Here is a 113,591-nt window from a genome sequence, read left to right on the forward strand (position 1 = left end):
TCGCGCCTCGGGGCCGTAGATGCTCAGTGCCGCGGTGACGGTGCCCTGGGTCGCGATGGGCACGGCCACCCCGCATCCGCCCATGATCCACTCGCCGCGACTGAAGGCGTAACCCCGGTCGCGGGCGGCGGCGACCCGGTCGACGATCTCCGTCGCGTCCGTCGCGCCGGTCGCGGAGACGTGCTCGCCCACCAGGTGCTCCAGATGGTCCTCGGGCAGCATCGACAGCAGTACGCGACCCGTCGCGCCGGAGAAGAGGGAGTAGGGCCTGCCGACCCCCGTGATCAGCCGGAGCGGCTGGGAGCTCTCCACCTCGTACACCGTCACCCGGCGCCCGTCCACGACGGCCGAGACGCATGCGGTCTCTCCCGTCGCCGCGGCGATGCGGGCCGTCGCCTCGGACGCGGCGCTCACCAGGTCGCTGTTGGCGGCGTGTCGCCAGGCGAGGGTGAGCGCGGCCGGCCCGATCACGTACTTGCGCGAGTTCTCGTCGACGACGGCGAGCCCGACGCGCTCCAGCGAGGCGAGGATCCGCTGGGTGGAGCTCTTGCTGATCTCCAGGTCCCGGCTCAGCTCACGCAGCCCGCGCGGCCGGTCGGCCTCGGCGATCGTCTTGAGCACCAGCAGGGCGTGGTCCACGATCTGCACCGTGCTCGCGGGCGGCGTCCGCTTTCCGGTCGTGCCCGCCGTCGGCTCATCGGACGACGAGGGAGTCTCCGTAGGCTCCGGCCCCTGTTCGTTCACCATCGGGCCGGTCCTCTCCCTGGGGAAGCAGGGCCCGGTGCGGGGTGCGCCCGCAGGACGGCCCCGGACCCTGTCCGCGCGTTGCATGAATGATCGCTCGCGATTATCACACAGTGGCCACACCCCGTCATCCACGGCGACACCCGCCGGCCGTCGCCGAGGTGAGCCGGTGGGAGGGCCGGTCGGCCGGGCCCACCGCTGTGCGGCCCCTCTCCCGCGGAAACCGGCGCCGGGCCCGCGGCGGTTCCCCCGGACAGCCCACATCCGCTCGTGCCCACGGATGCGCGGGGTGAGGCTGGCACTGGCCGAGTCCTTCCGGACCGGGTCTCCTGTCCGCTGCCCCGAAGGAGTTCGAGATGGTTCGGAACACCGACGCCAAGCCCGCCGAGCGTGCCGTCGCGCGGGCGAACGAGGCAGTCCGGCAGAACTACCCCTTCGGCGACGGCCAGGATCTCGACGATGCGCGGCGCGGCTTCATGGGCACGGCCGAGGAGCACGTGATCCGTGATGCCGAGGGGCGTGCGGTGTGGGACCTCGGCGCCTACGGATTCCTCGACCAGGAGTGCCCGGACACGGCCAACCCGAGCCTGTGGCGGCAGAGCCGGCTCTGCTCCGACCACGGCCTCTTCGAGGTGACCGAGGGCATCTACCAGGTGCGCGGCTTCGACCTGTCGAACATGACGATCGTCGAGGGCGAGCACGGAATTCTGGTCATCGACCCGCTGCTGTGCGCGGAGACGGCCGCCGCCGGCCTTGCGCTGTACCGGGGCCACCGCGGCGACCGGCCGGTCACCGGCGTCCTCTACACCCACAGCCACGCCGACCACTTCGGCGGAGTGAGGGGAGTCATCGGCGACGAGGACGTGGCGAACGGCGTCCCGGTGCTCGCCCCGCACGGTTTCCTGGAGCACGCCGTCAGCGAGAACGTCTACGCGGGCACGGCCATGAACCGCCGTGCCGCCTACATGTACGGCGCCGCCCTGCCCAAGAGCGCACGCGGGCAGATCGGGGCCGGTCTCGGCCAGACCCTCTCCACCGGCGCGGTCGGCCTGATCCCCCCGACCGCGGACATCACCCGCTCCGGGCAGACGGAGACGGTCGACGGCATCCGGATGGTCTTCCAACTCACCCCCGGCACCGAGGCTCCGGCGGAGCTGAACATCCACTTCCCCGACCACGCGGCCCTGTGCATGGCGGAGAACGCCACCCACAACCTGCACAATCTGCTGACCCTGCGGGGCGCGGAGGTCCGCGACCCCAGGGTCTGGGCCCGGTATCTGACCGAGGCGGTCGACCTCTTCGTCGACTCCTCCGACGTCGCCTTCGCCTCGCACCACTGGCCGGTCTGGGGCCGCGACCGCGTCCTGGCGTTCCTGACCGAACAGCGCGACGTGTACGCCTACCTGCACGACCAGACCCTGCGCATGCTCAATCAGGGGCTGACGGGACCGGAGATCGCGGAGGAGATCGTGATGCCCCCGGCCCTGGAACGGGCCTGGCACACCCACGGCTACTACGGATCCGTGAGCCACAACACCAAGGCGATCTACCAGCGTTACCTGGGCTGGTTCGACGGCAATCCGGCCCATCTGTGGGAGCACCCGCCCGCCGAGGCCGCCCGGCGCTACGTGGACCTCATGGGCGGCGCGGACGAGGTGCTGAAGCGTGCCCGCCGCTCCTACGCCGACGGCGACTTCCGCTGGGTGGTGCAGGTCGTCAACCACGTGATCTTCGCCGACCCGGGCGACACCGCGGCACGGGAGCTGCAGGCCGACGCGCTGGAACAGCTCGGATACGGCAGCGAGAACGGCACGTGGCGCAACTTCTACCTGATGGGCGCGCTGGAGTTGCGCCATGGCTCCGTCGGCACGCCCACCTCGACCGTCGCGCCCGACCTGCTGGCGGTCCTGACCCTCGAACAGCTCTGCGACTCCCTCGCCATCCGGGTGGACGGGCCGGGCAGCTGGGACGCGGACATCGCCGTGCGCTGGAAACTGCCCCGGAGCGAGCCCCTCACCCTGCGGCTGCGCAACGGCGTGCTCACCCATGTGACCGGCACCGGTCCGGCGGCCGCCGAACCCGACGTCACGGTGGGTCTCGACGAAGCCGCCCTGCGGGCGGTACTGCTCGGTGCCGTACGGCCGGACGAACTGCCGGGACGGCCGGACGTGGAGATCACCGGGGACATCGGGGCCCTGAGCGTCCTCCTCGGCCATCTCGGCACGCCCGACCCCGACTTCGCCGTCGTCACTCCGTAGCACCCCGACCCGGCGGCCCGCCGACCCGCCGACCCGGCGACCCGGCCCGCGGAACCCGCGGGCCGGGGGTCACGGCCCTTGGTGGGCGGCCATGACGTGGTCGCGGGCGCCTTCGACATGCGCGACGATCACGCGGCGCAGTGCCGGCGCGTCACGGTCGCGCAACGCGTCGACCATGCGCTGGTGCTCGTCGTCGATCCGTTCCAGGTCGTGGCCCGAGCGCACCCAGCGCCGGCTGTACGGCTCGACGAGGTGCAGCAACTGGTCGACGAAGCGCAGCGTGAGCCGCCGTTCGGACAGGGCGTAGACGCGCCGGTGGAACTCGTAGTTGAGGGAGGCCCGGCCCGCGGCGTCCGCGCCTCGGCGGCACATCTCGTCGGCGATCTCCTGGAGTTCGTCGATGTCCCGGTCGCGGCAGCCGCGCACGATCTCCTCGGCCAGCGGCGGTTCCATCTGCAGGCGCAGTTCGAAGAGTTCGGCGATCTCGCCGTGGCTGAGCTCCGCCACGAGCATGCCGCGCTGCGGCTGAACCTCGATCAGGCCTTCGGCCGCCAGCGTGTGCAGGGCCTCACGCAGCGGAATGCGGCTCACCTTCAGCTCGGCCGCGAGCTTCTCCTGCACCAGACGGGTGCCTGGGAGCAGTTCGCCGTCGCGGATGGACGTACGTAGCCGTTCCGCGATGACGGCGGCGCCGTTCCTCGTACTGCTGGGGGTCCGGACTGGTCGGGTCACCGTCTCACTCTATCTCTTGTGCACCGTCGCAGCGGCTGTATACATTCGCCTTTCCCGCAGCGAATGTATACAGCCGCTGCGATGTCGTGTTCGCGTTGCCAGAGAGCCATCAAAGCCATCAGAGCCATCAGAGCCACCAGAAAGGCCGTCGGATGTCACGTGCCATAGATGTCGCCGTCATCGGGGGAGGACTGCTCGGACTCGCCACGGCCCGGGCGCTGCTGCGTGCCCGGCCCGGCCTGTCCGTCACGGTCCTGGAGAAGGAGGCGCACTGGGGCGCCCACCAGTCCGGGCACAACAGCAACGTCATCCACAGCGGCCTGTACTACGCGCCCGGCTCCCTCAAGGCCCGGCTGGCCCGGGCCGGGGGCGAGGAGATGATCCGGTACTGCGAGCGGCACGAGGTGCCCGTCAAGCGCACCGGAAAGCTCGTGGTGGCCACGTCCACGGCCCAACTCCCCGGCCTGGAGGCCCTCGCGGAGCGCGGCCGGGCGAACGGCGTCACCGTACAGCGGCTGAGCCGCGCCGAGTTCGCCGAGCGGGAACCGCATGTCGCCGGGGTGGCCGCGCTGTCGGTGGCCGACACCGCCATGACCGACTTCGGCCAGGTCTGCCGCGCGCTGGCGGCCGAGCTGACCGGACTCGGCGCCGACCTGCGCACCCGGTCACCCGCCCTCTCCTTCGCCGAGGCCGAGGGCCGTACCGTGATCCGCACGCCCGGCGAGGAACTCCGGGCCCGGGTCCTGGTCAACTGCGCGGGTCTGCACAGCGACAAGGTGGCGGCCGCCGTCGGTGACCGCCCGACGGTGCGGATCATGCCCTTCCGCGGCGAGTACGCCGAGATCAGGCCCGGCCGACGGGGGCTGGTCAACAATCCGGTGTACCCCGTGCCCGACCCCGAGCTGCCCTTTCTCGGCGTGCACATCACACCCATGCTCGACGGTTCGGTCCATGTGGGGCCCAACGCCGTACCCGCGCTGTCCCGTCAGGGCTACCGCTGGCGCGACATCGACCCCCGCATGGTGGGCGAGCTGCTGCGGGACCCCGCACTGCGCGGTCTCGCGCGACACTTCTGGCGCCACGGGGTCACCGAGATCAGCCGGTCGCTGATCTGGCCGCTGTTCGTCCGCGACGTCCGCCGCCTGCTCCCGGAGATCGAGAGCAGGGACATGCGGCGCCACGGTAGCGGCGTACGGGCGCAAGCGGTCACGGCGGACGGGCGACTGGTCGACGACTTCGTCATCAGCCGTACCCCCCGCGCCGTCCATGTGCTCAACGCGCCGTCGCCCGCGGCCACATCGAGTCTCCCCATCGGCGGCCGGATCGCGGCCGACGTCTTCGATCAACTCGGCCACGGGGACTCCGCGCGGACCGTACGGGAAGAGTCCGCCGCGGTCTGAACGCTCCCGCCCCGCCCCGCTCCCCGCCCCGCTCCCCGCCCCGCTCTCTTCCTCCGCATTCCCTTCCCTTCGTTTCCCTCCCCCCTCTCCCCCTATCCCCCTCTTCTTCAACGGTGATCGAGGACAGCCCATGGCGAACGCCCCGCACGCAGCCACGCAGGATCCCGGACCATCCCCCGCCACAGCCCGCCGCCGCGTGGCCACCGCCACCATCGTGGGCTCCGCGCTGGAGTGGTACGACTTCTATCTCTACGCCTCCATGGCCGCCCTGGTCTTCGGCAAGATCTTCTTCCCGCAGACCGACGGCACGACCGGCACGATGGCCGCCTTCGCCACCTTCGCGGCCGGGTTCCTGGCCCGTCCGCTGGGCGGCATCCTGTTCGGACACCTCGCGGACCGCATCGGCCGGCGGAACGTACTGATCATCACCTTCGTCCTGATGGGCGTCTCCACCGGGCTGATCGGGCTGCTGCCCACGTACGGGACCGCCGGACTCGCGGCCCCCGTCGCCCTGGTGATCCTGCGCATCTTCCAGGGCCTCGGCGCCGGAGCCGAGTACAGCAGTGCGGCGGTCGTCGCCTACGAGCATGCCGACGAGAACCGGCGCGGCCGCCAGGGCGCCTGGCCGGCCCTGGGGCTCAACCTCGGGCTGCTGATGTCGTCGTTGACCGTCACGGTGCTGACGACTCTGGACGAGGAGGCGCTGCTGTCCTGGGGCTGGCGTGTCCCGTTCGTCGCGAGCTTCGCCCTGGCCGGGGTGGGCCTGTGGGTCCGGCGCCGCGTGCCGGAGTCGCGCGACTTCCACGACAGCCAGAAGAAGCAGGAGCGGGAAGTCGCCCCGCAGATGCCGTTCGTCACCCTGCTGCGCAAGGAGCGGCGCGGCCTTCTCGTGGTCCTCGCCGTCTCGTTGGGATACAACGCCCTCAGCTACATCTTCAAGACCTTCTCGCTGGCCTACCTCTCGGACTTCCAAGACGTCTCGGCGAGCGTCGGCGCCTTCGGGATCACCCTGGCCAGCGCCACCGCCATCGTCACCGTGCCGATCTTCGGCTGGGCCAGCGACCGCTTCGGCAGCCGCCGGGTGCTGGCGGTCGGCGGCATCGCCTCGGCGCTCTTCGCCTTCCCGTTCTTCGTCCTGCTCGACACAGGGAACTCGATCCTGATCTGGCTGTGCCTGATCATCGCGACGGGCCTGCTCGCGCCGGCCATGTTCGCTCCGCAGGGTTCGCTGCTCTCCCGCCAGTTCCCGCCGGACGTCCGGGTCAGCGGAGTCGGCACGGGGCGGGAGATCGGCGCCGCGCTCTCGGGCGGACTGGCGCCGCTGGCGGCCCTGGCCATCGTCGGGGCCAGCGCGACCAACGCCACCTGGGGCGTCTCCCTAGTCCTCGTCGCCGGAGCCGTGGTGGTCGTCATCGGCGCGGCCTTCGACCGGGGCGCCGCACCGGCCTCGCCGCCCGTACGGCGGGACTCCGGAACCGACCTGCCTCCCGGCCCGGCACCGCACCGGGAAGACGTCCGCGCGGGTCGGGCCCACTGAGGGCCGAGCCACCGGAGACCGGCGAGCAGCCGAACGGGTCGGCCCGGACCGAGCACGGTCCGGGCCGACCCGTTCACCTGTGGAACCACCTGGAGCCCGACGCGGGGCGGCCGCTCAGGACCCCAGGACGCGGGCCTTCTCGGTGGCGAACTCCTCGTCGGTGAGCAGCCCCTGGGCCTTGAGGTCGGCGAGCTGGGTCAGTTGGGACACCCGGTCCGTGCCCGCCGGTGCCGGGGGAGGGGGCACGGCTGCCGGCGTCTGCGCGACCCCCTGGCGCCGCAGGTCGCGACGCTCCACCCGGTTGGAGACCGCGGTGGCGGTGCCCGAGATGACCGCGGTACGGGCGATGGTGCCCAGCAGGCCGGGCCGTCCGAATCGTTGAGGCATGACTGGCCGTCTCCTTTCTCTGTCAGTTGCCGTCGAGTGATGCGATCGCCTCGACGACGGCGTCCCGCGGAACGCGTTATCACCAGCTCGCCCCCGGACCCCCGCACCGCTGCCGCCAGCCGCGCCGCCCACGTGTTCTCCCAGGCCACGACGAGTGCGGAGGACCCGTTACCCAGCGAGTCGGACACGGTCCGCAGGTCCTCGTCGCTGAGCAGGTCGAACCGGTCGTCCGTGACCTGACGCAGCGTCTCGGTCACCCCCGGATCGGTGAGCTCCACCACCGTGACCGAGCTGTCCGACGCCTTTGAGACGAAGGCCAGATCGAGGATCCGCACCGCCTGCTTCTGTTGCAGCTCCCGCAGCGCGGGGACGACCTGGCCGTCGAACCGGTTGCCCTCGAAGGCGATGACGGCGACGTCCACCGGCCCGGGTCCCGTCACATCAGCGGATGGTCGTCGTCTCCGTATCGGGTGGCGCCGCCTTCTCCTTCTCCTGTTCTTCCCGCTCCTCCGTCTCCGGCCGCCGTGCTGTGTCGCGCAGGAGCACGACCGCGGCCCCGAGGGCGGCCACTCCGGCCAGCGCCAGCAGCAACAGCCGGTCGGAGACCGCCCCGCCGATCGTGGACAGGCGTTCCTCCCACGCGAACTCGGTCTCGGTGCTCAGCAGTGAGGGCAGCGCCGACGTGCCGTCGAACGCGAGGAAGACCACTCCGAGGACCACGAACAGGGCACCGCCCACGGTCGTCGTGCTGTGCAGCGACAGCGGACCCACCCTGAACACCCGGCCCCGCAGCCAACGCCTGCGCCCGAGGTCGAACCGGTCCCACAACAGAGCCAGGGCGAAGACGGGCACCGCCATTCCCAGTGCGTAGACCGCCAGCAGTACACCGCCGTGCACGGGGTCGCCGTCCACGGCGGCGACCGTCAGGATGCCGCCGAGGATCGGTCCGGCGCAGAAGCCCGCCAGCCCGTACACAGCCCCCAGGGCGAACACGGACAGGGACGAGCCCGAGCGCCGCTTGCCCGCCGCCCGCGCCAGCCGCCGGGAGCCGAACCCGAAGCCGGCGATCTGCGCGACACCGAGCACGATCAGCGTCCACCCTCCCACCGCGATCAGGACGTCGCGGTGCCCGTAGAAGAGCCGGCCGGCGAACGAACCGGCGACCCCGAGGGGGACCAGCGTCGTGCACAGTCCGGCGTAGAACACGCCGGTCCTCACCACGAGCCGTGTACGGCTGGTGAACGAGTACGCGAAGAACGCCGGCAGCAGAAGTGCGCTGCACGGGCTGAGCAGGGCCAGCAGCCCCCCGAGGAACGCCATGGCCAGGCCGACGTCGCTCACCGCGCCGCCGCCTCGATGGCGTCCTCGAAGGTGGACGTCGGCTGGGCTCCCAGAATGGGCTTGCCGTTCACGAGAAACGCGGGAGTGCTGCTGACACCCAGGCCGAATCCCTCGTCCTGGTCCTTTTCGACGGCTTCACGCGCCTGGTCGGACGCCATGTCCGAGCGGAACTTCGCGAGGTCCGGCACTCCGGCCTCGCGCGCCATGGCGGCCAGCCTGTCAGCGCTGAACTCACCGGAATTGCGCTCCCGGGGCTCGGCGTAGACCACGTCGTGGAACTCCCAGAACTTCTTCTGACGGCCCGCGGCCCATCCGGCCAGCGCGGCCTGCTGGGACTCCTCGCCGAAGACGGGAAAGTTGCGCCACTCGATGCGCAGGGTGCCCTCGTCGACGTAACGGCGCAGCAGCTCCGGCTTGGTCTCGCGGGCGAACCGGCCGCAGAAGGGGCACTGGAAGTCCGAGTACTCGATCATCACCACCGGCGCGTCGGCCCGGCCGACCGCGAGCGCGTCGGAGGCGTCCCGGCGGGCGAGCGCGAGCAGACTCTCGTCGGCGGGAGCGGGGGTCGCGGAGCCGGACTCCGCCGAGGTGGCGCCCCGCGCTCCGGGATCGCGGTCGCCGTCGGAGCCGTCGAGCGTGAGCGCGAAGGCGGCGGTGGCCGCGGCAGCCAGGAGGAGAGCTCCGGCCGCGTAGGTCTTTCGGCGGTCACGGAGGACACGGCGGGCCGGCGAGGAAGCCGAGGAGGAGGAAGAGGAGGAAGAGGACGAAGAAGGGGAGGAGGGTGATGCAGTCATGGAATGCCTCTGATGATGAGAGGTGCGAGGGAGGAGGAGGGGCGGCCGAGGACGTCAGGCCGCAGCCGTGACCGGGCACTCGCTCTGGGTGGAGAGGCGCCGCAGCGCCGCTTCCGCGAGCAGCGCGACGGACGCGACGGCGAACAGCGGCTGCAGGGGGGCCCAGTAGCTCAGCGCGCCGGACGACCCGAGGAGGACGAGCACGAGCTTGTTGCAGACGGGGCAGCCCACAGCGAAGAAGGACAGCACCCCGCCGAGGGCCCCCATACGGCCGTCCCGGACGGTCCCGGGAGGCTGCGTGGGCGGGGGTGCGGCCGGGGGCGCGGCCGACGGGCGGACGTACGTGCTCAGCACGAGGCCGGCCAGGACGGCGGTGAGGGCGAGGGCGGGATAGTTCCACCACTGCACGGGGACCGAGCGGCCGAACAGGGGGGTGGGCACCACATCGGTGGGCACGCCGACGGCGACGGCCGTGGCCAGGGCGCCGAGCCCCGCCACCAGCCACTGCCCGGCCTGCCACGCGCGCAGCGCCTCGCCCGCCCGGCTCCAGGAGCGCCGGGAAGAGGACATGCGGAAATCTCCGTTTCCGGATGGAAGAGATGAAGGACGCGACCGCGAGGGCCGGCCTACATCCGCAGAACGGAGAAGGTGGTGGGGGGATGGGGTGGCGCGGGGCCGCCGCGGCAGAACGCGGCGCCCGAACCGGCCGTCGGCACGGGTCCTTCCGTCCACTGCGGCGAACCGGCCGCGGGGACGGACCCCGCGGCGGTGTCGGAGCGCGGCGCGACGTCCTCGGCGACCATCAGTTTCTTGCCGCACGGAGTGAATCCCTCGTCGACCGAGGGCTGCGCGGCGGTAGCCGCGGTCGCCTGAGCTACGGAGATCGAGCCGGAAGGGGGCGCGTCCTGCGGCGAGGACCCGCCGACCAGACAGAGCAGGCCGACCACGGCCACCAGGAGCACGAGCAGACCGCGCAGCGCGACGGTGGCCGCCGCGGGGGTCGTCGCTCGCCTCATGTACGCCTGCTCTTCCTCGAAGGTCACCCCACGATAGAACACGCGAGCAGGGCTCCGGTCCTCGGCCTCCGGGCGAGGGAGGAGCCCTGCCTCAGGCGAGCAGCTTCGCCTTCGCCCGCTCGTACTCCTCGGGGTTGAGCGCACCCTTGTCCTTGAGTTCGGCGAGTTTCGCCAGATCCTGCACATGGCCGCTGCCCCCGGATCCGCCCTGGCTCGTCGCGGCTTCGCGCACGTAGGTGCGGAACGCCGCCTCCGAGTCCTTGGCCAGCTTCTCGTCGCGTTCGCGCATGCTGCGACCGCGGACGATCAGGTAGATCAGCACGCCCAGGTACGGCAGCAGGATGACGAGGACCAGCCAGCCCGCCTTGGCCCAGCCGCTCAGCGAGTGGTCCCGGAAGAGGTCGGTGACGACCTTGAACAGCAAGAAGAACCACATGACCCAGAGGAACAGGTACAGCATGGTCAGAAAGACGTCCAGGAGCGGGTAGTCGTCCATGGGCCTACTCCCTATCGCACGGATGGTCCCCTATTCATACAGTGGGTCTGATTGCTCCGCATCCGTGAGTGCGGGGAGAGGTGCGCGGGCGGAGAAGCGGTGCGTCAGGGGCGGTTCTCGCCCGGGGCGATGCGCAGCACATGCGCGGGCGGGTGGGTGATGCCCAGCTCCGGTCGCCAGACGGCGAGGATCTGGGCCGACGGGTCGAACAACGGGGTCGGCAGTTCCTCCGGCTCGGTCCACCGCCAGGCGCTGATCAGGTGCGGTTCGGTCACCTCGGGGACGCCGGCGGCGAGCCGCACGACGGCCGCCATGCTGATGCGGTTGATCCCGCCGATCACGTCGTGGACCATCGCGACGACGTCCACGGCCGCCTCGTCGACCACCAGTCCCGTCTCCTCGCGCAGCTCCCGGGCGGCCGCGGCGGCGATCGACTCGCGCGTCGCGTCGACCTTCCCGCCCGGCAGCTCCCACGTACCGCCGTGGTGCCGGCCCAGCAGTACGCGTCCCCGGCCGTCCTCGACGATCACGCCGACCCCGAGGGCCGCCTGTGCCGTGGGCGGGCGGGTGTTGCGGGCGGGCTCGGTGGCAGGGTCGGCTGACATGGTGCTGGTTCTCCGCTCTTCGGCGCCGGGCCCGGGTCCGGGTCCGGGTCCCGACCACCGTAGCGAAGCGGTCCGGGGCGGCCGGGGCGGCGGTGGCGGGTGCGCTCATGTCACCAGGCGCAGCGACCTCTCCGCGATGCCGAGCCGTACGCTCTGCCCCCAGGTCAGCTCCAGGGCGTCGGACTCCATCCCGTCCCCGAAGACCACGACCCGGTCCGACTCCACGGTCAGCCGCAGCCCCTGTCCGCGCCCCAGCTCGCCCGCCACCCTGGACGTCCCGGTCGCCGGCGAGGGCCAGGCCTCGCGCACGAACCACAGGAGGCGCGCGTCGCACGGAGCGGGCAGAGCCAGGGTGCCGCCGCGCTCCAGCCACAGCGAGCGGAGCCACCCGGTGGCTCCCGTGCCGGTGCCGACCAGCACCCCGGAGGAGGCCTGGGCTTCGCCGGGGGCGCTCCCGCCGTCGGGGCCCAGGCGGTAGCGGGCCGTCTGGTGGCCGGGTGGCCCGAGATAGATCTCGTTCAGGGCGAGGAGGCGCTGCGTGTCGTCGGCGACGGCCTCGACCATGGTCAGCTCCTCGGCGCTCCCTCCGCCTGCGGTCGCGGCGCGCAGCAGGGCGGCCGCGTCGGCGTGGCGGTGGCGGACCAGGACGCCGGGGTTGCGCCCCGGGTCGGTGTCGATGCCCACGACCGGCTGCCCGGACAGGTACTTCGCGGTGTTGGCGACCAGCCCGTCCTGGCCGACCACGACCACCACGTCCTCCGGGGCGAACAGGAAGCGGTCCAGGTCCGCCCGCTCCACCCGGGAGCTGCGCCAGGTGAGCGGCACCGCCGCCGCCACCTCCCGCAGCGCCCGCCGGGTGTCCTCGTGGCGGCGGGCCACCTCGTCGATCGAGCGCCCCCGGCTGGACAGGAAGAACGCGGCCTGCCCGTGCGTCCCGTGCCGGGCGAGCAGCTCCTCGTACTCCGTCCGCCGGTGGACGATCACCGCCCGGGGCGCCAGGCTCACGCGCCCGCCCCGCCTTCCGGACGGCCGAGCCTGGCGAGCAGCCCGGTGAGTACGTCGGGGGAGAGGGTGATGCTCTCGACGCGCGGCAGGTTCTCCGCGAGCCGGGTCGCCGCCAGGGCGTGCAGCGTGGCCGGATCGGCGTCGCCGTGCACCCGCAGCCAGGCGGCCTGGGCCTCGGCCCGCGCCGCGCCCGTCTCGCGCGCCGCCTCGGCCTCCGCGCGGGCCAGGCGCACCTTGCGGGCAGCCTCCGCCTCGGTCCGTACGCCGTCGGCCGCGGCCTTCTCCTCGGCCTCGCGGCGGGCGTTGGTGCCGCGCTGGTCGACCAGCTGCTCCTCGCGCCGGGCCAGTTCGATCTGGCTGGCCAGCTCGTTCTCGGCGATGGTGCGCTCCCGCTCGACGGCCACGGCCCGCCGTTCGTAGGTGGCCCGGTCCGCCTCCTGCTGGATCTGCTCGCGGGCCGGGGTGCGCAGGGCGCGCTCGACCTCGGCCTCGGGGCGGATCGCGACGACGCGCACGGCCACCACGTCGATGCCGGTGGCCGGGAGGCGGGGCTCGGCGGTGAGACCGGTGGCGACCCGTTCGCGTACGGAGGCGACGCCGTCGACCAGGGCCGCCGCGAGCGGGGTGCGGGCCAGAACGTCCAGCGTGTGCTGCTGCGCGGTCTCGGTGAGGAGGGTGGCGATCTGTTCCAGCGGTGCGCCGCGCCAGCTCCCGGTGTCCGGATCCACGGAGAAGTCGAGCCGGTTCGCCGCCTCGGCCGGATCGCTGATCCGGTAGGTGACGGTGGCCTGCACGGTGACGTCCTGGAAGTCGGCCGTACGGGCGTGGAACGCCATGGCCAGCTCCCGGTCGTCGACCGGCACTTCGGAGAGCGCCGCCGACAGTGACCGGTACCAGAAGCTGAGCCCCTGGCCGTCGTGGGTGAGCCGGCCGCGGTGGTGGTGGCGGATGTGGGCGGTGGGCGCGGAGCGCAGGTGGCGCCAGCCGAAGCGCCGGGTGATGTCGGCCATGATGGAACCCCTTTAATTTCGTCAGTGCGACGATAAGGGAGGGGCGTGAATAGAGTCAAGATGACGAAAAGGGGGGACTGGTCCGGCGGGCCGCATATCTGTTCGGGATCTCGCCGCCCCCGTGCACGGCGAGATCGGCGCCATTGACGTATGCGGAGAGGTCGCAGGCCAGCCAGAGGCAGGCCCGCGCCACGTCGTCCGGGCCCGCCAGCCGCCCCATCGGGACGATGTCCGCCATCGCGGCCCCGTCGTCGTCGCCGTAGGGCGCGGTGGCGCTCCCGGTGCGGATGGGGCCCGCGGTGATGTGGTTGACCCGGACCCGCGGCGCCCATTCGAGGGCCAGTGCCCGGGACAGCCCCAGCAGGCCCGCCTTGGCGGCGGAGTAGGCGGCGGTGCCGGGCTGCGGGGCATGGGCGGAGACGCTGCCGATGTTGACCACGCACCCGCCGTCCGGCTGCTCCCGCATCACGAGGTTCGCCGCCTGGGCCGTGTAGAAGGGGGCGAGGAGGTTGAGCGCCACCACTTTCTCGACGAAGCGCGGCGATACGGTCGCCGCGTCGGCGTCCGGGGAGCCGCCGGCGTTGTTCACGAGCACGTCCAGGCGGCCGAACCGCTCGGCGGTCGCGGTGACGAGATCCGCGGCCGCCGAGGGGTCCCGCAGGTCCGCGGCCCGGAACGAGGCCTCGCGCCCGCCCGCCGACGGCAGGGCGGCCGGCGTGCCGCGACCGCAGACCATGACGTCCGCGCCGCTCGCGAGGAAGGCCTTCGCCAGCGCGGCCCCCAGGCCCCTGGTGCCGCCGGTGACCAGCACCGCACGCCCCGTGAAGTCCATCGCGTGGGGCTGGTCCATGATCCGCCTCCATGCCTGGCTCCGGGACCCGCCCTCCGGGGTGCGGCCGTCCGGAGTCCCGCCTTCCGGGGGGTCGCCGAGCGCCCCCCCGTTCGGGGGCCCGCCGAACGCCGTTCCCGGCGACCACTCCTACCGGAATCTACCAAGCGCTTGTTAGGTTATCCAGAGGGTGGAAGGACCGGGAAATCGGGACGGCCCGCGAAGAGGTGCGGACACCCGGGCGGCCGGTGGCCTCCGTAGAGGTCACCGGCCGCCCGGGCGGTACGCCGCCCCCGTCCCCACGGTGCGGCGCGGGTGGACCGCCTCCCATCCGCTGGGGCGGGCGGCCCACGTCTGTCAGGACTCCGGCGCTCCCGCCGCGAGTCCGAGGCCCGGGAGGATCGCCATCTCCACGAACCGGGTCAGATACGCCGCGTCCGCGTAACGCCCCTCCAGCAGCGGCCGGGCGCGCATCACGCCGAGCAGCTGGGCCGCGACGAACTCGGCCCCCGGAAGGTCCGCCGCGATCTCGCCGCGCTCCCGGCCCCGCCTGACCATCGCGTCGATCGCGGCGATCTCCGGCAGGATCAGCGCCTCGCGCAGCGCGCACAGCAGCTCGGGGCTCTGCAGCGCCGCATGGCTGAGGGCGTGCATCAGCGGAGTGTCGCTTCCCGAGGCCTCGCCGATCGTCCGCGCGGCCTCCAGCAGGTCCCCGGCCAGCGTCCCGGTGTCGATGTTCGGAAGCCGCATCCGCCGGGTGCCGTGCAGTGCGGCCACGACCAGCTCCGGCTTGGAGCCCCACTGCCGGTACAGCGTCGACTTCCCGCACCGTGTGCGCGAGGCGACGCCCTCCATCGTCAGCGACTCGTAACCGCTCTCCCGCAACAACTCCAGCACCGCCCCGTAGAGCTCCTGCGCCCGCTCCGGCGTGATCTTCGAGCGGCGGGACGTGAGGGCTGACTCCTGTGCGGAATCGGGCGACGGCATGGGCTGTACCTCCTGCGGCGGTGCGGTGAGGTTCTCGATACGCCAGTGTACCGATACGCGCGTGTACCGATACGCGCGTGTACCGATACGCGCGTGTACCGATACGCGCGTGTACCGATACGTCGACGTATCGGTACACTGGCGTATCGATACGGCGTGGAACTCACCGGGCCGTCCTGACACCGCTTCGCATCCAAGGGGGCACCGGGTGACCTACGCCCGCACCGAGCCCACGGACCAGGAGCCGGACATACGTGCCCGACCGCCCCTCGTCCGCGAGTTCCTCCTCGTGGCCGGACTCTTCCTGGCCTACAAGTTCGGCCGCCGGGCCGCCAACGGTCATGTCGAGGAGGCGTTCCGCAACGCGGGGAACGTATGGGACCTCGAACGTGCCCTGCACCTCCCCGGCGAGGGGGCGGTCCAGGGGCTGCTGCTGCACAGCCAGTCCCTGATCCACGCGGCGAACACCTACTACGCCGCCGTGCACTTCCCGGCCACGGCCCTCTTCCTGGTCTGGCTCTACTGGCGCCGCCCCCGCCACTACGTGCGGTCGCGCCGCGTTCTCGCCGCGCTCACCGCCGCCGCCCTGGTCCTGCACCTGCTGTTCCCGCTCGCCCCGCCCCGGATGCTGCCGGTCGCCGGGCTCGTCGACACCGGCCAGGTCTACGGGCCGACGGTGTACGGACAGACGCCCGCGACCGACACGATGGCGAACCAGTTCGCCGCGATGCCCTCGCTGCACGTCGGCTGGGCGCTGATGGTCGCCGTCGGCCTGATCGGCGCCACCCGTTCCCGGTGGCGCCCGCTGTGGCTGCTGCACCCGGCGCTGACGCTGCTCGTCGTCGTGGGCACGGCCAACCACTACTGGCTCGACGCGATCGTCGTCGGGGCGATGCTCGCCGTCGCCCTCGCCGTCTTCCGGCTGCCGCTGTCCGCCCGGACCGCCCCAGCGCGGCTGCCCCGGCCGGCCCCCTGGGGCAGGGCTGAAGGGTCTCCCCTGCCGGTGTACGCGGGCGGCGCGGGGGCCGGCGCCTTCGCGTCGGCCGTCCCGGCGAGGTCTGCCGGGCCCACCACCGCGCCCAAGGCCGTCGCGGCGGCAGCTCCGCCGCCGTCCTCCGGACCCGCCGGGCCCGCGACCGGCGCGGATGCCGGAGCGCAGGCGCCCGCCCGGGTCGGAGCGGTGCGATGAACGCCACGCTGCTCGCCGTAGCGCTCTCCCTGGTCTCGGCCGGCGCCTACGCGGCCGCCGCCGTGGCGCAGTCCCGGCTCGCCGGCCGCACCGACCCGTCCACCGGCGTCCTGCGGCTGCTGGGCCGGGGCGCCTGGTGGTCGGCGGTCGGCCTCAACGCCTTGGGCGCGCTGCTGCACGTCGCCGCGCTCAACTTCGGCCCGCTCACCCTGGTCCAGCCGCTGGGCGCGCTCACCCTCGTCGTCGCCGTCCCGCTCGGGGCGCGCGCCGCCGGGCGTCGGGTCGGCCGTATCGAGTGGCGGGGTACGGCCCTGACCCTGCTCGGCCTCGGCGCGCTGCTCCTGACCGCGGGCGGCTCCGCGCCGCACGAGACCCTCAGCCTTCCCGAGGCGCTGGGCGTCGGCGCGGCGACCATGGCGGTGGTCGCCGGACTCGGCCGGCCCGGGGCCCGCCCGGGGCTGCGGCACGCGGCGGCCTCCGGGATCACCTCCGGGGTCGCCTCCGCGCTCACCCAGACCCTCACGGTCGCGGTCACCGACCACTCCGGCGGTCCGCTGTTCAGTTGGCGGCTGCTGACGGTGGCGCTGCTCGTCTCCGCCTTCGCGATGGGCGGCCTGCTGCTCTCCCAGACCGCGTACCGGGGCGGGCTCGGCGCCCCGCTCGCCGTGGTCACCCTCGCCAACCCGGTCGCCGCCGCCGCGATCGGCCTGGCCCTGCTCGGCGAGCGCCTCCAGGGCGGGCCGGTCAGCCTGGTGTTCGCGCTCCTCGGCACCGCGGCGGCCGTGCGCGGGGTGGTCCTCCTCAGTCGGACCCAGGCGCGGAACACGGACCCGGCCGCCCCGCCCGAGGCCGCCGTCCCGGGGAGCCGGGTGCCCTCCAGGGTCGTCATCGGCAGCCCCCGGCGCGCGGACACCCCACCGTCGGCGGGTGTGCCGGAGCCCGTCCCCGCGCGCGCGGGCGGCTGACCGGCGGCGGAGCGAAAGAGGCCGGCGGGCCGCTGGATCCCGCCGGTCCGATCGCTCAGCCGTCCAGGTCGGCGATGGCGCGGGTCAGCCAGCTGATCCAGAACGTCTCCAGGTCGATGCCGCCCCGTAGCACCAGATACCGCAGCCGATCCTCGTAGGCCGTCGGCGTGGGGGTGAAGTTCCGCTCCTCGATCTCCCGGTACTCCGCCAACTGGCTCTCGTGCAGGGCGAGATGGCGGCGCAACTCCGCGTCCATTCCCTCCGCGCCGACCACCGCCGCCGCTCGCATCCGCAGCAGGAGAGGGTCGCGGACCGGCCGGGGGTCCTCGGAGAGGGCCACCCAGGCCGCCAGTTCCTCGCGGCCCGCGGGCAGGACCTCGTACTCCTTCTTCTGCCCCCGGGCCGGCATCGCCGCGGGCAGCGCCCTGATCCGCCCGGCCTGCTCCAGTTTTCCCAGCTCGCGGTAGATCTGCTGGTGCGTCGAGGACCAGAAGTAGCCGATCGAACGGTCGAACCTGCGGGTCAGTTCCAGACCCGAGGACGGCTTCTCCAGCAGTGCGGTGAGAATCGCGTGCGGCAGTGACATGGGGTGCATCCTAAGGACGTACGGAGACCGGGGCGCGGCCCTTCGCCGGCGCTCGGGCCCCCGGTGCTCACAGCGCGGCGGCGAGCTCCGTGCCCTGGCGGATGGCCCGCTTCGCGTCCAGCTCGGCCGCCACGTCCGCGCCGCCGATCAGATGGACCGGGGCGGCCCCCGCGCGCAGCTTCTCGTACAGCTCGCGGCGCGGCTCCTGGCCCGCGCAGAGCACGACCGTGTCGACCGGCAGTACCCGCCGCTCACCGTCGACGGTGAGGTGGAGGCCCTCGTCGTCGATGAGGTCGTAGGAGGCGCCGGCGATCATCTCGACGCCCCGGTGGCGCAGTTCGGTGCGGTGGATCCAGCCGGTCGTCTTGCCGAGCCCCGCGCCGACCTTGGTCGTCCGGCGCTGGACCAGGTGGACCGTGCGTGGCGACTCGGGACGCTCGGGAGCGCGCAGCCCGCCGCGCTCCGCGTAGGCGGTGTCGACGCCCCACTGCCGGAAGAACGCGTCCGCGTCCAGGCTCGCCGCGTCGCCGCCGTCGGTCAGGAACTCCGCGACGTCGAAGCCGATGCCGCCCGCGCCGACGATCGCGACGCGTTCGCCGACCGGCGCACCGTCGCGCAGCACGTCCAGATAGCTGACGACGTTCGGGTGGTCCGTGCCGGGGATCGCCGGGGTACGCGGCTCGACGCCGGTGGCGAGCACGATCTCGTCGTAGCCGTCCAGGGTCCCGGTGTCGGCCCGGGTGGACAGGCGAACCTCGACGTCCAGCTCGGCCAGCCGCGTACGGAAGTAGCGCAGCGTCTCGTCGAACTCCTCCTTGCCCGGTACCCGGCGCGCCACGTTCAGCTGCCCGCCGATCTCGTCCGCCGTGTCGAACAGGGTCACCGCGTGCCCCCGCTCGGCCGCCGTGACGGAGCACGCGAGGCCCGCCGGACCGGCGCCGACCACGGCGACGCGTTTACGGGTCCGGGTCGGGCTCAGGACCAGCTCGGTCTCGTGGCAGGCGCGCGGATTGACCAGACAGGAGGTGATCTTGAGGCTGAAGATGTGGTCGAGGCAGGCCTGGTTGCAGCCGATGCAGGTGTTGATGGCGTCCGCCCGGCCCGCCGCCGCCTTCGCGACGAACTCCGGGTCGGCCAGGAAGGGGCGGGCCATGGAGACCATGTCGGCCCGGCCGGAGGCGAGGATCTCCTCGGCGACCTCGGGGGTGTTGATGCGGTTGCTCGTCACCAGCGGTACGGAGACCGCGCCGCGCACCTTCTCGGTCACCCAGCTGAACGCGCCGCGCGGCACGGAGGTGGCGATGGTCGGGATCCGCGCCTCGTGCCAGCCGATGCCGGTGTTGATGATCGTGGCGCCCGCCGCCTCGATCTCCTTCGCGAGCGTCACGACCTCCTCGAGCGTCGAGCCGCCCGGTACCAGGTCCAGCATGGAGAGCCGGTAGATCAGGATGAAGTCGTCGCCGACCCGCTCGCGGACCCGGCGCACGATCTCGATGGGCAGGCGCATGCGGTTCTCGTAACCGCCGCCCCAGCGGTCGGTGCGGTGATTGGTCGCGGAGACGATGAACTCGTTGATCAGATAGCCCTCGGAGCCCATGATCTCGACGCCGTCGTAACCCGCGAGGCGGGCGAGGCCGGCCGCGCGCACGAACTCCTCGATGGTCTCCTCGACCTGGTCATCGGTGAGCGCGTTCGGGGTGAATCCGCTGATGGGGGCCTTGAGGGCGCTCGGCGCCACCAGGTCGGGGTGGTGCGCGTACCGCCCGAAGTGCAGGATCTGCATCGCGATCCGGCCGCCCGCCGCGTGCACCGCCGAGGTGATCTCCCGGTGCTGCTCCGCCTCCGCCTCCGTCGTCATCTTGGCCCCGCCGGGGAAGGAGCAGCCCCGTTCGCTGGGGGCGATGCCGCCGGTGACCATGAGGCCGACGCCGCCCCGGGCGCGCTCCGCGTAGAACGCGGCCATCCGCTCGAAACCGCGCTCGGCCTCCTCCAGACCGATGTGCATCGATCCCATGAGCACCCGGTTGGGCAGGGTGGTGAACCCGAGGTCGAGAGGGCTCAGCAGGTTCGGGTACAGGGTCACGAGGTCTCCTCCGCACAGGGTCGTCGGGTCAGTTGTAGACCACCGTCCAGCCCTTATGCAACAAGTTGCACAATGATCTGCGTCGCACCCCGCCCCTGGGGCGGCGGGCCCGTGCCACGGACGGCGTACCCGGCCGCGCCCGCCCGCCACCCGCCGACGAGAGTGGGATCCGTACCCCACCCCCCCACCCCGGGAGTCCTCATGGTCTGCGTCAACCGGCGTGATCTCGGTCTGCTCGCCCTGCGCGTCGGCACCGGCGCGGTGCTCGCCGCCCACGGCAGCCAGAAGCTGGCGGGCTGGTTCGGCGGCGGTGGCATCCAGGGCACCACGGCCGCGATGGAGGCGATGGGGTTCCATCCGCCCAAGCACAGCGCCGTGGCCGCCGGGCTCGGCGAGGCGGGCGGCGGCGTCCTGCTCGCTCTGGGCCTCGCCACCCCGGCGGCGGGCGCGGCTGCCGCCGGGGCGATGGCCGGCGCGGTGGCCGTGCACGCTCCCGCGGGCTTCTTCGCCCAGGGCGGCGGCTACGAGTACCCGGCGTTCCTCGGCTTCACCGCGGCGGCCATCGGGCTGACCGGTCCCGGGCGCTACTCCGTGGACCATGCCACCTGCCATGTCTTCGACCGCGCCTGGATGGTCGCGCTGGCCTTCGCGGGCAGTGCGGTCGCCGCCGCCGCGGTGGTCGGCAAGCGCACGAAGGCGCGGTCCGACCGGCCTCAGGAGGAGTCCTGATGGACGAGGACCCCTCCCGGGCCGCCGACCCGTCCGGTCCGGGCGCCCCGACGCCACCTGGTGGCTTCGCGCAGGGCCCCCGGAGCGCGCCCGGTCAGGGGGACGCGCCGTGGCGGCGCGCCGACGGCCCGGCCGGCCCCGCACCGGCCCCCGATCCGGACAGCCTCTGGGTGACCGGCGGGGCGCTCTTCGCCGGGATCCTGATGCTCTGCCAGGGCGCCGTGGCGGCCCTGGAGGGCATCGCGGCCCTCGCCGACGGGGACGTCTACGGCGATGTCGGCGCGTACCTCTACCGGATCGGCCTCGCCGGCTGGGGCTGGATCCACCTGGTGCTCGGCGTCTGCGTGGCCGTCACCGGGGCCGCGCTGCTCAAGGGGGCGGGCTGGGCGCGGGTGGCCGGCATCCTCGTCGCCGCCCTCAACCTCTTCGCGCACTTCCTCTTCCTGCCGTACGCGCCCCTCTGGTCGGTGATCGTCATCGGCCTGGACATCTTCGTCATCTGGGCCCTGGCCGCCTACCGGGACCCGGACCCGGACCCGGCCTCCGCGACCGTGCCGCGCTGACCGTCCGCCCCCTCCCGGCTCAGGGCCCCCGGCCACCACGCCTTCGGGCCGATGTCCCGTACCAGCGCCGGGACGAGGAGCGACCGGACGACCAGCGTGTCCAGCAGGACGCCGAACGCCACGATGAACGCGATCTGGAGCAGGAACGCCAGCGGGATCACGCCCAGCGCGGCGAAGGTGGCCGCCAGGACGACGCCCGCCGACGTGATGACCCCGCCGGTCGTGGTGAGCCCGCGCAGGATGCCCTCCCTGGTGCCGTGCCGGAGTGACTCCTCCCGGACCCGGGACATCAGGAAGATGTTGTAGTCGACGCCCAGGGCGACCAGGAACACGAACCCGTACAGCGGCACCGACGAGTCCGTGCCGCTGAAGCCGAACACATGGGTGAAGACCAGTGCGGAGATGCCGAGGGTGGCGAGGAAGTTCAGCGCCACGGTCGCCACCAGCAGCACCGGCATCAGCAGCGACCGCAGCAGGAAGACCAGGATCACCAGGATGATCACCAGCACCACCGGCACGATCAGCGTGCGGTCGTCCTCCGCCGTCCGCTGGGTGTCGTACTGCTGCGCGGTGTAGCCGCCGACCAGGGCGTCCGAACCGGGCACGGCGTGGACCGCGGTGCGCAGCGCGGCCACCGTCTCCTTGGCTGCGTCGCTGTCGGCCGCGTCCTTGAGGGTCGCGTCGACGCGGACCCTGCCGTCGACGACGAGGGGTTCGCCGCCCGGCCGCCCGCCCGCGCTCACCGGTGCGACCGAGGCCACTCCTTCGGTGCGTTCGGCGGCCTCGGTGACCTCGGGCAGGCGGTCCGCCGCGGCGATGATCACCGCCGGATTGCCCGAACCGCCGGGGAAGTGCTCGCTCAGCGTCTCCTGGGCGGCCACGGACGGGGCGTCGTTGACGAAGATTTCGTCGAGCGGAACCCCCTTGGAGGTGAGCGTGGGGGCGAACGCGGCACAGGCGATCAGGGCCGCCAGCGTGATCGCCCACACCTTGCGGGGCGCCCGGTCGACGAGGGCCGCGACCTTGTGCCAGATGCCGTGGCCGCCGGGCACCTTGTCGTCGGCGGGCCTGGGCTTCGCCGGCCAGTAGGCCTTCCGGCCGAGCAGCACCAGGGCGGCCGGCAGGAAGGTGAGGGCGCTCAGGACCGAGCAGACGATGCCGATCGCGCCCACCGGTCCGAGGGCCCGGTTGTTGGTGAGGTCGCTGAGCAGCAGGGCGAGCAGCCCCGCGGCCACCGTGGCGGCGCTGGCCGTGATCGGGCCGAAGGACTCGCGCAGCGCGACGCGCATCGCGGCGAACCGGTCGCCGTGGACAGCGAGTTCCTCCCGGAACCGGGCGGTGAGCAGCAGTGCGTAGTCCGTCGCAGCGCCGATCACCAGGATCGACAGGATGCCCTGCACCTGACCGTCCACGCGCACGATGTCGTGGTCGGCGAGGACGTAGACGATCGCGCAGGACAGGGCCAGAGCGAACACGGCGCCGAGGATGATGACGAAGGGCAGCAGCACACTGCGGTAGACCAGCAGCAGGATGACGAGCACCGTGATCAGGGCGACCCCGAGCAGCAGTCCGTCGATGCCCGCGAAGGCGTCGGACAGGTCCGCCTGGCTGGCGGCCGGCCCCGCCAGTCGGACCGTCGTGCCGGGCACCGACGAGCCGGCCTCCTCGATCCTCTCCAGCACCGTGGGCAGTTCGTCCCCGAGGCCGGGGCTCAACTGCACGATGCCCTGGAGCGCGAGGCCGTCCTTCGAGGGCAGCGCGGGGGAGGGTGCTCCGACGACGCCGTCGCTCCCGGCGAGCGGGGCGAGCGCGTCGGTGGCGGCCTCCCGCTGCTCCTCGCCCAGCGGTGCGTCCTGATCCGCCGAGGTCCAGACGACGATGACCGGCAGGGTCTCGTTCTGCTGGAACGCCTTCTGCGCGTCGATGACTTGGGTGGACTCCGCGTTCTGGGGCAGGAAGGCGGCCTGGTCGTTGGTGGCGACCTCGCCGAGCTTCCCGGCGTACGGGCCGAGCCCGCCGCCGACGCCGAGCCACGCGATCAGCAGCACGACGGGGACGAGCCAGCGGATCGACCGTGCGGAGCGTGCAGGGGTGGACATGTCTCTCCCGGGGGTGGAGATATCTCAGTAGTGAACAATCTCAATCGTTGAAATACATTACGGGACTGCTCGTGCGGAAAGCCGCAGGGGGTGGGTTCGACGGCCGCCCCGGCCTGCCATGTGCCCCACGTCGTCCAGTGGATGCCCCGGCCCGGGCGGGAAAGCTCAGCGACGCGCCGGGGGAACCTCGCCCAGTTCCTCGTTCATGGCGGTGAGGAAGCGCAGAACGGTCGCCAGCTCCGTCTCGCTGAAGCGCGCCCTCGCTCGTGCCGTGGCCTCGGCGAGCGGCATGAAGTAGTCGCGGGCCGCCGTCCGGGCGCTCGCCTCGTAGTACACGTGCACGACCCGGCGGTCGGTGCTCTCCCGGGCCCGGCGGACGTGACCGGCCCGCTCCAGCCGGTCCAGGCAGGCGGTCACCGCGCCGGAGGTGAGACCCAGATGCTCACGCAGCGCCCCCGGGGTGAGGGGCGACGGGGCGTCGAGGATGGCCGCGAGCGCACTCACGTCCGTCGGATGCAGTTGCTGGTTCGCCGCGAAACCATGAGTCATCCGGTTGATCTCGCCGTTCATCCGGCGGAGCTCCACCGCGAACGCCTGGAGGTCCGCGAGCGGCGCCCCGGGTTCCGGGGAGCCGCTGCGGGTCGGTCGGTCGTCGGCGCTGGTCACGCCCTCAGCGTATAGAACAGGCGCGCGGAGGTGGCGCAACCGTCTCTAGGACGGCGGCATGAGCACGGTGTCGACCAGGTTGACCGTGGCGTTGGCCGTCGGCACGTTGCCGCAGACGATCTTCGAGGAGTCGTTCACCGTGAACTCGGCGCCCGAGCCCTTCGTCGTGAGGTCGCTGCCCTCCAGCGTCTTGAAGGTGCCGTCCTCCATCTGCTGGGTCGTGACCCTCTCGCCCACCACGTGGTACGTCAACACCTTGGTGAGCTCGGCCTTGTCGTTGAGGAGCGCCTCCAGATCGGCCTGTGGGATCTTCTCGAAGGCGGCGTTGGTCGGCGCGAACACCGTGATGTCCTTCGCGTTGTTGAGCGTGTCGACCAGGCCTGCCTTCTTCACCGCGCTGACGAGGGTGGAGAGTTCGGGGTTGTTGGACGCGGCGGTGGCGACCGGGTCCTTCGCCATGCCCTCCAGGCTGCCCGCGCCCTCCTTCGGAACGGAGGAGCAGGCGGGGCCGTACGGTTCGGCGGGCGCCTCGGCCTGGGCCTGCGGGGCGAAGAACGCCAGAGAGGCGGGGAAGGCCAGTGCCGAGGCCGCGGCCGCGGTGCGCTGCAGGCGGGTGATCGTCATGATGTCTCCTCCGGCGAGCGGGGGTGGGTCTTCTGCTTCTCTCCCACGCTGACGCACATCCGCCCCTACCGCCCGCCGCGTCGTTTCTGCGTCGAAAATCACCTTCCAGCGCGGTCATGACATTGATCCGCCGGTCCGGGGCAACGGGGATTCATGAATACCCGTTCAGTAGCAGCGCAGGGACGCGGCCAGGCCAAGAGAGCCGCGAACAGCACCGCGATGGAGGCCGGCGCCCGCGCGGGCTTCGTGGCCCGTGGGGTGATCTACGTTCTGGTGGGCGCCCTCGCCCTGCAGATCGCGCTCTCCGGAGGCGGTGGAAAACAGGCCGACCGGGGCGGCGCGATCGGCGAGATAGCAGAGAAGCCCTTCGGGAAGATCCTGCTGTGGGTGCTGGGCATCGCCCTGGTGGGAATGGCCCTCTGGCGGCTTTCGGAGGCCCTGTTCGGCGGCGCCGGTTCCGACGGCCGGAAGCCCACCAAGCGGGCCATGGCGGCCGGCCGTGCCGTCTTCTACGGATTCGTCGCCTACTCCGTCCTGTCCTTCGCCGCCGGTGACTCGGGCAGCGGGGGCGGATCGTCGGACCAGCAGTCGAAGGACATCACCGCCAAGGCGCTCGGCTGGCCCGGAGGCCAGTGGATCGTCGGGATCGCTGGTGTGGGCGTGGCCTGCGCCGGTCTCTGGATCGCCGTCCGCGCGCTCCTGCGGAAGTACCACAAGCACCTGAAGATGTCCGAGATGTCCAAGCGGGTCCGCCGGGCGGTCGACTTCACCGGAGTCTTCGGCGGCACGGCGCGCGGCGTCGTGTTCGCCACGGCGGGCGGATTCGCGGTGGCCGCCGCGATCAAGCACCAGCCGGACGAGTCCAAGGGCATGGACGACACCCTGCGCTCCTTCACCGAGACCCCCGTCGGCCCGTGGCTCCTGGTGGTCATCGCCCTCGGACTGGTCGCCTTCGGCGTCTTCTCCTGGGTCAACGCCCGCTACCGCAAGGTCTGAGCGCCTCCCCGTCCGAGCTGCCCGCCCGCCGCCGCACTCCTGCGGGCGGCGGCGGCCTCGCGGTCCGCCTGCTCCGGGTGGCGGCGGAGCCAGTACGGATTGTCGTGCGGCAGGCCGCCCGTCACCCGTCCGTACATGCCGAACGTGAGGATCAGCAGCCCCATCACGAAGCTGAAGATGACGTTCGACATCCCGAAGTCCAGGATGTTCGCGGCCCGGTCCAGGATGAAGAGATGGCCGAAACCGCTCAGCAGGAAGAGCGCGCCGATCGTCATGTTCAGGGTGGACGCGACGTTTCCGCCCACCGCGGCCCCGGCGATCAACAGCCCGCCGACGACCACCGAGATCAGGCTCAGCAGGCCGTTGGTCGACAGTCCGGCGATGTGATCGCCGCTGGTGTCGAAGAACCCCAGTTGACTCGTGAAGCCGAGGATGCCGAAGGTCAGCAGGATGGCCCCGCAGAGGCCCGCGCCGATCCGGTACACCTTCGCCAGCCGGTGATCGACGGGGAGTTCGTCGCTCGGTTTCATGGCCGTCTCCTGTCCATCCCGCTGAGAGTCGAAGCGGGGCGTTGTGGCGGGGGGCATCGCACAGAACCCCGGTGCCTCCAGCGAACCGCGCGGTGACAGATGGGGCAACATGTACCGTTTTTGCGTCGTATCGTGGAATTTATGGACCCTGCTATGGACCTCGTGGCGGACTCGGCGATGGGCCCGGCGGACCACCGCGCCGGTGGTCGGCTCCCGCGGGCGCCGGCCGACGGAGGGCTGACCACGGGGGCGGTGGCTCGCCTTCTCGGGGTCGCGCCGACGACGCTGCGCTCGTGGGACCGCCGCTACGGCATCGGTCCGGCCGCACGGGAGGACGGTCGGCACCGTCGCTGGACCGGGACCGACATCGCCGCTCTGCGCCACATGTGCCGCCTGACGAGCGCGGGCCTGCCGCCGGCCGAGGCCGCTCGTGCCGTCCTGGCCAGGGGCCCCCACGCCACGGCCGCGCCACGACGCGGGCACCCACGCAGGGCCCCCGGGGCACTTCCGCTCCGCAGCGCCCGCCGGGACTGCCGAGGCCTGGCCCGGGCGGCGCTCCGGCTGGACGCGCCGGCCATGGAGGAGCTGCTCACGGAGGTCCTCGACCGCTACGGGCTGCCGGCCGCCTGGGACGAGGTGATGGTGCCGGCGCTGCGCGCGGTGGGCCGTAAGTGGGAGACGGCGGGGGAGCGGTACATCGAGGTCGAGCACCTGCTGTCCTGGCACGTCTCCGGAGCGTTGCGCGGTGTCCGTGCCGCTGGGCCCCCCGCCCCCGGTGCGGGCCTCGCCCTGCTGGCCTGCGTACCCGGTGAGACCCACACGCTGGCCCTGGAGGCACTCGCCGCCACGCTCAACCGGCGCGGACGGCCGGTCCGTATGTTCGGCGCCGCGCTACCCGTCGAGGCGCTGGAGGAGGCGGTCCGGCGCACCGGACCCGACGCGGTGGTGCTCTGGGCTCAGTCGCACGGCACGGCCAGCCGCTCGCTCGCGGCCCGGGTGACGGCGATCGAGTGGGGCGTACGGGGCGCGCGCAGGCGGCCCGTCGTCTTCACCGCCGGGCCCGGCTGGGCCGGGCGGCAGCCGCCGGGAACCCGGCACCCGTCCGGGCTCGCCGACGCGGTGGACGCACTTGCCGCACTTGGTGCGCGGTGACGGAGGCCGCCGTCACCGCGGTCGCCGCCGTCACCGCAGCCAGTCCGCCAGGCCCGTCAGGAGGCGCTCCGCGTCGTCCGCGTCGTTGTACGCGCAGAGCCCGACGCGCAGGCCGCCGCTGTCGCCGAGCCCCAGGTGGCGGGAGGCCTCCAGGGCGTAGAAGGAACCGGCGGGCGCGTGCACCCCGGAACGGGCGAGGGAACGGTAGGCGTCCGCCGCGTCCCGGCCGTCGAAGGTGAGCAGCAGGGTGGGGGTGCGTTCGGCGGCACGGGAGTGGACCGTCACGCCGCCCAGTTCGCGCACCGCCTTCTCGATGCTCTCGCGCAGTGCCGTCTCGTGGGCGTCGATCGCCGCGTACGCCGACAGCAGCCGCGCCCGCCGCCCGCCCGCCGCGTTCTCGACGGCGCCCAGGCCCGCGAGGAAGTCCACCGCCGCGCGGGTCCCCGCCATCGACTCGTAGGGAAGGGTGCCGAGTTCGAAGCGTTCCGGCACGGCGTCGGTGGACGGCGCCAGCTTGTCCGGGCGGAGAGTGCCGAGCAGTTCGGGACGGGCGGCGAGCACCCCGTGATGGGGCCCGAAGAACTTGTACGGGGAGCAGACGAAGAAGTCCGCCCCGAGCCGCTCCACATCCACCGTGTGGTGGGCCGTCAGATGGACCCCGTCCACGTACAGCAACGCGCCGGCCCGGTGGACCAGTTCGGCGATGGCCGGGATGTCGGGCCGGGTGCCGATGAGGTTGGAGGCGCCGGTCACCGCGACCAGTCGGGTCCGCCCGGTGATCTGCGCGCCGACCGCCTCGGGGGTGAGCTCGCCGGTCGACGGATCGAAGTCGGCCCAGCGCACCACCGCCCCCACCCGTTCGGCCGCGTGCACCCATGGGCGGATGTTGGCATCGTGGTCCAGCCGACTGACCACCACCTCGTCCCCCGGGCCCCAGCCCCTGGACAGGGTGCGCGAGAAGTCGTACGTGAGCTGGGTGGCGCTGCGGCCGAACACGATCCCGCCCGGGTCCGCGCCCAGCAGGTCCGCCATCGCCTGCCGGAACCCGCGGACGATCTCCTCCGCGTTCACCTCCCCGGGGAGCGCGGCGCCCCGGATCGACAGGGGCCTACTCATCGCCTCGCCGATCGCGGCGATGACGGAGGCCGGGGTCTGGGTGCCGCCAGGCCCGTCGAAGTGCGCCGTACCGGACCGCAGGGCGGGGAACTGTGCGCGCACCGCGCCGACGTCGTACGACAAGGGGGGCTCCTCGATTCGTTCGCTGATGTGCTGCCGGATCTCGCTGTGATCATCGCAGGGCGGTGTCCTCCGGTGGAAGGAGCGGGGGCCCTCCGGCGGATCTCCGCTCCGAGGTATTGCTTCGGGGGCGCTTTCGGGGAGCTGCTTTTCGCGCGGGCGCACTGCTCCCTCTGCGAAATGCGCCGGAGCTTGGGGCAGCATCTCCCGGCGCATCGGAATACGCCGTCCTCAAGCGCCGCGATGATCCTACGAAAGAATGGTTCGCACAAATGAACTCGCCTCGATCGCGCGAACCTTCTCGTATTCCCGTCGCGAACAAATGCGCCGGATGATTTCTCCGCGCCGGGCGCGATTAAAGCGGGGGGAACGGGAAATAGATGATCTGGGCTGATGGGGTCGGGGGCATCGGTTCATGCCACGGCCGGATTTCATGGAGGTCGGGTGTCCGAAAGTCGCCAGTGCGGGGGCCGTGGCCGCCGTCCGGGGTTTCCTGTCACGACCTAGGAGTGCTCTGGCCTGCTCTGATGCGATGCGAAGGTCTCTCTCCCCATCACTGTCACTTGTGGAGGGTCACGGATGGACGAGCGCGAGCAATCCGCCGATGGCGGAATCTATTCGGCCGGATATTCGGACGACCGGAAGGGGTGGGCCAGTAATTACCCTGCTCGGCTTCTTCGTGTAACTGCGTACCCGGCTCTCCTCCTCGCGGTCGTATCCGTGGGGGTGGCCGCATCGCTGCTGGAGTGGGATCCGGCCTGGGTCAGTTCACTTTTCCTGGTCGGGGTCATCGCCTATCTCGCTCTCCTGGAACGACTGATTCCTTATGACCGGAACTGGCACCCCAGAAAGGCCGAATGGTGTTGGTACGGCATCTACTTCTTGCTGACCATGGCCGGAAGTGGGCTGGCGCAACTCCTGGTCGCGCTGGCCGTCGGCCTGATCTCGCCGGCGGAATCAGCCCGCCATCTCGGGGTCGAGATCCCGGGCGCGCTCCTCGCCGGGTCTCTCGTCAGCTATGCGGTGCACCGGCTGGGCCACCGGAACGCCCTGCTCTGGCGGCTGCACGGAGTGCATCACGTGCCGGAGAAGGTCAATGTCGCGAACAACGGCGTCAACCACGTGCTGGACATCGTCCTGGCGCAGGCCCTCGTCCAGCTGACTCTGGCGTTCACGGGCTTCTCCCGCCCCGCCGTGCTGGTGGTCGGACTCTTCGTGGCCGCCCAGGGGTACTTCGTCCACGCCAACATCGATGTCCGCATCGGACGGCTCAACCATCTGCTGGCCAGTCCCGAGCAGCACCGTCTGCACCACAGCACCGATCTGTCCGAAGCAGGCCACTACGGCTCCGACCTGTCGTGCTGGGACCACCTCTTCGGCAGCTTCACCTGGTACCCCGGCCGCGAGCCCGCCGCCGTGGGCCTGCACGACCCGACGACCTTCCCCGGCACCGGCGAGATCCTCACCGCCCTCGCACATCCCTGGCGCCGCCGACCGGCACGGGCCTCCCGGCCGGAGTGACCGCCACCACCTCCCGACGCTCCACCACGACTCGCTCCACCACGACTTGAGGAGTTCGACATGGCCGACGCGAACAACCGGGCGTTACGGAACAGGGTGGCGATCATCGGGATGGGCTGCCGCCTGCCCGGCGGCGCCTCGGACCACCGCACGTACTGGCGCAACCTGGTGGAGGGCAAGGACTGCATCACGCCCACACCATCCGACCGGTACGACGTCAGCACGCTCGGCAGCCGGTTCCGCGACAAACCCGGACGCCTCGTCGGCGGTCGCGGCGGATACATCGACGGCTTCGACGAGTTCGACCCCGCGTTCTTCGGCATCAGCCCCCGCGAGGCCGACCACATGGACCCGCAGCAGCGAAAGCTGCTCGAAGTGGCGTGGGAGGCCCTGGAGGACGGTGGCCAGCGCCCCGCCGACCTCGCCGGCGGCAACGTCGCCGTCTACGTCGGCGCCTTCACCCTGGACTACAAGATCCTGCAATTCGCCGACCTGGGCTTCACCTCGCTGGCCGCCCACACCGCGACCGGGACCATGATGACGATGGTGTCGAACCGCATCTCGTACTGCTTCGACTTCCGCGGCCCCAGCCTCTCCATCGACACCGCGTGCAGTTCCTCCCTGGTCGCCGTCCACCTGGCCTGCCAGGCACTGAACAACGGGGAGAGCGACCTCGCGCTGGCCGGCGGCACCCTGCTGCACATGGCCCCGCAGTACACCGTCGCGGAGACGAAGGGCGGGTTCCTGTCGCCCGAGGGCCGCTCCCGTACGTTCGACGCCGCAGCCGACGGCTACGTACGGGCCGAAGGCGTCGGACTGGTGGCGCTGAAGCGGCTGGACGACGCCGTACGGGACGGGGACCGGATCCACGCGGTGATCGCCGGCAGCGGCGTCAACCAGGACGGGCACACCAACGGCATCACCGTGCCCAACGCCGACGCCCAGGTCGACCTCATCCGGCGGGTCTGCGCCGAGGCCGGCATCACCCCCGGCGACCTCCAGTACATGGAGGCGCACGGTACCTCCACCCCGGTCGGCGACCCGATCGAGGCGAACGCCCTGGCCCGCGCGCTGGCCGTCGGGCGCGCCCCGGGCGCCCGCGCCTACGTCGGCTCGGTCAAGACGAACATCGGCCACACCGAATCCGCCGCCGGGATCGCCGGGCTGATCAAGACCGTCCTGAGCATCAAGCACCGCACGATCCCGCCCCACATCAACCTGGAGAACCTCAACCCCGCCATCGACCCGGCGACCCTGCCCTACGAGATCCCCACCCGGCCCACCGCCTGGCCCGAACACGAAGGGCCCGCCCGCGCCGGGGTCAACTCCTTCGGGTTCGGCGGCACCAACGCCCATGTCGTCCTGGAGGAGGCCCCCGGGCCCCTGCCGGACATCCGCCCCGCCGCGCCCGCCGGGCGGCGCTGGAGCATCCTGCCCCTCAGCGCCCGCAATCCCGACGCCCTGACGGAGATGGCGGCCGGGATACGGGGCGAGCTGGCGGGCGACAACGGCCCGGCCGTGGCCCTCGACGATCTCGGCCACACCCTGGCCCACCGCCGCCAGCACCTCCCCGAGCGGCTGTCCGTCGCCTACACCTCGCGTGCCTCCCTCGACGAGGCCCTCGCCGCCCACGCGCGCGGCGAGGCCCACCCCCGGGTCGTCCACGGCCGCACCCGGGACGCCGCCGACCGGCGGCTGGTGTGGGTCTTCACCGGCATGGGCCCGCAGTGGTGGGGCATGGGCCGCCAACTGCTCGAGGAGGAGCCGGTCTTCCGCGACGCCGTCGCCGCGTGCGACCGGGCGCTGCGCGAGTTCGCCGACTGGTCCCTGATCGAGGAGATGGCCGCCGACGAGTCCGTCTCCCGGATGGCGGAGACCTGGCTCGCCCAGCCCGCGAACTTCGCCGTGCAGGTGGGCCTGGCGGCCCTGTGGCGGTCCCACGGAGTGCGCCCGGACGCCGTGGTCGGCCACAGCACCGGGGAGATCGCCGCCTTCCACGCGGCGGGCGTCTACTCCCTGCGGGACGCGGCCAGGATCGTCGTGCACCGCAGCCGCCTCCAGCAGACCCTGGCCGGCACCGGCGCCATGCTCGCCGTCAGCCTCTCGGAGGACGAGGCGGAGCGCCGGGTACGCCCCTACAGCGACCGGGTCTCGGTCGCCGCCGTCAACAGCCCCACCGCGATCACCCTGGCCGGGGACGAGGCCGCGCTGACCCTGCTGGCCGAGGAGTTGCGGGCCGAGCAGCAGTTCGCGAAGTTCCTCACCGTGGAAGTGCCCTACCACAGCGTCGTCATGGAGCGGATCAGGGACGAACTGCTGGCATCACTCGCTCCGTTGGAGCCGCGAGCGGCGCAGGTTCCGCTGTATCTGACGGGAGTCGAGGGAACTGCCCGGGGCGAGGAACTGGACGCCGCGTACTGGTGGAAGAACGTCCGCGAGCGGGTGCGCTTCCGCTCCGCGGTCGACCGCATCGCCGACGACGGTCACCAGGTGTTCCTGGAGATCGGCCCGCACCCGGTCCTCGGCCACGCGATCCGCGAATGCCTCGACACGGGAGGGGCGAGTGGACTCACCCTGCCCTCGATCCGCCGACGGGAGAACGAGAGCGAGCGCTTCGCCGCCTCCCTCGGCTCGCTCCACAACCTGGGCGTCCCCATCGACTGGAGCGTCCTCCAGCCGGCCGGCCGGCCGGTGACCCTGCCCCGCCACCCCTTCCGGCGCGACCGCCACTGGACCGAACCCCGGCCGGTCGCCCAGGTCCGCCTCGGCCACCGCGACCACCCACTCCTGGGCCGCCGCACCGACCGTACGGAGCCCACCTGGCAGGCCCGTCTCGACACCGAGGACCTGCCGTACCTCGCCGACCACCGCATCCAGGACACCGTGGTCTTCCCCGCCGCCGCATATCTGGAAATGGCCGCCCAGGCCGTCCTGCGGCTCACCGGCGGCACCACCGCCGTCCTCGCCGACATCGATCTGCGCAAGGCCCTCTTCCTGCCCGACGGCGAGGACCGGACCGTGGAGGTGTCGCTCTCCCTGGAGAACGCCGCCTTCACCATCGCCTCCCCGACCGGGGACGACGGGGAACGGGCCGTGCACGCGAGCGGGATCGTCCGCACCGGGCAACGCCGCCGCACCGCTCCGCCGCTCGACGCCCCCGCGCTCCGCGCCAGGTCCCTCCGGCGCCTCGAAGGCCCCGACTGCTACAGCGCGCTGGCCGCCCTCGGCTACCACTACGGCCCCGCCTTCCAGGCCATCGAGGAGGTCTGGATCGGCTCCGGCGAGGTCCTCGCCCGCATCCGCCCGCCCCGGGCGATCGGCGACGACGCCGACGGCCACCACCTCCACCCCGTCCTCCTCGACGCCTGCTTCCAGACGCTCCTGACTCCGCTGATCCCGCTGACCCCCGAAGATCCCGCACCGGTCACCGGGATCAGGCTGCCGCTCTCCCTGGACGAGGTCGCCCTCGAACCCATCGGCGACCAGCCGTTCTGGGCCCACGCCACCCTGCTCCCCGGCGACGCCGACACCACCCTCGGCAACATCGCCCTGTACGCGGACGACGGGGCGCCGCTCGGCCGTGTCCTCGGTTTCCGTGCCGCCGACGTGGAGAAGGCGGCCACCGCCGTCGCCCGGACCACGATCGACTCCTGGCTCGCCGAACCCGTCTGGACCGACTGCCCGCCGCTGCCCACCGAGGACGCCCGCGCCCTGTCGCAGGACGCGAACGACGGTGACGTACGCGGCGGGCCGACGGGGAGCACCGCCGAGCGCCGGCAGGCACCGGCGCCCGCGAGAGCGGCCGGCTACCACGACTGGCTGGTCCTCGCCGACACCGGCGGCGTCGCGGACGCCTTCGCCGCCCTGGCCGCCGCCCGGGGCGAACGCTGCCGCCTGGTGCGCCGGGGCGCCGCCTACACCGCGTCCGGCGACGGCGCCACGTTCGCCGTGGACCCCGCGTCCGACGCCGATCTGCGCCGGCTCCTCGCCGACCTGGACCGTGACGGGGGTCCCTTCCGGGGGGCCGTCCTGCACCTGTGGAACCTCGACGCACCCGCCCTCGCCGCGTGCGACCGCAGCTCCGTCCACGACCACACCGGCGCGGGAGCGTACTCACTGATCGCCCTCGCCCGGCTCCTGTCCGCCCGGGGCTCCGGAGGCCGCCTGCACATCGTCACCCGCGGCGCCCAGCCGGCCCTGCCCGGCGAGGGACCCGAACCCCTCGGGGCACCCGCCTGGGGCATCGGCCGCGTGCTGCGGCACCAGGAACTGATCGAACACCCCGGCAAACTCATCGACCTCGACCCCGGGCGGCAGCCGGGCCCCGACGGCGACCGGGCCGATGCCGAAGCGCTCCTCGGCGAAGTCCTCAGCGATGACGAGGAGGAGATCGCCCTGCGCGACGGCGGCCGCCGCACCAGCCGCCTCCGCCCCGCCGAGGGCCTGACCCGCCCGCTGCCGCTGCGCCTGCGGGCGGACGGAAGCTATCTGGTCACCGGCGCGTTCGGCGCGCTCGGGCGACTGCTGTGCCGCACCCTCGTACGCCGCGGGGCCCGCCGGATCATCCTGGTCGGGCGCACCCCCGTCCCGGCCCGCGAGAAATGGGCCGGCACCGACCCCGCCACCCCCGAGGGCCGTGCCGTGGCCCTGCTCCGCGAGCTGGAGGCGCTCGGCGCGCAGCCCGTCCTCGCGACCCTCGACATCACCGACGAGGACGCCCTGGCCGGCTGGCTCGACGCCCACCGGCACAGCGGGGCGCCCCCCGTACGCGGGGTGTTCCACCTCGCGGGACAGGTCCGCGACACCCTCGTCGCCGATCTGGACCGGGCCGGCTTCGACGCCGTCCACGACCCCAAGACCGTCGGCGCCCACCTCCTGCACCGGCACCTGCGCGACGAGCCCCTCGAGCACTTCGTGCTCTTCGCCTCCATCGCCTCCCTGCTGACCACGGCCGGCCAGACCAACTACGCCGCGGGCAACGCCTTCCTGGACGCACTCGCCCACCACCGCCGCGCCCAGGGGCTGCCCGCGCTCAGCCTGGACTGGGGCCCCTGGGCCACCGGAATGATCGAGGAACTCGGACTCGTCGACCACTATCTGCACAGCCGCGGCATGAGCTCGCTGTCCCCGGAAGCCGGTATGGCCGTCCTGGAACGCGTCATCGGCCAGGACCACGCCCAACTGGTCGTCGCCACCGTCGTCGACTGGCCCGTCTTCCTCGCCTGGTACCCGTCCCCGCCGCCACTGGTCGCCGACCTCGCCGCGGCCGCCGCCCCGCCGGCCGACGCCGCCTCGGGCAACGGATTCCTCGACACCTTCCGCGCCGCCGACGAAGAGACCCGCCGCACCCTCGTCGCCGAGCGGTTCGCCGCGCTCGCGGCCGCCGTGCTGCGCACCGGCACGGACCGCATCGACCCCGCCACCGGACTCGGCGAACTCGGCCTCGACTCGCTCCTCGCCATGGAGCTGCGGGCCCGGATCCACGCCGAGCTGGGCGTCGCCCTCCCCGTGGTCGCCCTGCTCAGCGGCACCCCGGCCGGGGAACTCGCCGCCCAGCTCCACGACGGCCTCGCCGCCCTCGCCTCGGCCGACGCCTCCGACGGGGCCCCGGGAGCGGTGGAACTCCACAGCGACGCGGGGCAGTACCCCCTGACGCAGAACCAGAAGGCGCTCTGGTTCCTCAAGCACCTCAATCCCGACGGTTACGCGTACAACATCGGCGGGGCCGTCGAGGTGACCGTCACGCTCGAACCGGACCTGATGTTCGAGGCCGTCCGCCGGCTCATCGCCCGGCACCCCGCGCTCCGCACCAACTTTCTCCTGGTGGACGGGCAGGCCGTGCAGCGGGTGTCCGAGGACGCCGCGACGGACCTCGCCCTCTTCGACGTCCAGGGGGAGGACTGGGAGTCCATCCACGCGACGATCGTCCAGGAGTACCGCAAGCCCTACGACCTCGCCCACGACCCGCTGGTCCGCTTCCGGCTCTTCAAGCGGGGCCCGGACCGCTGGATCATCATGAAGGCCGTCCACCACATCGTCTCCGACGCCATCTCCACCTTCACCTTCATCGAGGAACTCCTCGCCGTCTACGAGGCGTTGCGCCGCAACCAGGAACCACAGCTCCCACCGGTCGAGGCCCGCTACCTCGACTTCCTCAACCAGCAGAACGCCTTCCTGGCCGGGCCCGGGGCGGCGGGCATGCTCGACTACTGGCGCGCCCACCTGCCGGCCGAGGTCCCGCTCCTGGACCTGCCCGTCGACAAGCCGCGTCCGGCGGTCCAGACCCACAACGGGGCCTCCGAGTTCTTCGTCCTGGACGACGCCCTCAGCGCCCGCGTCCACGCCCTGGCCCGCGCCCACGGGGTCACGCCGTTCATGGTGCTGCTGAGCGCGTACTACCTCCTGCTGCACCGCTACTCCGGGCAGGACCACATCGTCGTCGGCAGCCCGGTCACCGGCCGCACCCGGCAGGACTTCGCCTCCGTCTACGGCTACTTCGTCAACCCGCTGCCCCTGCACGCCGACCTCTCCGAGGACCCGACCGTCGCCGAACTGCTGCAACAGGTCCGCCGGACCGTGCTCGGCGGCCTGGACAACCAGGAGTACCCCTTCGTCCTCCTCGTCGAGGAGCTGGGCCTCCAGCACGACCCCAGCCGCTCCGCCGTCTTCCAGGCGATGTTCATCCTCCTCACCCACAAGGTGGCCACCGAGCAGTACGGCTACCGCCTGGAGTACATCGAACTACCCGAGGAGGAGGGGCAGTTCGACATAACGCTGTCCGCCTACGAGGACGAGGCCGAGGGCCGCTTCCACTGCGTGTTCAAGTACAACACCGACCTCTTCCTCCCCGAGACCATGCGCCGCATGGCCGCCCACTACACCCGGCTCCTCGACCGCATGACCCGGGTGCCGGGCGAACAGCCCGCCTCCCGGATGGAGATGCTCGGCGATCAGGAGCGGGAACGGATCGTCGCGGAGTGGAGCCGCCCGGCCCTGCCGTCCGCCGTTCCCGGGGAGGAGCCGTTCACCCCGGTCCACACGCTGATCGGCCGCATCGCCGCCGAGCACCCCGCGGCCGTCGCCGTCACCATGCCCACCGCGCACGGCGGGGCGCACCGGCTGACCTACGCGGAGCTGGACCGGCAGGCGGCCGACACCGCCGCCCGGTTGCGGGCGCTCGGCATCGGCGAGGGCTCGGTGGTCGTGCTGTGCCTGGACAAGTCGCCCGAGCTGATCGCCGCCCTGCTCGGCGTGCTCAAGGCCGGCGCCGCCTACCTCCCGCTCCGGCCCGACCAGCCCGCCGACCGGCTCGCCCACCTCGTGACGACCACCGGCGCGGCGCTCGTCGTCGTCGCGGACGACGCCACGCCGGAGCAGACCGGGGCCCTGACCGTCCCGACGCTCACCCTCGCCGAGCTCGGGCGCACCGCACCGCACCCGGAAGGACCGGCGGCCGAGGCCGGCCCCGACGTGCCCGCGTACGTCATCACCACCTCCGGATCCACCGGCCGCCCCAAGGCCGTCCGGGTCAGCCACCGGAACCTCGCCTCCGCCCACGCCGCCTGGCGCCAGGAGTACCGGCTGGAGACCGACGTACGGACACACCTCCAGATGGCCGAACCGTCCTTCGACGTGTTCACCGGCGACCTGGTGCGCGCCCTGTGCTCGGGCGGCACCCTCGTCCTGGCCGACCGCGACCTCCTCTTCGACACGACCCGGCTGTATCGGACGATGCGTCAGGAGCGGGTCGACTGCGCGGAGTTCGTGCCCGCCGTCGTCCGTGGCCTGATGGACCACTGCGCACGGGAAGGGCTGCGGCTGGACTTCCTGCGGCTGCTGGTGGTCGGCTCGGACGCCTGGAGCGTGGGGGAGTACCGCCGACTGGCCGAGCTCTGCGGGCCCGGCACCCGCCTCGTCAACTCCTACGGCCTCACCGAGGCCACCATCGACAGCGCGTACTTCGAGGGGCCCGTCGACGATCTGGAGCCCGGCGCGATGGTCCCGATCGGCCGGCCCCTGCCCAACAGCACCCTCCATGTCCTCGACATCCACGGCGAACCCGTCCCGCCCGGCGTGCCCGGCGAACTCTGGATCGGCGGCGACGGCGTCGCCCTCGGCTACGCCGGAGACCCCGAACAGACCGAGGAGCGCTTCGTCACCCGGGCGCTCGGCCGGACCGCCGACGCCCGGCCCGAACGCCTCTACCGCACCGGCGACATCGCCCGCTGGGACGCGCACGGCCGGGTCCACCTGCTCGGCCGCACCGACGGCCAGGTCAAACTGCGCGGCCACCGCATCGAGATCGGCGAGATCGAGGCACAGCTCGCCCAGTGGCCCCCCCTCGCCCGGGCCGTCGTCACCGTACGCACCGACACCGGCGGAGACGCGGCGCTCTGCGCCTACTGCGTACCGGCGCCCGGCGCGGTCCTCGACGTCCGGGCCCTGCGCCGCCACCTGGCGCGCTCACTCCCCTCGTACATGATCCCGTCCCACTTCACCGAGCTGCCCGCCCTGCCGCTGACGGCCAACGGCAAGGTCGACACGGCCGCCCTGCCCGCCCCCCGGGCCGAGGAGGGGGACCGGCCGCACGAGGAACCCGTGACGCTGTACGAGGTCAGCGTCGCCCGCCACTGGAAGACCCTGCTCGGGCGCGAACAGATCGGTCTGGAGGACGACTTCTTCGAACTCGGCGGCAGCTCGATCAAGCTCATCGAGCTCCTCCACCACCTGCGCACCGAGTTCGGCGTCGGCGTCCCCGTCAGCAGGCTCTACCAGGTCACCACCCTGCACGGCATGGCCGCCACCGTGGAGGACGTCCTGCTCGGCACCACCGCCGACGAACTGCCCAGCCTCACCTTCAACGCCGGACAGGCCCCCGCCCTCTTCTGCTTCCCGCCCGCCGGCGGCCACGGGCTCGTCTACCGGGGCCTGGCCGCACAACTCCCCGACTACACCGTCACCGGCTTCAACTACCTCCCCGGCGACGACAAGGTCATCCGGTACGCCGACCTGATCGAGGCGGACCGGCCCGACGGCCCCTACCTGCTCCTCGGCTACTCCCTCGGCGGCAACCTCGCCTTCGAGACGGCCAAGGAACTGGAGCGGCGCGGTCGCCACGTCGACCACGTCGTCATCCTCGACTCCCGCCGCATCCTCGCCGCCTACGAACCGGACGCCTCGGGCATCGCCGCCTTCGAGAGCGAACTCGCCGACCACGTACGCAAGCACACCGGCTCCGAGGCCGTCGCCCGGGAGACCCTCGCCCACGCCGCCGAATACCTCGCCTTCTGCGGTCGCACCCCCAACACCGGCACGGTCGCCGCGACGGTCAGCGTGATCACCGACGAGGAGAAGGCCGCCCTCTACGCCGCCGGCGAGCACGGCACCTGGCACGGCAGCTCCACCGGCGCCACCGCCGTACTGCGCGGCTCCGGCATCCACGCCGACATGCTCGACGCCAAACACCTGCCCCGCAACGCCGAGCTGGTGCGTTCCGTCCTGAGGGGAGACGCGGCCCATGGCGGATGACGACCCCACCGACTGGACCAGCAGGGAACGCGCCCCGGGCACCCCGCCCCGCGTCATCGTCGTCGGCGCGGGCGTGGCCGGCCTCTCCACCGGCGTCTACGCGCAGATGAGCGGAGCCAGGACCCGCATCTTCGAGAAGCACGTGCTGCCCGGCGGCTGCTGCACCGCCTGGTCGCGCGACGGGTACCTCTTCGACTACTGCATCGAATGGCTCATCGGCACCGCCCCGGGCAACGACGCCCACCGGGTGTGGCGCGAACTCGGCGCGCTCGACGGCAAGACGGTCACCAACTTCGACCTATTCAACAAGGTCGAGGACGCCTCGGGCCGGTCCGTGACGTTCTACAACGACCCCGACCGGCTGGAGGCCCACCTCCTGGAGGTCTCACCCGCCGACGCCCCGCTCATCCGGGCCTTCACCCGGGACCTGCGGCGCTTCATCGACATCGAGCTGTACCCGTTCCTGACCGCGCCCGCGCTCAGGACCGTGGGGGAGAGGGCCCGGACCCTGCGCACGGTGCTCCCCGCCTTCCGGCTGTTCTGGCGGACCGCCGCCACCCCGATACAGGTGTTCGCCGACCGGTTCCAGGACCCGCTGCTGCGCAAGGCGTTCCGCAACATCTTCTTCCAGGACCCCGAGGGCTTCCCGATGCTGCCGTACCTCTTCAACATGGCGGCCGCCCACCACGGCAACGCGGGCTTCCCCCAAGGCGGTTCGCTCGGCCTCGCCCGCTCCGTCGAGGAGCGCTACAAGAGCCTGGGCGGGACGGTCACCTACCGGGCCCGCACCGAGCGGATCCTGGTCGAGGGCGACCGGGCGATCGGCATCGAACTCCGCAACGGCAGACGGTACTTCGCCGATCACGTGGTCTCCGCCTGCGACGGCCACACCACCGTCTACGGACTCCTGGGCGGCCGGTACACCGGCCCCCGGATCGACAAGCTCTACACCGACCTCCTCCACCGCCCCGGCACCCTCTTCCCCGCCGTCGTCTCCGCCTTCGTCGGCCTCCGCGGCGACCTTGAACCCGAGGAGGCGCACAGCACCACGCACCTCCTCGGCCCGGACGACGCGGCCCACCTCCCCGGGGCCCTCCAGGACAGCTTCGTCGTGCAGGCCCGCTCCCGCTACTCCGGCGGCTTCGCACCGCCGGGCCACTCCGTCCTGCACTGCACCTACTTCAGCGACTACGCCCACTGGAAGGACCTGCGCACCAGGGACCGCAAGGAGTACCGCCGGCGCAAGCGCGAAGTCGCCCACTTCGTCCGCGACTTCCTGGAGCGCCGCACCCCCGGCATCGCGGAGCGCATCGACATCGTCGAGGTCGCCACGCCCGCCACCACCCACCGCTACACCGGCAACCTCGGCGGCTCCATCCTCGCGTGGAAGGCGTTCTCCGACGCCGACGACGTCGCGGCGCGCCTCGTCGGCAAGGACCGGATGCGGCTGCCGGGACTGAGTAACTTCTCCATGGCCGGACAGTGGGTCGGCATGGGCGGCCTGATCCGCGCCGCCTCCACCGGCCGCTTCGCCGTCCAGTACCTCTGCCGCGACCTGGGCCTGGAGTTCCGGGCCTGGGAGAGCGAGGGCGCCGAACCCTGGCACCCCGGGAAGCTGGGACACCTGCCCCAGCTCGACCGGTGGTCCGCACGGGAGAGCGAGGGATCGTGAACGGCGACAGGAACGGGCCCCGGCCCGGCGGCACCCGCCGGCCCCGGGAAACGATGATCATCATCGGGGCCGGTCTCGGCGGGCTCTCCACCGGCTGCTACGCCCAGATGAACGGCTACCGCACCCGCATTTTGGAGATGCACGAGATCCCCGGCGGCTGCTGCACCGCCTGGGAGCGCGGCGGCTTCACCCTGGACGCCTGCGTCAGCTGGCTCCTCGGCAGCGGCCCCGGCAACGAGATGCACCAGATCTGGCTGGAGCTCGGCGCCCTCCAGGGCAAGGAGATCCGCCACTTCGACGTCTTCAACATCGTGCGCGGCACGGACGGCCGGGCCGTCCACTTCTACTCCGACCCCGACCGGCTCGAAGCCCACCTCATCGGCATCTCGCCCGCCGACGCCCGGCTCGTGCGGAAGTTCTGCGCGCAACTGCGCAGCTTCCGCAAGGCGCTCGCGGTCTACCCCTTCCTCAAGCCCGTCGGACTGATGGGACGCCGCGAGCGCTGGCGGATGCTCGCCTCGTTCCTGCCGTACTTCAACTCCGTCCGCACCACGATCACCGTCCTGATGAGCGACTTCTCCAAGAAGTTCAAGGACCCCCTCCTGCGGGATGCCTTCAACTTCATCCTGTACGAGAAGCACCCGGCCTTCCCCGTCCTCCCCTTCCACTTCCAGCTCGCCTCGCACGCCAACCTCTCCGCCGGAGTCCCCGAAGGCGGCTCCCTCGGCCTCGCCGAGTCGATCGAGGCCCGCTACCGCCGGCTCGGCGGCGAGGTCTCCTACAACACCAAGGTCGAGACGGTGATCGTCGAGGACGACCGGGCGGTGGGCGTCCGCCTCAGCGACGGCCGGGAACTGCGCGCCGACATCATCGTGTCGGCCTGCGACGGCTACACCACGACCATGAAGTTCCTGGAGGGCAAGTACCTGGGCGAGGACTACCGCAAGCTCTACACGGAGACCATCCACGAACCCGGCATGGTCTTCCCCGGCTACTTCACCCTCTTCCTCGGCCTCTCCCGCCCCTTCCCCGCGGGCGACCCCTGCACCACCTACCTTCTCGACGAGGCGACGGCCGCCGAACTGACCGGCATCCGCCACCCCAGCATCAACGTCCAGTTCCGCAGCCGCCACTACCCGGAACTGTCCCCGGACGGCACCACCGTCGTCTACGCCACCTACTTCTGCGACATCGCCCCCTGGCGCGCCCTGGACGAGGGCCCCGAACAGATCACCCGCACCCGCGGCGGACAGGAGCTGCACACCCTGCCCGTACGGCACGGGCGCGGCTACTACGCGGCGAAACGGCGGGCCCGCGAAACACTCGTCGGCTTCCTGGAGGACCGCTACCCCGGCCTGCGGGACGCGATCGTCGTCCGTGACGTCTCCAGCCCCCTCACCCAGGTCCGCTACACCGGCAACTACGACGGGACCGTGCTGGGCTGGCAGCCCTTCGTGGAGAGCGGCGAGACCCTCGAAGAGCTGATCAAGAAGCACGGCCCAGGCCTCCCCGGACTGCGCGACTTCTACCAGTCCGGCGTCTGGGCCACCACCGGCGGGCTCATCCGGGCCGCCGCCGCCGGACGCCACGTCATGCAGTTCGTCTGCCGCGACGACGACCGGCCCTTCACCGCGTCGCTCGACCTCACCGCACCACCACCGACCCACCGGGTCATCCCCGTACCCGTCCGCCCCGCGGCACCGACCGAGAGGAAGCCATGAAGATCGCGAAATGGGTGGTCCGCGAACACGTCGAGGGAATCCCCGACGTGGACCGCGTCTACGAGAAGGTCGTCGAACACGTCGACGTGACCCTCGCCCCCGACGAGATGCTCCTGCGCACCCTGTACGTCTCCGTCGACCCCTACCTCCAGGGCATCGCCCTCGACACCCCGATCGGGCGGCACATGGGCGCCGACTCGATCATGGAGGTGGTGGAGGCGGGGCCGCGCGCCGCCCACCGCGTCGGCGACCTCGTACAGGGCTTCGGCGGCTGGCGTACCCATGTGATCAGCGCCGGCGTCCCCGAACTCTGGCAGACCGGCACGTTCCCCATGGTCTTCCCCGCCTACCGCAGGCTCGACCCCGGTTGGTACGACGACGCCCTGCCGCTGCCGACCGCCCTCAGCGTGATGGGCGGCCCCGGCATGACCGCCTGGGGGACCCTGACCAAGTACATGACGATCAGTCCCGGCGAGACCCTCGTCATCAGCGGGGCCTCCGGCTCGGTGGGCGCCCTCGTCGGGCAGCTCGCCGCGCTCGCCGGGGCCCGGGTCGTCGGCACCACCTCGTGCCCGGAGAAGGCGGACTACCTCACCGGGCTCGGGTTCGACGCCGTGATCGTCTACCGCCACGGGGACGGCGCGGACACCGTCCACGACGCACTCGTCCGGGCCGCCCCCGACGGCGTCGACCGCTACTTCGACAACCTCGGCGGCGCGGTCACCGACGCCGTGTTCCCCCTGCTCAACATCGGCAGCCAGGTGGCGGTGTGCTGGCAGTGGGCGACCCAGGTCGGCAACGAGAGCACCGGCCCCCGGCTCCTGCCCTACCTGATGTTCCCGCGCGCCACCGTGCGTGGCATCTTCTCCCTGGAATGGTTCACCGAACGCAACTGGCAGGACCTCCACACCGACCTGGGCGGCCGCGTCCGGCGCGGCGAGGTCGTCTGCGACCACACCCTGCACCACGGTTTCGACGCCATCCCCGCCGCCTACGGCAGCCTCTACGGCGACCGGGCGGCCAACCGGGGCAAGGTACTCGTCGAACTCTGAGCGCCGTCGCCCTCCGCCCGATCCAACGGCGCTGCCCAGGAGGCACGTTGACCACCACCGATCCCACGCATCCGGCCCCGGAGCCGCTGCACCGCCTGTTCTTCGAGGAACCCGGGCCGCCCCGCCCCGCCGAGCTGCCGGGCGGCGGCCCCGCCTGGCTGGTCAGCCGGTACGAGGACGTCCGCCAGGTGCTCTCCGACCCGCGGTTCGGCCGGGCCCAGCTGTACGCCCCCGACGCGCCCACCCTCTCCGGCGTACCCGATCTCGTGAACGACCCCGACCTGATGTTCAACCAGGACGGCCCCGACCATCTGCGGCTGCGCCGCACCCTGCGGCGCGCGTTCACCCCGAGGGCCGTCGCCCGCTGGCGGCCGTGGATCGCCGCGATAGTGGAGGAGCTCCTCGACCGGCTGGAGACGCGACCGCAACCGGCGGACGTGGTCGCGGAGTTCGCCCTCCCCCTGCCGGCGGCCGTGATCAGCCGCCTCATGGGGCTCGATGAGTCGGCGTGGGACCGGATGCGGCACTGGAGCGAACACGCCTTCTCCGACGGCACCCACGAGCGCGAACAGGTGGCAGCGGTCCTCAAGGAGTTCAGCGCGTTCGGCGCGCACCTCCTCGCGGAGCGGCGCCGGACCCCGGGCGAGGACCTGATCAGCGGTCTGGTCGCGGCGGCCGACGAGGAAGGGGGCGTCCCCGAGGCCCAGTTGGTCACCCTGGTGTGCGGTCTGGTCGTCGGCGGCCACGACAGCACGATGACCATGCTCGGCAACGCACTGCTCTACCTGCTGGGCGAACGCCGTGAGACCTGGCCCCGGATCGGCGCCGACGAGGAGGCCGCGGGGCGTCTCGCGGACCGCCTGGTCCACCTCGTTCCGCTGGGCGACGACCGGGGCAGCACCCGCCACACCGCCGAGGACGTCGAGGTCGGAGGAGTGACGATCCCGGCGGGCGCGATCGTGCTCGCCGACTGCGGCATGGCCAACCGCGACCCGGAGGTCTTCCCGCCCGACACCCTCCACGACCTGTTCGCCCCACTGGAGGCCCCCACGCTCTCCTTCGGCGCCGGCCCCCACTACTGCCTCGGCGCCTGGCTGGCCCGCACGGAGCTCCAGCTCGCCCTGCACCGCCTGGCCGCCCGCTTCCCGGAGCTGCGCCTGGCCGCCCCCGTCGACACGGTCGTGTGGCGGACCGGCACGACCTCCCGCAGCCCGCAGCGGCTCGGCGTCGGTTGGTAGGGCGGGGAACGGCAGGGGTGCGCCGGTTCGTCCGGCGCACCCCTGCCGCCGTCAGCCGCGTGCGACGGCGATCGAGCCGGTCGTCCGCCTCGTGGACCAGGCAGTGCCGGAGGCCCCGTACGCCGCGGAGCCCGACGGGGAGGGGGCGGACGGCTGCATGGCGGCAGCAGGCCGGTCGGGGCCGGGCGGGCGTCTCCGTCGCCGCTCCAGGAGCGGGGGGACGGCGCGCGCGGGGGGAGGCCGAGACGGGCCCCACGCACCCGCCCGCGAGGGGGTGGGCGCGTTCTGCGTACTCTGCCCCCTTCTCCATGGGCTTGCACGGTTCTTGCCCCCTGGCTTCGGCTCAGGCGGTGCCGCGATACTGCGACCAGCCGTTGACCCGAAAGGAACCACGTGACGCACCCCTTCTCCGTGACCACCCGGCTCGGCCTCGGCGGGGTGGCGCTCCTGCTCGTCCTCGCGGGCCCCACCCTTCCCGCCGCCGCCTCCCCGGCGGACGCCGCCCCCACCCCCGCGGCGACGACCGTCGAGGAGCAGCGCCTCGATCGCACCGCGCCGCGGGAGATCCTGCGGCGCAGCGGATTCGACTCCTTCGCCCCGCGCTTCGAGCGTGCCCTGCGGGGCTCCGGCGGCTATGCGCAGGCCGAGCGCACGGTCACCCGCCACGCCTCGGCGCTGTGGCGGCGCGCCGTGGACCGCGCCCAGGGCCGAGGGCCGGCCACGGGCGACTTGAGCCGGGGCGATGACCGGCCGCTGTACTGGGCTCGTCTCGCGCTCAGTCGGGAACTCCGTTCCTGGGAACCCCGGTTCGGGCTGAGCGACGAGCAGCGCAAGGCCTTGCACGCCGCCCTGGAGACCTCCTCGCGCGGTCAGGACGGCCTCCGCTTCCCGGGCCAACGGGTGAAGCGGGTCCTCGTCACCGGCTTCGACCCGTTCACCCTGGACCGGGACGTACGGATCGGCAACCCCTCGGGCGCGAGCGCGCTCGCCCTGGACGGCACCCTGGTACGGACCGCGGAGGGACCGGCCCGGATCGAGACGGTCGTCTTCCCGGTGCGCTGGGCGGACTTCGCGGAGGGAGCCGTCGAGCGGGCCCTCGCCCGGCAGCTGCCCCGCCTGGACCTGTTCACCACCGTCAGCCAGGGCCGCCAGGGCCGCTTCGACGTGGAGCGCACCAACGGCGCCTGGCGCGGCGGCTTCCCCGACAACGAGAACGCGGTGAGCACCGGGACCGTCCCCGTCGACGACCCCGGCTCGCAGCCGCAGTGGACGACGACCACGCTCCCGTACCGGCAGCTCACCGAAGCGGACACGGGCCGCTTCCCGGTGTACGACAACACCGAGGTCACCGAGATCCCGGCGGGCGGCAGCCAACCGGTGACCAGGCCGGACGGACCCACGCCCGGCTCGGCGTCGCGGGCCGGCGGCGGCGGCGACTACCTCTCCAACGAGATCGCCTACCGGGCCACCCTGCTGCGCGACCGGCTGCGGCTGCCCGACCTGCCGGGCGGTCATCTCCACACTCCGGTGCTGCGGTTCGGAGCGGAGAACACGGACCCGGAAACAGGCACGGTCACCGACCCGGACTTCGAGCGGAACCGGGCGGACATCGTCGGCCAGGTGAGGGAGCTGGTGAGGACGGCGGTGGGGACTTCGGCTCCGCGCCCGTAGTCCTCGCCACTCGCAACCTGAGAAGATCTCCTGGAAGTTGTCGTAGGGGTCGCCGGTGTACCGGACGGTGTGGGTCTCCTGGTCTCGGACGACACGTTCGGCGTCGTGGTGTGTTGCCCGGTTGCGGGGGTTGACGTCCTACTCGCGGCAGCGGCCCTCCAGGGGCAGGTTTCCGGAGCGGTTGCGGTGGACGTTGCCGCCGCGGATGACCGGACGGGTGTCCGCGACGGGGCAGTCGGTGGGCCGGGAGGACCGCGGCCACGTCAGGTCCTGGCAGAGGTCGCAGCCCCCTGGGCCTGCCCGGGAACCCCTCGACCGGCAGGGCCGGTTCGATGATGTCGGCCGACCGCACCGAGGGATGTGCCGGGGCCTGGAGGGGAGCGGTGGACGAGGCGGCGGGGGCCGCGAACACTGTCCCGCCACGGCCGCGGGGCGCCCTCGGACGGGCGGCGACGACCGCGTGGTCGCCCCGCCTCGGTCGTGAGGGCGGCCGGCACCTTGTCCCCGAGGTACCGGCCGATCCCGAGCGGCGCTCAGGCCGCCTTCTTCCATGACGTGAGATGCGCGAAGACCACCACGTTCGCCGAGTAGCCCGCCTTCTCGTCAAAACGCCCGCCGCAGGTCAGCAGCCGTAGTTCGGGCCGCCCGGTCTCCCCGTACACCTTGTCGTCGGGGAACTTGTCCTTCGTGTACGTCTTCACCGCGTCCACCGTGAACACCGCGGTCCTGCGGTCCGCACGCACCACGTTGACCTTGTCGCCCCGGCGCAGGGCGTTGAGGTTGAGGAAGATGGCGGGGCCGGTCCTGGTGTCCCGGTGGCCCACGAGCAGGGCCGTGCCGTTCTCACCGGGCGACGGCCCCTTCTCGTACCAGCCCGTCAGCTTGGGCTTGCTCAACGGCGGGGCTCCCAGCCGGCCCTTCGCGTCGAGGCCGAGTCCGGTGACCGCCGCCTCGATGAAGATGGCGGGAATGGCGACCTTCAGCGGGCGGGAGGGCACCAGGGGAGCGTGCGAGGCGGGCACGTGCTCCTCCGGTTGGTGCGGTGCCCGCCGGAACGGCTCCCTCCCACCGCCCGCGGCGTCGCTGCCGCGGGCGGCGGCGACCGTCCGGGTGTCCTCGGAGGAGCCCGAGGACACCCAGACGATGCCGGCCACCAGAGAGAACGTCACGCTCAGCGTCATGGTGAGACGGCAGGCGCGTGTCGGTCCTCGTCGTCGCCGTCGGCAGCGGGCGTTACGCCTCGCCACGGGCACGGCGACGTGCGGACCGGCGCATCATGACCAGGCCCGCGGCTCCGGCGGCCCCGGCAGCCAGCGCGGCGACCGCTCCGGCGTTCGAGTCGCTCTCGGAGCTGATGGGCTCCATCTCCGGGACACCGCCGCCGCCCGCGGGGACACCGCCGATCGGCCTCTGCGGCTTGTGCGGCTTGCCGCCGCCGTGACCGCGGTCGGGGCACTCGACCTTGAAGCTCTTCTGCTTCGGGCCCGCCGGGACAACCCACACCAGCTGGTACGTGCCCTCCGGGAGCAGGTACGTCTCGCTGCGCGCACTGCCGTTGATGAGCGGAAGCCTGTCCATCAGGGTCGTGCCCGGCGGCACGGTCGGGGGCTGCTCGGTGATCGTCCAGGGAACCGAGGGGAACGACTCGAAGTTGCTCGCAGCCAGCACGAACTTGCAGACCTCGACCCCGTCGCGGTCACTGCGCGAGTGCCAGCTGACCGAGCGGATGTCGATGTTGCCGCTGTCGCCGGGGAGGGCGTGGGCGGCGGGTGCTCCGGCCAGGGTGGCGCCGGCGACTGCGACTGCGACGGCCACCTTGGCGCCCGCGCGGGCGCTGCGGGAGCGGACGGAACTGGAGATGCGCATGAAGGCTCCTTCAAGCCGAGATGATTGTCGTACTGATCACCTGATCGCCTAAGACATGCCATGAATCGTGAGGAAAGTCAGATAAGACACGAAAAATGTGAAGGAAGTTCCCTGATCGGCAGGCAGCATACGAGTGGCGTTTCCGCGGCGCGGGAGTGCGCCGGGACTTGATGCCGCGGGTGGGAGGCGAGGCTCCGTGACACGCACCGCGGTGGTCACTCCAGCCGTCGGCCGGCGTCTGTACCTGACGCTGCGACACCTCGGTCGCTCGGCCGGTCCGGCCCGCAGGGCTGGATGCACAACCTCCCGGACGCATCACACGAGCCGCGGGCACCGGATGCGTTCCCGTGCCGCCCGCGTTCCTGCGGTGCACGCGGTGTGGCGCGCGTATCGGCGCGATCAGCCTTCCGGGTTCGGCGCCTGCCCTGAAGCCCCGCAGGGGCTTCTGCGGCTGCTCGCGGCAGGTGCCGGGCGTCAGGAGCCCTGCCTCTCGCGTCAGCGGGCCGCTCTGCCCGTGTGCGCGCCACTCAGGGGCCGGCGCGGCGCCCGGGCCCGGCAGCCACTTCGCCGCGCTGTGACTGCGAGCCGGGGCTGGTCAGTTGGCAGTCCGGCCGGCCGGTGGGGGCGTTGAGCCGGCTCCGGAGGGCTGTGACATGACTGGACACAGGGGGAAGGGCCGGAGGCGCATAACTGCCCTGGCCGACGGGCTCAAGCTCGGTGCCCGCCCGATCGGGTCGCCTTTCGATCGGGCGGGCCCGTCCAAGGGCGGTCGCGTCTCTCCGCGGCCACGGAGGAGGGCGAGGACTTCGCCCTCCGTCACGTTGGGACGAGTCACGGCCGGTGGGAGCCGGCGCCTCCGACTGGGCTCACTCCGCCTCGCCGGGGATCTCCAGCCTTTCCAAGGGGCGTGTCGCCGGCCCTTGGAGCACGGTGCCGTCGGTGTCGAACCGGGATCCATGGCACGGACACTCCCAGGTGGCTTCCGCGTCGTTGAAGGACACCAGGCAGCCGAGGTGGGTGCAGCGGGCGGAGACGGCCCGCAGCGCGCCGTCCTGATGCCGGTAGACGGCGCAGCGCCGCCCCTTCACCCGCACGACGGCACCCGTGCCCGGCGCGATGTCGCCCACCGAGTCGACGTGGGTCACCCGCATCCGGTCGCCGGCGAAGTGCTTGGCCACATCGGCTTGTTGCTTCAACAGCGCCGCGCCCTCGCGCAGGACACCCGCGATACGTCGCGGATCGTACAGCTCCGCCCAGGCCGGCCGGGCTTCGGACTCGGTGATCAGAGAGGTCAACAGTCGGCCCGCAAGGACGCCGCCTGTCATTCCCCAGCCTCCGAAGCCGGTCGCCACGTAGGTATGACGAGCCCCGACATGGAGGGGGCCGATGAGCGGCACCGTATCGCTGGGGTCGTTGTCCTGCGCCGCCCACCGATAGGTGGTGGCGCCCACCGGAAAGCGTTCGTGCATCCAGGAGTCGAGACGGCGGAAGCCCTCCCGCGGATCGCCCGTTCCCGGCGTGAAGCTCTCCCCGGTGACGATCAACAGGCGGCGGCTCTCGTCGAGAGGCGCCGAACGCACCGACCGCTTTCCCTCGTCCTCGGTGATGTGCATCCCCTTCGGGGCCCGGTCGGCGGCCACCGGCGCGGCGACCACCAACTCCCGGCGGGGCGACAGCCGCGCGAAGAGCAGCGCACGGTCGAAGACCGGGTAGTGGGTGGCGACCACCACGTCCCGGGCCGTCACCACCCGCTGGTCCTCCGTGGTCAGACGACACGGCCGCCCTTCCGAGAGTCCGGTGACCCGGGTCCGTTCGAGGACGAGGCCCCCGAGGCGCAGCAAGTCTTCAGCCAGAGCCAGCAGGTAGGCGCGCGGGTGGAACTGCGCCTGTCCGTCCAGGCGGACCGCGCCGCCGATCGGGAAGGGCAGCTCCGTCCCGGTGACGTAGGAGACCTTGAGACCTGCTTCGGCAGCGGCACGGGCTTCCGCCTCGACGGCCGCCCGGGAGGCGGGCCCCGCCGCGTAGGAGTAGGCGCTCACCCGCTCCAGATCACAGGCGATGTCCACCTCGTCGACGATCGCCGCCAGCCGTTCCACCGCGTCCAGTTGCGAGCCGGCGTACAGCCGGGCGGCCTCGGCGCCATGGGCCCGCCGCAGCCGGTCGTACACGAGCGAGTGCAGCGCCGACACCTTGGCCGTGGTGTAGCCGGTGACGCCGGACGCGATGCGGTCCGCCTCCAGTACCGCGACCCGCCGGCCTGTCCGGGCCAGCTCCCATGCCGTGCTCAGGCCGGCGATGCCGCCACCCACCACGGCGACGTCCACGGTGATGTCCTCGGTCAGGCGCGGGTACGGCGACGCGTCCGTCGTATCCATCCAGTAGGACTCGTCCTGCCCGGTGAAGGGGCGGGGGTCGGTCATGACGTCATCTCCCCAGATCGGTCGCGGCTCGGCGGAGGCGTCTGCGCGGCGCTCACCACGAGGGGTGCGCGCGACGTGGTGTGCGTCAGAGGCCCTGCTGCCGCCGGGTACCACCGTGGGCAGCCGCCAAACGCTGGAGCGGGACCGGACGCAGGCGGGTGGGAGTCGCGTTCGTCCTGGGCGGGAGCCGGCCCGGCAACGCGCCGAGAAGGTGCTCCCCGAACGGGCGAAGGCGCTACGCACCGAGTGAGACGGCCTCCTCGATCAGGGCGGAGACATGTTTGAGGGGAAGCCACTCGGGGACTCGGGTGGCGCACGGATCCAAGCGGAGGGAGCGATCGCGATGTCGAACCCGCAGCAACCGGAACAGCGGCGCAGTGACAAGGGTGGGGCAACCCCGCAGGACAGCGCCGAGAAGAAGGCGCGAGAGCCTGGAACGCCCCGTGGCGGGGGCGCGCACGCGCACGGAACGGACAAGGGAGGCAAGGGCGGAGGTCCCGGTGGCGGGGTCCCGCCCGAGGAACGCCCGGATCACCCGTGAGTGACGCCCGCACGCACTGCGTGACGGCGCCGCGCGAGTGGTGCCGTCACGCGCCTTCCCCAAGTCTGTCGGTGGCCTCCTGGTGACGAGCCGCCCGCAGCGCCGCTGCCAGGAGTCGACCGGGGCCGCCGGCTGTACGCCGGACCCGGGGCGGCCGTACACCTGCGTCGTCGAAGGCGGATGACCGTGACCAAAGCGCTGTTCGTGGCCTGTCTCACCGGCGTGGTCTGCGGGCTCGTCTACTTCACCGCGCTGGGTCTGATGAAGAGGTGAGGGGAGTGCCGTCTCGTCGACGAGGACGCGCGAAAGGGGAGGCTCCCTCCGGTGCGTAGATTCCCGCTGCGTAGATTCCCGCGGGACGACTCGCTCACTCTGGCTTTCGCTGCGGCCTTCCTGCTGACTCTCGCCGGACAGGCTCTCGTTGGCCACACCGAGTTCAACAACGGCCTGCTCGTCGACTCCCTGGCGCCGGTGTCCCTGACCGCTTACCTGATGTCGTCGGACTTCGCCGTCGATGTGACCGAGAACTGGCAGTCGGAGTACCTGCAGTTCTTCCTCTACATCTTCGGCACCGTCTGGCTGCTCCAGCGCGGCTCCCCCGAATCGAAGGAGATGGACAGGGCGGGACCGGAGGACGACGAGACACAGCGGGTCGGAGCCCATGCCCGCGACGACTCCCCCCGCTGGGCGGCGGCCGGGGGGATCCGCCAGAGACTGTTCTCGTGCTCGTTGGGCCTGGTCATGGCGGCGCTGTTCATCCTGTCGTGGCCGGCCCAGTCCGTCGCGGGCACGGCAGCCTACAACGAGCAGCGGCTCCGCGACCTTCAGCCGCCCGTCGACTGGAGCGGGTACGTGCTGTCGGCCGACTTCTGGAGCAGGACGTTGCAGAACTGGCAGTCCGAACTTCTCGCGGTGGCCTCCATGGTCATCCTCTCGGTCTACCTGCGCCAGCGTGGCTCCCCGGAGTCCAAGCCGGTGGGCGCGCCGCATCACGCCACCGGCGTCGAGGGCTGAGAAGCCGTCGCCGACGGGGGCTGCCCGGGGAAGCGGGCACCGCGGTCACAGGAGCAGGGCGTAGACGAGGAAGAAGGCAGCCACCATCACGGTGACCGTGATGATGGCGATCAGCGGGCCCATGGCCCAACCCTTGGGCGGTGCGTGACGCGGTCCCGCTTCGGAGGTGCTGCTCTCACCGGGGGGAGTGTCGCCGGGGGCGATCCCGCCGCCGGGCTCCAGGCCTGGCGTATCGCGCGGATCCGGGTCCGGGTTTCCTGTGCTCATGCACTCCGAGTACCCCTTCGCACCGAGGCACACGTGGAATCAGCGGCCTTTCCCGGCAACCGTGCTTCGTTCCGGGCCACAGGGCCACAGGGCTGCCGAGCCGGGGACGCGGCGGGTACGCCCGTATCGGCTTCGTGAGGCGCATACGCCCGGAGGGAGAAACCGGGCGTTAGGAACGCCTCCGGTGGGGAACCCGCCGCGGCACGGACGATCCGCCCGATCCCAGGAAGGGAACAAAACCCATGACTACCGCACGCGAGATCATGACCAGCGGCACGGAGTGCGTCGGTGAGAAGGAGAACATCCTGGACGCCGCGAAGAAGATGAAGGACCTCGGCGTCGGCGCTCTCCCGATCTGCGGCACCGACAACAAGCTGAAGGGCGTCCTGACCGACCGCGACATCGTGATCAAGGTGCTCGGCGCGGGCAAGGACCCGGCGGACTGCACGGCCGGCGAGCTGGCCCAGGGGGAGGCGGTGACCATCGGCGCCGATGACCCCGCCGAGGAGATCCTGCGCACGATGACCTCCCACAAGGTCCGTAGGCTGCCGGTCATCGACGGCCACACCCTGGTCGGCATGGTCGCCACCGCGGACGTCGCCCGCGCCCTGCCCGACCCCCAGGTCGGAGACCTCATCGAGGCGCTTTCCACCGACTGAAGCCACTGCCCCGGATCCCTGCGGGCCCGTCTGTTCCTCACCCGTCGCGGACAGGGGAGCAGGCGGGTTCCCGCGTGCCCTGCCGCCGGGGCACCTGTCCACCGCGGCGGGGCCGTTCGGGGGATACCGCAGAAACCGGCGAACTTCCGCGTGTGAAACGTACGCGCCAGGGAACTCAGCCCGCCGAGCCCGTCGGGACCACGGCGGGCTTCCTGGTACTGCCCGCCGTGGCGCCGCATCGTCCGGCGGTGCACCCCGGCCCGGCCCGTGCCGTCCATGGGGCGTCAACGGTCCGGCCCTGCCCAGGAGTCGTGTGACACCCCTGCTCGGACGAAAGGCGGACCCATGTCCTTGATGACGACACCAGCCCCCTGGCGTCGCGCCGTCGTCACCGGAGGCGCCGGATTCCTCGGCTCCCATCTGTGCGAGCGGTTGCTGGACGCAGGAGTCGAAGTCGACTGCGTGGACAACCTGTTGTCCGGGTCCACGGACAACATCGCTCATTTGGAGGGCCGTCAGGGGTTCCGGTTCGTTCGCTGCGACGTCTCTTCCGACCGGGCTGTGGACGAACTGGCAGGCCCCTACGACCTCGTCCTGCACTTCGCTTGTCCCGCCTCACCCGCCGACTACCTCCGTCACCCGCTGGAAACCATGGACGTGGGAAGTCTCGGCACCCGTAACGCCTTGACGGTCGCGCACCGCGACGGCGCCCGATTCCTGCTCGCCTCCACGTCCGAGGTCTACGGGGACCCCCTCGTCCACCCACAGCGCGAGGACTACTGGGGCAACGTCAACCCGGTGGGCCCGCGCAGCGTGTACGACGAGTCCAAGAGGTTCGCCGAGGCGCTGGTCACCGCCCACGCCGGGACGAAGGGTGTGAACGCAGGCATCGTGCGGATCTTCAACACCTACGGGCCGCGTATGCGCGCCCACGACGGCCGGGCCGTTCCGACCTTCGTCTGCCAGGCGCTCGCGGGCGACCCCGTGACCGTGGCGGGCGACGGCAGCCAGACCCGTTCACTCTGCTACGTGGACGACACCGTGGACGGCGTGCTGCGCGTGGCGGCCAGCCAGGCCGTCCGACCGGTGAACATCGGCGGTGGGGACGAGGCCACGGTCCTGGACATCGCCCGCCGGGTGATCGCGCTGGCAGGGTCCACCTCCCCGCTCACCTTCATCGCGCGCCCCGAGGACGACCCCGAGCGGCGTCGGCCCGACACCACGCTGGCCCGCGAACTCCTGAGCTGGGAGCCGCGGGTCGGCTGGGAAGAGGGCATCAAGCGGACCATCGCCCACTTCTCCGCCACGCCCGGCCCCGTGTCCCCCGCCCCGCGAGACTGACGGAGGTTTCCATGCGCGTCCTCGGCGTCAACGCACTCTTCCACGACCCGGCCGCCGCCCTGGTCGTCGACGGCGCCATCGTCGCCGCCGCGGAGGAGGAGCGCTTCAGCCGTCGCAAGCACGGCAAGCGTCCCGTCCCGTTCTCCGCGTGGGAGCTGCCCGAGCTGAGCGCCCGGTGGTGCCTCGAACAGGCGGGCCTGCGCCCCTCCGATCTCGATGTGGTCGCCTACTCCTACGACCCCGGCCTCGCCGCTCCCGCCGACCGACTGGGCCTCGATGACCCGTGGGACCACCTGCGGCAGGAGTACGCCCGCCGTGCCCCGGAGTTCCTCGCCGAAGCCCTGCCGGGACTCGACGCCGGGAAGGTTCGCTTCGTCCCGCACCACGTCGCCCACGCCGCGTCCGCCGGACAGGCGTCCCCGCACCCCGACTGCGCGGTGCTCGTGCTCGACGGGCGAGGGGAGTGCGGCTCCCACCTGTCCGGCCGCTACGTCAACCGGCAACTGACCGTCCTGGCCTCGCAGCGGCTCCCGGACTCCGTCGGCCTGTTCTACGAGGACCTCACCCAGCACCTCGGCTTCCTGCGGAGCAGCGACGAGTTCAAGGTCATGGCTCTCGCCTCCTACGGGAAGCCGCGGTTCGTCGACCGGCTGCGGGAGTTCGTCCACACCGACGGTGCGGGCGGATTCACCGCCCGCACCGTGCCGTGGCAGTCCCTGGTGCCGGGGCGGGCCCCGGGCGCTCCCTGGACGCAGGAGCACGCCGACGTCGCCGCGAGCGCCCAGGCACGGCTGGAGGAGGTCCTCCTGGAGCTGGCGTGGTGGCTGCACGGCCGCACCGGCGAGGACGTGCTCGCCCTCGCCGGCGGAGTCGCGCTGAACTGCGTGGCCAACACCCGCCTGTACCGCGAGAGCCCCTTCCGGGAGATCTGGGTGCAGCCCGCGGCGGGCGACGCCGGTACCGCCCTCGGGGCCGCGCTCCACGTGGCGAACGAGAAGGAGCCGGTCGAGGCGATGCCGACCGCCGCGCTCGGGCGCGGCTGGAGCGACGACGAACTGCGCGGCTGGCTGGAGCGGGCCGCCGTACCGTACGAGCAACCCGACGACATCGCCGAGACGGTGGCGGAGGAGCTGAGCCGGGACGGAGTCGTCGCGTGGTTCCAGGGGCGCTCCGAGTTCGGGCCCCGGGCGCTCGGCCACCGCTCCCTGCTGGCCCATCCCGGGCGGGCAGCGAACCTGGAACGGCTGAACGCGGTCAAGGGGCGTGAGGAGTTCCGGCCGGTGGCGCCCATGGTGCTGGAGGAGCGGGCCGCCGAGCTCTTCGACGGCCCGGTACCCAGCCCGTACATGCTCTTCGTCCACCAGGTCGCCGAGGAGTGGCGAGAGCGCATTCCCGCGGTCGTCCACGTCGACGGCACCGCCCGCGCCCAGACCGTGAGCGCCGGGGCAGAGCCCCTCGTGGCCCGCATGCTCGCCGCCTTCGAACGGCGCACCGGTCTGCCCGTCGTGGTGAACACCAGCCTCAACACGGCCGGCCGGCCCATGGTCGACGACCCCCGTGACGCGCTGGAGTGCTTCGGGTCCGCCCCGGTGGACCTGCTGGCGCTCGGACCGTTCGCCGTGCGGCGCGGAAGGGCGTTCGCGTGAACCGGCCCCATGAACACGCTGCGTACGCGGTGGTCGTTCCCACCATCGGCCGGCCCTGCCTGGAGGACTGTCTACGGGCCCTGGCCGCGTGCGAGGGTCCGCCGCCGACGGAGGTCGTCGTGGTCGACGACCGGCCCGCGCCCGACGGCGCCCTGCCGCTGCGGTCCGCCGGAGACCTCCGGGTGCGCTCCGTCGCCACCGGCGGGCGAGGCCCGGCCGCCGCACGGAACGCCGGCTGGCGAACGGTGAACGCCCCTTGGGTGGTGTTCCTCGACGACGACGTCCAGGTGTCTCCCGACTGGCGCGACCGGCTCGCCGCGGACCTCGCGCAGGCCGGTGACGACACCGGGGGAGTGCAGGGCCGGCTGTCGGTGCCGTTGCCCGCGCACCGCAGGCCCACGGACTGGGAGCGGGGGACCGCCGGTCTGGAAGGGGCCGCCTGGGCCACCGCGGACATGGCCTACCGGCGGACCGCGCTCGAACAGGCCGACGGCTTCGACGAGAGGTTCCCGCGCGCCTTCCGCGAGGACGCCGACCTCGCCCTGCGCGTCATGGAGGCGGGCTGGTCGCTGCGACGGGGCGAGCGCGTCACTTTTCACCCCGTCCGTCCGAGCGACCGTTGGGCCTCGGTGCGCGCCCAACGCGGAAACGCCGACGACGCCCTCATGAACCGCCTCCACGGAACCGGCTGGTGGGACCGGGCCCAGGCGCCACGAGGCCGTCTGTCCGGCCACACCGCCATCACCGCGCTGGCGGGAGCCGCCGTCCTCAGCGCGGTCGCGCGCCGACCCCGGACCGCCCTGCTCGCCACCGGACTGTGGGCCGCGGCCACCGCGGAGTTCGCCTGGGCGCGCATCGGCCCCGGCCCCCGCACCGGGCGGGAAATGGTCACGATGGTCGTCACGAGCGTGCTCATCCCTCCTCTGGCGTGCTGGCACCGCCTCAGCGGCCGGGTCAGGCACCGCGCCGCCCAGCCCGTGGGAGGCACCCGATGAGCAGCCTGCATCCGGCCCCCCGCCCGGTCTCCGCCGTCCTCTTCGACCGGGACGGAACCCTGGTGGAGGACGTCCCGTACAACGGCGACCCGGAGAAGGTGCGGTTGTTGCCCGGCGCCCGCGAGGCGGTCGCACTGCTGCGCGCCAGAGGTGTCGCCACCGGAGTGGTCAGCAACCAGTCGGGCATCGGCAGAGGGCTGATCTCCGAGGACGACGTCGCCCGGGTCAACCGCCGGGCCGACGAACTCCTGGGCGCGCTCGGCACCTGGGTGTTCTGCCCGCACGTCCCGGAAGACCGGTGCGGCTGCCGCAAACCGAGACCGGGACTCGTCGTCGAGGCCGCCCGACGCCTGGGTGTGCGGCCGACCGCGTGCGTGGTGATCGGCGACATCCGCGCCGACGTCCTCGCGGCACGGGCGGCCGGAGCCCGCGGTGTCCTCGTCCCCAACGCGGCGACGCTGCCTTCGGAGGTAAAGCAAGAACGCTGGACCGCCCCCGATGTGCTGGGCGCCGTCCGGCTGGTGCTGGAGCGCGAGGGGGACACGTGGTGAAAGCAATGGTCGTGCGGCTGGACAGCTTCGGCGACGTCCTGCTGGCGGGACCGGCCGTCCGCGCGGTCGCCGCCCACGCCTCCCACGTGGCACTGCTCTGCGGCCCCCGAGGCGAAGCCGCCGCCCGGCTGCTTCCGGGGGTCGACGACGTACTGGTCTGGGACGCGCCCTGGGAGGGAGTGAACCCACCGCCGGTGGACACCGCCGACGTCGACGGGATCGTCCGGCGCGTACGCGCCGAGGCGTACGACAGCGCGCTCGTCCTCACCTCGTTCCACCAGAGCCCGCTGCCCACCGCCCTGCTGCTCAGGATGGCCGGGGTCCCACGCATCGGCGCCGACAGCACCGACCACCCCGGCCGTCTGCTCGACGTCCGGCACCACAGACTCCCCGGCCGCCACGAGGCCGAGGCGGCGCTGGACACCGCCGTGGCCATGGGCTTCGCCCCGCCGCCCGGCGACGACGGACGGCTCCGCGTGCTGCCCGCCCCCGACACCGTGCCGCTGACCGGCAACGGTCCCTACGTCGTGCTCCATCCCGGCGCCAGCGCACCGGCCCGCGCCTGGAGCCCCGAGCACTGCGCCGCCGCCGTGCGGAGCCTCGCGGACGCGGGCCACCGCGTGGTCGTCACCGGCGGCCCGGACGAGACGGCCCTCACCCGGCACGTCAGCGGTGAGGCGGCCCTCGACCTCGGTGGCCGCACCGATCCCCGGACGCTGGCAGGCGTCCTGCGCAACGCCGACGCGCTGGTCAGCGGCAACACCGGACCGGCCCACCTGGCCGCCGCCGTCTCCACCCCCGTCGTCTCCCTCTTCGCCCCCGTGGTCCCGGCCGAACGGTGGGCCCCCTTCGGGGTGCCGACCGTCCTGCTGGGCGACCAGTCCGCGAAGTGCGCCGACAGCCGCGCCCGCCACTGCCCCGTCCCCGGACATCCCTGTCTCGACGACGTCACGCCCGAGGACGTCGTACGAGCCGTCCGGGAACTCATCGAGGAGCACGCATGAACATCCTCATCTGGCACGTCCACGGCTCCTGGGCCACCTCGTTCGTCCAGGGACCGCACACCTACCTCGTTCCCGTCACCCCGGACCGCGGGCCGGACGGCCTGGGCCGGGCGGACACGTGGCAGTGGCCACCCAACGTGGTCGAGGTGACTCCGCGGGAGCTGGGCGAGCAGGACATCGACCTGATGGTGCTCCAGCGACCGCACGAGGTCACCCTGGCCCACGCGTGGACCGGACGACGGCCGGGTATCGACGTTCCGGCGGTCTACGTCGAGCACAACAGCCCGGACGGCGCGCCCGTCGGCACCCGGCATCCGCTCGCCGACCGGAATGACATCCCCCTCGTCCACGTCACCCACTTCAACCGGCTGATGTGGGACAGCGGCCGGGCCCCCACCGCGGTGATCGAGCACGGCGTCATCGACCCGGGGCCGCTGTGGAACGGCGCGGAGACAAGGGCCGCGGTGGTGGTCAACGACCCGGTGCGCCGAGGCCGTACGACCGGGACCGATCTGCTGCCGCACTTCGCCGGCATCGCTCCGTTGGACGTCTTCGGGATGCGCACCGAAGGGCTCGCCGTCCACCTCGGGCTGCCACCCGACCGCGTCCGCACGCGCGACCTGCCGCAGGGTGAACTGCACCCCGCCATGGCCCGCTGCCGTCTCTACCTCCACCCGGTGCGGTGGACGTCGCTCGGCCTGTCGCTGCTGGAGGCGATGTTCCTCGGGATGCCCGTGGTCGCCCTGGACACCACCGAGGTGCGCGAGGCCGTGCCCGACGACGCCGGGGTCGTGTCCAACCGCCCGGAGGTCCTCGACGAAGCGGTACGCGCCTTCCTCGCGGACGCGGCCCAGGCGGCCTACGCGGGGGAGCGGGCCCGGGCGGCCGTGCAGACCAGGTACGGGGTGCAGCGCTTCCTGGACGACTGGGAACACCTGATGAAAGAGGTCACGCGATGAGCCCCGTCCGACCGGTCCCGCCGTGTGTCGCTCTCGTCTCGGAGCACGCCAGTCCGCTGGCCGACCTCGGCGGACCGGACGCCGGCGGGCAGAACGTGTACGTCGCCCAGCTGGCCGACCATCTCGCCCTGCGCGGCCACGACGTCACCGTCTACACCCGCCGGGACGCCCCCGACCTGCCTCTCGAACTGACCACGGTGGGCGGCGTGAAGGTCGTCCACGTTCCCGCCGGACCGGCGACGCGTGTCCCCAAGGACGAACTCCTCCCGTGCATGCCGGAGTTCGGGTCCTTCCTCGCGGACCGCTGGAGGGCCGCCCCGCCGGATGTGGTACACGCCCACTTCTGGATGTCCGGCACGGCGGCACTGGCCGGAGCCCGGGGGCTGGGGATCCCCGTGGTCCAGACGTACCACGCGCTCGGCACGGTGAAGAAGCGCCATCAGGGAAGCGAGGACACGAGTCCATCGCGGCGTCTGGCGATCGAGGCGGCGATCGGCAGAGCGTGCCGTCGCGTGCTGGCCACCTGTGCGGACGAGGTCGCCGAGCTCGTCGCGATGGGGGTGGACCGCGACCGCGTCTCCGTCGTGCCGTGCGGAGTGGACCCGCGGCACTTCGCACCGGTCGGCGACACCGGCCGTGCGGCTGCCGGACCCCGTCGGCTGCTGGCGGTCGGCAGACTCGTGCGGCGCAAGGGATTCGACCGCGCGATCCGCGCGCTCGCCGCCGTACCCGACGCCGAACTCCTCATCGCCGGCGGGCCGGAGGCCGATCTCCTGTTCGCCGAGCCGGAGGCGGAGCGCCTCGGGAAGGTCGCCGAGGAGCACGGCGTCGCCGACCGGGTCACCCTGCTCGGCGCGGTGGCTCACGACCGGATGCCCCGGCTGATGTCGGGCGCGGACCTGGTCCTGTCGCTGCCCGACTACGAGCCCTTCGGCATCGTGCCGATCGAGGCCATGGCCTGCCGGACGCCGGTGGTCGCCACCGCCGTCGGCGGCCACCTCGACACCGTCGTGGACGGTGTCACCGGCGCCCTGGTGCCGCCCGCCGACGACCCGTCACACCTCGCCCGGGTCATCGTCGCGTTGCTCGACGATCCGGAACGGCTGGCCCGCTACGGCAGGGCAGGCCGTGAACGCGTTCTCGCGCACTACAGCTGGGACCGTGTCGCCGACGGAGTCGCGCGCGTCTACAGCGCCGTCCGCGCCTCCGCCTCACTCTCGGGAGCCGTCCGATGAACCCCACCCGCAACGCTCAGCACTGCGACGACCTCATGGAAGCCCTCACCGCGTTCCGGAGTTCCTGCTCCGTCGTCCACCGCTGGGGCGGCGAGCTGGCCGGCCGCCTCGGCGGCGGGGCCAGACTGCTCGTCGCCGGCAACGGGGGCAGCGCCGCGCAGGCCCAGCATCTGACCGCCGAACTCGTGGGCCGCTACCGCGAGGACCGGCCGCCGTTCTCGGCACTCGCCCTCCACGCCGACACGTCCTCCACGACCGCCATCGCCAACGACTACGGCGTCCAGGAGGTCTTCGCCCGGCAGACCTGTGCGCACGGCCGCCCCGGCGACGTCCTGATGCTCCTGTCGACCAGCGGCGCCAGCGCCAACCTCCTCTCGGCCGCCGCCGAGGCCCGCCGCATCGGCATGACCGTCTGGGCTCTGACGGGCCCGGCGCCCAACCCGCTCGAAGCGGCCTGCGACGAGGCGGTGTGTGTGGACGCCCCTGTCGCGGCGACCGTTCAGGAGCTGCACCTGGTAGCGGTCCACATGCTCTGCGAGGCGTTCGACCGGAGCTGCGAGGAGAACGCGGCGGCCTCCCGGCGGCCCTCTCCCCCCGCGGTGGCCGTCGAGGGAGGCGCGCTGTGACCGCACCGGCCCCCCTGCTCGTCGTCGGTGACGCCCTCCTCGACCACGACCTGTCCGGCACGGCCGACCGGCTCGCCCCCGACGCCCCCGTCCCGGTGGTCCACGGGGCCCGCCGCGGCACCCGACCGGGCGGCGCGGCGCTGGCGGCCTGCTTCGCCGCTGCCGACGGCCGGGACGTCACCCTGGTGACGGCGTTGGGCGACGGCGAGGCCGCCCGTACTCTGCGGCGCCTGCTGCACGGCCGCGTCCGCGTCGTCGAGATCCCCCTCACCGGCGAACTGGCCTGCAAGACCCGGATTCTGGCCCAGGGTGTGCCGGTGCTCAGGCTCGACGACGGCGACGGACGCGCGGCCGGGGCGACGGACGAGGCGAGGGAGGCGGTCGGCGCCGCCTCGGCCGTCCTGGTCGCCGACTACGGCCGGGGCACCGCCGACGTCCTGCGGGAGGCGCTCGCCCGCGCCGCCCGCAAGGTGCCCGTGGTCTGGGACCCCCACCCCAGGGGCGGGCCGCCGGTGAAAGGGTCCAGGCTCGTCACGCCCTCCGCGGCCGAGGCCCGTGCGTTCGCCGCTCGCACGGAGGAGGTGACGGCCGCGGGCGGTGCCCGCCGCGACGGTGGGCCGGCCCGTCCACGGCCCGAGCTGCACCACGCGGCGGAGGACGCACGAACGCTGATCCGGAGCTGGGGCGTCAACTCGGTCGCGGTGACCCTGGGACCGGACGGGGCGCTGCTCTCCCACGGGGACGCTCCGTTGCTGGTGCCCGCACCCCATTGCGCGCCGGGCGACGCCTGCGGAGCCGGCGACCGCTTCGCCGCGACCGCTGCCGGGCTGCTGGCCGACGGCGCGCTGCCGGAGAAGGCGGTGCACGGGGCGGTGCACGCCGCCACCCGGTACGTCACCGACGGCGGCGCCGCCGGCCTGCGGCACGACCAGGATCCCGTCCCACCGGCCCCGGAGACCGTTCCCCACCCGGAACCGGCGCTGCTCGCCGACCGGGTCCGCACGCGGGGCGGAACCGTCGTGGCGGCAGGAGGCTGCTTCGACCTGCTGCACGCGGGCCACGTCGCTCTGCTCCAAGAGGCACGGCGCATCGGCGACTGCCTCATCGTGTGCGTCAACTCCGACGCGTCCGTCCGTCGGCGCAAGGGCGCGACCAGGCCGCTCGTGCCGGTCGCCGACCGCGTCCGGGTCCTCCGGGCCCTGAGCTGTGTCGACGCGGTCGCGGTCTTCGACGAGGACACCCCCGAGCGGCTGCTGAAGGAGCTGCGCCCCCACATCTGGGCCAAGGGCGGCGACTACGCACTCGCTCAGCTTCCCGAGGCGCCGCTGGTGGGCAGCTGGGGCGGCGAGGTCGTCCTGCTGCCCTACCTCGACGGCCGTTCCACCACCGAACTCGCGGCCAAGGCGGCACTCGACCCGGCGGAACGGTCCGCCGGCCGCGCCCGCGCCGCCGGGAGGTGACACCCATGTCCGCCGCCCGCCCCCGCGTACTCGTCCTGCGCGCCCTCGGGCTCGGTGACCTGCTCACCGCTGTGCCTGCCCTGCGGGCGCTGCGCCGCGCCTACCCCGGTCACGAGATCGTGCTCGCCGTCCCCGCCTCGCTGCGGGACGCGGCCATGGCGACGGGAGCCGTCGACGGCGTCCTTCCGGCCCAGGCGCCCGGACGCGGGGTCCCCGCCCTCGCCGGCTGGCACGGCGGCCCGCCGGACGTCGCCGTCGACCTGCACGGCAACGGACCCGAGAGCCTCGCCGCGCTCTCCGCCCTCGGACCGCGCCGCGTCATCGCTTACGCCTCCCCTTCCGCGCCCGGGGCGCCGGCCGCGCCGCCCGTATGGCGGCGGGAGGACCACGAGCGTGAACGCTGGTGCCGCCTCCTGGAGGCGTACGGCATCAAGGCCGATCCGACCGATGTCCGGCTGCCGCCGCCCGTCGGCCCCTCACCGGCTCCCGGCGCCGTCGTGGTGCACCCGGGCGCCGAAGCGGCCGCCCGACGCTGGCCGGTCCGCCACTACGCGACCGTCGTGCGCCGCTTGCTGGCGGCAGGCTGCCGCGTCGTGGTCACCGGCGGGCCGGGGGAGGACGGACTGGTCACGGACCTGGCCAGGGCCGCAGGCATCGGACGGCGGGACGCCCTGTCCGGTGGGCTGCCGTTCGCGGAGCTGTCCGCCCTGGTCGCCGACGCCGCCTGCCTCCTCAGCGGTGACACCGGGCCCGCCCATCTCGCCGTCGCCCACGGCACCCCGTCGGTGACCCTGTTCGGCCCCGTGGCGCCCCGTCTGTGGGGGCCGCCGCCCGACCCGCGGCACACGGCCCTGTGGCACCCGGGCCCGCCGGGCGACCCGCACGGCGCCGTTCCGGACCCCGCCCTCCTGCGGATCGGCACCGTCGAGGTGCTCGCCTCCGTCCTGCGCCAGGTCCGCCGCGGGCAGGCGGAGCACCGGAGCGTGCCGACCGGGGCCGTGGAGGTGGACCGCCGTGGTTGAGCGTTCCGGCGGGACCGCTGAGCAGACCGACGCCCGGACGACCGTCGCCATGATCACCAGGAACCGGGCGGCCGGCGCCCTGCGCACCCTCGACCGGCTGGCCGAGCTGCCCGAGCGGCCACCGGTCGTGGTCGTCGACAACGGCGACGACCCCGCGGCGACCTCCGCCCTCCGCGCCCACCGCATCGGCGCCAAGGTGCTGGAGCCCGGCCGCAACACCGGGGCGCTGGGCCGCAACCTGGCCGTACGCCACGCCACGACTCCGTACGTCGCCTTCAGCGACGACGACTCCTGGTGGGGTTCCGGCTCCCTGCGGCGCGCCGCCGATCTCCTCGACACCTATCCGCACCTGGGCCTGCTGGCGGCCCGCAGCCTGGTGGGCCCCGACGAGCGGGAGGACCCGCTGAACGACCTGCTGGCGCATTCGCCCCTTCCCCCCGAGCCCGGCCTGCCGGGCCGCCCCGTCCTGGGCTTCCTCGGCTGTGCCTGCGTCGTACGCAGGCAGGCCTACCTGGAAGTCGGGGGGTATCACCCGCTGCTCTTCTTCGGCGCGGAGGAAACCCTCCTCGCCTACGACCTGGCAGCCGCCGGCTGGGGCGTCTCCTACGACCCCTCGGTGACCGCTCACCATCATCCCGACCCGGGCGCGCGACCTGGCCGAACCGCTCTCCTCCGTCGCAACGCGCTGCTCACCGCCTGGCTGCGCCGGCCGGCCCGCGTGGCCCTGCGGCACACCCTGGAGCTGGGCGTCGCCACCTTCCTGCGCGAGGACGGGGCCGCGACGGCGCTGCGAGGAGCGCTGGTCCGCGCGCCGCGCGCCGTACGGCAGCGCCGCCCGCTGCCCGCGCGGACCGAACAGCGCGTGCGGGTGCTGGAAAGGCACGCCCGCGCGACGAGGAAGGGCCTCAGCAGGGCCGAGGAGAGGGGAACGGCCGTATGAGCGACGACCGCGTCACGGCCGTGGTGATCACCCACGGCCGTCGCCCCGAACTCCTGCGCACGCTGCGAGCCCTACGCGCGCTGCCGGAGGCCCCGGAGGTCGTCATCACGGACAACGACTCCCGGGACGGGACCGCCGAAGCGGTGACACGCCTGTTCCCGGAGATGACCCTGCTGACCCCGGGCCGCAACCTCGGCGCAGTCGGCCGCAACCTGGCGGTCGAGCACGTACGCACCCCCTATGTGGCCTTCTGCGACGACGACACCTGGTGGGAGCCGGGCTCGCTGCGGCACGCGGCCGACCTCCTCGACCGGCTGCCGCTGCTGGCGGCGGTCACCGCACGCATCGTCGTCGAACCGTCGGGGGACGAGGACCCCGTCGTGGCGGAGCTGCGGGAGTCACCGCTGGAGGGGCCGGCCTGGCTGCCGGGGCCCGCTCTCGGTTCGTTCCTCGCCGCCGCCACCGTGATGCGCACCGACGCCTTCCGGTCGGCCGGCGGCTTCCACCCCGGCCTGTGGCTGGGCGGCGAGGAGGAACTGCTGGCCACCGATCTGCTCCGGCAGGGATGGTGGCTCAGCTATGTGCCCGAGCTGTTGATTCACCACGCGGCCTCCCCGGTCCGGGACAGCACCGCACGGCGGACCCTGGGACTGCGGAACACCCTGTGGTTCACCTGGCTCCGCCGCCCTTGGCCCTCGGCGGTGCGTCGTACCGCCCACCTGCTGCGGACGGTCCCCCGGGACGTGGCTTCCCTGCGGGCCTTCGGCCAAGCGGCGGCGGGGCTGCCCTGGGTCCTCCGTCAGCGTGCGGCGGTGCCCCGCGATCTCGAAGAGCGACTGCGGGCGCTGGAGCGGGCCCGGCGCACGTCGCCCGCCCGGCGTTACGTGGGTTGACAACCCTCAGTGCGGCTCCGGGGCCCGGCCCGTGATCACCGCATCCGGGGCGAGTGTTCCGCCGACGAGAGCGCGGGCCACCGCACCCGGCCCCAGGCGCTGTTCACGGGCGTAGCGGCCCAACACCTCGCCGGCCTCCGCAGCGGTCAGGCCGGCGTGTGCCGCGAGCATGCCCTTCGCCGTCTCCAGCGTGGCCTTCGCCGAGATCATGGACTGGGTGCGGGTCATGATGTCGTGATCCCGCACAGGGTCGGCGCGCCACTGCATCAGCGCCACGGCGGTCGCGTTCGTGAACGCCTCGACCAGGGACAAGCCGTCGCCGTCCCACGGGCCCGCCGCCTCCCGCAGCAGCATCAGCACACCGATCGTCTGCCGGTGCACCCGCACGGGCTGGGCGTAGACGGAACAGAAGCCGGCCCGCAGAGTCAGGGGAACGAAATCGGGCCAGCGCTCCGCGTACGGAGAGAGGTCGTGGGCCCGCACCGGGCGACCGGTCAGCCGGCACTCCGGGCAGGGGCCCTCAAGGGCGGAGCGCTGCGCCACCGCGACCAGGCCCTCCCCGTCGTTCGACACGGCCATCGGCCGTAGTCCGCCACGCGCGGAGACCATCAGCAGGACGGCCGACTCCGCGTCCGTGAACGTCACGCTGTGGGAGACCAGGCGGTGCATCAGCACGGAGGGATCGACGGTCTCGTCAAGGGTGTCGACGAGGCTGACGAAGGCTTCGGCCACCTTCTGACTGCTCATGGCGGTCCCACCGTTTTCTGTCTGGGCCGTGTGGCTATTCATCGAAGGTCACCCGCCGCGCGATGACGTTCCGGGCAACCTCGGTCACCGTCCGGCCTTCGGCGAAAGCGTACGCCCGGAGCCGGGACAGAGCGTGTTCGGCTCCCACCTGGAGCTGGACCATCAACATCCCGGTCGCGTAGTAGACCTCGGAATGCTCCTGCTCCGCCGCGCCCAGCCAGGAGCTCTCGTACTCCCGGGCTCCGTCTCCGCCCGATGCGTCGTCCGCCTGGAGCCGCAGCAGAGCGTAGGTGATCGCGTCGCCCACCGGAAAGGCGAAGGACATGTCCCGACCGGACAAGGGGCCGGGTGTACTGCGGTAGAGGTCCAGTGTCCCGATCGACAGGGCCTCGCTCCCCAGAGGGAGGGAGAAGACCGCCCGGACCCCCAGCTCGACCGCCCGCTGGGCGAAGACGGGCCAGCGCTCCGCGTCGGGGCCCCGGCCGAGATCGTTGGCCAGTACGGGTGCCACGAGGTTCAAGGCACTCTGGCACGGCCCGTCTCCCAGCGTGTACTGGGCTTCGGCCAGCTGACCCGCCACCGCGTCGCTCGACCACCACAGTGCCCGGAGCCCGTGGCCGCCCGACAGGGACACCGACGCGCCGGTGATGTCGAGGTGCTTCACGCACGCGCGGCACAGAAGGGCCGGCACCTCGCGGGGGTCGGGGGCCGTCGCGGCCTCGGCGAGCGCCCGGCGAAGGTCGGAATGCTCGAATGTTCCGGCCTCCCACGGTTCGCGCGGGCCTTCCTCCGGTCCGCGTTCGGGGCGCTGGGGGTCCATGCCGTCCATCATCGGACATTCTCGGCCGTGACTCCAGCAACGCGTGCCGATCCGGGACGCCCCGGAAGCCGTCGCCGTGGGATGCTGGAGGAGACGCAACAGCCTGGTTCGGCCGACCCGAATCCGCACGGTGCCCCGGCGAGGGACCCGATCCGGGGGCCATGCCGAACTGCACGCGACCGGACATCGGCTTCGTGCCTGCTCGTAGCAGCCTCTCCTACGTGCCTGGGCTGCCGGTCGACCGGCGGGAAGCCCCATGGAGCCGTTCACCGTCCACGCCCGGACTTGGGGCGATGTCGTCCTGATCACCCCGTGCGGCCCCCTGGACCACGTGACACGTACGGAACTGGACTCGCTCTGCTTTCCGGTCCCCGGAGTGCACGCCGTGATTCTCGACATGGCGCACGTTCCGTCGATGAGCGACGACGGGCTCAGGCTTCTCGACCGCCTCCTGACCTACGGGGCCGAGTACGACGTCCACGTGGTGACGGTCGGCTGGCAGGCCCAGCCCCTGCGGGTGCTGGGGAACCGCGCCGATCATTTCGTCCCGCCGCCCGTCCCGCGGCCGATGGCGCCGCACGGTGCCGTGCCGGAGCAGCTGCTGCGGGACCTGCAGGCCAGGGCGTTGAGGGCCATGGCGCTCGGCGTGTCGTCCGGCGACGCGGCGGCGCACCGGCACCAGCGGCCGCCGAGCTAGAAGACGGGCGGCACTCCCGCCCAGTGACGGCGTCCCTGGCCACAGCCGCCAGGCGGAACGATCCTTCAGGGCGGGAGCCAAGTCGGGCAGCGTGTCGGAGGCGACGTGCTCCCGGGCCCTGCCTATGCTCCGGGCGGTGGAGGGACGTACCGGACACACCGTTCCGTTCTTCCACCCACAAGTCGGCCGGGCGAAGAAGTCAGCCAGCCGCGGGGAGAACCCCACGACGGCCGTCGCCGTGCCCGGGGTTCACCGGCGGGTGTGCTCGCCCCATGAGCCGCACCTGCCTCCGGGGCCCCTGCGACGCCCCCCGCAGGGGGCCCTACCCGTTCCGGGGCGCCCGCCACCGGGAACGTCGTCCGGCGCCTCGCTGCCTGCCGGGCCGAGCTGCCAGGTCGAGCCCGGTGAACAGGGGGGCGGAGAGCGGGGAAGGAGAAGCAGACGTGCGAGAACCACTCGACGAACAGGACCACAGCACACGGGTCGACAGCACACGGGTCGTGCCGTCGGGCCTAGGAAGACCCGCGCAGACCGTCGGTCCGCCGGGGGCGGACCTCGCCGCCCTGCGGAGCGAGCTGGAAGGGCTGCGCGCCGCGCTCAGCAGCCGCCCCGTCATCGACATCGCCCGGGGCATCCTCATCGCCTCGACGCCCTGCACGAGTCAACAGGCCTGGGACGTACTCGTGGCCGCGTCCCAGAACAGCAACATCAAGCTGCGGGACATCGCCCACCAAGTCGTCGAGAGCTTCCACGGCAGCCCCTTGCCGCCGGCGACGCGCCGCGCCCTGCACACCGCGATCAGCCACACCCGTGCCCGCTGAGCCGACCGCGGACGCACCGCTCCGCTCCGGGACGGAAGGCAGGTGCACCGCGTAGGCCGTCAGCCTGGTCGGTGTCGACCGGCCGGGTGGTCGAGCCGACCGGTGCGGTTCGCGGGCCCCGGCGAGTGGCAGGGCCACCGTGTGCTTTGGAGGTGAGGCACGTCCCGCCGAAGGACGCCGTGGGGGGACGTGCAGGGGTATGCCCGTCACCCCCCGCACGCTCCTCCCGGTGGTAACGACCCCTGATCGCCGAGGAGTGAGAAGGCCCATGGCCGTCGACAGCCGGTATGCCGACGACCCCGACACGGCAGCGGACTTCCGGCGGCTCGCCGAACTGGCCGACGGGCCGGTCAGGGAACATCTCCGGGGCAGGATCATCTGTGCCTGGCTTCCCCTGGCCCACCGCCTGGCGGCCCGCTACCGCAATCGTGGTGAGAACCTGGAGGATCTGCGACAGGTGGCGGCCGTCGGGCTCGTCAACGCCGTCGACCGCTACGACCCCGCCGTGACCCCCGCCTTCGCGCCTTTCGCGATCCCCACCATCACGGGCGAGATCAAGCGGCACTTCCGAGACCGCATGTGGACCGTGCACGTCCCCCGCAGGATCCAGAACCTGCGCAACACCGTCCGCCTCGCGCGCGCCGAGCTGGCCGCCGCCGGCCTCCCGACGTCGCTCGCCCACATCGCGGAGCACACCGGCCTGAGCGAGGACGAGGTGCGCCAGGGAAACGAGGCCCTGCACGGCTTCAGTGCCCTGTCCATCGACGCCGAGATCGCCGCCGGAGACGGTGACGCGCTGCTCGGCGACAGCCTGGGCGCCGTCGACGAGGCCTTCGACCTCGTGCTCGACCGCGAGGCGGCCAGGCCCGGCATCCTCTGTCTGGCGGAGCGGGAGAAGCGCGTCCTCTACCTACGCTTCTTCGCCGACCTGACGCAGAGCGCCATCGCCGCGGAACTGGGCGTGTCCCAGATGCACGTGTCCCGCCTCATCACGGAGTCCTGCCGCCGTATCCGCGAGCACACGGCATCAGAACCGGGCGCACGGGAGAAGCCCCCCAGCACGGGACGCCCGCGCCCCGGGTGACGCCGGCGTGGTCGTCCGGGCGTACGTCGGCCGTACCCGGTCGGGCGTACGAGGAGGATCCGCCGTGTGAAGAGGGGCGGCTCGGGTACTCGGCGGCCCGTCCGACGTCCGCCGTCCCATGGGACGGCGGACGTCACGTCATCCGCCCGCGACTTCCACTTCACATCCGGAGTTGTCATGAGCGACAAGAACCCTCTGAAAGCCGCCGCCGAGAAGGCCGCCGACGTCCTGGGCGTCTCCTCATCACCCGAGGGCGGGGTCCCCGGCAAACCGGGCCCGCAGTCGCCTCCGGTCGACGAGCCCACCCGGCCGCGGGAGCCGCTGCCGCCCAAGCACGACCAGCGGGGCCCGGCGCCGATGAGCCCGACCGGCCAGGATCTCGCCGTCGACCAGGCCGGCATGGCCCAGTCGGGTGCCTACCTGACCACCGCCCAGGGCGCCCGTCTGTACGACACCGATCACTCGCTCAAGGCGGGCGAGCGGGGTCCGGTGCTTCTTCAGGACCACCACCTGCGCGAGAAGATCACGCACTTCGACCACGAGCGCATCCCCGAGCGCGTGGTCCACGCCCGGGGCGCGGCCGCCCACGGCGTGTTCGTGGGCTACGGCACCGCCACCGGCATCTCGAAGGCGGCATTCCTCGCCGAGGGGGTCGAGACCCCCGTCTTCACGCGGTTCTCGACCGTGCTCGGTTCCCGCGGGTCGGCCGACACCGTCCGGGACACACGCGGTTTCGCCACGAAGTTCTACACCGCGGAAGGGGTGTTCGATCTCGTCGGCAACAACATCCCCGTCTTCTTCATCCAGGACGCGATCAAGTTCCCCGACATCATCCATGCCGGGAAGCCGCATCCGGATCGTGAGATCCCGCAGGCGCAAAGCGCGCACGACACCTTCTGGGACTTCGTCACCCTGCACACCGAGGCCGCGCACCACACCCTGTGGAACATGTCCGACCGGGGGATCCCCCGGTCGTACCGGACCATGGAGGGCTTCGGCGTCCACACGTTCCGCCTGGTGAACGCGGAAGGCTCCACGACCCTGGTGAAGTTCCACTGGAAGCCCAGGCTCGGCGTGCACTCCCTCCTCTGGGAGGAGGCACAGATCATCAACGGTGTGGACCCCGACTTCCACCGCCGGGACCTGGCCGACGCCATCGAGGCGGGAGCCTTTCCCCAGTGGGAGCTGGGCATCCAGACCTTCCCGGACACCCCCGAGCAGTCGTTCGAGGGCATCGACCTCCTGGACCCGACGAAGATCGTGCCCGAGGAGCTCGCCCCTGTGCAGCCGATCGGCCTGCTCACGCTGAACGCCAACCCGTCGAACTTCTTCGCCGAGACCGAACAGGTCGCCTTCCACGTCGGCCACCTCGTGCCCGGCATCGACGTCACCGACGATCCGCTTCTCGCCGGGCGGCTCTTCTCGTACCTGGACACACAGATCTCCCGGCTGGGCGGCCCCAACTTCGCCCAGCTGCCGGTCAACCGCCCGCACGCGCCGGTCAACGACATGCTGCGGGACGGGATGCACCAGACCGCGGTCCACCGGGGCGTCGCGCCGTACCGCCCCAACTCGCTCGACGGCGGCTGCCCGTTCCTCGCCGGGGCGGACACGGGAGCCTTCGTCGAGACTCCGGTCACGGTGCCCGAGGCGAGCAAGAAGCGCGCGGCCCCGGCCTCGTTCGCCGACCACTTCACCCAGCCCAGGCTGTTCTGGCTGAGCATGACACCGGTGGAGCAGGAGCACATCATCGCGGCCTACACCTTCGAGCTGAGCAAGTGCTACGAGCAGGCCGTCAAGGAGCGGGCCCTGAAGGTACTGGCCAACATCGACCCCGTGCTCTGCGAACAGGTGGCGACCGGTCTCGGTCTGCCCGTTCCGCGGGCCACGGAACCGCTGGGCTCGCCGGAACCCAGCCCGGCCCTGTCGCAGGTGGGCGAGGTCTGGCCCACGGACGGACGCGTCGTCGGCATCGTCACGGACGGGGAAGGCGATCTCGCGGGTGTCCGCTCGGTGCGCGACGCGGTGCTGCGTGCCGGCATGGTCCCGCTGGTCATCGCTCCGCAGGGCGGAGTGCTCGGTGCCGACGGGGACCCCGTCACCGTGCAGCGGACGTTCGCCAACGCCCGCTCCGTGGAGTTCGACGCGGTGCTCCTGGCGGGCGCCCCCGGGCGGGGGGCCGACGCGTACGGCGCCCGTGACGCGAAGGCCGCCGGGCCGGAGGCCGCGAACGGGGTGTCGACCGATCCCCGGGTTCTGCTGCTTCTGTCCGAGGCGTTCCGGCACGGGAAGGCCGTCGGCGGCTGGGGCGAGGTCGCCGGCGTGCTGGAGGCGGCCGGGGCCCCGGCCACCCGGCCCGGCGTGGTGATCGGCGACAGCCCCGGCACCGTCATGGACCGCGTCGCCGAGCTCCTGGCCGCACACCGGGTCTGGGAACGCTTCCCCGCCGCGATCTGACGAGCAGGGTACGGCGGCTCCGTGCCGCGCGTGGGGCACGGAGCCGCCGTACCCGCTCCGCCACCCACCACCACACGCGCCGACGGTTCGTCAGCCGCTGCGCGGACCCCCGTGCCGGCGGCCCGGAAGCGCCCGGGTCACGCCGGCGCACCCGTACGCGCGCTACGCGTTGATCGAGATGAATCCGTCCCTGACGCACTTCGCGGCGCAGTGGCTCCGTAGCCGACCACGGTCGCCGATCGCCCAGCGGCTGCGGCTCAGCGAGAAGGAGGTCATCGAGGAGCATTCACGCCGTGCTCGCGGGTCAGACGAGGGTCGCCCTCGCCGGGGAGCCCGCGGCAGACGGTGCCGCGACATCAGTGATGACGAAGCCGCTGCGGGGGGCCGTCGGGATCCTCCGCAGCGGAATGCGCAGGTCCTGCTCGGTGACGACGTACGGTAGCCGCGCCAGGAAACGGGCCACCGTCGCGAGGACGGCGACGGTCACGTCCTCCCCAGGGCAACGGTGCCCGTCCACCGGGCCACCGCCCTGGGGGACAAGCGCGTCGGCCGGGGCGGGGCCCGCCAGGAAGCGCGACGGGTCGAAGCGATAGGGCTCGGGCCACAGATCCGGGTCGTGATCGAGCCCGTACAGGTCCAGCAGCACCATCGTGCCGGGTGTGATCGTCTGCCCGGCCCACTTCAGCCGTTCGGCGGCCAGGCCTCCCACGAAGGGGGCGAAGGGGTAGAACCGGCGCACCTCCTGGGCGAACGCCCGAGCGAACTCGGGGCCGTCGTCGCCTGCCAGGGGCTCCCGGTGTCCGGGGTGACGGTGCAGCGCGTGCGCGGCGAACACCGCGAACCAGGTGATGGCCACCGTCGGCCGCAGCACATTGAGCAGTTCGACCGCGGCGGTGCGCGGCGTGAGCGGCGACCCGTCCGCGCTCCGGTGTGCGGCGACCGTCCGGAACACCGTGGGGCCGAGAGTGTCGTCGCCAGGCCCGGCGTCGGCGCGAGCGGCCTCCACCAGGGATGCCAGCCGCTCCTCCTGCCGCCCGCGGGCCCGTCGCGCCGCGAGATGGCGGATGCCGACGGCGGCGAAGCCGTCGACCATGGCGATCAGGTCGCGCGACGTCCGCGTCAGCGCGTTCCCGTCCAGGGGGACGCCCGCCCAGGCGTGCACGGCGCGGGTGAGCACCTTCGCCAACTCGTCGAAGAGCACGACGCGGTCCTCGCGCGCCCATTCCGGCCGTGCCCGCTCCAGTTCCCCGCCCACCCGCCGCGAGAGGTCCCGCACCGCCGAAGGGTCCTTGAGCAGACCGGTGAACAGCGCCTTGCGCACCCGGTGGCGCTCGCCGTCCAGCGTGTGGACCGCGCCCCGGCCGAACAGCGTGTCGATCACCGGTCGCGGCAGCGCGTCGTGGCGCCGGATGTGCTTCTCGTCGTAGAAGAACCGCACCGCGGCCGGGCCGTGCAGGGCGATGGCCTTCTTGCCCAGGAGGCGTGTACGCACGGGCGCTCCGCCGCTGCGGCGCCTGCGGTCGGGAAGCCAGGCGTATCCCTGGAGAAGAAGCGGGAGAGTGCTGTCGACCATGGTTCCTCCGTAGTGCGGGCGTGCGGGCGGGTGCTGGCGTGGCGGCCGCGTCAGGGGCGGCGCCAGTCGTCGGAGCGCAGGTGGGAGCCCGCCTGAGGCCCCATGCGCAGCATTCCGCCGTCCACCACCCAGGAGGCTCCGGTGGTGTAGGACGACTCCGGCCCAGCGAGGAAGGCGACCACGGCGGCTACCTCCCGGGCGTCGCCGGGCCGCCCGAGCGGAATGCCCGGCCGGTCCATGCCCTCCACCTCGGTGTCCTCCTGGCCCGTCATCGGCGTCGCGATCTCCCCGGGGGCCACCGCGTTCACCGTGATGCCGTACTCGGCGAGCTCCAGGGCCATCACCTGCGTCAGAAGGCCGAGCCCGCCCTTCGCGGCACAGTAGGGGGCCGCGCCGACCCGGGGCTGGTGCTCGTGCACCGAAGTGATGTTCACGATGCGCCCGCCGTCCCCCTGGGCGATCATGCGGCGGGCCGCACGCTGCGAACAGAGGAAGGGGCCGACGAGGTCCACGTCGATCACCTGCCGCACCGTCGCGTGGTCCAGGTCGAGGAACCGGGTGGATGTTCCGGTGCCCGCGCAGTTGACCAGTACGTCCATCCGGCCCAGCTCGTCCGCCAGGGCATCCACCACGTCGGCGGCGGCCGGCAGTTCGGTGAGGTCCAGCCGGGCGATCGCGGCACGCCGGCCGGCGGCGCGGACTTCGGCGGCGGTGTCCTCGCCGCCCCGACGATCGCGGTGGTAGGTGATGCCGACGTCCATCCCCTGCCGCGCGAGCCGGACGGCGACCGCTCTGCCGATGCCCGAGTCCGCCCCGGTCACCAGGGCGACCGGGACGCTGTCGTCGGTCATGTCTCCTCCATGGGCGGTTTCGGGGAGGGGCGGGGTCCCGCTCCCGTTCCGGGCGCCGGGCGGGTACCACCGCCGCTCAGAGGTAAACGTGCGGACCCTGCGGTCCCCATCGGCCGGCCGGACACCGCGGAGAGGCGTGCACTCCGTCGACGTGCGGCGGCGCTGCCGGCGGGGGACAGGCACCAGTCCCACCAGTGGTCCAACAGCACGGTGGACAGATTCTCACTGCCCACCGTCGCCGGCCAGCGCAGGACTCCGCTCTGCGCCGTGACCTTGGCGCCCCCCAGTACCGGATCCACCGCCAGCGCCGGGACGCCGGCCCGCAGAGCGAGCACCAGGCCGTGCAGCCGGTCGGTGACCACGAGGTCGAGCCGCCCGATCAGGGACAGGTACTGATCCGGCGTGCGGCAATGGCGCCAGTCGTCGTGGGCCAGACGGGTGTCGGCGTCGATCCGCGCGCAATCCTGGCGGGCCAGCCAGGGGAGGAGCATCTCGGCCACACGGTCGTGGGCGCGGCGGTCGCCGTACTCGCCCTGCCCGTAGGTGAGGGCCACCCCCACGACGGGAGCGGCAGCCGAGGCCGGCGCGTCCGTCGCAAGGTCCGGCAGCGCGGCGGCGTCCGGTCCGTCCCGGGCCAGGATTCGGTGGAAACCTCGGACGGCCCGGCTGTCGGGATCCACCACGCTCACACCGACTGCGACGCGACGACAGGAGGCGAAGCGCTCGTGGAGCCGTATGAACGGTGCACCGTGAACCGGGCCGCACACGAACAGGAGCTGCTCATAACGCGACGGGAGCGCCTCGTCGAGGCTCAGTCCGCCGGGGACGAACGCCGGGCTCCATGCCGTGTCGTGCACGATGCCCAGCCGGTCGAGCGAGGCCGAGACGGCCCGTTGGGCGAGAGCGTCGCCGGCGGTGACCTCGCCGTCCAGGAAGCTGAACCAGCCGGTGACGAGGACGCGCCCCGCTCCGCCGCGGGGCCCGAGCAGGTCGTCCAACCGAGTGTCGAGGGGCGACGGCATCAGAGGGGTCCCTCTCCTTGTCGTGCACGGGCGGGCGGAACGTCCGCGTCCGCTCCATCGGGTGCGAGGTCGTCGAGCAGCGCCTGGCAGTCGGCCGTCAGGCTGCCGAGCGCGGCCCCGAGCTCGGGGCCCTGACCGTGCAGGTGTTCCTTCAGGCAGGCGAGGGCCCGGTGGGCAGCTGTCAGGGCGTCGCTCCTCCGGCCGCACCGCTCCTCGTCCGCGCCGTGCGCCATGATGGCCTCGTCGGCCGAGCAGACCTCCGCCGCGGCCGACAGGAGCCGGCCGGTATCGGCCAGGGCGCGGTGCGGCGGCAGGGGAAGGCCTCGCTGCTCGGAGGCGGTCTCCCACAGCGTCAGGGTGAGCGCGAGCAGCCGGTTCGCCACCCGGGCCCAGACGATGTCCCACGCGGTGGACGGAGCGGGCGTCAGGCGGCGGAGCCGGTGACCCGGGTTGAGCCGGAAGCTCTCGGAGTCCCAGCCCCGGGCCACGTGAAGCTCGGACAGCGCGGCCAGCAGGTCGTGCGCGCTCCGGTGCCAGTGCTCCGCCCGCTGCGCGTCGTAAGCCCGCAGGCCGTCGCCCATGTCGCGCAGCAGCTCCGCGCAGTCGCGCGGCAGAGCACACGCCAGCCTGCTGACGTGGAGCGAGTGGACCGGCGGCAGGACCGCGGCGTTCACCGCGATGCCCACCGCGGCTCCCACGGCCGTCTCCAGCAGCCGGTGCCCGACGGCCGGCAACGAGTACGACCCGTAGGCAAGCACGAAGAGGGCGGTGGTCGGCGCGTACAGGCCCTGGCCGCCGACGGGCGCCAGGTTGCCGAGCAACACGGTGAGGGGGAGGGCGATCACCATGGCGGCCATCGTGTTTCCCGTGAGGGCGGCGGCACCGGCGGCGAGCAGGGTTCCGGCCGTGATCATCAGGAGGAGCTGGGTCGCCGTGCGCACCGACCGGTAGACGGTCCCCTGCACCAGTGCCACAGCCGCCCAGGGAGCCATCAGCGCCATGGGCGCCGTCAGCCACCAGCCCGTCAGCGCCCAGGCGATGATGGCCGCGGCGGCCGCCTTCAGGGACTGCGTCACCTGATACGTGTCGGGCCGGTGCATGCGCGGTGTCACGCGGGCGAGCGCCGCCCTCACGGCCGGCTCACCGGCACGATGGGCCTGAGCGGGACATCCGGCCGTCGGGTGCTCCGTCGGCGTGGCACCGGCGTGGGGGTGCTCATGTCGCTCCCTGGAGGGCGTCGTCGCGCAGCCGCTCGCAGGACTGGCTGAGCAGCCGGGAGACGTGCATCTGGGAGATGCCGAGGCGTGCGGCGATGCTCACCTGCGTCATGTCGCGGAAGAAGCGGAGGTAGAGGATCGTGCGTTCCCGCTCGGGCAGCTTGCGCAGGCCCGGCTTCACGGCTTCCCGGTCGACGGCGACCTCCAGGGCCCTATCGGTGGACCCCAGCCGTTCGGACAGCGCACTGCCGCCTTCCACGCCGGCCGGTTCGGCGTCCAGGGAGAGGGCGCTGTAGCTCTCCAGCGCCTCCATGCCCAGCAGCACGTCCTCCTCGCTGAGCCCGGCCGCGGAGGCGATCTGGGCGCAGGTCGGCGCCCGCCCGCCCGCGGTCTGGCTCAGATCACGGCGGACCGTCCTGACCTGGTTGCGCAGGTCCTGGACGCGGCGCGGTACGTGGACATCCCAGGTGTGATCGCGGAAGTGCCGCTTCAGCTCGCCCGTGATGGTCGGAATCGCGTACGTCTCGAACGCCTTGCCGCGGAGCGGGTCGTAGCGGTCCACCGCCTTGACGAGGCCCATGGCGGCCACTTGCCGAAGATCGTCCATCGCCTCCCCCCGGTCGCGGAACCGTGACGCTATCCGGTGAGCCATCGGCAGCCACGCGCAGACCAGATCGCTCCGCAGCTTGTCCCTCTCCCGGCCCGGCGGCAGCGTGCTCAGCCGCTGGAGAGCCTCGTACGCGGTCGAGTCGTCCCCGTCCGACCGTTCGTCATGGCCAGGTGCAGCCTGCATGCGCGTTCACTCCTCGACGGTTGCGTTGAGTCGCCGTAGGAGCGCGGAGTCGGACAGGATGCCGCCCGGAACTCCCACGGGCGCGCCTCATGTCCGAAGCACATTACTCGCATACCCGTACGAATGCTTGACAAACGTGAGCAACGTCGGACAGGTGCGGAGACTCGCCGCATGTCCGTGCGCGGGGCCGGTGCGAGGGCCGGGCCGCGGGCACGACCCCTGAACCCCGTGCTCCGCGACCCGGTCCCACGGCCCACCGCTCGGCCGCCAGACCGAGTTCCCTTCCGTGGGAACCCCAAACGGGATCAACATCGCATCCGGACACGCGTCGGCATGTGACTTGGAGTGCGGCTCGGCGCGTGTGTAGCCGTGGTCGACCGGGGTACCCGAACGCGTCGAGCCCACCCTGACAGAACGGGAGGAAACCATGGATCTCGCGCACCTGACACCTCTGTACGAGCGCCCGGGCCCGTGGGCCACGGCCTACCTCGACACCTCGGTCGCCGACGAGGCCACGCTCAGCCGCCGCGAGCTCAAAGGACGGCAGATCAGCGAGGAGCTGGCCGCGCAGGGGGCGGATCAGGAGACCTGCCGGGCAGTGCGCCGGGCGATCGGCTCGTACGACTTCGGCGAGCACACCGCGGGCAGGGCGGTGTTCGCCGCCCACGGCCAGGTCGTGCTGGATCCCGTGCTGAGCGTTCCACCGCCCGGCGAGTCCTCCAGCGTCTGGGCGCCTCTCCCGCACGTGGCACCCCTGGTGGAGCTGACTCCCGACGAGCCGGACACCCTGGTCGTCCACGTCGATCGCCTCGGTGCCGACATCGAGCTGCGGACGTCGTCCGCGCGCAGCCCGCTCGGTACGGTGCAGGGCCGCGACTGGCCCGTGCACCGTACGGCCGCCGCCGACTGGTCCGAGCGCCACTTCCAGTTGAGCGTCGAGAACACATGGGAGGAGAACGCCCGTACCGTGGCGGCGGCGGTCGAGGACGCCGTCGGCACGACCGGCGCCCGCCTGGTCGTGCTGGTCGGTGACGCGCGCGAACGGCATTCCGTCCGTGCGGCCCTGCCCGGCCATCTCCCGGCGCTCGTCGTCGAGACGGAGCGCGGGGGGCGAGCGGCCGGCTCGGACACCGCCCGCCTCGACGAGTGGATCGCGCGAGAGCGTCGCGCCTACTCCCGTCGGCACGCGGCGGACACGCTGGAGCGGTTCACCGCGGCCAAGGCCCGCGAGGGCGGCCGGACCGACGCGGCCGACGGCGTCCCGGCGCTGGTCGACGCGGCACGTGAGCATCGGATCGACACCCTCCTGCTCCGGCCCGACGGCCCCGACACCCATCGCGAGGTCTGGGCCGGTCCCCAGCCGGAACAGCTCGCGCTCCGCCGGACCGACGCCCGTTCGCTCGGTGAGCCGGAACCCTTCACCGTCCGCGCCGACGACGCGCTGCTGAGGTCGGCGACGTTGACCGGAGCGGACGCCGTCGTGATCGGTGGTGCGGTGGCCGCTCACGAGCGTGGCCCGGAGGAGGATCTGGAAGCGGACAACCGGGGGGGTGCCGAACCGATGTCGGCGGAACCGGTCGGGGGCCTGGGCGCGCTGTTGCGCTGGCCGACGGACAGCGCACATCCGCTGGCCGAACCGGGAACCTGACGTTCCGCCGGGCAGCCGGGGTGGCGGGCCGAGGCGGGCCTGATCCGCGCATCCGCCCGCTACTCCCGGGGGCGTGGCCCCGGTTCATCCCCCACTTCTCCAGCTCACTCCGGGGTCATGTGCACGGCCTCACGCAAGCGGTCGAGGGTCTCGCCGTTCCTCGTCGCTCACGACCGGCCGCTGTCCTTCTTCCTGTCCAGTGACTCCGGGCGGTGGACGGCCTTCTTGCCCGTCTTGTCGCTCCGCACTTCGTACTGCGGTTCCTTCCGGGAGGCGTCGACCGTCCGGCCGGCCTTCTCGGTCCGCTCTTCGATCTTCCCGGTCACGGTGCCCTCGACGTCCTGCCCGTGGCTGCGCCAGACGACATCGTCGCCCTTGGACAGCTTCTTCTCCGTCATGGTGCGCACTCCCTTCTCTGGTTGATCGACCGTCGACGCCTGCGGACGGCGGTCCGCCGGACGCGTGTCCGCCCCGGACCGGCGAGCGGTCAGCCCAGTGCGGACAGGAGGTCGTCGCACGCCTGCTCGCAGCGCCGGCATGCCTCGGCGCAGACACGGCAGTGATCGTGCCGGTCCGCATGGGCCTCGCACTCCTCGGCGCAGGCCTTGCAGACGGTGGCGCAGGCTCGGAGGAGCGCGCGGGTCACGTTCGCGTCGTACCCCGTGTGGCGCGAGAGCACGGCGGCGGTTGTTCCGCAGACGTCGGCGCAGTCCGTGTCGGTACGGATGCACTTGGTGAGCTCGGCGACCGTCTCCTCCGACAGGCACGCGTCGGCGCAGGCCGTACACGCCTGGGCGCAGGTGAGGCACTCCTCGATACAGCGGGCGAGTTTCCGGCGGTCCACCCCGCCCAGGTCGGCGGGGTAGGTGTTGAGCATGTCCTCGACCACGGTGGTCATGAGCGCCTCCCAGCGAACAGGTCTTCCGCGCGGCGGGGTGCCGCCACTCCGTACGGGTAGACCGATCGGGGTTCGCGAAACGCCCGGGCGTCGGAAACTCGCGCGGTCCCGCCGGTCCGCGCGGGGCGGGTTTGTTCTCCCGTATCGGTGGTACCCAGTAGCGGCACGGCGTCCGGCGTTCGGGACGCTCGACCGACGTACCGAGGAGGAACATGGCCGCCCGGCACCATCTCATCGACCGTCCCCCGTCCGCCGTGTGGGCGGTGCTGGAGGACGAAGGCCTGTACGGCATCTGGGTGGTGGGGACCTCCGGATCCCGCCGGGAACAGGGCGACTGGCCCGAGCTGGGTTCCTCGATCACCTACAGCGTGCGGCTGGGACCCAAGGAGTTCACCGGGCGCACGGTGGTGCGGCGCGTCGAAAGGCCCCGGACGTTGGAGCTGGAGGCCGAAGCCGGTCCGTTGGGTTCGGCGCGCATCGCCCTGGACATCCGGTCGTGGGGCGACAAGACGCTCGTGACCGTCGACGAGCACCCGCTGCGCGGCATCGGCGGCACACTCCACAACGTTCTGCTGGACTCGCTGATCCAGATCCGCCACCGCACCATGCTGGCTCGCCTCGCGCGGCTGACCGAGCGCGCCACGCCGAGGGCGACGGACGGACGTATCGACGCACCGGCCGACCGCCCATGAGTTCCCGTTGTACGCCAGCCCCTGAGGCTCTGTGAGGGGTTCGCACCGTCGAAACGGAGGGTGAGGCTTCTATGGTCGACGCAGTAGTGGTCGGCAGCGGCCCGAACGGCTTGGTCGCGGCCAATCTGCTCGCCGACGCCGGCTGGTCGGTGGAAGTGCTGGAGGCGCAGGACGAGCCGGGCGGTGCGGTCCGCAGCGACCGCGGCGTCCACCCCGAATACGTCAGCGACCTGTTCAGCTCCTTCTACCCCCTGGCCGCGGCCTCTCCGGTACTGGCCGGGATGGACCTGCACCGGGAGGGGCTTCGCTGGAGCCACGCGCCACAGGTGCTCGCGCACCCGCTGCTCGACGGCACCTGCGCGGTGCTGGACCGGGACCGATCGGCGACCGCCGCCGGCCTGGACCGGTTCGCACCCGGCGACGGCGAGGGCTGGCTGGACCTCTGCCGGATCTGGGACCGGCTGGGCGAGGACATCGTCGACGGTCTCTTCTCGCCCTTCCCTCCTGTCCGGGCCGGGACCAAGCTCGCGGCACGGCTCCGGGCGGCGGGCGGCCTGCGGCTGGCCCGAAGGCTCATCCTCCCGGTCCGCAGGCTGGGAGAGGAGGAGTTCGCGGGGGAGGGCGGGCGACTGCTGCTGGCGGGCAACGCCCTCCACGCCGATCTGGCGCCGGAGGCGGCGGGCAGCGGCGGTTTCGGCTGGCTGATGTCGATGCTGGGGCAGTTCCATGGCTTCCCGGTTCCCGTCGGCGGCGCGGGGGCTCTCACCTCGGCGCTGGTGAGCCGGTTGCAGCGGCGCGGGGGAAGCGTGCGGTGCGGGCAGCGGGTCACCGAGGTCGTCGTGCGGCGGGGGCGCGCCGTCGGTGTCCGTACGGAGACCGGAGAGGCGGTCCCCGCCCGCAGGGCCGTGCTGGCCGACGTGTCCGCCCCGAGTCTCTACGGGGCGCTGGTCGCCGCCGAGCACCTGCCCGGCCGGCTTCTGGACGACATGCGACGGTTCGAGTGGGACTTCGCCACGTTCAAGGTGGACTGGGCGCTGAACGGCCCTGTTCCGTGGAGCAGCGTGGCCGCCGCCTCGGCGGGGACCGTCCACCTGGCCGAGGGGGTCGACGAGCTCACCCGATGCGCGTCCCAGATCGCCCGCGGTCTGATTCCGGACCGCCCGTTCCTCCTGGTGGGGCAGATGACCACCGCCGACGCGACCCGGTCGCCGCTGGACACCGAATCGGCGTGGGCCTACACCCACGTGCCCCACGCGGTGAAGGCGGACGCCGGCCCGGACGGGCTCACCGGCGGGTGGGACGCCGACGAGCGGGAGCGGATGGCCGACCGGATGGAGGACCAGGTGGAGCGCTACGCTCCCGGCTTCCGCAGCCGGATCCGGGCCCGGCGGATCCTTTCCCCAGTGACGTTGCAGGACGCGGACGCCAATCTGCGTAACGGCGCCATCAACGGAGGTACGGCCGCGATGCACCAGCAGTTGGTGTTCCGGCCGGCGCCGGGAACGGGCCGCCCCGAAACGCCCGTGAAGGCGCTGTACCTGGCGTCCGCGTCCGCACATCCGGGCGGCGGGGTGCACGGCGCTCCGGGCGCCAACGCCGCCCGCGCCGCCCTCCGCTCCGGCCGGGGCACCGTGACCGTGCTCTCCGCCGCTCAACGACTGCTGGCCCGCCGGGAATCGCGGGACAGCCCTCACCGGTCGAAGTAGGACTCCAGGCCGCCACGACGGCGGATGTCGAGTGTCGCGCAGTGGAAGGATCCGCCGAAGGGCGCGTAGTGCAGCAGGTCGCACGGGATGGGTTCGAATCCCCAACTCTCCAGAGCGCGCAGCATGGTGGTGTGATGCCGTTCCGCGATGACGCGCTTTTCGTCGATCATGAGGATGTTCATGCTGAGCCACTTTCCGCACAGGGAAGTGAGCCGCAGCAGGGGATCGCGAATCGGATCGGGCTGGGGCGCGACGAGGATGTCCCAGGAACTGAGGACATCGGGCAGGCGATCGACGTCGACGTACTCGGGGTTGATCAGTGCCTTGCCGGGGGCGAGTACCAGGAAGGTGGTGTCGATGTGCATGGGGGTGCGGCATCGGCTCTCGATCTCGTGGACCCGGTAGTCCGGGCCCAGGTGGCGTCGCACCCATTCGATGCCCATGCGATTGGTGACGTTGCTCCGGGTGACGAAGAGATCCCGGCCCGCACGGACAAAATCCGCCGCGTCGAACACGGGCTCGAACTCGGTCAGGAGATAACGCATGGGTTCGTCCGGCCCGGGGGGCCGGTAGTCGGGGTCGTAGAGCGCATCGGTGAGCTGGGGTCTCGGCGCGGCGGTCCAGCGGGCGCCTCTGCGGAAGTAGTCCTTGAGCAGGGCACGGTAGGAGTGGGTCTCGAAGTATCTGCACGGCCAGGCCATCGGGGTTTCGATGATCTCCTCCCCGATCACCAGCATGCTGTCCCGGGGGCACGTGTTGCAGAAGCCGCGCGATGACCAGTGCGGCGTGGAGAACCGCCGCCGGTGGTCGACCGCGTCGGGCCGGGTGACCGTGACGCCGAGGGACTGGAGAAGCTCGATGAACTGGTCGAGTTCCCGCTGAGCCGGACCGATCAGGGCCTGTGGGTATCTGAATCCGGCGGTGAGCCGCTGGAGCTGTGCGGCCAACGGCGGGACGTTGCAGGAGACGACGGAATGCCGTGAGGGGGTGGTGGCCCCGTCGAGACGGCCGACGACGACCTCCTCGAGGGGATCCCACTCGTTGTGCGAAGCGACGGGGGAGCGAAGAGTCTCCGGGGCGCCGCCGGTCGGCGCTCTCGACGCGTCATTCATGCGCGGCCCCTGACGTCGGCGGGGTTCGACGGATACGAGTTCCTCTTCCTCCCCATCGCGCTCACCACGCTCCTCCGCGTCACGCCGTCGGCACGGCTTCCCGGTCGGCTGAGAGATGGCCTGGTACGTGAGTATCCCGTCGGGCCTGTTCGTAACGTTCCCGTCCTGTCCAGGGCTCTCCGGGACCGGGACCGGGACCGTGCACAGGCGCTGCTCGTCCTACGGGTCGGGCGGGGGAGTGGAGCGGGAGGCCCGGTAGGAGTTCCAGTCGGCGCGCCCTCCGACGCCCAACACCGTGCCGCCGGAAGATGTGGCCCCGTCCGGGTGGTCCCGTAGTTCGCGGCGGGTGGTCCGGGCGACGAGGGCCGGGAACAGCGGCCGGAGGGGCTGGCACCAGCGGAGCCAGGGCGGGGCGTAGAGGTGACGGCTGCGGCGGGCGATGCCTTGGGTGAGCCACTGGGCGACCTGGGCGGCGCTGTGGATACGGCGGGCCGGGCGGGGTTGATTGCGGCGCAGGGCCGCGAGGACGGGGTCGTCGTCGATGCCGGTGAGCATGTCGGTGCCGGTCCAGTGCAGGTAGGCGATGCCGACCTGGATGCCGTCCGGCTCGACCTCGCCGCGCAGGGAGAGCGCGAACGACTCCGCTCCCGCTTTGGAGGCGCAGTACGCGCTCATCATGGGTGCGGCACCGAACGCGGCGGTGGAGGCGATCTGGAGGAAGTAGCCGCGGGTGGTGGCGAGCTGGGGCAGGAAGGCCCGGGCGGTGTTGGCGGAGCCGGTGAGGTTGACGTCGATGACGCGTTGCCAGAGCTCGGCGGCGGTACGGTCGAACGGGCCGCTCACGGCGATGCCGGCGTTGGCCACGACCACGCTCGCGGGCCCGAGCTCCCTCTCCACGCGGCGTGCCGCCTCCGCCAGCGCCGTGCGGTCGGTGACGTCGCACTCGACGCACATGCTGCGGCCGGGGAGGGACTCGGCGGCCTTCAGCAGGGTCGCCCGTTCCCGGCCGAGCAGGGCGACCTGCATGCCGGCGCCGGAGAGACTGCGGGCGAGTGCTTCGCCGACGCCGCGAGCGGCACCGGTGACGACCGCGACCCGCCCGCGCAGGGGATGGGAGGCTGCCGCCCTCCGGGCCCGGCGCTTGCCTGGGCTGTCGTCCATCGTTTCTCCTCGCTTTCTGACCGCGCCGCCGCAGGCCGCGCTCCCGGCACCACCGTCAGGCCGGGAGCCGGCCGCCGCAACCGGGCCGGGAGCCCGGGCGTCCGGTCCGGAGCCGGACAGGGAGCCGGGTTCGGGGAACGCGGCGCGCCCGTCACCCATCCTGCTCGTCACCGGCGGTGAGAAGCTGCGGGGACAGGTTCTTGATCATGGTGGTGGACCACTGCATCTGGCGCAGCGTCCGGGGATGGCAGAAGGAGACGACATCGAGAAGACGGGTGTCCTTCGACGCCTGCACGGCCTGGCCCAGCATCACCCAGTGCAGTGAGTTTCCGACGGCGCCCAGATGCAGCTCCCGCAGGTCCCGGAGGAGCTCCGGTACGGACTCCGGCGTTCGGCCGAACGCCTCGACGGCGCGGTGGCGGTCCTTCGCCGACGGGTCAGGCGGAGAGGCCGACGGCACGTCGAGACGCAAGCCGTGGTGCCGACCGGTCTCGGCCAGGCGTCGGCAGTGCTCGTTCGACCACAGAGCCAGATCCCTGGTGACGTGGCACACCTCGTGCTCACGCGGGTGCCGTGCGGCGACGACGGCCAACTGCTCCGCCAGGGCCTGTTCGCCCCGGTGGAGCGCGTGCATCGTGAGCGCGATGCCCTTCATCGGGTGTCTCCCCGGGTGCGGTGGACGGGAGACCCGGGGGACTCCTGGACGTGGGCCGGGGCACCGCCGCGGGTAGCTCGGACGCCGTCGCGGCGGGCGGGCGCCGACGCGGTGTTCGTCGGTGCGGGAGCCTGCTGCCCCGTGCTCTTCTCCAGCAGCCTCACCGCCGCGGTGGCGGTCTTGAACAGTGGCTGCTTGGACACCGGGTCCCAGTCGGTGACGGTGGCCTCGTTGGCCGCCCGGCCCGCTGTCGTGCTGTCCGGTCCGGAGCCCGCGACCGTGTCCCAGTAGCCGTAGTGGAACGGCACGAAGAGCAGTCCGCGGCGGATGGCGGTGACGCGCACCCGGGCCCTGATGGCGCCGCGCGGTCCGGCGACCTCGACGAGGTCGCCCTCGCCCACCCCCTGCTCAGCCGCGTCGGGGACGGACATCTCCACCCAGACGTCCGGTGCGGCGGCGTTCAGTTGGGGAGCACGTCCCGTCTTGGTGCGGGTGTGGAACTGGAAGATGGTGCGGCCGGTGGTCACCTGGAAGGGGAACGCGTCACTGGGCGCCTCGTGCGGAGGCAGGTACGGGACCGCCTTGAGCATGGCACGGCCCTCCGGATTACGGGACCGGTACTCCGCCTCCGACGTGGAGGCGCCGGTGACGAGGTCCTTGCCGTACGTCTCGCACAGGTCCGGGTGGGCCCACGCGGCACCGTCCGTGCAGAGGCGATCGGTGCCCTCGGGCGCCCGATCGTCGCACGGCCACTGGATACCGCTGCCGCCGCGCAGCCTGCCGTACGTGAGCGCGGTGTAGTCGCAGGGCCGCCCCGCGCTGCAGCGCTTCCACGCCTCGAAGGCGGTCTCCGGGTCGTGCCAGGTGATCAGGGGAGCGCCGTCCTTGTCCCGGAAATCCATCCGCCGGGCGTAGTCGAGGAAGATCTCCAGGTCGGGTCTGGCCTCCCCGGGTGGCTCCACGGCCTTCTCGGACAGGTGCACGGTGCGGTCGGCGTTGGTGAAGGTCCCCGTCTTCTCGCCCCAGGTCGCGGCCGGCAACACGACATCGGCCAGTTGCGCGGTCTCGGTGAGGAAGAGGTCCTGCACCACGACCAGCAGCCGGTCCTGGGAGAGGATCGAACGGACGCGCGGCAGTTCGGGCAGGGAGACCGCGGGGTTCGTGCCGCTGATCCACAGCATGCGGATCGAGCCCTGCTCCGCGTAGCGGAACATCTGCATGGCGTGCGTCGGCGGCGCGTAGTGCGGAATGGTCCCGGGATCGACGTTCCACACCCTCGCCAGGTCGGCCACGTGCTCGTCGTTCTGCCAGTTCCGGAAGCCCGGGAGGTCGCCGTCGGCGCCGCACTCGCGGGTGTTCTGCGCCGTCGGCTGCCCGTTCATCTGCAGGACGCCCGCCCCCGGCCGTCCGAGCATGCCGCGGATCAGGTGAAGGTTGTTGATCTGGACGGCGGCACCGGTGGCCTGATGGGACTGGTAGACGCCCTGGAGCACGGTGGACAGGAGCCGGTCGGCGGTGCCGAGCAGTTCCGCCGCCTCCCGGATCTTCGCTACGGGGACGTCGCAGACGTCGGCCGCCCACTCGGGGGTGCAGGGCGCGACCTCCTCCGACAACGCGGCGAAGCCGACCGTGTGCGCCTCGATGTAGCCGGGGTCGACGCGGCCGGTACGGATGATCTCGTGCAGCAAGGCGTTGAGCAGAGCCACATTCGTCCCGCCGCGCGGAGCGAGATGGACGGCCGCACGTCGTGCGACGGCTGTCGGGCGTGGATCGATACAGATCAGCCGCGGAGGATCGGTGCCATTGAGCCGGTCGAGGATGCGCATCCACTGCACGGGTTGCGTCTCCGCGAGGTTGTGACCGTACAACGCGATGACATCGGCGTGGTCGATGTCGTCGTAACTGCCGGGCTGGCCGTCGCAGCCGAAGGACTCCTTGAGGGCTTCGGCCGCCGTCGATGTGCACAGGCGGGTGTTGCCGTCCAGGTGGTTGGTGCCGATGCCGGCCCGGGCCAGAACCGCGAGCGTGTAGTACTCCTCCAGGAACAGCTGGCCGGACGTGTAGAAGCCGATCGATCCGGGACCGCGCTTTTCGAGGAGCCCGCGCGAGCGCGAGACGATCACCTCCATCGCGGTGTCCCAGTCGCACTCGGTCAAGCGCCCGCCGCGGCGTACGAGCGGCCTGGTCAACCGGGAGCGCGAGGCGTTGGCCTGCCAGCCGAACAGGTCCTTGGGCCCGAGCCGACCGCGGTTGACCCGGTCCGAGGCCCTGCCCCGTACGCCGACCATCGAACCGTCCCGGACGGCGATGTCCATGGCGTCCCCGTCGGAGTGGAGGATCGAGGCGGCCTGCACCCACCGCTCGACGTCCGAGGATGTGACCCCCTCCGCCAGGAAGGTGTCGACCCTCGTCGGCCAGGTCTCGTGTCGCCCGTACGGCGTGCGCGTTCCCCAGGGCTCAGCGATCCGGTCCACCGGCATATGCACCAACTCCCGTGACGTTCCTGATGTGCCTGACGGCCTTGCCCTCGCCGCGAGCGCGGGTCAGGCTGCCGGGTAGGGGCTGCCGGTGAGCCGCCGGGCCAGGTGGACGGCGTTGGCCGCGAGGGCCTTGGTGGTGGAGGCGACGGCTTCGGGGGTCTCGTCCAGGTCCTGGTAGTCGGTGCCGTGCATGGCTTCGCCGACCCAGTACGTGACGGCTCCGGGGGCGAGCGAGAAGCCGACGTCGTTGAGTCCCTGGAACACGTCGGCGCTCACCTTGTGCGCGCCGTCCTCGTTGCCGACGACGGCCACGGCGGCGACCTTGCCGTACGTGTGCGGGCGGCCCTGGTCGTCGGTCTCGGAGGACTCGGCGTTGAGGCGCTCCAGGACCAGCTGGCAGACGCTGGAGGGGTGCCCGAGCCAGATGGGGGTGGCGATGAGGAGGATGTCGGCGGCCAGGACCTTCTCCCGCAGCGCCGGCCAGGCGTCGCCGTCGCCCAGGTCCACCCCGATCCCCGGGCGGACGTCGTGGTCGACGACCCGGACCACCTCTCCCTGGACGTCATGGCGTGCGAACTGGGCCATGACCTGCTCCGCGAGGTGATGGCTGCTGGAGGAGGCGGGTGAGGCGTTCAGGGTGCAGACGAGGGCGAGAGCACGCATGGCGGGGGTTTCTCCTTGATCTGAAGGGCGGGCCGGAGGCTGGGTCCCTCACGGGTGTTCCGGGTACGGCGCGTCGGTCGGACCCGGACTGATCGGGCCTGGTTCTCAGGGGTTCTCGGTGCGGACGCGGATGGTCTGAAGGGTGGGGTCGGCAGGGTCGGGAATGTTCATGCCTGCCTCGACTCCGGAGCGCAGGTAGCGCAGAAGGGGTTCGGTGATCCGCTCGCCGGGCAGCACGGCCGGAATGCCGGGAGGGTAGGGCGTGAGCATCTCGGCGGCGACGCGGCCCACGGCTTCCGACGCCGGGACGTCCTCCGTCCCGGCGAAGTAGGCGTCACGCGGCAGACATACCTGGTCGGGACGGAGCTCGGCGGGCGTGGGCACACGCACCTCGGGAGCGGGGCGGAGCGTGTGCGCGTGGCGGGCCAGGTCGCGCAGGGCCGTCAGCAGCCGGTCGGCGGTGTCCTCGTCGTCGGCGTGGGTGAACTGGGCGCTGATCCGGCGATGGTCCACGAGGTGCATGTCGATGCGGTGGTGCTCGCGCAGCCAGTCGGCGGCCCGGTAGCCGGTGGTGCCCATCGCCTCGATGTCGATGATCACGGGCAGTGGGTCGAATTCCGCTGCCGCGCCGGGGCCGCAGAAGTCGTCCGGCCCGTTGACGTGCATGCCCTCGATCTCCTCGATGCGGCGGCGCACCGTCGCCACCAGGTCGAGTGCTCGGGAGAGCAGTCCCTGGCCTTCCAGAACCATCTGCCGGCGCCAGCCGTCGATCCCGGCGTAGAGCAGCACGGAGGGGCTGGTCGTGCCGAGAAGGTCGGCCCGTGAGGCGAGGGTGTCGTGGTCCACCAGGTCGCCCTGGAGGTGGAAGACGGAGCCTTGTTCGAGGCCGCTGCCCATTTTGTGGATGCTGGTGACGCAGACGTCGGCGCCGGCGTCCATGGCCCAGGACGGCAGGTCCGGGTGGAACGGCAGATGGGCTCCCCAGGCTTCGTCGACGATCAGGGGCTTGGAGTGCCGGTGGCAGATGTCGGCCATGGCGCGCAGGTCGGCCGCCGTGCCGTACGGGGTGGGGCTGGTGATCAGGGCGCCGCCTGCGTCCGGGTGCCGGGTGAAGGCCTCCTCCAGGGTCGGAGGGGAGGGCGGGTGTGCGAGGTGCCGCTCCTTGTCCCACTGGGGTTCCAGCCAGACGGGCTCGATGCCGCAGAGGATGAGGCCGGCGATGACGGACTTGTGGGCGTCCCTGCCGACCAGCAGCTTCTGGTGGGGTGCGGCGACGCTGAGCATGGCGGCCTTGACCGACAGGGAGCTGCCACAGGTGGAGAAGAAGGTGTGCTCCGCGTGAACCGCGTCGGCCATGAGGTCTTCGGCCCGTTGCAGTACGGAGGACTTCTCCCGGCGGTCGTCCAGCCCTCCGGTGGCGAGGACGTCGCCGAAGAACATCGCGTCGCCCAGCAGGGCCCGCACGGCTGGGGGAGCGCCTCGGGCCTGCTTGTGACCGGGCGGGGAGAAGCCCAGCTCGCCCCGGTCACGATAGGCGGTCAGAGCGTCGAGAACCGGCGTTTCGTGATGGTTCATGGTCATACGACACGCCTTCCCGGCCGACGCACGGTCAAATCAGCCGCTCTTCCCCGCATCAGGGGAGCGGGGTACCGCCGGTGGCGTTCATGATCTCGCCGGTGATGAACGAGGCCTTGGCCGAGGCCAGGAAGACATAGGCGGGCGCCATCTCCGCGGGCTGCGCGGGCCGGCCCAGCGGGCTCTGCTTCCCGAACTCGGCGGTGTCGGGGAGCGTCGCCGGGATGAGGGGAGTCCAGACGGGGCCCGGCGCCACGGCGTTGACGCGGATGCCGTCGGAGGCCAGCATCTGGGCCAGGCCCTGGGTGAAGGTGACGATCGCGCCCTTGGTCATCGCGTAGTCGAGGAGATGGGGGCTCGGTTTGTACGCCTGCACCGAGGTCGTGTTGATGATCGACCCCCCTGCCGGAATGTGTGGCAGGGCGCTCTTGCACAGCCAGAACATGCCGTAGAGGTTGGTCCGCAGAACGCGGTCGAACTGCTCGGTCGAGATCGCGGAGATCCCGTCGGGCTGCGACATCTGATACGCCGCGTTGTTGACCAGGACATCGATGCGGCCGAACTCGGACACCGCGCGTTCGATGAGCGCGCGGCACTGCTTCTCGTCCCGGATGTCACAGAGGACGGGCACCGCCCTGCGGCCCGCCTGCTCCACCAGGCGAACGGTCTCCCCGGCCTCCTGCTCCTCCTCGGGAAGGTGGGTCAGCAGGACGTCGGCGCCCTCGCGTGCGAAGGCCAGCGCCACCGCACGGCCGATCCCGGAATCACCCCCGGTGATCACGGTCTTCCGGCCGTCGAGCAGGCCGGAGCCGCGGTAGGACTCCTCGCCGTGGTCGGGCGGCGGGTCCATCGGTCCGGTCCAGCCGGGATGTGCCTGGTCCTGCTGGGGGAAGTCGGGGCGGGGGTGGAGCGTGTTGGGGTCCTGCGGCTGTTCACTGCTCGCCATGGTGGTCCTTCCTACGTCGTCCGTCGTCGCCGAGGTCCAGTACATCGGACGTGCCCGGAGCCTGCGGGCCGTGCGGGCCGACCCTCCGGAGCTCCGCCGGCGGCACGGCCGGGTGACTCAGCCGGTCTTCCGGCCTGCCAGCGGTGCGGTGTTCTCGCCCGCGCCGGTGCGAACGCCGCGCAGAAAGGCGCTCAGCGCGTCTTCGGCCGTACGGGTGGGCTGCCAGCCCAGTACGTCGCGGGCCCGGCCGGAGTCCATTACGGGCAGTCGCAGCACCGCGTCGAACAGGTGCGGGGAGGCCGGTACGGCATGGGCCCGCCATGCGGCCGAGAGCGCGGTGCGCACCAGGGCCCCGGGGATCCGCACGATCCGGGCGTCGAGCAGGTCCGCCAGCGTGCGGGCGTCGATGACCGGGTCCGCCGCCAGGTTGAAGGGGCCCCGTACGTCACGGAGCACGGCCAGCCGGTAGGCGTCAGCGGCATCGCCGGTGTGAAGGACCTGGAAACGCAGCCCGTCCAGGTCCGGTACGAAGGGGAGCAGGTCGGGCCGCAGGAGTGGGCCGGGGGCGTAGCGGCCGGCGAAGATCCGCCGCTGCTCGGGGGCGGCGGTCTCCTTGAAGAGGAACCCGGGCCGCATCCGGACCACCCGGATCTGCGGGTGGCGCAGTTCGAAGGTGTCGAGGACACGTTCCAGGTAGGCCTTCTCCCGGCAGTAGGCAGCGTCCGGCCAGCCGTGCGTGGGCCACTGCTCGTCGACGCCGGGTTCGTCCTTGGGCCCCGGGGAGTAGGCGCCGACGGACGAGGCGTGCACCAGGGCGGGGACCCCGCCGCGCGCCACGGCGTCGAAGACGCGCTGGGAGCCCAGGACGTTGCTCCGCCACGTCACCACGGGGTCGTGGGTGGGCTGGAAACGCCACGCGAGGTGAACGACGGCGTAGGCGCCGTGCAGCAGGTCCGCGAGCCGGTCCTCGCTGTCGGCCCGGGAAAGATCGACGGTGTCCCACTCCACCTTCGTGATCTCGAGCGCGGGTTTTCTGCGGGCCAGCCCGAGGACGGATCCGATGTCCGGTTCCGCGGCGAGTGCGCGGACCACGCTGGTTCCCACGTTGCCGGTGGCGCCCGTGACCACCACGCGCTTGCCGGGATGCCGGCTGCTGTTCTCCATGCCCGGGTCTCCTTCCTGGCAGTGGCCCGGTTCCCGTCTCCGGATCAGGGGATGAGCAGGGTTTTGATCATGCCGTCGGCCTTCTCCCGGAACGTGTCGTACGCCTGGGGTCCCTCTTCGAGCGGCAGGTGATGGGTGGCGAAGGAGTCCACGCCCAGCGGGTCGTCGTCGGTGAGCAGGGGCACCAGGTCGTCGACCCAGCGCTTGACGTTGGCCTGGCCCATGCGGAGCTGGATCTGCTTGTCGAACATGGTGAGCATCGGCATCGGGTCGGCGGAGCCGCCGTACACGCCGGAGAGGGAGATCGTGCCGCCCCGGCGCACCAGGTCGATCGCCGTGTGCAGTGCGGCGAGGCGGTCGACGCCCGCCGTTTCCATCATGCGCCGCGCGAGGGTGTCGGGGAGCAGCCCGACCGCTGTGTGCGCCGCCTTGGCCACGGGGGAGCCGTGGGCCTCCATGCCGACCGCGTCGATCACCGCGTCCGTGCCGCGCCCGTCCGTGAGGTCGCGGACGGCGTCACCGAGGTTCTTGCCGTAGCGACGCAGGTCGAGGCAGGTGGCGCCGTACCTGCTCGCCCGGTCGAGCCGTTCGGGGACCAGGTCCACGCCGATGACGAGGTCGGCGCCCCGGTGGCGGGCGATCCGGGCGGCCATGGCGCCGATCGGGCCGAGGCCCAGGACGGTGAAGCTGCCGCCGGGAGGGATGTCCGCGTACTCCACCGCCTGCCAGGCGGTCGGCAGCACGTCCGACAGGTAGACGAACCGGTCGTCCGACGGGCCGTGCGGGACCTTGATGGGCAGGTCGTTGCCGAAGGGCACCCGCAGGTACTCGGCCTGTCCTCCGGGCACCTGCCCGTAGAGCTTGGTGTAGCCGAACAGGGCTGCACCCATGCCGCGCTCGCGCACCTGCGTCGTCTCGCACTGCGAGTGCAGCCCCTGCCCGCACATGTAGCAGTGCCCGCAGGACACGTTGAAGGGGATCACGACCCGGTCCCCCGGAGCGACGGCGGTCACCTCGCGGCCGACCTCCTCCACCAGCCCCATCGGTTCGTGGCCCAGGATGTCCCCCGGGTCGAGGTAGGGCCCGAGAACCTCGCCCAGGTGAAGGTCGGATCCGCAGATCCCGGTGGACGTGATCTTGACGATGACGTCCGTCGGCTCCTGGATCCGCGGGTCCGGGACCGTCTCCACCCGGACATCCCGCTTTCCCTGATAAGTCAATGCGCGCACGGGTCCGCTCCTTTCCTTTCGCCGCCGGTACGGGGGGACGAGTGTGCCGGGTTCCCACCCTGTCCATCGTGAAACACACGGACAGGTCGCGGGCCGGAACACGCGTGGCCCCTTGCGATGATGGGGGGATGAGGAACAACGCGCTCATCGTCGTCGACATGATCAATACGTACGATCACCCCGATGCCGACCTGCTCGTTCCGTCGGTCCGGAGCGCACTGCCCCACATCGCGCGGCTCATCGCCCGCGCCCGCTCGGAACACGTGCCGGTCATTTATGTGAACGACAATTTCGGAGAGTGGCGGTCCCACCACGGCGAGATCATCGAGAAGACTCTCTCGGGAGAGAACGCGGAGCTGATCGAACCCATCCTGCCGGACGATGAATCCCTCTTCGTCGTCAAGGCCCGGCACTCGATCTTCTACGAGACGCCGCTCAGCTACCTGCTCTCCCAACTGGGCGCCGACCACCTTGTGCTGTGCGGGCAGGTCACCGAACAGTGCGTGCTGTACTCAGCACTCGACGCCCACATCCGGCAGCTGCGGGTGACCGTACCGAGGGACGCCGTGGCACACATCCACAGCGACCTCGCCGACGCCGCCCTGCGCATGATGGAACGCAACATGGGAGCCCGGATCACCCCCACGGCCGACGTCACCTTCTGAGCATCGGCCCCGAAGACGCGCCACGGTACCGTCCCGCCCGCAGCGTGCCGGGCCGTCCCGAATCGAGGAGTTCACCGGGCCGTCCCGAATCGCGGAGTTCAGTCGAGGTAGTGGGCGTGCCCCCGGTCATCGAGGCCGACCGAGCCGGGGTCCTCGGGGATGATGCAGAACTCGTTGCCCTCGGGGTCGGCCATCACCAGGAAACCGCCGTCGGCGTACTCCTCCAGGCGTCGTCCTCCGAGCGCCTCGACCCGCTGCTGCTCGGCTCCCGGGTCGGGGGAGGCGATGTCGAAGTGCATGCGGTTCTTCCCGGGCTTGGGCTCACCTGCCTGTTGAAAACCCACCTCCAGCCCGTTCTCCCGCCGCAGCCAGACGTAGGGGCCGGTACGGTCCACGATCGGACGGCCGAGCAGCTCGGACCAGAATGCGGCGAGCCGCTCGGGGTTGCCGGCGTCGATGGTGAGGGCGTCGATCCGCAGAGGTGCTTCTGTCATGCTTCGTTCCTTTGTCACCGGGCGACCTCGCGGGAACACTGAGGTCCGCCGCCCCGGACGATGACTCGCCCGGGGCCCAGCTTTCAGGTTCGCGTGCTGTTCGGCTCGAGCTGGCGGACGCGCGTGTCGAGCTCACGCCGGTAGAAGTCGATGAAGCCGTCGGGATCGGGGCCCGCGTTCTGCATGACCAGCCTGTCGAAACCCGCGTCGACGTAGCTCTGGGCGACCTCGACGAAGCGTCCGGGGTCCGCTCCGCAGGCGAACTTCTCCAGAATGTCCTCCTCGCGCACGGTGGTGGTCGCGGCGTCGAAGTTGACCGGATTGGGCAGCTCGCTCATCACCTTCCACCCGGTCAGCGCCCACCGCGACGTCTCCAGGGCGGCGCGCGCGGCGGTGTGCGCGTCGGGCGCCCAGGCCATCGGAACCTCGCCGTAGCACGGGCCGCTGCCGCCGGCGTCACGGTAGTGCTGGACAATGCTCGGCTTGTCCTCCGTGGCGAACAGGCCGTCGCCCAGTTCGGCGGCGATGCGCGTCGACAGGGGGCCGCTGGCGGCCACGGCGATCAGAGGCAGTTCGTCGGGGAGGTCGAAGACCCGGGCGTCCCGCAGCCGCAGGTGCTTTCCCTCGTAGGACCGGTACCCCCCGCTCCAGAGCAGCCGGATGATCTCCAGGGCTTCCGTGAGCATTTCGTGCCGGGGGTGGACCGCGTCGGGGAACCCGGGACCGACGACGTGTTCGTTGAGCCGTTCCCCCGAGCCGACACCCAGGACGAAGCGGCCTTCCGAGAGCAGGGCGAGTGTCGCGGCCGCCTGAGCGATGATGGCGGGGTGGTAGCGCACGGTGGGGCACGTGACCCCGGTCGCCAGACCGATCCGTGTCGTCTTGGCCGCGATGCTTCCCAGCACCGTCCAGGCGAACGGCGAGTGTCCCTGGTTGTCGAGCCAGGGGTGGTAATGGTCGCTGATCTCGACGAAGTCGAATCCCGCCTCCTCGGCGAGCACGGCCTGCCTGACCAGCTCCGCCGGGCCGAACGCCTCTGCCGCCAGCTTGTATCCCACCTGCATGTGATCCTCGTTCCGCACGCGTCATGGCTGCTTCTTCCGGACAGGGGTACCCCCCGATCTCCGTACATAACGGTCGCGGGCGTGGAGAGGGCGGGACGACGCGGCCGCGACCTGGCCGGTCCGGGCGATGCTCGGCGGCAGCCGTACGCGGCCGGCACGTCCGGCCACGCGACGGGAGGTCGAGGTCCACGCGTCAGTCGGGGCCCGGCCCGAACGGGCTGTCGTCGAGGCGGTCGAGCAGATCGGCGACATTCTCGTAGACCGCTTCCGCACCTGCCCGCTCCAGGTCCGCGCGAGGGATACCGCCCGACAGGAGAGCCACCGCGGTCACCCCGGCCCGGGCCGCCGCCTCCATGTCCCACACCGTGTCGCCCACGAACACCGCCTGCCCCGCACTGACTCCGGCCAGCCGGCACGCCAGCTCCACCGGCTCCGGGGAGGGCTTTCCCCGGTCGACGTCGTCCGAACTCGCCGTGGCCCGGACCGCCTCGTCCGCATCCACCGCCCGCCGCAGAGCCGCGAGCTCCGTCCCGCTCGCCGAAGTGGCGAGGACGACCCGCCAACCGCGGCCTGCCAGGGTGCGCAGCAGGTCGCCCGCGCGCCGGAAGGCGGGGAGGCGGTCGAAGTACGTCGCGTAGAGCACCGTGTGCGCGGAGCTGATGGCCGCGTCCTGCTCCGCGTCCCGGTCGGGCCCCAGCAGCCGCTCGATCAGATCGCCTGAGCCGAGGCCGACCGCCCGGTGGATCTCGGGCATCGGAACGGTGTGCCCGGCCTGCCGGAAGGCCTCCCACCAGGCCACCACGTGGAGGTGGTTGGTGTCGGTGAGCGTGCCGTCCACATCGAAGATTGCCGCACCAGTCATGTTCTCCCGCTTTCACCGGCCGTCAGGCCTCGCGCCCCTGGCCGTCCGCCTCGCCCGCGACATGGACGGCCGCTTCCTCCGCCGACGCCGCGCCACCGTCGATGCCCACGTCCTCGGCGAAGACGTCGTTCTCCCGCCCGGCCGTGTCGTCCGCCGCGCTGAGCCGGCCTGCCCGGGGCTCGCGCTCGGCCGCTGCCAAGGGTTCGCCCTCACCCTCGGCGAGGTCGCCGATGCCGTCGCCGTCGGGCGGTTCCACGTCGTCGGTCTCCTGGGCGAGCCGCTGGTCCAGGGATTCACCGTGGCGCACCTCGGCCCCGGTCGTGCCGAACCTGTTCACGGCCAAGGGGCGGTCGGGCGGGGAGTAACCCTCTTCCATCCGGTCGTCCAGGTCCCGTTCGTCGAGCGTGTTCTCCAGGTCGGGCTCGACGTTCGGCCGATCGGCGCCGTCGTCGTCCTGCGGCTGGTACACGTCGTCGCCGCGTGCGTCCGCGGTCATGTCCTGTTCCCTCCGTCGAGCGGTGGCCCGCCAGCGGGCCGCCGGTGGGCGTCAGCGTCCGAGGGCCTTGCGGAGCTGTTCCTTGTTCATGGAGGAGCGCCCGTCGATGTTCTTCTTCCTGGCCTCCGCGTAGAGCTGGTCCTTCGTGGGCCCCTGTGCCCCCTCGTGAGAACGTTCGCCGCCGCGTTCGTAGGCAGACTTCCTGTCCTGCGTCGACGTCTTGCTCGCCGTCTTCGACTCGCCCGACCGGGCGCGCTCCTTGTTCACGGTCCGGGCCGCGATCTCCTTCGCGCGGCTCTTCGACGTGCCCCGCTCCTCCTGGCTCTCCTTGATGTGCTCGTACTGCCGCTCACGCTTCTTGCTGGATCCAGCCGGCATGGCGTACTCCTCCATCTCCATCCCGAGTGTGTCGGGACACCGCGTTTCCCGTACGGATCCCACTAAACAACGCACATCGCGACAGCGCCCACGGGACAGGACCAGGAGTGGCGCCCCCGGCAGCGCGGGGTGACGGACCACGCCACCGGCCGGCACGTCGACAGCACAGGGGTGAGGCGCGGGCTGTGAACGTCGACAACGGGTCGGAGAAGCTCCCGGCCAGGCCCACGGAGTCGTAGCCGTAGCCGGGGTCGTCGCCCGCCACCGCCTGGGATGGCGTACTTGCGGTTCGGGCAGTTACTGGGGAGGCCGGCTCAGCTCATCGTTCTCAGCGCCGCCGTGGCCAGTCTCGCCGCGTTGAGGTGTGGCTCACCGGAGGGCAGGATGAGATGGCTGATGGTCATCCGGACGATGACGTCCGCCGTCATCTCCAGCGTCTCCGCGTCCTTCGGGTCGGAGACGACGTCGTTGGGGCCCTTGACCTCGGGGGCCTTGCCGCCGAAGCAGGGGGGCCGCCCCCCGACACCTGCTCGCCGAGGTCGCCGACTACGTCGAACTCCCCACGGTGGACACCTGCTGCGGCGCGGCGGGAACGTACTCGCTGTTCCGTCCCCGGGAATCGCGTCGCATCCTCGCCGCGAAGGTCGAAGAGGCCGAGGCCGCAGGCGTCGTCGTCGCCGTCAACCCCGGCTGTCTGCGCCAGCTCCGCACCGGACTGCGCCGGGCGCGTTCCCGCGTCAAGGCCGTTCACCTCGCCGGGACGCGTGGAACGCGCTGGTGACGCGCGCGGTGCGACGTCCGACGACGTGGAGCAGCTGCCGCGCCACCTCGGCCTTCCGGTGTCCGCGGCCGACCCGGTGCGGCCGGATGCCGTGTCGCTGGTCAGGCGGGTCGGATGGGCAGGCCGGTCCCGGTGAGGCAGCCGTCGATGAGGTTGCTGCGGTACTGGATGTGCCGTAGGCCGCTCCGGACTGTGCGGAAGAGGTGCTCCGGTGCGGAGAGGGGGACGTTCAACCTCAGTAGGTTGCCGCGCCGTGTCGAGCTCCCGGATGGCCGTGCGGGGCTTTCCGTGGTCATGGGGGCATGCGGCCACCACCAACGCGTCGGAGTGATGGTGATCACGGGTACCCGTGGAGGAGGGATGCGTAGGCTTGCGGAGCGGTCGCGGTAGAGCCCGCGGGATGTGCAGAACCCCCCCACGGTTGGCTGGCGGGGCGTCAGGAAAGTCAGCAAGCGGTCAGCATGAGTCCTGAGGGACCCGGGGAACGCTGCCCGGACATGCGACTCGTTGTAGGGTAGAAAAATCGCCCTTGACCTGCAAAAACGCAGGCAGGGAGCCTATGTCCGGGAGTGCCTCGATGCTACGCACCATGTTCAAGTCCAAGATCCACCGGGCCACCGTCACCCAGGCCGATCTGCACTACGTCGGTTCCGTGACGATCGATGCCGCCCTGATGGAGGCCGCCGACCTGCTCCCCGGTGAGCTGGTCCATATCGTTGACATCGACAACGGCGCCCGCCTGGAGACCTACGTCATCGAGGGCGAGCGCGGCTCCGGTGTCATCGGGATCAACGGCGCGGCCGCACACCTGGTACACCCCGGTGACCTGGTCATCCTGATCAGCTACGCACAGGTCGACGATACCGAGGCCCGTTCCCTCGTCCCGAGGGTCGTGCACGTGGACGCGGAGAACCGGATCGTGGCGCTCGGAACCGACGCCTCGGCGCCGGTTCCCGGGACCCGTACGGAGCGGAGCCCGCAGGCCGTCGTCGCGGGCGGTTGAGGTCGCCGTCCGTGTTTCCGGGCGAGCGACGTCCAGGGTCACGAACGAGAAAGCAGGAGTCATGGCCGAGAAGGCAACTGTAGAGATCAGGGACGACCGGGAGCACGGCAGTCTCGTGGCGTACGAGGACGGCGAGCCGGCCGGGACCATCGCGTACTTCGTCATGGACCCGGCTCCCGGCGCGCTGGTGGCCGTACACACCGTCGTCCGGCCCGAGCACGAGGGCAAGGGAATCGCGGGGGCGCTGGTCCAGGAGTTCTACGCCATGGCCGCCCGCGAGGGCGTTCCCGTCGTTCCGCTCTGCCCGTATGCGGCGAAGTGGGCACAGCGTCACCCCGACGAGGCGCCCGAAGCGCCGGCCGAGCTCGTCCAGGAGGCGGAGCGGCAGCTCAGGAACCATCCCGAGCTGTTCTGAGACCTGATATCCGAGACCGGTGCGGGTGCGGGTGCGGGTGCGGGTGCGGCGGGCGGCGTTCGGAGCGCCGCCGTTCCACCACGCTTCCCGTCACGCGGTGAGCGCCGTGGCCGATCCGTTCCGGGGTGCGAGATCCCGGCGGATGTACCACTCGGTCCCCAGCACCTCGCGCTGAACGGCCGCAGGGAGAGCGGCGATCCGGCCGGGCGCCGCTCCGCGGTCCACCTCGCTGCGATGCGCGAGGATCGCGGCCAGTTTCCGCGGAAGCCAGCGGCCGACGTCGACGGTCGTGGTGATCCACGCGTCCTCCGAGCAGTACAGCGCGTCGGCCGGGGATCCCGGCCGGGCCAGCCGCCCGCCCACCGGAACAGCGGCCGAGCGGGGGTGCGTGGCGAGATAGAGGGCGCTCGGCTGCCAGGGATCACCGGACGCCGGACAGAAGCGGGGGAGACCGGCGGCCCGGACCGCCAGCTCGGTGATCCGGTGGGCGTGCACGTGGTCCGGGTGGCCGGTCATGCCTCCGTAGGCGTCCACCGTGATCACGATCTCCGGCCGGACGTCACGGATGTGGCCGACGACGGCCTCCACGGCCTCGTCCAGCGGCGCGTCGAGGAACCGGGGCCGGCCGGGGGCCGACTCCGGCACGCGGGCGTCCGCGTAGCCGAGCAGTCGTGGGGCACCCGCGCCGAGGGCGTCGAGGGCCTCGGCGAGCTCGGCGGCCCGGTGCGTGCCCTCCGCCCAGGTCGCTGTGACCACCGCGGTCCGGGCGCCGCCGACCGCGTGCTGAGCGAGGACGCCTCCGCAGAACAGGGACTCGTCGTCCGGATGGGCGTGGACGGCGAGAACGCTCGGCAGGGGCATGAGGGACACCTTTCCATCGACGGCGCCGGTCGCGGCCCCGGACGGATCCCGGCAGGTCCGGGCAGCTCGCCGGAGTACTGCCCACTCCGGGCGGTCCGGCACACACCGGCTCGCGCCGCTGCCGCCGGGTGCATGTGTTGACTCGGCAGGCGCGGGCAGCCGCTCCGGGAGACGGTGGAGGAAAGCTCCATCCGCCCCTTTCGCGCCGTTGTGGAGGATCGCGATGACCCACCCGTACCCCGACCCCGTACCGCCCTCGCCGACACCTCCGCCCGTACCGGGCCCGCCCACTCCGGTGCCCAGCCCGCCGCCCGTGCCGCCGGGCCCCGGGCCGGTGCCGCCCGGACCCGCGCCGGACCCGATCCCGCAGCCGCCCGCGCCCGGCCCGGACCCGGTGCCCGATCCGGAGCCCGAGCCGCAGCCCGCCGGGACATGACCTGCGGCCGGCCGGCCGTTCCGCCCTGGCCGGCCGGCCCCGGCTGTTCCGGCCCCGCCCGTTCCATCGCCCCGCCCGTTCAGGCGCCCCGTTCGATCAGCGCGTCCGCGTGCGCGAGACCGCTCTCCGCCGCGATGTCGTCCAACGACTGCGCGTCCCGCACCGTCACGAAGGTCACCTGCCCGTGGTGGCCCGAACCGTCCGTCAGCCCCGCCGCCGCACGGAAGCCGTACACCGCGGGACGGGGCAGGCTGTTGTACGCCCACGGGGTGGAGAAGTAGTACGCCCCCGTGTCATACAGCACGACGACATCGTCCTCGGCCAGCTCCGGCAGCTCCCGGCCGTACGCCACCATGTCCCCCGCGAAGCAGCACGGCCCCGCGATGTCCTGCGCCAGCGGCGGGCCGCTCCTGGGCGTGCCGTCCGGGCCGAACGCCCTGATCCGCAACGGCCAGGCGTCGGGCATGAGGACGGTACGGGTGGCGGTCTGCGCTCCCGCGTGGGTGAGCGCGATCCGGCGGCCCCCGGCGTCCTTCGTGTACTCCACGCGGGCCCCGATGAACCCGTTCTTGGCCAGCAGCGACCGGCCGAACTCCGTGACCAGGGAGTAGCGGCCGGAGAAGATGCCGGGGGCGGCGGCCGTCAGGGCCGCCACGTAGTCCGCGTAGGTGGGGTGCACGGTCTCGTCGGTGAAGTTGACCGGAAGGCCGCCGCCGATGTCCAGACTGGTGACCTGCCGGACGCCCAGCGTCGCGTTGATCTCCTCGGCCAGCTCGTACGTCCGTGCGACCCCGTCCGCGATCAGCTCCAACGGGCAGCCCTGGGAGCCCACATGGGCGTGCAGCCGGGTCAGCCACGGTCGCTCCCGGAAGGCCTTCACGATCGCCTCGCGGGCCCCTGGGTCCCGCAGCGCGACCCCGAACTTCGAGGTGTCCGTCGCCGTGCTCATCGGCCCGATCGAGCCACCGCCCACCTGAGGGTTGACCCGCAGTCCGAGGACGGAGCCGGTGCCCGGGGTGCGGAGGGCGTCGATGCGGCGCAGTTCGTCGAGGCTGTCGGCGTTCACGGCGACGCCGAGGGCGAGCGCCAGTCGGATCTCCTCGCGGGTCTTGGCGGGGGAGTCCAGGACGACACGGGACGCGGCGAACCCGGCCTCCACGGCCAGCCGCAGTTCACCGGGGCTCGCCACCTCGCACCCCATGCCGCAGTCGGCGAGCAGCCGCAGCACCGGGACGAGGGAACAGGCCTTCGCCGCGAAGGTGTGCAGAACCTCGGGCGTGGCGGCGAAGGCGTCGTGCAGGTCGCCGACGGAGGCGCGCACGCCCTCCGTGTCGATGAATCCGGCGACCGGGCTGCCCTCGCCCAGCAGCCCCTGCCCGACGGCCGCCCGGACGGCGGCGTCGAAGCGGGCGGCCGGCGGTGCCGTGCCGCCCTCGTGGTGCGCGGAAGTCGTCTGCGTCATACGGCCAGAGTCTCTGATGGCTGCCCCCGGGTCTTCGGCGGAACGGGGGCGCTCGGTCGCCCGGACACGCGCCGGTGAGCGCCCCCGGAGATCAGGCGATCAGGCCGACCACGGCCTCCGGTGTCAGCATCCGGAAGGTGAAGGCCTGCTGGAAGTAGAGGTGGACGCTGGTGGAGTCGTGGTCCGCGTAGCCGATCGACAGGTCCTGACCGAGGCAGAGCTCGAAGTCCCCGCCCCGGGTGGACAGGAGCACCCCGCCCTTGACCGCGGGCGCCCACAGGATCTCGTCGTCCACCAGGCGGCTCAGGTGTGTCTTGACCGGATAGCCGTGGTCCGAGGTCTCGGCGGCCTCGGTGAACGCGTCCGCACCGAGCAGCAACCGGTACGGTCCGTCCACACCGGCCAGCCGCAGCCGCGTCACGGCCTGGCTGACCGCCACCGGATAGTCCCGCGCGTCGGCGGGCAGGGGGAGGGGATCGTGTGAGGAGCCGTCCCGCAGGCCGGTGATCCCGGCCGCCCCGTACCCGTCGATGATCGCCATGTCCTCGGCGAACGCGCAGGTGCGCGCCGCGTCCTTGACGGGCTGCCAGTCGCTGTCGGCGGAGCCGCGCTCCACGTCGTCCACGGCCCGGCGGGTCACCGTGAACGGCACCCGCCACTCGATGACCGGCATCGATGTCCGGGCCCGGGCCGCCACGTCCGGGGTGGGCGGATCGATGTCGTTCAGATGGCCGTCGCCGACCGCGGCCAGTGTCGGACCCGCCGGATCGGACACGTCGACGACACGGCGGCCGGCGACATGGCGGCGGAAGGTGCGCCGGGCCTCCTCCTCGATCTCGTCCCAGGCGGACGGGGTGACCGGCGCGAGTTCGCGATGCAGATTGTTCATCACTGGGCGCTTTCTTGCAGGCTGCCGATGCGCAGCGAACCGTGGTCCGACCCGGCCGCGAGAGACTCCTGCCGGACCGGCGCGGGCACCGGTTCCGGCCGGTCCCCGGCGCGGGTCAGGACGGGCGGGGGCGGCGGAGCGTCGAGGAAGTCGGCGCGGGGGGCGAAGAACAGGGAACCGGTGACCGCCGTGGAGAAGTCGAGGATGCGGTCGTGCGTCCCGGGCGGATCGCCGAGGAACATGTTGCGGAGCATCCGCTCGGTCACGTCGGGATCGGCGGCGTACCCGACGAAGTACGTACCGAACTCGCCCTTCCCGAAGCTTCCGAACGGCATGTTCGCGCGCAGGATGTCCCGTTCGGTGCCGTCCGGGTCGGTGATCGTGTTGAGCGCGACGTGGGAGTCGGCGGGTTTCTCGTCGTCGGGGAACTCCACGTCGTCCGACTTGGTGCGGCCGATGACGCGTTCCTGCTCCTCCACGGAGAGCGCGTTCCAGGACGTCAGGTCGTGCAGGTACTTCTGTACGACGACGTAGCTGCCGCCCTCGAACTCCGGGTCGTCCTCCGCCCCGACGAGCGCCGCCGAGCGGGCGTCGTCGCCCACCGGGTTCTCCGTACCGTCCACGAAGCCGAGCAGGTCCCGGTGGTCCAGGTAGCGGAAGCCGTGCGTCTCGTCCACGATCCGCAGTGCTCCGCCGAGCTTGTCGAGCAGTTGGGCCGCCCACGCGTAGCAGACGTCCATCCGCTCGGCCCGGATGTGCAGCAGTACGTCGCCGGGGGTCGCCGGGGCATGGTGGAGAGGGCCTCGCAGCTCCGGGAAAGGGTGGAGGTGGGCCGGGCGAGGCCCGGCGAACAGCCGGTCCCAGGCGCTGGAGCCGAAGCCCGCGACACAGGCGAGACCGGCGTCCGGGTAGCGGAAACCGAGCGACCGGGCGGCGGCCGGGAGATCCGGCAGCACGTCCAGCACCGCGCTCTCGCCGCCCGGCTCGATCGTGCCGACCAGGAACAGCGCCGCGCTGGTCAACGGCGCCACCACGGGCTGGACGGAGACGGGACCGGGGACGGCGTCGGGCATGCGGGCACTCCACTACGACGGTGTACGGACGGCGGTGGATCGCCGGTGGTGAACGATCGGCGGCCGCGGACCAGGGGGAACAGGCCTCGTAGCCACTGACCCACGTTCCGTCCCCGACCGCACGCCGGGAGCGCCCGGCCGGGGGGAGCACGCCCGGGCGCGGGCCGGGGGAAGGCGCTCGTCGGCCCCGGGGCCATGCGTGGGATCATGCCGGCGAGGCGGCCCCGCCACCGGTGGCGGGGCCGCCTCCGGGCACCGGACCGGCCTCCAGGAGCGCCTCGTCGTCCCCCGGCTCGGGGATCACATGCATCGCGGCCTCCTCGGCCGACGCCGCAGCCCCGTCGACGCCCACGTCGCTGGCGGTGAGGGTGGCCGGGACGCTACCGTCCGCCTGCTGGGTCAGCCGTCCGGCGCGGGCGACGCCGACCTCGTCGTCCCACGGCTCGCCGTCGCCGTCCACCAGATCGCCCACGCCGTCGCCTGCGGAACCGTCCGGCTCGGGCACTTCCCTGGTCAGCCGCGCTTCGAGCGACTCGCCGGTGCGCCGCTCGTTGGCCGTGGTGCCGAGGCCCTCGACGACCCAGGGGCGGTCCGGCGGAGCGTAGCCCTCGTCCAGCGGGTCGCCGGTGCCGGACGGATCCATGAGCGTGTCCCCGGCGTCGAGCTGTTCGTCGGGGTCGGAAGCCTCGGGTTCCTGGGGCTGGTAGACGTCGTCCCCCCAGTCGGTGTCGCTCATGGCGCGTCCTTCCCTCCGGGAGTACCGAGTACCACTGTCCCCTGTACGCAATTCCACTCCGGTCCCGCTCCGGCCGCAAAGGGAAGATCGGATCCCGGTGCCGGGTACGTGCCACGCGGACCGGTCTTCACGCAGGTCGCGGGCCGTTCGCCGCGCGTGCGGGGGGCTGGCCGCACTCGGGGCCGTCCCCGGCCGTCCCCGGCCGACGGGACGCCCGGCGGCGGACCGGGGCCCTTCCCACCGCACGTACACTCGGCCCATGGGACCCAGCGCCGAACCGAGGACACGCCCGCACCGGGCCGTCTCCGCGCTGCCCCAGGCCGCCATTTGCGCGGCTGTGCCCCCCGCGCCCCCGGACGCGGCGCCCGGAGCGGGTCGTACCGCACTGCACGGCCACGGCTAGCGGTCCACGCGGCGGTTCCCGACAGCGGCATCCGGCATCCCCGGCCCCCGGCGTAACCGGCCCGACCCGCCGCCTCCTCGCCCACCCCAGCGCACCACCTCACCAGCACCGCAGCGCACCTGCACACCACCGCACCACCACTCCGGCCCGCCGAGCGCCGGAGACCACCGTCGCCTCCGGCGCTCGCCGGACGCGAAAGTCACGAGCGGCTCCACAGCACCACGCGGCCCACGGCGCATCCGCCCGTGCCGCTTCCCGGCGACGGCCGCACCAGCCGGACGGCGCCGCACTCGAAGGGATCATCGTGAAGCTGAGCGACCTCATGGCCGGGCAGGACCACCAGGTGCTGCGGGGAACCCCTGCCCGCACGGACGTCACCGCCGGAGCGACGTTCGACGCGGACCGGGTCACCCCCGGCTCCGTCTACGCCGCGGTGCCCGGCCACACCGCCGGCGGCCCGGAAGCCGTCGCCCCGGCGGTCGCCCGCGGCGCTGTCGCCGTACTCGTCGACGAACAGGCGCCGCCGCTGCCCGCGGCACTGGGCGACGTGTGCGCCGTACGCGTCCCCGATGTGCGCAGGGCCGCGGCGGTCCTCGCCTCGCGCTACTTCGGCGAACCGGGCCGGGCGATGGACCTGATCGCCATCACCGGCACCAACGGCAAGACCTCCGTCTCGTACATGACCGAGTCGGTGCTGCGGATCGCCGAGGGGACCCGGGTCGGGGTGATCGGCACCGCGGGCAGCCGCATCGGCGACGAGCCCATCCCGATGCCCCCCTCCGTGCTCACCACCCCGGAATCGCCCGATCTGCAGTACCTGCTGGGGCACATGCGTGACCGCGCCACCGGCAGCGTCGTCCTGGAGGCCACCTCGATGGGGCTGCTGACGCACCGGCTGGACCGTACGTTCATCGACGTCGGCGTCTTCACGAACCTGACCCAGGACCACCTCGACGACCACGGCACCATGGAGAACTACCGGGACGCCAAGCTCCGCCTCTTCCAGGGACTGTGCCGGCGCGCCGTGGTCAACGCCGACGACCCGGTGGGCGCCGGGATCCGGGAGCTGATGCCTGACGCCGTGACCACGTACGCGCTGGACGGCGACGCGGACTACCGCGCGAGCGATCTCACCGTGGACGCCTCGGGCACCCGGTTCACGCTGCACCACGGCGGCCGCAAGTACCCGGCGGCGATCCCCTCGCCCGGCCGGTTCTCGGTCTCCAACGCGCTGGCCACGGTGGCGGCCTGCCACCTCCTCGGCCACGGTCTGGCCGGGCTGGTCGACGCGCTGGAGCGGATGCCGCAGATCCCCGGCCGCTTCGAACGCCTCCACACCCCCGGCGGCACCTCGGTGATCGTGGACTACGCCCACTCGCCGGACTCCCTCAGCAAGGTCCTCACCACGATCCGGGGCTTCGCCCGGGGCCGGATCATCACCGTCTTCGGCTGCGGCGGCGACCGCGACACCACCAAGCGCGCCGAGATGGGCGCCATCGCGGGCGACCACTCCGACCTGTGCGTCCTCACCTCCGACAATCCCCGCCACGAGGACCCCGAGGCCATCCTCGACGAGATCGCCCCCGGCATCGCGTCGACCGGAACGCCGTTCGAGCGGATCACCGACCGCCGCCTGGCCATCGCCGCGGCGCTCGCGGAGGCGGGGCCGGCCGACATCGTGCTCATCGCGGGCAAGGGCAGCGAGCCCCACCAGAGCGTCCGGGGCGAACTGCTGCCGTTCAGCGACATGGCCACCGTGCGCGAACTGATCGCCGGATAGGCGGATACGCGGATACGCGGATACGCGGACAGACGCACACGCGGGCGGAGTCGCGGTCGGGCCGACGCCCACGCGGGCAGAGGCGCACGCGAGCAGGCGGGCGGGAGGCCGGGACCGGGAGACCGGGCCAAGATCAATCCGGTGGTGGTGGCGCCGGAGGTCCGGCATGCTGGCCCGGCCGCGCCGAGCGCCGGCCGAGGCAGCGACGGGGGAGTGGGAGCAGTGGACGTCTTCACGACGAAGTCCGGGAGGGTGCGGGGGCGCCGCGCCGCCCGGGACCACGCCATCGTCGCCGTACTCGGACTTCCTTACGCGGCACCGCCGTTCGGCGCCCGCCGGTTCCGGGAGCCGCAGCCGGCGCAACCCTGGGACGGCGTGCGGGAGTGCACAGCCTTCGGGCCGGTGGCCCCCCAGTCGGCCGAACTTCCGGGCGCGCCGGGCTGGTCGCCCGGTGACGAGGACATCCTCACGCTCAACATCTGGACGCCCGCCGACGGGCCGGGCGACCTGCCCGTGCTGGTCTGGATCCACGGCGGCGCGTACGTCTTCGGGTCCTCGGCCCAGCCCGACTTCGACGGCACCGCGCTGGCCGGCCGGGGGCTCGTCGTCGTCACCCTCAACAGCCGCCTCGGCTTCGAGGGGTTCGGCCAGGTGCCGGAACCTCCGGATGTCGTCAGCGGCACGCCCGGGCCCGACGCCGGCAGCGCCGCCACGGCCTTCCCCGGCAACCGGGGCCTCCTCGACCAGATCGCCGCCCTGGAATGGGTCCGGGACAACATCTCCGCGTTCGGCGGCTCGCCCGACCGGGTCACCCTGGCCGGACAGTCGTCGGGCGCCACCTCCGTGGCCTGTCTGACGGTGGCCGACCGCGCCCGCGGCCTCTTCCGCCGCGCCGTCCTGCACAGCGCCGTCAACGCCTTCGCCACGGTGGAGCAGGCGGCCCGCACCACCGCCGAGGTCGCTGCGGCGGCCGGTGTGCCCGCCACGAGCGCCGGGCTGCTCGCCGCCCCGCCCGAGGCGCTCGTGGCCGCGACGGACCGGGTCTGCGAGCGGTACGCACACGACCCCGGCTCCGGGCGGCGCCACTACGACCCGGCGATCTTCGGCCCGGTCGCCGACGGCGTCCTCCTGACCGCCGACCCGCTGGAGGCACTGGCGGCCGGAGCGGGCGGCGCGGTGGAGCTGCTGGTCTGCCACACCACGGAGGAGTACTGGCTCCTGGACGCGGTCGGCAGCAGCGCGAAGGTCACATCGGAGGAGCGACTGGCCGTCTTCACGGCCGACTTCGGGCTTCCGGCGTCGCTCGTCGAGGGGCACCGGAAGCTCCTGCCGGACGCGCCGGTCCTCGATGTCTACCTGACCCTCTGCTCCGGCCTCCTGTTCGCCGAGTACAGCACCCGCCTCGCCGAGGCCCACGCCCTGGCGGGTGGCCGGGCCTTCCTCGCCCGCTTCGACCGCCGCCGGGACCGTGCGGGGCGGCGGGTGCGCGCCTGGCACTGCGCGGACATTCCGTTCGCCTTCGGCAACCTCCACGAGGAGAGCGTCCACTTCCTCGTCGGCGGCCCGCCCGGCCCGGCCGACGAGGAACTCTCCCGGCGCATGACCCGTGCCTGGGCCGGGTTCGCCGCCCGGGGCGACCCGGGCTGGGCACCCCTCGACGGGCCCGCCATGAGCGGGGCGACGGTCCGGGTCTGGCGCACCGCGGCGGAAGGACCCGGGGTGGAGCACGGGTTCCACGCCCTGTGGCGTACGGCCGGACTGCCGTTGCTGGAGCCCTGAGGCCCCTGCCCACAGCGACCCGGCCCCTCCGCCCTCAACCAGCCGGGCAGCCTGACGCCCGGGCCCGCGTGCGACTGCCGTCCGGGCAGTGGGCGTGCCTCGCCGACGCGAACCCGGGGCCGGACTTCCCGCTCGCCCGGGGGCGGGACGGGCCCCGTCTACCCGAGGCCGCCCGAGCGGGCCAGCCAGCGGCCCGCGTGCCGTGACACCTCGATGGGGCGGCCGAAGCAGGCGGTCATGAGCTCCTGTGTGAGGACGTCCTCGACCGCCCCCGCGGCGAGGACGCGCCCCTCACGCAGGAGCAGGGCGTGACCGATCGCCGGGGAGAGCTCCTCCACGTGGTGCGTGACCGTCACCGTCGACAACTCAGGCCGGTTCACGGCCAGATGACGCATGGTGTCGACGAGGTCCTCGCGCGAGGGCAGATCGAGTGCGTTGAACGGCTCGTCGAGCAGCAACAGGGCCGGATCCGCCATGAGAGCGCGGGCGATGAGGATCCGGGCGCGCTGGCCGCCCGAGCAGACGCCGTAGGGGCGGTCGGCGAGCTCCCTGACGTGGAGTTCGGTGAGTAGCCCGTGGGCACGCTCGCGCACCTCGTCGTCGTACGACTTCCACAGCGGCTGGACGGTGCCGGAGTGGCCGGTGAGGACGATGGTGTGGCCGGTGAGGTCCCCCGGGACGCGCTGGGAGGTGGAGACATGGCCGATGCGGGTGCGTAGCTCCCGCACGTCGACGCGGCCGAGCCGGTGGCCGAGGACGTCGACCGTGCCGGTGGTGGGGAAGGCGGTGGTGCCGACGAGCCGCAGGACGCTGGTCTTGCCCGCCCCGTTGGGGCCGAGCAGCGCCCAGTGCTCGCCCGCCCGGACGGTCCAGCCGACGCTGTCGAGGATGACCCGGCCGGTGGTGTGGCGGCGCATGCTCACGCCGTCGAGGGCGACGACGATGCGCCCGTGACTGTTGCCGCTGTTCCCGTCCATGCCGTCGTCCGGCCCCTTCGCGTCGATGAGTACCGCGTCTGCCGCACGGAGGGTAGCTGTATTCGGCATTTACCCGCGTGGGTGACTGCATCGCGGACACGGACGGGTCCTGGCCGCGCCTCCCCGTGCTCCGTCGCGGCGGACCTCAGCGTTGGGCCGGGGCGAGCCGCCGCCGGCCTCCGGGCCAGTACCGCCGGGAGTACGTACAGCATCGACGCCCCGTGCGTCACGCGCGCACCGATGCTGGGGGCGTCTCCCTGTAGGGGCCGACGGCCGCGTCGCCCGGATCTGGGTGGTCCGCAACCCGGAGAAGCCGCGGCCGTGGGTGCCGCGGGGGTGACGAACGCCGCTACCCGCGCAGGTCGAGCCGCATCAGGACGCGGGGACGGCCGGCCAGTACCGAGGTGGTGTCGGCGGCGTGGGTGAACCCGGCGCGCTCGACGTTCTTCCGGATGCCGGGGTACGCCATCGTCGGATCGACCTTGGCGTCACCGCTGTCGAGCGGGTACGCCTCGACCGCCGGCGCACCGTGGGCGCGGGCGAACCCGACCGCACCGGCGATCAGTTCGTGCGAGATCCCCTTGCCGCGGTGACCGGGGCGAACCCGGACGCACCACAGGGACCAGACCGGCAGGTCGTCGACGTGCGGGATCTTTCGGCTGCGGGCGAAGGAGGTGTCCGAGCGCGGCGCCACGGCGGCCCACTCCACCGGCTCGTCCCCGTCGTGGGCGAGCACCCCCGGCGGAGGCTCCGCACGGCCCAGCCCGGCGGCGTACTCACCCCGCGCCGGACCGCGGAGCTCGGTGTCGAGCTTGGCCGGAATCCGGTAGCTCAGGCACCAACAGGCTTTGGCTGTCGGTGACTTGGGTCCGACCAGGGTGCGAACATCCTGGAACACCGAGGCCGGGCGAGCGGTGATGGTCATGGCGCCACGATCCCACGACACACCGGGCCACGCCCGCGGGCCCTCGCGTGCCGGCAGCGAACAGCCGGGGCCCTGGGGCGCCCCGTCCTCAGTAGGGCGGCAGCCGCAGCATCCCGGTGCCCTCGCGTACGTCGTGCACGAGGCGGATCTTCCCCACCGGAGTGCCGTGCTCGTCCGTGGTCACCAGGGCCGCGTCGTCGCTGTTGACGCACTGCCCGCGCGCGTCCGGCTCGGGGCAGAACAGGACGTAGCCGGTCTGCCGGTCGACGCGGCCCGGCTCCAGCCGCCAGATCCACTGGTAGGTGCTCATGACCACCTCGGGGTAGGTGACGCGCAGTCGCTCCTTCACCGCGTTCTGCACGGTTTCGCCGAACTTCTGACGTTCCCGGAACGGGCGGACGACCCGGGCGCTGCCGGTCGTGTCCACCCGGCCCGCCACGATCTCGTAACTCGCCGAGACATAGGCCTGCTTGGTGAGCGACGCCAGGAGGCCCTGCCGGGTCAGCCGCATGATGGTGGGCCACGACTCCTCGCTCCGGTCGCGCCGGTCGGCGACGGACGGGGAGACCACGTTCACGTACGACCCCTGAGCCCTCGCCGTCGTACTGTCGGCTCCGCTCGCCGTGACCCAGCGCTGGACGCACTCCCCGATCTCGCCGAGCACCTTCGCGACGGTGGCGTTCGTCAGCTCGGCCACGACGTAGGGCGGTGTGCCGGTCGGCCCCAGGGCCACGACCTCGTATCCGCAAGCGTCGAAAGCGCCCCTGAGCGTGCGGAAGTCCTCGGCCTGCTGACGCCCGCGCTTCACGGCTTCGGTCAGGGCGCCCGCGCAGTCCTTGCGGTCGCACGTGCCCTCGTCCGCCCTGTCCGTGTCGATGCGGAGCCGGACCACGGCGTCGCGGTCGTCGGCCACCGCGAACGTGACCTCCGAGCCGCCGGAGCCCGGGAAGAGCGTGCGTGCTCCGATCGCCTCGAGCTGTCCCGGGAAGTTCTTCTCGGCCAGTTCCTCCGCCGCCCGGCGGTCGTCATCGGTGTCGACCACTCCGCACGCGCCCACCAGTACGACCAGCGAAGCCGCCAGCGTGCCGGACAGCGCGGCTCTCCACCGTCTGCGGCGTGATCCGGTCATGATCAGTTCCTCCATCTGGCCCGCTCCCCTGTTCCTGTGACAGTAGGACGAGTGCTTGCGGGCCGGATGAGTACGCCTACTCAACCCGGTGTCCGGAGTCCTCGCACACCTCCGCCCCACCGTCTTCATTGGCATGGACCTGACTATCAAACTCCGCTACAGTCCGGGACGGCACATCTGAGAGCGCTCTCAATCGGTACCCCCGGCATGCGCTCCCGGACGCCCCGCGTTCCCTCCCCACGTCGCTGGAACAACAGGAAGGGTCACTCCCTTGAGACACGCAACCGTGCTGCGGACCGGTCTGTCCGCACTCCTGCTCCTCGGTGCCTGGGCCGCCGGCCCCTCGTCCGCCTCCGCCGCCCCCACCGACTCCGCGGAGGCCCCCGCTTCAGCGGCCCTGCTCACCGCGATGCAGCGCGACTTCGGCCTCACCGAGAGCGAGGCCGTCGCGAGGCTCGCCGACGAGAAGGCGGCCACCGCCCTCGAACCGAAGGCTCAACGCGCCGCGGGCTCCGCCTTCGGCGGCTCCTGGTTCGACGCGAGGACCGGCAAGCTGGTCGTCGCCGTCACG

General features: G+C 72.4%; 99 protein-coding genes and 2 pseudogenes (2 of these 101 only partly in view). 44 read left to right on the top strand and 57 right to left on the bottom strand.

Features of this window, described 5'->3' with window-relative positions; genetic code table 11:
- Positions 1-747, bottom strand: the 5' portion of a protein-coding gene (locus ACH4RG_RS19505; protein WP_397917617.1) for an IclR family transcriptional regulator. 87 nt of this gene lie to the left of the window's left edge; the window shows 747 of its 834 coding nt (coding positions 1-747); the start codon lies at positions 745-747; its stop codon lies off the left edge, out of view.
- Between the two features lie 353 nt (positions 748-1,100).
- Between ACH4RG_RS19505 and ACH4RG_RS19510 the strand changes: the two genes are divergently transcribed.
- Positions 1,101-3,002 (top strand): alkyl/aryl-sulfatase, encoded by a 1,902-nt coding sequence (locus ACH4RG_RS19510; protein WP_398539886.1) that lies wholly within the window; start codon positions 1,101-1,103, stop codon positions 3,000-3,002.
- A 69-nt stretch (positions 3,003-3,071) separates the two neighbouring features.
- On the opposite strand, the gene ACH4RG_RS19515 is transcribed toward ACH4RG_RS19510, so the two are convergent.
- Positions 3,072-3,734 (bottom strand): GntR family transcriptional regulator, encoded by a 663-nt coding sequence (locus ACH4RG_RS19515; protein ID WP_397917619.1) that lies wholly within the window; start codon positions 3,732-3,734, stop codon positions 3,072-3,074.
- A gap of 152 nt (positions 3,735-3,886) precedes the next feature.
- On the opposite strand from ACH4RG_RS19515, the gene lhgO reads away from it, so the two are divergent.
- Positions 3,887-5,134, top strand: coding sequence for an L-2-hydroxyglutarate oxidase (gene lhgO / locus ACH4RG_RS19520; RefSeq protein ID WP_397917620.1), 1,248 nt, complete (start codon positions 3,887-3,889; stop codon positions 5,132-5,134).
- A gap of 196 nt (positions 5,135-5,330) precedes the next feature.
- The gene (locus ACH4RG_RS19525; protein WP_397927184.1) at positions 5,331-6,671 is read left to right on the top strand and encodes an MFS transporter; all 1,341 of its coding nucleotides are present in this window, start codon (positions 5,331-5,333) and stop codon (positions 6,669-6,671) included.
- 114 nt (positions 6,672-6,785) lie between these two features.
- Here ACH4RG_RS19525 and ACH4RG_RS19530 read toward each other — a convergent pair whose 3' ends face one another.
- From ACH4RG_RS19530 to ACH4RG_RS19585, 12 genes and pseudogenes are all read right to left on the bottom strand, one after another.
- Entirely contained in the window at positions 6,786-7,058 is a 273-nt protein-coding gene (locus ACH4RG_RS19530; RefSeq protein WP_398162723.1) for an SHOCT domain-containing protein, read from the bottom strand.
- A 137-nt stretch (positions 7,059-7,195) separates the two neighbouring features.
- Positions 7,196-7,498, bottom strand: a pseudogene (locus ACH4RG_RS19535) (DUF6325 family protein); the annotation flags it as partial.
- 1 nt (position 7,499) lies between these two features.
- Entirely contained in the window at positions 7,500-8,399 is a 900-nt protein-coding gene (locus ACH4RG_RS19540; protein ID WP_397917623.1) for a cytochrome c biogenesis CcdA family protein, read from the bottom strand.
- Positions 8,396-9,193 carry a DsbA family protein gene (locus tag ACH4RG_RS19545; RefSeq protein ID WP_397917624.1) on the bottom strand — a complete coding sequence of 266 codons (798 nt, stop codon included), beginning with the start codon at positions 9,191-9,193 and terminating at the stop codon, positions 8,396-8,398. Before ACH4RG_RS19545 ends, ACH4RG_RS19540 begins: the two co-directional genes overlap by 4 nt.
- 54 nt (positions 9,194-9,247) lie before the next feature.
- Entirely contained in the window at positions 9,248-9,763 is a 516-nt protein-coding gene (locus ACH4RG_RS19550) for a hypothetical protein (protein WP_397917625.1), read from the bottom strand.
- A gap of 56 nt (positions 9,764-9,819) precedes the next feature.
- A complete protein-coding gene (locus ACH4RG_RS19555; RefSeq protein WP_397917626.1) occupies positions 9,820-10,236 on the bottom strand; it encodes a hypothetical protein in 417 nt (138 codons plus the stop codon).
- A 64-nt stretch (positions 10,237-10,300) separates the two neighbouring features.
- Positions 10,301-10,705 (bottom strand): SHOCT domain-containing protein, encoded by a 405-nt coding sequence (locus ACH4RG_RS19560; protein ID WP_397917627.1) that lies wholly within the window; start codon positions 10,703-10,705, stop codon positions 10,301-10,303.
- Positions 10,706-10,809: 104 nt separating this feature from the next.
- Positions 10,810-11,310, bottom strand: coding sequence for an NUDIX hydrolase (locus ACH4RG_RS19565; RefSeq protein ID WP_397917628.1), 501 nt, complete (start codon positions 11,308-11,310; stop codon positions 10,810-10,812).
- Between the two features lie 105 nt (positions 11,311-11,415).
- Positions 11,416-12,315, bottom strand: a complete 900-nt coding sequence (locus ACH4RG_RS19570) for a hypothetical protein (protein ID WP_398539887.1) — start codon at positions 12,313-12,315, stop codon at positions 11,416-11,418.
- Positions 12,312-13,325, bottom strand: coding sequence for an SPFH domain-containing protein (locus tag ACH4RG_RS19575; RefSeq protein ID WP_397927187.1), 1,014 nt, complete (start codon positions 13,323-13,325; stop codon positions 12,312-12,314). Before ACH4RG_RS19575 ends, ACH4RG_RS19570 begins: the two co-directional genes overlap by 4 nt.
- Before the next feature lie 55 nt (positions 13,326-13,380).
- On the bottom strand, positions 13,381-14,175 hold the full coding sequence (locus tag ACH4RG_RS19580) for an SDR family oxidoreductase (RefSeq protein WP_397927188.1): 795 nt from the start codon (positions 14,173-14,175) through the stop codon (positions 13,381-13,383).
- Between the two features lie 336 nt (positions 14,176-14,511).
- A complete protein-coding gene (locus ACH4RG_RS19585; RefSeq protein ID WP_397917632.1) occupies positions 14,512-15,141 on the bottom strand; it encodes a TetR/AcrR family transcriptional regulator in 630 nt (209 codons plus the stop codon).
- Between the two features lie 208 nt (positions 15,142-15,349).
- Here ACH4RG_RS19585 and ACH4RG_RS19590 point away from each other — a divergent pair, with 208 nt between their 5' ends.
- Together ACH4RG_RS19590 and ACH4RG_RS19595 are read left to right on the top strand one after the other, a co-directional pair.
- Positions 15,350-16,330: a phosphatase PAP2 family protein gene (locus tag ACH4RG_RS19590; RefSeq protein ID WP_397917633.1), complete on the top strand. Its 981-nt coding sequence runs from the start codon at positions 15,350-15,352 to the stop codon at positions 16,328-16,330.
- The gene (locus ACH4RG_RS19595; protein WP_398162721.1) at positions 16,327-17,295 is read left to right on the top strand and encodes a hypothetical protein; all 969 of its coding nucleotides are present in this window, start codon (positions 16,327-16,329) and stop codon (positions 17,293-17,295) included. The genes ACH4RG_RS19590 and ACH4RG_RS19595 overlap by 4 nt, the downstream gene beginning before the upstream one ends.
- A gap of 55 nt (positions 17,296-17,350) precedes the next feature.
- Here ACH4RG_RS19595 and ACH4RG_RS19600 read toward each other — a convergent pair whose 3' ends face one another.
- Both ACH4RG_RS19600 and ACH4RG_RS19605 read right to left on the bottom strand, forming a co-directional pair.
- A complete protein-coding gene (locus ACH4RG_RS19600; protein ID WP_397927190.1) occupies positions 17,351-17,881 on the bottom strand; it encodes a PadR family transcriptional regulator in 531 nt (176 codons plus the stop codon).
- Between the two features lie 67 nt (positions 17,882-17,948).
- A complete protein-coding gene (locus ACH4RG_RS19605) occupies positions 17,949-19,964 on the bottom strand; it encodes an FAD-dependent oxidoreductase (RefSeq protein WP_397917636.1) in 2,016 nt (671 codons plus the stop codon).
- 201 nt (positions 19,965-20,165) lie between these two features.
- Here ACH4RG_RS19605 and ACH4RG_RS19610 point away from each other — a divergent pair, with 201 nt between their 5' ends.
- Complete coding sequence (locus ACH4RG_RS19610; protein WP_397917637.1) at positions 20,166-20,693, top strand: DoxX family protein; 528 nt, start codon at positions 20,166-20,168, stop codon at positions 20,691-20,693.
- Positions 20,693-21,256, top strand: coding sequence for a hypothetical protein (locus ACH4RG_RS19615; RefSeq protein WP_398539888.1), 564 nt, complete (start codon positions 20,693-20,695; stop codon positions 21,254-21,256). Before ACH4RG_RS19610 ends, ACH4RG_RS19615 begins: the two co-directional genes overlap by 1 nt.
- Here ACH4RG_RS19615 and ACH4RG_RS19620 read toward each other — a convergent pair.
- The 3 genes from ACH4RG_RS19620 to ACH4RG_RS19630 all read right to left on the bottom strand — a co-directional run bounded on the left by ACH4RG_RS19620 (position 21,208) and on the right by ACH4RG_RS19630 (position 24,645).
- Positions 21,208-23,355: an MMPL family transporter gene (locus ACH4RG_RS19620; RefSeq protein WP_398539889.1), complete on the bottom strand. Its 2,148-nt coding sequence runs from the start codon at positions 23,353-23,355 to the stop codon at positions 21,208-21,210. The genes ACH4RG_RS19615 and ACH4RG_RS19620 overlap by 49 nt on opposite strands.
- Positions 23,356-23,520: 165 nt before the next feature.
- Positions 23,521-24,021, bottom strand: a complete 501-nt coding sequence (locus ACH4RG_RS19625; RefSeq protein ID WP_397917640.1) for a MarR family winged helix-turn-helix transcriptional regulator — start codon at positions 24,019-24,021, stop codon at positions 23,521-23,523.
- 45 nt (positions 24,022-24,066) lie between these two features.
- The gene (locus ACH4RG_RS19630) at positions 24,067-24,645 is read right to left on the bottom strand and encodes a fasciclin domain-containing protein (RefSeq protein WP_398539890.1); all 579 of its coding nucleotides are present in this window, start codon (positions 24,643-24,645) and stop codon (positions 24,067-24,069) included.
- A 153-nt stretch (positions 24,646-24,798) separates the two neighbouring features.
- Between ACH4RG_RS19630 and ACH4RG_RS19635 the strand changes: the two genes are divergently transcribed.
- Positions 24,799-25,641 (top strand): DUF1206 domain-containing protein, encoded by an 843-nt coding sequence (locus ACH4RG_RS19635; RefSeq protein ID WP_397917642.1) that lies wholly within the window; start codon positions 24,799-24,801, stop codon positions 25,639-25,641.
- Here the strand turns inward: ACH4RG_RS19635 and ACH4RG_RS19640 are convergent.
- The gene (locus ACH4RG_RS19640) at positions 25,626-26,171 is read right to left on the bottom strand and encodes a DUF4383 domain-containing protein (protein ID WP_397917643.1); all 546 of its coding nucleotides are present in this window, start codon (positions 26,169-26,171) and stop codon (positions 25,626-25,628) included. The two genes, ACH4RG_RS19635 and ACH4RG_RS19640, sit on opposite strands and share 16 nt — an antisense overlap.
- 141 nt (positions 26,172-26,312) lie before the next feature.
- Between ACH4RG_RS19640 and ACH4RG_RS19645 the strand changes: the two genes are divergently transcribed.
- On the top strand, positions 26,313-27,323 hold the full coding sequence (locus tag ACH4RG_RS19645) for a MerR family transcriptional regulator (RefSeq protein WP_398539891.1): 1,011 nt from the start codon (positions 26,313-26,315) through the stop codon (positions 27,321-27,323).
- A 30-nt stretch (positions 27,324-27,353) separates the two neighbouring features.
- On the opposite strand, the gene ACH4RG_RS19650 is transcribed toward ACH4RG_RS19645, so the two are convergent.
- Positions 27,354-28,562 (bottom strand): cysteine desulfurase-like protein, encoded by a 1,209-nt coding sequence (locus ACH4RG_RS19650; RefSeq protein ID WP_398539892.1) that lies wholly within the window; start codon positions 28,560-28,562, stop codon positions 27,354-27,356.
- Between the two features lie 576 nt (positions 28,563-29,138).
- Here ACH4RG_RS19650 and ACH4RG_RS19655 point away from each other — a divergent pair.
- The 7 genes from ACH4RG_RS19655 to ACH4RG_RS19685 all read left to right on the top strand — a co-directional run bounded on the left by ACH4RG_RS19655 (position 29,139) and on the right by ACH4RG_RS19685 (position 46,962).
- The gene (locus ACH4RG_RS19655; RefSeq protein ID WP_398162715.1) at positions 29,139-30,080 is read left to right on the top strand and encodes a sterol desaturase family protein; all 942 of its coding nucleotides are present in this window, start codon (positions 29,139-29,141) and stop codon (positions 30,078-30,080) included.
- Positions 30,081-30,140: 60 nt separating this feature from the next.
- Positions 30,141-39,608: an amino acid adenylation domain-containing protein gene (locus ACH4RG_RS19660; protein ID WP_398539893.1), complete on the top strand. Its 9,468-nt coding sequence runs from the start codon at positions 30,141-30,143 to the stop codon at positions 39,606-39,608.
- Positions 39,598-41,280 (top strand): phytoene desaturase family protein, encoded by a 1,683-nt coding sequence (locus ACH4RG_RS19665; RefSeq protein ID WP_397917648.1) that lies wholly within the window; start codon positions 39,598-39,600, stop codon positions 41,278-41,280. Before ACH4RG_RS19660 ends, ACH4RG_RS19665 begins: the two co-directional genes overlap by 11 nt.
- Before the next feature lie 53 nt (positions 41,281-41,333).
- Positions 41,334-43,001, top strand: a complete 1,668-nt coding sequence (locus ACH4RG_RS19670; protein WP_398540027.1) for a phytoene desaturase family protein — start codon at positions 41,334-41,336, stop codon at positions 42,999-43,001.
- Positions 42,998-44,053, top strand: coding sequence for an MDR family NADP-dependent oxidoreductase (locus ACH4RG_RS19675; protein WP_397917649.1), 1,056 nt, complete (start codon positions 42,998-43,000; stop codon positions 44,051-44,053). Before ACH4RG_RS19670 ends, ACH4RG_RS19675 begins: the two co-directional genes overlap by 4 nt.
- 47 nt (positions 44,054-44,100) lie before the next feature.
- On the top strand, positions 44,101-45,291 hold the full coding sequence (locus ACH4RG_RS19680; protein WP_398539894.1) for a cytochrome P450: 1,191 nt from the start codon (positions 44,101-44,103) through the stop codon (positions 45,289-45,291).
- Between the two features lie 393 nt (positions 45,292-45,684).
- A complete protein-coding gene (locus tag ACH4RG_RS19685) occupies positions 45,685-46,962 on the top strand; it encodes a pyroglutamyl peptidase (protein ID WP_398539895.1) in 1,278 nt (425 codons plus the stop codon).
- Positions 46,963-47,495: 533 nt separating this feature from the next.
- Here the strand turns inward: ACH4RG_RS19685 and ACH4RG_RS19690 are convergent.
- The 3 genes from ACH4RG_RS19690 to ACH4RG_RS19700 all read right to left on the bottom strand — a co-directional run bounded on the left by ACH4RG_RS19690 (position 47,496) and on the right by ACH4RG_RS19700 (position 51,248).
- On the bottom strand, positions 47,496-48,143 hold the full coding sequence (locus ACH4RG_RS19690) for a class F sortase (protein ID WP_398539896.1): 648 nt from the start codon (positions 48,141-48,143) through the stop codon (positions 47,496-47,498).
- 52 nt (positions 48,144-48,195) lie between these two features.
- The gene (locus ACH4RG_RS19695) at positions 48,196-48,828 is read right to left on the bottom strand and encodes a hypothetical protein (protein ID WP_398162710.1); all 633 of its coding nucleotides are present in this window, start codon (positions 48,826-48,828) and stop codon (positions 48,196-48,198) included.
- 866 nt (positions 48,829-49,694) lie between these two features.
- Entirely contained in the window at positions 49,695-51,248 is a 1,554-nt protein-coding gene (locus tag ACH4RG_RS19700; RefSeq protein WP_397927200.1) for an FAD-dependent oxidoreductase, read from the bottom strand.
- A gap of 865 nt (positions 51,249-52,113) precedes the next feature.
- Between ACH4RG_RS19700 and ACH4RG_RS19705 the strand changes: the two genes are divergently transcribed.
- Entirely contained in the window at positions 52,114-52,803 is a 690-nt protein-coding gene (locus ACH4RG_RS19705) for a DUF6766 family protein (protein WP_398539897.1), read from the top strand.
- A 45-nt stretch (positions 52,804-52,848) separates the two neighbouring features.
- Here ACH4RG_RS19705 and ACH4RG_RS19710 read toward each other — a convergent pair whose 3' ends face one another.
- Positions 52,849-53,070, bottom strand: a complete 222-nt coding sequence (locus ACH4RG_RS19710; protein ID WP_397917656.1) for a DUF6480 family protein — start codon at positions 53,068-53,070, stop codon at positions 52,849-52,851.
- Between the two features lie 242 nt (positions 53,071-53,312).
- Between ACH4RG_RS19710 and ACH4RG_RS19715 the strand changes: the two genes are divergently transcribed.
- From ACH4RG_RS19715 to ACH4RG_RS19775, 13 genes are all read left to right on the top strand, one after another.
- Positions 53,313-53,729, top strand: coding sequence for a CBS domain-containing protein (locus ACH4RG_RS19715; RefSeq protein ID WP_018955605.1), 417 nt, complete (start codon positions 53,313-53,315; stop codon positions 53,727-53,729).
- A gap of 354 nt (positions 53,730-54,083) precedes the next feature.
- Positions 54,084-55,070 (top strand): NAD-dependent epimerase/dehydratase family protein, encoded by a 987-nt coding sequence (locus tag ACH4RG_RS19720; RefSeq protein ID WP_397927202.1) that lies wholly within the window; start codon positions 54,084-54,086, stop codon positions 55,068-55,070.
- A gap of 11 nt (positions 55,071-55,081) precedes the next feature.
- Entirely contained in the window at positions 55,082-56,716 is a 1,635-nt protein-coding gene (locus tag ACH4RG_RS19725; RefSeq protein WP_398162706.1) for a carbamoyltransferase, read from the top strand.
- The gene (locus ACH4RG_RS19730; RefSeq protein WP_398162705.1) at positions 56,713-57,711 is read left to right on the top strand and encodes a glycosyltransferase family 2 protein; all 999 of its coding nucleotides are present in this window, start codon (positions 56,713-56,715) and stop codon (positions 57,709-57,711) included. The genes ACH4RG_RS19725 and ACH4RG_RS19730 overlap by 4 nt, the downstream gene beginning before the upstream one ends.
- A complete protein-coding gene (locus ACH4RG_RS19735; RefSeq protein WP_398539898.1) occupies positions 57,708-58,262 on the top strand; it encodes a D-glycero-alpha-D-manno-heptose-1,7-bisphosphate 7-phosphatase in 555 nt (184 codons plus the stop codon). Before ACH4RG_RS19730 ends, ACH4RG_RS19735 begins: the two co-directional genes overlap by 4 nt.
- Positions 58,259-59,266 (top strand): glycosyltransferase family 9 protein, encoded by a 1,008-nt coding sequence (locus ACH4RG_RS19740; protein ID WP_397927434.1) that lies wholly within the window; start codon positions 58,259-58,261, stop codon positions 59,264-59,266. The genes ACH4RG_RS19735 and ACH4RG_RS19740 overlap by 4 nt, the downstream gene beginning before the upstream one ends.
- The gene (locus tag ACH4RG_RS19745) at positions 59,263-60,225 is read left to right on the top strand and encodes a glycosyltransferase (RefSeq protein WP_397917661.1); all 963 of its coding nucleotides are present in this window, start codon (positions 59,263-59,265) and stop codon (positions 60,223-60,225) included. Before ACH4RG_RS19740 ends, ACH4RG_RS19745 begins: the two co-directional genes overlap by 4 nt.
- Entirely contained in the window at positions 60,222-61,460 is a 1,239-nt protein-coding gene (locus ACH4RG_RS19750) for a glycosyltransferase (RefSeq protein WP_397917662.1), read from the top strand. Before ACH4RG_RS19745 ends, ACH4RG_RS19750 begins: the two co-directional genes overlap by 4 nt.
- Positions 61,457-62,086, top strand: coding sequence for an SIS domain-containing protein (locus ACH4RG_RS19755; protein WP_397917663.1), 630 nt, complete (start codon positions 61,457-61,459; stop codon positions 62,084-62,086). Before ACH4RG_RS19750 ends, ACH4RG_RS19755 begins: the two co-directional genes overlap by 4 nt.
- Positions 62,083-63,546, top strand: coding sequence for a D-glycero-beta-D-manno-heptose 1-phosphate adenylyltransferase (rfaE2, locus tag ACH4RG_RS19760; protein ID WP_397917664.1), 1,464 nt, complete (start codon positions 62,083-62,085; stop codon positions 63,544-63,546). The genes ACH4RG_RS19755 and rfaE2 overlap by 4 nt, the downstream gene beginning before the upstream one ends.
- A 5-nt stretch (positions 63,547-63,551) precedes the next feature.
- Complete coding sequence (locus ACH4RG_RS19765; RefSeq protein ID WP_397927205.1) at positions 63,552-64,568, top strand: glycosyltransferase family 9 protein; 1,017 nt, start codon at positions 63,552-63,554, stop codon at positions 64,566-64,568.
- Positions 64,569-64,617: 49 nt separating this feature from the next.
- A complete protein-coding gene (locus tag ACH4RG_RS19770) occupies positions 64,618-65,508 on the top strand; it encodes a glycosyltransferase family 2 protein (RefSeq protein ID WP_397918111.1) in 891 nt (296 codons plus the stop codon).
- Positions 65,505-66,401, top strand: coding sequence for a glycosyltransferase family 2 protein (locus tag ACH4RG_RS19775; protein WP_397917666.1), 897 nt, complete (start codon positions 65,505-65,507; stop codon positions 66,399-66,401). Before ACH4RG_RS19770 ends, ACH4RG_RS19775 begins: the two co-directional genes overlap by 4 nt.
- A gap of 6 nt (positions 66,402-66,407) precedes the next feature.
- Here ACH4RG_RS19775 and ACH4RG_RS19780 read toward each other — a convergent pair whose 3' ends face one another.
- Positions 66,408-67,148 carry a GAF and ANTAR domain-containing protein gene (locus ACH4RG_RS19780; RefSeq protein ID WP_398539899.1) on the bottom strand — a complete coding sequence of 247 codons (741 nt, stop codon included), beginning with the start codon at positions 67,146-67,148 and terminating at the stop codon, positions 66,408-66,410.
- 34 nt (positions 67,149-67,182) lie between these two features.
- The gene (locus ACH4RG_RS19785; RefSeq protein ID WP_397917668.1) at positions 67,183-67,968 is read right to left on the bottom strand and encodes a GAF and ANTAR domain-containing protein; all 786 of its coding nucleotides are present in this window, start codon (positions 67,966-67,968) and stop codon (positions 67,183-67,185) included.
- Positions 67,969-68,224: 256 nt separating this feature from the next.
- On the opposite strand from ACH4RG_RS19785, the gene ACH4RG_RS19790 reads away from it, so the two are divergent.
- From ACH4RG_RS19790 to ACH4RG_RS19805, 4 genes are all read left to right on the top strand, one after another.
- Positions 68,225-68,665 (top strand): STAS domain-containing protein, encoded by a 441-nt coding sequence (locus ACH4RG_RS19790; protein ID WP_397917669.1) that lies wholly within the window; start codon positions 68,225-68,227, stop codon positions 68,663-68,665.
- Between the two features lie 443 nt (positions 68,666-69,108).
- On the top strand, positions 69,109-69,486 hold the full coding sequence (locus tag ACH4RG_RS19795; RefSeq protein WP_397917670.1) for an ANTAR domain-containing protein: 378 nt from the start codon (positions 69,109-69,111) through the stop codon (positions 69,484-69,486).
- Positions 69,487-69,754: 268 nt separating this feature from the next.
- The gene (locus ACH4RG_RS19800) at positions 69,755-70,570 is read left to right on the top strand and encodes a SigB/SigF/SigG family RNA polymerase sigma factor (protein ID WP_398162702.1); all 816 of its coding nucleotides are present in this window, start codon (positions 69,755-69,757) and stop codon (positions 70,568-70,570) included.
- Positions 70,571-70,747: 177 nt separating this feature from the next.
- The gene (locus tag ACH4RG_RS19805; RefSeq protein ID WP_398539900.1) at positions 70,748-73,027 is read left to right on the top strand and encodes a catalase; all 2,280 of its coding nucleotides are present in this window, start codon (positions 70,748-70,750) and stop codon (positions 73,025-73,027) included.
- A gap of 304 nt (positions 73,028-73,331) precedes the next feature.
- Here the strand turns inward: ACH4RG_RS19805 and ACH4RG_RS19810 are convergent, their stop codons facing one another.
- From ACH4RG_RS19810 to ACH4RG_RS19830, 5 genes are all read right to left on the bottom strand, one after another.
- On the bottom strand, positions 73,332-74,600 hold the full coding sequence (locus ACH4RG_RS19810) for a cytochrome P450 (RefSeq protein ID WP_397917673.1): 1,269 nt from the start codon (positions 74,598-74,600) through the stop codon (positions 73,332-73,334).
- Between the two features lie 50 nt (positions 74,601-74,650).
- Complete coding sequence (locus ACH4RG_RS19815) at positions 74,651-75,451, bottom strand: SDR family oxidoreductase (RefSeq protein ID WP_398539901.1); 801 nt, start codon at positions 75,449-75,451, stop codon at positions 74,651-74,653.
- The gene (locus tag ACH4RG_RS19820) at positions 75,448-76,473 is read right to left on the bottom strand and encodes a polysaccharide pyruvyl transferase family protein (protein ID WP_397927208.1); all 1,026 of its coding nucleotides are present in this window, start codon (positions 76,471-76,473) and stop codon (positions 75,448-75,450) included. Before ACH4RG_RS19820 ends, ACH4RG_RS19815 begins: the two co-directional genes overlap by 4 nt.
- On the bottom strand, positions 76,473-77,549 hold the full coding sequence (locus tag ACH4RG_RS19825) for an FUSC family protein (protein ID WP_398539902.1): 1,077 nt from the start codon (positions 77,547-77,549) through the stop codon (positions 76,473-76,475). Before ACH4RG_RS19825 ends, ACH4RG_RS19820 begins: the two co-directional genes overlap by 1 nt.
- Positions 77,550-77,688: 139 nt before the next feature.
- Positions 77,689-78,483: a SigB/SigF/SigG family RNA polymerase sigma factor gene (locus ACH4RG_RS19830; protein WP_397927210.1), complete on the bottom strand. Its 795-nt coding sequence runs from the start codon at positions 78,481-78,483 to the stop codon at positions 77,689-77,691.
- A 427-nt stretch (positions 78,484-78,910) separates the two neighbouring features.
- Here ACH4RG_RS19830 and ACH4RG_RS19835 point away from each other — a divergent pair, with 427 nt between their 5' ends.
- Positions 78,911-80,131 (top strand): Vms1/Ankzf1 family peptidyl-tRNA hydrolase, encoded by a 1,221-nt coding sequence (locus ACH4RG_RS19835; RefSeq protein WP_397917678.1) that lies wholly within the window; start codon positions 78,911-78,913, stop codon positions 80,129-80,131.
- Between the two features lie 167 nt (positions 80,132-80,298).
- On the opposite strand, the gene ACH4RG_RS19840 is transcribed toward ACH4RG_RS19835, so the two are convergent.
- Positions 80,299-80,529 (bottom strand): DUF2945 domain-containing protein, encoded by a 231-nt coding sequence (locus ACH4RG_RS19840; protein WP_397917679.1) that lies wholly within the window; start codon positions 80,527-80,529, stop codon positions 80,299-80,301.
- An 89-nt stretch (positions 80,530-80,618) separates the two neighbouring features.
- Positions 80,619-81,029 carry a four-helix bundle copper-binding protein gene (locus tag ACH4RG_RS19845; RefSeq protein ID WP_397917680.1) on the bottom strand — a complete coding sequence of 137 codons (411 nt, stop codon included), beginning with the start codon at positions 81,027-81,029 and terminating at the stop codon, positions 80,619-80,621.
- Between the two features lie 212 nt (positions 81,030-81,241).
- On the opposite strand from ACH4RG_RS19845, the gene ACH4RG_RS19850 reads away from it, so the two are divergent.
- Together ACH4RG_RS19850 and ACH4RG_RS19855 are read left to right on the top strand one after the other, a co-directional pair.
- Positions 81,242-81,721, top strand: coding sequence for an SRPBCC family protein (locus ACH4RG_RS19850; protein ID WP_397917681.1), 480 nt, complete (start codon positions 81,242-81,244; stop codon positions 81,719-81,721).
- A 71-nt stretch (positions 81,722-81,792) separates the two neighbouring features.
- The gene (locus ACH4RG_RS19855; RefSeq protein ID WP_397917682.1) at positions 81,793-83,427 is read left to right on the top strand and encodes a phytoene desaturase family protein; all 1,635 of its coding nucleotides are present in this window, start codon (positions 81,793-81,795) and stop codon (positions 83,425-83,427) included.
- On the opposite strand, the gene ACH4RG_RS19860 is transcribed toward ACH4RG_RS19855, so the two are convergent.
- The 9 genes from ACH4RG_RS19860 to ACH4RG_RS19900 form a co-directional block, all read right to left on the bottom strand.
- Complete coding sequence (locus tag ACH4RG_RS19860) at positions 83,412-84,539, bottom strand: amidinotransferase (RefSeq protein ID WP_397917683.1); 1,128 nt, start codon at positions 84,537-84,539, stop codon at positions 83,412-83,414. The two genes, ACH4RG_RS19855 and ACH4RG_RS19860, sit on opposite strands and share 16 nt — an antisense overlap.
- A 219-nt stretch (positions 84,540-84,758) precedes the next feature.
- Positions 84,759-85,700, bottom strand: coding sequence for an SDR family oxidoreductase (locus tag ACH4RG_RS19865; protein ID WP_397917684.1), 942 nt, complete (start codon positions 85,698-85,700; stop codon positions 84,759-84,761).
- A gap of 151 nt (positions 85,701-85,851) precedes the next feature.
- Complete coding sequence (locus ACH4RG_RS19870; RefSeq protein ID WP_398539903.1) at positions 85,852-86,355, bottom strand: hypothetical protein; 504 nt, start codon at positions 86,353-86,355, stop codon at positions 85,852-85,854.
- Positions 86,352-88,835, bottom strand: coding sequence for a molybdopterin oxidoreductase family protein (locus tag ACH4RG_RS19875; RefSeq protein WP_398539904.1), 2,484 nt, complete (start codon positions 88,833-88,835; stop codon positions 86,352-86,354). The genes ACH4RG_RS19870 and ACH4RG_RS19875 overlap by 4 nt, the downstream gene beginning before the upstream one ends.
- Before the next feature lie 63 nt (positions 88,836-88,898).
- Entirely contained in the window at positions 88,899-89,498 is a 600-nt protein-coding gene (locus tag ACH4RG_RS19880) for a flavodoxin family protein (RefSeq protein ID WP_397917687.1), read from the bottom strand.
- A gap of 105 nt (positions 89,499-89,603) precedes the next feature.
- Positions 89,604-91,079: an aminotransferase class I/II-fold pyridoxal phosphate-dependent enzyme gene (locus tag ACH4RG_RS19885; RefSeq protein ID WP_398539905.1), complete on the bottom strand. Its 1,476-nt coding sequence runs from the start codon at positions 91,077-91,079 to the stop codon at positions 89,604-89,606.
- A gap of 52 nt (positions 91,080-91,131) precedes the next feature.
- The gene (locus ACH4RG_RS19890; protein WP_397927217.1) at positions 91,132-92,019 is read right to left on the bottom strand and encodes an SDR family oxidoreductase; all 888 of its coding nucleotides are present in this window, start codon (positions 92,017-92,019) and stop codon (positions 91,132-91,134) included.
- 117 nt (positions 92,020-92,136) lie between these two features.
- A complete protein-coding gene (locus ACH4RG_RS19895; protein WP_397927218.1) occupies positions 92,137-93,183 on the bottom strand; it encodes an SDR family oxidoreductase in 1,047 nt (348 codons plus the stop codon).
- 44 nt (positions 93,184-93,227) lie between these two features.
- On the bottom strand, positions 93,228-94,412 hold the full coding sequence (locus tag ACH4RG_RS19900) for an alcohol dehydrogenase catalytic domain-containing protein (protein WP_398539906.1): 1,185 nt from the start codon (positions 94,410-94,412) through the stop codon (positions 93,228-93,230).
- Positions 94,413-94,540: 128 nt separating this feature from the next.
- Between ACH4RG_RS19900 and ACH4RG_RS19905 the strand changes: the two genes are divergently transcribed.
- Positions 94,541-95,077: a cysteine hydrolase family protein gene (locus tag ACH4RG_RS19905; protein ID WP_397917692.1), complete on the top strand. Its 537-nt coding sequence runs from the start codon at positions 94,541-94,543 to the stop codon at positions 95,075-95,077.
- A gap of 98 nt (positions 95,078-95,175) precedes the next feature.
- Here ACH4RG_RS19905 and ACH4RG_RS19910 read toward each other — a convergent pair whose 3' ends face one another.
- The 6 genes from ACH4RG_RS19910 to ACH4RG_RS19935 form a co-directional block, all read right to left on the bottom strand.
- Positions 95,176-95,571, bottom strand: coding sequence for a VOC family protein (locus ACH4RG_RS19910; protein WP_397927220.1), 396 nt, complete (start codon positions 95,569-95,571; stop codon positions 95,176-95,178).
- An 83-nt stretch (positions 95,572-95,654) separates the two neighbouring features.
- The gene (locus tag ACH4RG_RS19915; protein ID WP_397917694.1) at positions 95,655-96,635 is read right to left on the bottom strand and encodes a TIGR03557 family F420-dependent LLM class oxidoreductase; all 981 of its coding nucleotides are present in this window, start codon (positions 96,633-96,635) and stop codon (positions 95,655-95,657) included.
- Between the two features lie 193 nt (positions 96,636-96,828).
- Positions 96,829-97,497, bottom strand: coding sequence for an HAD family hydrolase (locus ACH4RG_RS19920; protein ID WP_397917695.1), 669 nt, complete (start codon positions 97,495-97,497; stop codon positions 96,829-96,831).
- 22 nt (positions 97,498-97,519) lie between these two features.
- Positions 97,520-97,993: a DUF5709 domain-containing protein gene (locus ACH4RG_RS19925; RefSeq protein ID WP_397917696.1), complete on the bottom strand. Its 474-nt coding sequence runs from the start codon at positions 97,991-97,993 to the stop codon at positions 97,520-97,522.
- Positions 97,994-98,044: 51 nt separating this feature from the next.
- The gene (locus ACH4RG_RS19930; protein WP_397917697.1) at positions 98,045-98,371 is read right to left on the bottom strand and encodes a plasmid stabilization protein; all 327 of its coding nucleotides are present in this window, start codon (positions 98,369-98,371) and stop codon (positions 98,045-98,047) included.
- A gap of 314 nt (positions 98,372-98,685) precedes the next feature.
- On the bottom strand, positions 98,686-98,991 hold the full coding sequence (locus tag ACH4RG_RS19935; RefSeq protein WP_398540028.1) for a hypothetical protein: 306 nt from the start codon (positions 98,989-98,991) through the stop codon (positions 98,686-98,688).
- On the opposite strand from ACH4RG_RS19935, the pseudogene ACH4RG_RS19940 reads away from it, so the two are divergent.
- From ACH4RG_RS19940 to ACH4RG_RS19950, 3 genes and pseudogenes are all read left to right on the top strand, one after another.
- Positions 98,877-99,152 (top strand): annotated as a pseudogene (locus ACH4RG_RS19940) (heterodisulfide reductase-related iron-sulfur binding cluster); the annotation flags it as partial. The gene ACH4RG_RS19935 and the pseudogene ACH4RG_RS19940 sit on opposite strands and share 115 nt — an antisense overlap.
- A gap of 577 nt (positions 99,153-99,729) precedes the next feature.
- Positions 99,730-100,155 (top strand): aspartate 1-decarboxylase, encoded by a 426-nt coding sequence (panD, locus tag ACH4RG_RS19945; RefSeq protein WP_398539907.1) that lies wholly within the window; start codon positions 99,730-99,732, stop codon positions 100,153-100,155.
- A 61-nt stretch (positions 100,156-100,216) separates the two neighbouring features.
- The gene (locus tag ACH4RG_RS19950; protein ID WP_397917699.1) at positions 100,217-100,570 is read left to right on the top strand and encodes a GNAT family N-acetyltransferase; all 354 of its coding nucleotides are present in this window, start codon (positions 100,217-100,219) and stop codon (positions 100,568-100,570) included.
- A 90-nt stretch (positions 100,571-100,660) separates the two neighbouring features.
- On the opposite strand, the gene ACH4RG_RS19955 is transcribed toward ACH4RG_RS19950, so the two are convergent.
- The 5 genes from ACH4RG_RS19955 to ACH4RG_RS19975 all read right to left on the bottom strand — a co-directional run bounded on the left by ACH4RG_RS19955 (position 100,661) and on the right by ACH4RG_RS19975 (position 106,027).
- A complete protein-coding gene (locus tag ACH4RG_RS19955) occupies positions 100,661-101,431 on the bottom strand; it encodes a PIG-L family deacetylase (protein WP_398539908.1) in 771 nt (256 codons plus the stop codon).
- Between the two features lie 515 nt (positions 101,432-101,946).
- On the bottom strand, positions 101,947-103,329 hold the full coding sequence (locus ACH4RG_RS19960) for a diaminopimelate decarboxylase (RefSeq protein WP_398539909.1): 1,383 nt from the start codon (positions 103,327-103,329) through the stop codon (positions 101,947-101,949).
- A gap of 91 nt (positions 103,330-103,420) precedes the next feature.
- Positions 103,421-104,218 carry a family 1 encapsulin nanocompartment shell protein gene (locus ACH4RG_RS19965; RefSeq protein WP_397917702.1) on the bottom strand — a complete coding sequence of 266 codons (798 nt, stop codon included), beginning with the start codon at positions 104,216-104,218 and terminating at the stop codon, positions 103,421-103,423.
- Entirely contained in the window at positions 104,218-105,291 is a 1,074-nt protein-coding gene (locus tag ACH4RG_RS19970) for a Dyp-type peroxidase (RefSeq protein WP_397917703.1), read from the bottom strand. Before ACH4RG_RS19970 ends, ACH4RG_RS19965 begins: the two co-directional genes overlap by 1 nt.
- A gap of 205 nt (positions 105,292-105,496) precedes the next feature.
- The gene (locus ACH4RG_RS19975) at positions 105,497-106,027 is read right to left on the bottom strand and encodes a DUF5709 domain-containing protein (RefSeq protein ID WP_397917704.1); all 531 of its coding nucleotides are present in this window, start codon (positions 106,025-106,027) and stop codon (positions 105,497-105,499) included.
- Between the two features lie 707 nt (positions 106,028-106,734).
- Here ACH4RG_RS19975 and ACH4RG_RS19980 point away from each other — a divergent pair.
- Together ACH4RG_RS19980 and ACH4RG_RS19985 are read left to right on the top strand one after the other, a co-directional pair.
- Positions 106,735-108,210: a UDP-N-acetylmuramoyl-L-alanyl-D-glutamate--2,6-diaminopimelate ligase gene (locus ACH4RG_RS19980; protein ID WP_397917705.1), complete on the top strand. Its 1,476-nt coding sequence runs from the start codon at positions 106,735-106,737 to the stop codon at positions 108,208-108,210.
- 222 nt (positions 108,211-108,432) lie between these two features.
- Positions 108,433-109,989, top strand: coding sequence for a carboxylesterase/lipase family protein (locus tag ACH4RG_RS19985; protein WP_398539910.1), 1,557 nt, complete (start codon positions 108,433-108,435; stop codon positions 109,987-109,989).
- Between the two features lie 158 nt (positions 109,990-110,147).
- Here ACH4RG_RS19985 and ACH4RG_RS19990 read toward each other — a convergent pair whose 3' ends face one another.
- The 3 genes from ACH4RG_RS19990 to ACH4RG_RS20000 all read right to left on the bottom strand — a co-directional run bounded on the left by ACH4RG_RS19990 (position 110,148) and on the right by ACH4RG_RS20000 (position 113,035).
- Positions 110,148-110,966 carry an ABC transporter ATP-binding protein gene (locus ACH4RG_RS19990; protein WP_398540029.1) on the bottom strand — a complete coding sequence of 273 codons (819 nt, stop codon included), beginning with the start codon at positions 110,964-110,966 and terminating at the stop codon, positions 110,148-110,150.
- A 349-nt stretch (positions 110,967-111,315) separates the two neighbouring features.
- Entirely contained in the window at positions 111,316-111,891 is a 576-nt protein-coding gene (locus tag ACH4RG_RS19995) for a GNAT family N-acetyltransferase (protein WP_398539911.1), read from the bottom strand.
- Positions 111,892-111,979: 88 nt separating this feature from the next.
- Positions 111,980-113,035, bottom strand: coding sequence for an SCO7460 family lipoprotein (locus tag ACH4RG_RS20000; protein ID WP_398539912.1), 1,056 nt, complete (start codon positions 113,033-113,035; stop codon positions 111,980-111,982).
- A 256-nt stretch (positions 113,036-113,291) separates the two neighbouring features.
- Here ACH4RG_RS20000 and ACH4RG_RS20005 point away from each other — a divergent pair, with 256 nt between their 5' ends.
- A protein-coding gene (locus tag ACH4RG_RS20005; protein ID WP_397927227.1) for a S1 family peptidase crosses the window boundary here: on the top strand, positions 113,292-113,591 show its beginning. Its footprint extends 843 nt past the window's final position; the window shows 300 of its 1,143 coding nt (coding positions 1-300); the start codon lies at positions 113,292-113,294; the stop codon falls past the right edge of the window.

It is taken from the genome of Streptomyces sp. NPDC021019 (genome assembly GCF_044333295.1).
In the GTDB taxonomy this organism is placed as follows: Bacteria; Actinomycetota; Actinomycetes; order Streptomycetales; family Streptomycetaceae; genus Streptomyces.

Excerpts from the sequence above, each read along its gene's own strand:
- ACH4RG_RS19510 (WP_398539886.1), top strand. The coding sequence starts at position 1,101 with ATGGTTCGGAACACCGACGCCAAGCCCGCCGAGCGTGCCGTCGCGCGG.
- lhgO (WP_397917620.1), top strand. The coding sequence starts at position 3,887 with ATGTCACGTGCCATAGATGTCGCCGTCATCGGGGGAGGACTGCTCGGA.
- ACH4RG_RS19530 (WP_398162723.1), bottom strand. The coding sequence starts at position 7,058 with ATGCCTCAACGATTCGGACGGCCCGGCCTGCTGGGCACCATCGCCCGT.
- ACH4RG_RS19545 (WP_397917624.1), bottom strand. The coding sequence starts at position 9,193 with ATGACTGCATCACCCTCCTCCCCTTCTTCGTCCTCTTCCTCCTCTTCC.
- ACH4RG_RS19550 (WP_397917625.1), bottom strand. The coding sequence starts at position 9,763 with ATGTCCTCTTCCCGGCGCTCCTGGAGCCGGGCGGGCGAGGCGCTGCGC.
- ACH4RG_RS19560 (WP_397917627.1), bottom strand. The coding sequence starts at position 10,705 with ATGGACGACTACCCGCTCCTGGACGTCTTTCTGACCATGCTGTACCTG.
- ACH4RG_RS19565 (WP_397917628.1), bottom strand. The coding sequence starts at position 11,310 with ATGTCAGCCGACCCTGCCACCGAGCCCGCCCGCAACACCCGCCCGCCC.
- ACH4RG_RS19575 (WP_397927187.1), bottom strand. The coding sequence starts at position 13,325 with ATGGCCGACATCACCCGGCGCTTCGGCTGGCGCCACCTGCGCTCCGCG.
- ACH4RG_RS19580 (WP_397927188.1), bottom strand. The coding sequence starts at position 14,175 with ATGGACCAGCCCCACGCGATGGACTTCACGGGGCGTGCGGTGCTGGTC.
- ACH4RG_RS19585 (WP_397917632.1), bottom strand. The coding sequence starts at position 15,141 with ATGCCGTCGCCCGATTCCGCACAGGAGTCAGCCCTCACGTCCCGCCGC.
- ACH4RG_RS19595 (WP_398162721.1), top strand. The coding sequence starts at position 16,327 with ATGAACGCCACGCTGCTCGCCGTAGCGCTCTCCCTGGTCTCGGCCGGC.
- ACH4RG_RS19600 (WP_397927190.1), bottom strand. The coding sequence starts at position 17,881 with ATGTCACTGCCGCACGCGATTCTCACCGCACTGCTGGAGAAGCCGTCC.
- ACH4RG_RS19610 (WP_397917637.1), top strand. The coding sequence starts at position 20,166 with ATGGTCTGCGTCAACCGGCGTGATCTCGGTCTGCTCGCCCTGCGCGTC.
- ACH4RG_RS19615 (WP_398539888.1), top strand. The coding sequence starts at position 20,693 with ATGGACGAGGACCCCTCCCGGGCCGCCGACCCGTCCGGTCCGGGCGCC.
- ACH4RG_RS19620 (WP_398539889.1), bottom strand. The coding sequence starts at position 23,355 with ATGTCCACCCCTGCACGCTCCGCACGGTCGATCCGCTGGCTCGTCCCC.
- ACH4RG_RS19630 (WP_398539890.1), bottom strand. The coding sequence starts at position 24,645 with ATGACGATCACCCGCCTGCAGCGCACCGCGGCCGCGGCCTCGGCACTG.
- ACH4RG_RS19635 (WP_397917642.1), top strand. The coding sequence starts at position 24,799 with ATGAATACCCGTTCAGTAGCAGCGCAGGGACGCGGCCAGGCCAAGAGA.
- ACH4RG_RS19640 (WP_397917643.1), bottom strand. The coding sequence starts at position 26,171 with ATGAAACCGAGCGACGAACTCCCCGTCGATCACCGGCTGGCGAAGGTG.
- ACH4RG_RS19645 (WP_398539891.1), top strand. The coding sequence starts at position 26,313 with ATGGACCCTGCTATGGACCTCGTGGCGGACTCGGCGATGGGCCCGGCG.
- ACH4RG_RS19655 (WP_398162715.1), top strand. The coding sequence starts at position 29,139 with ATGGACGAGCGCGAGCAATCCGCCGATGGCGGAATCTATTCGGCCGGA.
- ACH4RG_RS19660 (WP_398539893.1), top strand. The coding sequence starts at position 30,141 with ATGGCCGACGCGAACAACCGGGCGTTACGGAACAGGGTGGCGATCATC.
- ACH4RG_RS19665 (WP_397917648.1), top strand. The coding sequence starts at position 39,598 with ATGGCGGATGACGACCCCACCGACTGGACCAGCAGGGAACGCGCCCCG.
- ACH4RG_RS19670 (WP_398540027.1), top strand. The coding sequence starts at position 41,334 with ATGATCATCATCGGGGCCGGTCTCGGCGGGCTCTCCACCGGCTGCTAC.
- ACH4RG_RS19675 (WP_397917649.1), top strand. The coding sequence starts at position 42,998 with ATGAAGATCGCGAAATGGGTGGTCCGCGAACACGTCGAGGGAATCCCC.
- ACH4RG_RS19690 (WP_398539896.1), bottom strand. The coding sequence starts at position 48,143 with ATGACGCTGAGCGTGACGTTCTCTCTGGTGGCCGGCATCGTCTGGGTG.
- ACH4RG_RS19695 (WP_398162710.1), bottom strand. The coding sequence starts at position 48,828 with ATGCGCATCTCCAGTTCCGTCCGCTCCCGCAGCGCCCGCGCGGGCGCC.
- ACH4RG_RS19700 (WP_397927200.1), bottom strand. The coding sequence starts at position 51,248 with ATGACCGACCCCCGCCCCTTCACCGGGCAGGACGAGTCCTACTGGATG.
- ACH4RG_RS19710 (WP_397917656.1), bottom strand. The coding sequence starts at position 53,070 with ATGAGCACAGGAAACCCGGACCCGGATCCGCGCGATACGCCAGGCCTG.
- ACH4RG_RS19715 (WP_018955605.1), top strand. The coding sequence starts at position 53,313 with ATGACTACCGCACGCGAGATCATGACCAGCGGCACGGAGTGCGTCGGT.
- ACH4RG_RS19720 (WP_397927202.1), top strand. The coding sequence starts at position 54,084 with ATGACGACACCAGCCCCCTGGCGTCGCGCCGTCGTCACCGGAGGCGCC.
- ACH4RG_RS19725 (WP_398162706.1), top strand. The coding sequence starts at position 55,082 with ATGCGCGTCCTCGGCGTCAACGCACTCTTCCACGACCCGGCCGCCGCC.
- ACH4RG_RS19735 (WP_398539898.1), top strand. The coding sequence starts at position 57,708 with ATGAGCAGCCTGCATCCGGCCCCCCGCCCGGTCTCCGCCGTCCTCTTC.
- ACH4RG_RS19745 (WP_397917661.1), top strand. The coding sequence starts at position 59,263 with ATGAACATCCTCATCTGGCACGTCCACGGCTCCTGGGCCACCTCGTTC.
- ACH4RG_RS19750 (WP_397917662.1), top strand. The coding sequence starts at position 60,222 with ATGAGCCCCGTCCGACCGGTCCCGCCGTGTGTCGCTCTCGTCTCGGAG.
- ACH4RG_RS19755 (WP_397917663.1), top strand. The coding sequence starts at position 61,457 with ATGAACCCCACCCGCAACGCTCAGCACTGCGACGACCTCATGGAAGCC.
- ACH4RG_RS19765 (WP_397927205.1), top strand. The coding sequence starts at position 63,552 with ATGTCCGCCGCCCGCCCCCGCGTACTCGTCCTGCGCGCCCTCGGGCTC.
- ACH4RG_RS19770 (WP_397918111.1), top strand. The coding sequence starts at position 64,618 with ATGATCACCAGGAACCGGGCGGCCGGCGCCCTGCGCACCCTCGACCGG.
- ACH4RG_RS19775 (WP_397917666.1), top strand. The coding sequence starts at position 65,505 with ATGAGCGACGACCGCGTCACGGCCGTGGTGATCACCCACGGCCGTCGC.
- ACH4RG_RS19780 (WP_398539899.1), bottom strand. The coding sequence starts at position 67,148 with ATGAGCAGTCAGAAGGTGGCCGAAGCCTTCGTCAGCCTCGTCGACACC.
- ACH4RG_RS19785 (WP_397917668.1), bottom strand. The coding sequence starts at position 67,968 with ATGGACCCCCAGCGCCCCGAACGCGGACCGGAGGAAGGCCCGCGCGAA.
- ACH4RG_RS19790 (WP_397917669.1), top strand. The coding sequence starts at position 68,225 with ATGGAGCCGTTCACCGTCCACGCCCGGACTTGGGGCGATGTCGTCCTG.
- ACH4RG_RS19800 (WP_398162702.1), top strand. The coding sequence starts at position 69,755 with ATGGCCGTCGACAGCCGGTATGCCGACGACCCCGACACGGCAGCGGAC.
- ACH4RG_RS19805 (WP_398539900.1), top strand. The coding sequence starts at position 70,748 with ATGAGCGACAAGAACCCTCTGAAAGCCGCCGCCGAGAAGGCCGCCGAC.
- ACH4RG_RS19810 (WP_397917673.1), bottom strand. The coding sequence starts at position 74,600 with ATGGTCGACAGCACTCTCCCGCTTCTTCTCCAGGGATACGCCTGGCTT.
- ACH4RG_RS19815 (WP_398539901.1), bottom strand. The coding sequence starts at position 75,451 with ATGACCGACGACAGCGTCCCGGTCGCCCTGGTGACCGGGGCGGACTCG.
- ACH4RG_RS19820 (WP_397927208.1), bottom strand. The coding sequence starts at position 76,473 with ATGCCGTCGCCCCTCGACACTCGGTTGGACGACCTGCTCGGGCCCCGC.
- ACH4RG_RS19830 (WP_397927210.1), bottom strand. The coding sequence starts at position 78,483 with ATGCAGGCTGCACCTGGCCATGACGAACGGTCGGACGGGGACGACTCG.
- ACH4RG_RS19835 (WP_397917678.1), top strand. The coding sequence starts at position 78,911 with ATGGATCTCGCGCACCTGACACCTCTGTACGAGCGCCCGGGCCCGTGG.
- ACH4RG_RS19840 (WP_397917679.1), bottom strand. The coding sequence starts at position 80,529 with ATGACGGAGAAGAAGCTGTCCAAGGGCGACGATGTCGTCTGGCGCAGC.
- ACH4RG_RS19845 (WP_397917680.1), bottom strand. The coding sequence starts at position 81,029 with ATGACCACCGTGGTCGAGGACATGCTCAACACCTACCCCGCCGACCTG.
- ACH4RG_RS19850 (WP_397917681.1), top strand. The coding sequence starts at position 81,242 with ATGGCCGCCCGGCACCATCTCATCGACCGTCCCCCGTCCGCCGTGTGG.
- ACH4RG_RS19855 (WP_397917682.1), top strand. The coding sequence starts at position 81,793 with ATGGTCGACGCAGTAGTGGTCGGCAGCGGCCCGAACGGCTTGGTCGCG.
- ACH4RG_RS19860 (WP_397917683.1), bottom strand. The coding sequence starts at position 84,539 with ATGAATGACGCGTCGAGAGCGCCGACCGGCGGCGCCCCGGAGACTCTT.
- ACH4RG_RS19865 (WP_397917684.1), bottom strand. The coding sequence starts at position 85,700 with ATGGACGACAGCCCAGGCAAGCGCCGGGCCCGGAGGGCGGCAGCCTCC.
- ACH4RG_RS19870 (WP_398539903.1), bottom strand. The coding sequence starts at position 86,355 with ATGAAGGGCATCGCGCTCACGATGCACGCGCTCCACCGGGGCGAACAG.
- ACH4RG_RS19875 (WP_398539904.1), bottom strand. The coding sequence starts at position 88,835 with ATGCCGGTGGACCGGATCGCTGAGCCCTGGGGAACGCGCACGCCGTAC.
- ACH4RG_RS19880 (WP_397917687.1), bottom strand. The coding sequence starts at position 89,498 with ATGCGTGCTCTCGCCCTCGTCTGCACCCTGAACGCCTCACCCGCCTCC.
- ACH4RG_RS19885 (WP_398539905.1), bottom strand. The coding sequence starts at position 91,079 with ATGACCATGAACCATCACGAAACGCCGGTTCTCGACGCTCTGACCGCC.
- ACH4RG_RS19890 (WP_397927217.1), bottom strand. The coding sequence starts at position 92,019 with ATGGCGAGCAGTGAACAGCCGCAGGACCCCAACACGCTCCACCCCCGC.
- ACH4RG_RS19895 (WP_397927218.1), bottom strand. The coding sequence starts at position 93,183 with ATGGAGAACAGCAGCCGGCATCCCGGCAAGCGCGTGGTGGTCACGGGC.
- ACH4RG_RS19905 (WP_397917692.1), top strand. The coding sequence starts at position 94,541 with ATGAGGAACAACGCGCTCATCGTCGTCGACATGATCAATACGTACGAT.
- ACH4RG_RS19910 (WP_397927220.1), bottom strand. The coding sequence starts at position 95,571 with ATGACAGAAGCACCTCTGCGGATCGACGCCCTCACCATCGACGCCGGC.
- ACH4RG_RS19915 (WP_397917694.1), bottom strand. The coding sequence starts at position 96,635 with ATGCAGGTGGGATACAAGCTGGCGGCAGAGGCGTTCGGCCCGGCGGAG.
- ACH4RG_RS19920 (WP_397917695.1), bottom strand. The coding sequence starts at position 97,497 with ATGACTGGTGCGGCAATCTTCGATGTGGACGGCACGCTCACCGACACC.
- ACH4RG_RS19925 (WP_397917696.1), bottom strand. The coding sequence starts at position 97,993 with ATGACCGCGGACGCACGCGGCGACGACGTGTACCAGCCGCAGGACGAC.
- ACH4RG_RS19930 (WP_397917697.1), bottom strand. The coding sequence starts at position 98,371 with ATGCCGGCTGGATCCAGCAAGAAGCGTGAGCGGCAGTACGAGCACATC.
- panD (WP_398539907.1), top strand. The coding sequence starts at position 99,730 with ATGCTACGCACCATGTTCAAGTCCAAGATCCACCGGGCCACCGTCACC.
- ACH4RG_RS19950 (WP_397917699.1), top strand. The coding sequence starts at position 100,217 with ATGGCCGAGAAGGCAACTGTAGAGATCAGGGACGACCGGGAGCACGGC.
- ACH4RG_RS19955 (WP_398539908.1), bottom strand. The coding sequence starts at position 101,431 with ATGCCCCTGCCGAGCGTTCTCGCCGTCCACGCCCATCCGGACGACGAG.
- ACH4RG_RS19960 (WP_398539909.1), bottom strand. The coding sequence starts at position 103,329 with ATGACGCAGACGACTTCCGCGCACCACGAGGGCGGCACGGCACCGCCG.
- ACH4RG_RS19965 (WP_397917702.1), bottom strand. The coding sequence starts at position 104,218 with ATGAACAATCTGCATCGCGAACTCGCGCCGGTCACCCCGTCCGCCTGG.
- ACH4RG_RS19970 (WP_397917703.1), bottom strand. The coding sequence starts at position 105,291 with ATGCCCGACGCCGTCCCCGGTCCCGTCTCCGTCCAGCCCGTGGTGGCG.
- ACH4RG_RS19975 (WP_397917704.1), bottom strand. The coding sequence starts at position 106,027 with ATGAGCGACACCGACTGGGGGGACGACGTCTACCAGCCCCAGGAACCC.
- ACH4RG_RS19990 (WP_398540029.1), bottom strand. The coding sequence starts at position 110,966 with ATGGACGGGAACAGCGGCAACAGTCACGGGCGCATCGTCGTCGCCCTC.
- ACH4RG_RS19995 (WP_398539911.1), bottom strand. The coding sequence starts at position 111,891 with ATGACCATCACCGCTCGCCCGGCCTCGGTGTTCCAGGATGTTCGCACC.
- ACH4RG_RS20000 (WP_398539912.1), bottom strand. The coding sequence starts at position 113,035 with ATGGAGGAACTGATCATGACCGGATCACGCCGCAGACGGTGGAGAGCC.